109 protein-coding genes, 1 tRNA gene and 2 pseudogenes (2 of these 112 only partly in view) are annotated in these 115,343 nt (G+C 34.6%); 72 read left to right on the top strand and 40 right to left on the bottom strand.

Annotated features, from left to right (window positions below; translation table 11 throughout):
* From TTHT_RS09980 to TTHT_RS09960, 5 genes and pseudogenes are all read left to right on the top strand, one after another.
* Positions 1-652 carry the 3' portion of a P-loop NTPase gene (locus TTHT_RS09980; RefSeq protein ID WP_201327835.1) on the top strand. It extends 560 nt beyond the left edge of the window, so 652 of the gene's 1,212 nt are visible here — the last part of the coding sequence; its start codon lies beyond the left edge, outside the window; it ends in the stop codon at positions 650-652.
* Between the two features lie 21 nt (positions 653-673).
* Positions 674-1,840, top strand: coding sequence for a trans-sulfuration enzyme family protein (locus TTHT_RS09975; protein ID WP_201327834.1), 1,167 nt, complete (start codon positions 674-676; stop codon positions 1,838-1,840).
* A 174-nt stretch (positions 1,841-2,014) separates the two neighbouring features.
* Positions 2,015-4,186: a DOMON domain-containing protein gene (locus tag TTHT_RS09970; protein WP_201327833.1), complete on the top strand. Its 2,172-nt coding sequence runs from the start codon at positions 2,015-2,017 to the stop codon at positions 4,184-4,186.
* Between the two features lie 161 nt (positions 4,187-4,347).
* A pseudogene (locus tag TTHT_RS09965) lies at positions 4,348-4,860 on the top strand (DUF6036 family nucleotidyltransferase); the annotation flags it as partial.
* The gene (locus TTHT_RS09960; protein WP_201327831.1) at positions 4,835-5,842 is read left to right on the top strand and encodes a hypothetical protein; all 1,008 of its coding nucleotides are present in this window, start codon (positions 4,835-4,837) and stop codon (positions 5,840-5,842) included. The pseudogene TTHT_RS09965 and the gene TTHT_RS09960, both read left to right, overlap by 26 nt.
* Here the strand turns inward: TTHT_RS09960 and recO are convergent.
* Genes recO through thiI form a run of 5 tightly spaced genes read right to left on the bottom strand, consistent with a single transcriptional unit; the run spans position 5,834 to position 9,713 of the window.
* Complete coding sequence (gene recO, locus TTHT_RS09955; RefSeq protein ID WP_201327830.1) at positions 5,834-6,451, bottom strand: DNA repair protein RecO; 618 nt, start codon at positions 6,449-6,451, stop codon at positions 5,834-5,836. The genes TTHT_RS09960 and recO overlap by 9 nt on opposite strands.
* On the bottom strand, positions 6,451-6,933 hold the full coding sequence (locus tag TTHT_RS09950) for a LeuD/DmdB family oxidoreductase small subunit (RefSeq protein ID WP_201327829.1): 483 nt from the start codon (positions 6,931-6,933) through the stop codon (positions 6,451-6,453). The genes recO and TTHT_RS09950 overlap by 1 nt, the downstream gene beginning before the upstream one ends.
* Positions 6,930-8,192: a 3-isopropylmalate dehydratase large subunit gene (locus tag TTHT_RS09945; RefSeq protein ID WP_201327828.1), complete on the bottom strand. Its 1,263-nt coding sequence runs from the start codon at positions 8,190-8,192 to the stop codon at positions 6,930-6,932. The genes TTHT_RS09950 and TTHT_RS09945 overlap by 4 nt, the downstream gene beginning before the upstream one ends.
* 14 nt (positions 8,193-8,206) lie before the next feature.
* Positions 8,207-8,551 carry a YbeD family protein gene (locus TTHT_RS09940; protein ID WP_201327827.1) on the bottom strand — a complete coding sequence of 115 codons (345 nt, stop codon included), beginning with the start codon at positions 8,549-8,551 and terminating at the stop codon, positions 8,207-8,209.
* Entirely contained in the window at positions 8,544-9,713 is a 1,170-nt protein-coding gene (gene thiI / locus TTHT_RS09935; RefSeq protein WP_201327826.1) for a tRNA uracil 4-sulfurtransferase ThiI, read from the bottom strand. Before thiI ends, TTHT_RS09940 begins: the two co-directional genes overlap by 8 nt.
* Positions 9,714-9,839: 126 nt before the next feature.
* Here thiI and sthA point away from each other — a divergent pair, with 126 nt between their 5' ends.
* The 3 genes from sthA to TTHT_RS09920 all read left to right on the top strand — a co-directional run bounded on the left by sthA (position 9,840) and on the right by TTHT_RS09920 (position 12,545).
* On the top strand, positions 9,840-11,261 hold the full coding sequence (gene sthA / locus TTHT_RS09930; RefSeq protein WP_201327825.1) for a Si-specific NAD(P)(+) transhydrogenase: 1,422 nt from the start codon (positions 9,840-9,842) through the stop codon (positions 11,259-11,261).
* 156 nt (positions 11,262-11,417) lie between these two features.
* A complete protein-coding gene (locus TTHT_RS09925; RefSeq protein ID WP_201327824.1) occupies positions 11,418-11,975 on the top strand; it encodes a hypothetical protein in 558 nt (185 codons plus the stop codon).
* A gap of 12 nt (positions 11,976-11,987) precedes the next feature.
* Positions 11,988-12,545, top strand: a complete 558-nt coding sequence (locus TTHT_RS09920) for a hypothetical protein (RefSeq protein ID WP_201327823.1) — start codon at positions 11,988-11,990, stop codon at positions 12,543-12,545.
* Positions 12,546-12,565: 20 nt separating this feature from the next.
* Here TTHT_RS09920 and TTHT_RS09915 read toward each other — a convergent pair whose 3' ends face one another.
* Positions 12,566-13,537 (bottom strand): DUF4097 family beta strand repeat-containing protein, encoded by a 972-nt coding sequence (locus TTHT_RS09915; protein WP_201327822.1) that lies wholly within the window; start codon positions 13,535-13,537, stop codon positions 12,566-12,568.
* A gap of 132 nt (positions 13,538-13,669) precedes the next feature.
* Between TTHT_RS09915 and tsaA the strand changes: the two genes are divergently transcribed.
* On the top strand, positions 13,670-14,158 hold the full coding sequence (gene tsaA, locus TTHT_RS09910) for a tRNA (N6-threonylcarbamoyladenosine(37)-N6)-methyltransferase TrmO (RefSeq protein WP_201327821.1): 489 nt from the start codon (positions 13,670-13,672) through the stop codon (positions 14,156-14,158).
* Positions 14,159-14,209: 51 nt separating this feature from the next.
* Here the strand turns inward: tsaA and TTHT_RS09905 are convergent, their stop codons facing one another.
* From TTHT_RS09905 to hemE, 7 genes are all read right to left on the bottom strand, one after another.
* Positions 14,210-14,461 carry a type II toxin-antitoxin system HicA family toxin gene (locus TTHT_RS09905; RefSeq protein ID WP_201327820.1) on the bottom strand — a complete coding sequence of 84 codons (252 nt, stop codon included), beginning with the start codon at positions 14,459-14,461 and terminating at the stop codon, positions 14,210-14,212.
* The gene (locus TTHT_RS09900) at positions 14,454-14,675 is read right to left on the bottom strand and encodes a type II toxin-antitoxin system HicB family antitoxin (RefSeq protein WP_201327819.1); all 222 of its coding nucleotides are present in this window, start codon (positions 14,673-14,675) and stop codon (positions 14,454-14,456) included. Before TTHT_RS09900 ends, TTHT_RS09905 begins: the two co-directional genes overlap by 8 nt.
* Positions 14,676-14,755: 80 nt before the next feature.
* On the bottom strand, positions 14,756-15,886 hold the full coding sequence (locus TTHT_RS09895; RefSeq protein ID WP_201327818.1) for a cysteine desulfurase family protein: 1,131 nt from the start codon (positions 15,884-15,886) through the stop codon (positions 14,756-14,758).
* Complete coding sequence (locus TTHT_RS09890; protein WP_201327817.1) at positions 15,883-16,596, bottom strand: SAM-dependent methyltransferase; 714 nt, start codon at positions 16,594-16,596, stop codon at positions 15,883-15,885. The genes TTHT_RS09895 and TTHT_RS09890 overlap by 4 nt, the downstream gene beginning before the upstream one ends.
* Positions 16,568-17,023, bottom strand: a complete 456-nt coding sequence (gene dut / locus TTHT_RS09885; protein ID WP_201327816.1) for a dUTP diphosphatase — start codon at positions 17,021-17,023, stop codon at positions 16,568-16,570. The genes TTHT_RS09890 and dut overlap by 29 nt, the downstream gene beginning before the upstream one ends.
* On the bottom strand, positions 17,008-17,916 hold the full coding sequence (hemH, locus tag TTHT_RS09880) for a ferrochelatase (protein WP_201327815.1): 909 nt from the start codon (positions 17,914-17,916) through the stop codon (positions 17,008-17,010). Before hemH ends, dut begins: the two co-directional genes overlap by 16 nt.
* On the bottom strand, positions 17,897-18,940 hold the full coding sequence (gene hemE, locus TTHT_RS09875) for a uroporphyrinogen decarboxylase (RefSeq protein ID WP_201327814.1): 1,044 nt from the start codon (positions 18,938-18,940) through the stop codon (positions 17,897-17,899). The genes hemH and hemE overlap by 20 nt, the downstream gene beginning before the upstream one ends.
* Before the next feature lie 142 nt (positions 18,941-19,082).
* On the opposite strand from hemE, the gene TTHT_RS09870 reads away from it, so the two are divergent.
* Positions 19,083-19,847 carry an enoyl-ACP reductase FabI gene (locus TTHT_RS09870; RefSeq protein ID WP_408033919.1) on the top strand — a complete coding sequence of 255 codons (765 nt, stop codon included), beginning with the start codon at positions 19,083-19,085 and terminating at the stop codon, positions 19,845-19,847.
* Positions 19,848-19,909: 62 nt separating this feature from the next.
* Here the strand turns inward: TTHT_RS09870 and TTHT_RS09865 are convergent, their stop codons facing one another.
* The 10 genes from TTHT_RS09865 to dnaN form a co-directional block, all read right to left on the bottom strand.
* Entirely contained in the window at positions 19,910-21,058 is a 1,149-nt protein-coding gene (locus TTHT_RS09865; RefSeq protein ID WP_201327812.1) for a hypothetical protein, read from the bottom strand.
* A gap of 15 nt (positions 21,059-21,073) precedes the next feature.
* Positions 21,074-21,910 (bottom strand): lipase family protein, encoded by an 837-nt coding sequence (locus TTHT_RS09860; RefSeq protein ID WP_201327811.1) that lies wholly within the window; start codon positions 21,908-21,910, stop codon positions 21,074-21,076.
* Between the two features lie 240 nt (positions 21,911-22,150).
* Positions 22,151-23,758, bottom strand: coding sequence for a sensor domain-containing diguanylate cyclase (locus TTHT_RS09855; RefSeq protein ID WP_201327810.1), 1,608 nt, complete (start codon positions 23,756-23,758; stop codon positions 22,151-22,153).
* 106 nt (positions 23,759-23,864) lie between these two features.
* Positions 23,865-23,941 (bottom strand) — tRNA-Pro (locus TTHT_RS09850).
* A gap of 22 nt (positions 23,942-23,963) precedes the next feature.
* Positions 23,964-25,421 carry a menaquinone biosynthesis decarboxylase gene (locus TTHT_RS09845; protein ID WP_201327809.1) on the bottom strand — a complete coding sequence of 486 codons (1,458 nt, stop codon included), beginning with the start codon at positions 25,419-25,421 and terminating at the stop codon, positions 23,964-23,966.
* A 13-nt stretch (positions 25,422-25,434) separates the two neighbouring features.
* The gene (gene fsa, locus TTHT_RS09840; protein WP_201327808.1) at positions 25,435-26,082 is read right to left on the bottom strand and encodes a fructose-6-phosphate aldolase; all 648 of its coding nucleotides are present in this window, start codon (positions 26,080-26,082) and stop codon (positions 25,435-25,437) included.
* Positions 26,083-26,105: 23 nt separating this feature from the next.
* Complete coding sequence (gene gyrA, locus TTHT_RS09835) at positions 26,106-28,532, bottom strand: DNA gyrase subunit A (protein WP_201327807.1); 2,427 nt, start codon at positions 28,530-28,532, stop codon at positions 26,106-26,108.
* Positions 28,533-28,542: 10 nt separating this feature from the next.
* Positions 28,543-30,942 carry a DNA topoisomerase (ATP-hydrolyzing) subunit B gene (gyrB, locus tag TTHT_RS09830; RefSeq protein ID WP_236578218.1) on the bottom strand — a complete coding sequence of 800 codons (2,400 nt, stop codon included), beginning with the start codon at positions 30,940-30,942 and terminating at the stop codon, positions 28,543-28,545.
* 23 nt (positions 30,943-30,965) lie between these two features.
* Complete coding sequence (gene recF / locus TTHT_RS09825) at positions 30,966-31,949, bottom strand: DNA replication/repair protein RecF (RefSeq protein ID WP_201327805.1); 984 nt, start codon at positions 31,947-31,949, stop codon at positions 30,966-30,968.
* Positions 31,949-33,073, bottom strand: a complete 1,125-nt coding sequence (gene dnaN / locus TTHT_RS09820) for a DNA polymerase III subunit beta (RefSeq protein ID WP_201327804.1) — start codon at positions 33,071-33,073, stop codon at positions 31,949-31,951. Before dnaN ends, recF begins: the two co-directional genes overlap by 1 nt.
* A gap of 305 nt (positions 33,074-33,378) precedes the next feature.
* Between dnaN and TTHT_RS09815 the strand changes: the two genes are divergently transcribed.
* The 20 genes from TTHT_RS09815 (at position 33,379) to TTHT_RS09720 (ending at position 48,151) form a co-directional block, all read left to right on the top strand.
* Positions 33,379-33,648: a EutN/CcmL family microcompartment protein gene (locus TTHT_RS09815; protein ID WP_201327803.1), complete on the top strand. Its 270-nt coding sequence runs from the start codon at positions 33,379-33,381 to the stop codon at positions 33,646-33,648.
* Positions 33,645-34,148, top strand: coding sequence for a ribose 5-phosphate isomerase B (gene rpiB, locus TTHT_RS09810; protein ID WP_201327802.1), 504 nt, complete (start codon positions 33,645-33,647; stop codon positions 34,146-34,148). The genes TTHT_RS09815 and rpiB overlap by 4 nt, the downstream gene beginning before the upstream one ends.
* On the top strand, positions 34,135-34,398 hold the full coding sequence (locus TTHT_RS09805) for a EutN/CcmL family microcompartment protein (protein WP_201327801.1): 264 nt from the start codon (positions 34,135-34,137) through the stop codon (positions 34,396-34,398). The genes rpiB and TTHT_RS09805 overlap by 14 nt, the downstream gene beginning before the upstream one ends.
* A complete protein-coding gene (locus TTHT_RS09800) occupies positions 34,395-34,676 on the top strand; it encodes a EutN/CcmL family microcompartment protein (protein WP_201327800.1) in 282 nt (93 codons plus the stop codon). Before TTHT_RS09805 ends, TTHT_RS09800 begins: the two co-directional genes overlap by 4 nt.
* Positions 34,677-34,881: 205 nt before the next feature.
* Positions 34,882-35,571 (top strand): deoxyribose-phosphate aldolase, encoded by a 690-nt coding sequence (gene deoC / locus TTHT_RS09795; RefSeq protein WP_408033918.1) that lies wholly within the window; start codon positions 34,882-34,884, stop codon positions 35,569-35,571.
* A 41-nt stretch (positions 35,572-35,612) separates the two neighbouring features.
* Positions 35,613-36,731: an isocitrate/isopropylmalate dehydrogenase family protein gene (locus tag TTHT_RS09790; protein ID WP_201327798.1), complete on the top strand. Its 1,119-nt coding sequence runs from the start codon at positions 35,613-35,615 to the stop codon at positions 36,729-36,731.
* 92 nt (positions 36,732-36,823) lie between these two features.
* Positions 36,824-36,958 (top strand): 50S ribosomal protein L34, encoded by a 135-nt coding sequence (gene rpmH / locus TTHT_RS09785; protein ID WP_201327797.1) that lies wholly within the window; start codon positions 36,824-36,826, stop codon positions 36,956-36,958.
* A gap of 3 nt (positions 36,959-36,961) precedes the next feature.
* The gene (rnpA, locus tag TTHT_RS11060) at positions 36,962-37,315 is read left to right on the top strand and encodes a ribonuclease P protein component (protein ID WP_201327796.1); all 354 of its coding nucleotides are present in this window, start codon (positions 36,962-36,964) and stop codon (positions 37,313-37,315) included.
* On the top strand, positions 37,287-37,496 hold the full coding sequence (gene yidD / locus TTHT_RS09775) for a membrane protein insertion efficiency factor YidD (RefSeq protein ID WP_201327795.1): 210 nt from the start codon (positions 37,287-37,289) through the stop codon (positions 37,494-37,496). Before rnpA ends, yidD begins: the two co-directional genes overlap by 29 nt.
* A 12-nt stretch (positions 37,497-37,508) precedes the next feature.
* A complete protein-coding gene (gene yidC / locus TTHT_RS09770) occupies positions 37,509-39,128 on the top strand; it encodes a membrane protein insertase YidC (protein WP_201327794.1) in 1,620 nt (539 codons plus the stop codon).
* 9 nt (positions 39,129-39,137) lie between these two features.
* Complete coding sequence (locus TTHT_RS09765; RefSeq protein ID WP_201327793.1) at positions 39,138-39,788, top strand: Jag family protein; 651 nt, start codon at positions 39,138-39,140, stop codon at positions 39,786-39,788.
* On the top strand, positions 39,785-41,095 hold the full coding sequence (mnmE, locus tag TTHT_RS09760; protein WP_201327792.1) for a tRNA uridine-5-carboxymethylaminomethyl(34) synthesis GTPase MnmE: 1,311 nt from the start codon (positions 39,785-39,787) through the stop codon (positions 41,093-41,095). The genes TTHT_RS09765 and mnmE overlap by 4 nt, the downstream gene beginning before the upstream one ends.
* Before the next feature lies 1 nt (position 41,096).
* On the top strand, positions 41,097-42,944 hold the full coding sequence (mnmG, locus tag TTHT_RS09755; protein ID WP_201327791.1) for a tRNA uridine-5-carboxymethylaminomethyl(34) synthesis enzyme MnmG: 1,848 nt from the start codon (positions 41,097-41,099) through the stop codon (positions 42,942-42,944).
* 107 nt (positions 42,945-43,051) lie between these two features.
* Positions 43,052-43,828: a ParA family protein gene (locus tag TTHT_RS09750; RefSeq protein ID WP_201327790.1), complete on the top strand. Its 777-nt coding sequence runs from the start codon at positions 43,052-43,054 to the stop codon at positions 43,826-43,828.
* Positions 43,806-44,654 carry a ParB/RepB/Spo0J family partition protein gene (locus TTHT_RS09745; RefSeq protein ID WP_201327789.1) on the top strand — a complete coding sequence of 283 codons (849 nt, stop codon included), beginning with the start codon at positions 43,806-43,808 and terminating at the stop codon, positions 44,652-44,654. Before TTHT_RS09750 ends, TTHT_RS09745 begins: the two co-directional genes overlap by 23 nt.
* A complete protein-coding gene (locus tag TTHT_RS09740; protein ID WP_201327788.1) occupies positions 44,651-45,004 on the top strand; it encodes a bactofilin family protein in 354 nt (117 codons plus the stop codon). The genes TTHT_RS09745 and TTHT_RS09740 overlap by 4 nt, the downstream gene beginning before the upstream one ends.
* A 27-nt stretch (positions 45,005-45,031) precedes the next feature.
* Positions 45,032-45,877 carry an acetyl-CoA carboxylase, carboxyltransferase subunit beta gene (gene accD / locus TTHT_RS09735; RefSeq protein WP_201327787.1) on the top strand — a complete coding sequence of 282 codons (846 nt, stop codon included), beginning with the start codon at positions 45,032-45,034 and terminating at the stop codon, positions 45,875-45,877.
* A complete protein-coding gene (locus TTHT_RS09730; protein ID WP_201327786.1) occupies positions 45,870-47,156 on the top strand; it encodes a bifunctional folylpolyglutamate synthase/dihydrofolate synthase in 1,287 nt (428 codons plus the stop codon). Before accD ends, TTHT_RS09730 begins: the two co-directional genes overlap by 8 nt.
* Positions 47,101-47,769, top strand: a complete 669-nt coding sequence (locus tag TTHT_RS11015) for a septal ring lytic transglycosylase RlpA family protein (RefSeq protein ID WP_330873133.1) — start codon at positions 47,101-47,103, stop codon at positions 47,767-47,769. The genes TTHT_RS09730 and TTHT_RS11015 overlap by 56 nt, the downstream gene beginning before the upstream one ends.
* 79 nt (positions 47,770-47,848) lie before the next feature.
* Complete coding sequence (locus TTHT_RS09720) at positions 47,849-48,151, top strand: GYD domain-containing protein (protein WP_201327784.1); 303 nt, start codon at positions 47,849-47,851, stop codon at positions 48,149-48,151.
* Positions 48,152-48,181: 30 nt separating this feature from the next.
* On the opposite strand, the gene TTHT_RS09715 is transcribed toward TTHT_RS09720, so the two are convergent.
* Entirely contained in the window at positions 48,182-49,312 is a 1,131-nt protein-coding gene (locus tag TTHT_RS09715; RefSeq protein ID WP_201327783.1) for a hypothetical protein, read from the bottom strand.
* Positions 49,309-50,403 carry a coiled-coil domain-containing protein gene (locus TTHT_RS09710; RefSeq protein WP_201327782.1) on the bottom strand — a complete coding sequence of 365 codons (1,095 nt, stop codon included), beginning with the start codon at positions 50,401-50,403 and terminating at the stop codon, positions 49,309-49,311. The genes TTHT_RS09715 and TTHT_RS09710 overlap by 4 nt, the downstream gene beginning before the upstream one ends.
* Before the next feature lie 75 nt (positions 50,404-50,478).
* On the opposite strand from TTHT_RS09710, the gene trmFO reads away from it, so the two are divergent.
* From trmFO to dnaE, 7 genes are all read left to right on the top strand, one after another.
* Positions 50,479-51,792 carry a methylenetetrahydrofolate--tRNA-(uracil(54)-C(5))-methyltransferase (FADH(2)-oxidizing) TrmFO gene (gene trmFO / locus TTHT_RS09705; RefSeq protein ID WP_201327781.1) on the top strand — a complete coding sequence of 438 codons (1,314 nt, stop codon included), beginning with the start codon at positions 50,479-50,481 and terminating at the stop codon, positions 51,790-51,792.
* 23 nt (positions 51,793-51,815) lie between these two features.
* A complete protein-coding gene (locus TTHT_RS09700) occupies positions 51,816-53,501 on the top strand; it encodes a tetratricopeptide repeat-containing diguanylate cyclase (protein WP_201327780.1) in 1,686 nt (561 codons plus the stop codon).
* Positions 53,502-53,794: 293 nt separating this feature from the next.
* Positions 53,795-56,212 carry a hypothetical protein gene (locus TTHT_RS09695; protein WP_201327779.1) on the top strand — a complete coding sequence of 806 codons (2,418 nt, stop codon included), beginning with the start codon at positions 53,795-53,797 and terminating at the stop codon, positions 56,210-56,212.
* A 91-nt stretch (positions 56,213-56,303) separates the two neighbouring features.
* Positions 56,304-57,011 carry an ABC transporter ATP-binding protein gene (locus TTHT_RS09690; RefSeq protein ID WP_201327778.1) on the top strand — a complete coding sequence of 236 codons (708 nt, stop codon included), beginning with the start codon at positions 56,304-56,306 and terminating at the stop codon, positions 57,009-57,011.
* Positions 57,008-58,333 carry an ABC transporter permease gene (locus tag TTHT_RS09685; protein ID WP_201327777.1) on the top strand — a complete coding sequence of 442 codons (1,326 nt, stop codon included), beginning with the start codon at positions 57,008-57,010 and terminating at the stop codon, positions 58,331-58,333. Before TTHT_RS09690 ends, TTHT_RS09685 begins: the two co-directional genes overlap by 4 nt.
* Before the next feature lie 2 nt (positions 58,334-58,335).
* On the top strand, positions 58,336-59,070 hold the full coding sequence (locus tag TTHT_RS09680; RefSeq protein ID WP_201327776.1) for a hypothetical protein: 735 nt from the start codon (positions 58,336-58,338) through the stop codon (positions 59,068-59,070).
* Between the two features lie 70 nt (positions 59,071-59,140).
* Positions 59,141-62,638, top strand: a complete 3,498-nt coding sequence (gene dnaE, locus TTHT_RS09675) for a DNA polymerase III subunit alpha (RefSeq protein WP_201327775.1) — start codon at positions 59,141-59,143, stop codon at positions 62,636-62,638.
* On the opposite strand, the gene TTHT_RS09670 is transcribed toward dnaE, so the two are convergent.
* The 7 genes from TTHT_RS09670 to TTHT_RS09640 all read right to left on the bottom strand — a co-directional run bounded on the left by TTHT_RS09670 (position 62,635) and on the right by TTHT_RS09640 (position 70,557).
* Positions 62,635-63,144, bottom strand: a complete 510-nt coding sequence (locus TTHT_RS09670) for a hypothetical protein (RefSeq protein WP_201327774.1) — start codon at positions 63,142-63,144, stop codon at positions 62,635-62,637. The two genes, dnaE and TTHT_RS09670, sit on opposite strands and share 4 nt — an antisense overlap.
* The gene (gene pepT / locus TTHT_RS09665; protein WP_201327773.1) at positions 63,141-64,382 is read right to left on the bottom strand and encodes a peptidase T; all 1,242 of its coding nucleotides are present in this window, start codon (positions 64,380-64,382) and stop codon (positions 63,141-63,143) included. The genes TTHT_RS09670 and pepT overlap by 4 nt, the downstream gene beginning before the upstream one ends.
* Positions 64,383-64,444: 62 nt before the next feature.
* Positions 64,445-65,248 (bottom strand): peptidase MA family metallohydrolase, encoded by an 804-nt coding sequence (locus tag TTHT_RS09660; RefSeq protein WP_201327772.1) that lies wholly within the window; start codon positions 65,246-65,248, stop codon positions 64,445-64,447.
* Positions 65,249-65,382: 134 nt separating this feature from the next.
* The gene (gene gatB, locus TTHT_RS09655; protein ID WP_201327771.1) at positions 65,383-66,798 is read right to left on the bottom strand and encodes an Asp-tRNA(Asn)/Glu-tRNA(Gln) amidotransferase subunit GatB; all 1,416 of its coding nucleotides are present in this window, start codon (positions 66,796-66,798) and stop codon (positions 65,383-65,385) included.
* 9 nt (positions 66,799-66,807) lie between these two features.
* Entirely contained in the window at positions 66,808-67,632 is an 825-nt protein-coding gene (locus TTHT_RS09650; protein ID WP_201327770.1) for a hypothetical protein, read from the bottom strand.
* A gap of 8 nt (positions 67,633-67,640) precedes the next feature.
* Positions 67,641-69,719 carry a glycine--tRNA ligase subunit beta gene (gene glyS / locus TTHT_RS09645; RefSeq protein ID WP_201327769.1) on the bottom strand — a complete coding sequence of 693 codons (2,079 nt, stop codon included), beginning with the start codon at positions 69,717-69,719 and terminating at the stop codon, positions 67,641-67,643.
* On the bottom strand, positions 69,712-70,557 hold the full coding sequence (locus TTHT_RS09640) for a glycine--tRNA ligase subunit alpha (RefSeq protein ID WP_201327768.1): 846 nt from the start codon (positions 70,555-70,557) through the stop codon (positions 69,712-69,714). The genes glyS and TTHT_RS09640 overlap by 8 nt, the downstream gene beginning before the upstream one ends.
* Before the next feature lie 211 nt (positions 70,558-70,768).
* Between TTHT_RS09640 and TTHT_RS09635 the strand changes: the two genes are divergently transcribed.
* The 22 genes from TTHT_RS09635 (at position 70,769) to TTHT_RS09530 (ending at position 91,394) form a co-directional block, all read left to right on the top strand.
* Positions 70,769-71,617, top strand: coding sequence for a hypothetical protein (locus TTHT_RS09635; protein ID WP_201327767.1), 849 nt, complete (start codon positions 70,769-70,771; stop codon positions 71,615-71,617).
* Positions 71,618-71,785: 168 nt separating this feature from the next.
* Positions 71,786-73,057: an RHS repeat domain-containing protein gene (locus tag TTHT_RS09630; RefSeq protein WP_201327766.1), complete on the top strand. Its 1,272-nt coding sequence runs from the start codon at positions 71,786-71,788 to the stop codon at positions 73,055-73,057.
* 325 nt (positions 73,058-73,382) lie between these two features.
* Positions 73,383-75,320: an RHS repeat-associated core domain-containing protein gene (locus TTHT_RS09625; RefSeq protein WP_201327765.1), complete on the top strand. Its 1,938-nt coding sequence runs from the start codon at positions 73,383-73,385 to the stop codon at positions 75,318-75,320.
* Positions 75,304-75,870, top strand: coding sequence for a hypothetical protein (locus TTHT_RS09620; RefSeq protein WP_201327764.1), 567 nt, complete (start codon positions 75,304-75,306; stop codon positions 75,868-75,870). Before TTHT_RS09625 ends, TTHT_RS09620 begins: the two co-directional genes overlap by 17 nt.
* 139 nt (positions 75,871-76,009) lie before the next feature.
* Positions 76,010-76,222, top strand: a complete 213-nt coding sequence (locus tag TTHT_RS09615; RefSeq protein ID WP_201327763.1) for a hypothetical protein — start codon at positions 76,010-76,012, stop codon at positions 76,220-76,222.
* A gap of 61 nt (positions 76,223-76,283) precedes the next feature.
* Positions 76,284-76,805, top strand: a complete 522-nt coding sequence (locus tag TTHT_RS09610; RefSeq protein ID WP_201327762.1) for a hypothetical protein — start codon at positions 76,284-76,286, stop codon at positions 76,803-76,805.
* 118 nt (positions 76,806-76,923) lie between these two features.
* A complete protein-coding gene (locus tag TTHT_RS09605) occupies positions 76,924-77,277 on the top strand; it encodes a hypothetical protein (RefSeq protein ID WP_201327761.1) in 354 nt (117 codons plus the stop codon).
* A gap of 239 nt (positions 77,278-77,516) precedes the next feature.
* Entirely contained in the window at positions 77,517-78,239 is a 723-nt protein-coding gene (locus TTHT_RS09600; RefSeq protein WP_201327760.1) for a hypothetical protein, read from the top strand.
* The gene (locus TTHT_RS09595; protein WP_201327759.1) at positions 78,236-79,225 is read left to right on the top strand and encodes a hypothetical protein; all 990 of its coding nucleotides are present in this window, start codon (positions 78,236-78,238) and stop codon (positions 79,223-79,225) included. The genes TTHT_RS09600 and TTHT_RS09595 overlap by 4 nt, the downstream gene beginning before the upstream one ends.
* A gap of 167 nt (positions 79,226-79,392) precedes the next feature.
* Positions 79,393-80,535 (top strand): RHS repeat domain-containing protein, encoded by a 1,143-nt coding sequence (locus TTHT_RS09590; RefSeq protein WP_201327758.1) that lies wholly within the window; start codon positions 79,393-79,395, stop codon positions 80,533-80,535.
* A 9-nt stretch (positions 80,536-80,544) separates the two neighbouring features.
* Positions 80,545-81,051, top strand: coding sequence for a hypothetical protein (locus TTHT_RS09585; protein WP_201327757.1), 507 nt, complete (start codon positions 80,545-80,547; stop codon positions 81,049-81,051).
* Positions 81,052-81,133: 82 nt separating this feature from the next.
* On the top strand, positions 81,134-82,243 hold the full coding sequence (locus TTHT_RS09580; protein ID WP_201327756.1) for an RHS repeat-associated core domain-containing protein: 1,110 nt from the start codon (positions 81,134-81,136) through the stop codon (positions 82,241-82,243).
* Between the two features lie 11 nt (positions 82,244-82,254).
* Entirely contained in the window at positions 82,255-82,476 is a 222-nt protein-coding gene (locus TTHT_RS09575) for a hypothetical protein (protein ID WP_201327755.1), read from the top strand.
* Between the two features lie 77 nt (positions 82,477-82,553).
* The gene (locus tag TTHT_RS09570; protein WP_201327754.1) at positions 82,554-83,504 is read left to right on the top strand and encodes an RHS repeat domain-containing protein; all 951 of its coding nucleotides are present in this window, start codon (positions 82,554-82,556) and stop codon (positions 83,502-83,504) included.
* A 21-nt stretch (positions 83,505-83,525) separates the two neighbouring features.
* Positions 83,526-84,269 carry an ankyrin repeat domain-containing protein gene (locus tag TTHT_RS09565; RefSeq protein ID WP_201327753.1) on the top strand — a complete coding sequence of 248 codons (744 nt, stop codon included), beginning with the start codon at positions 83,526-83,528 and terminating at the stop codon, positions 84,267-84,269.
* An 81-nt stretch (positions 84,270-84,350) separates the two neighbouring features.
* Positions 84,351-86,213 carry an RHS repeat domain-containing protein gene (locus TTHT_RS09560; RefSeq protein ID WP_201327752.1) on the top strand — a complete coding sequence of 621 codons (1,863 nt, stop codon included), beginning with the start codon at positions 84,351-84,353 and terminating at the stop codon, positions 86,211-86,213.
* A 27-nt stretch (positions 86,214-86,240) separates the two neighbouring features.
* Positions 86,241-86,948, top strand: a complete 708-nt coding sequence (locus TTHT_RS09555) for a hypothetical protein (RefSeq protein ID WP_201327751.1) — start codon at positions 86,241-86,243, stop codon at positions 86,946-86,948.
* A gap of 8 nt (positions 86,949-86,956) precedes the next feature.
* Positions 86,957-87,562 (top strand): hypothetical protein, encoded by a 606-nt coding sequence (locus tag TTHT_RS09550; RefSeq protein ID WP_201327750.1) that lies wholly within the window; start codon positions 86,957-86,959, stop codon positions 87,560-87,562.
* A gap of 296 nt (positions 87,563-87,858) precedes the next feature.
* Positions 87,859-88,779 (top strand): RHS repeat-associated core domain-containing protein, encoded by a 921-nt coding sequence (locus tag TTHT_RS09545; RefSeq protein ID WP_201327749.1) that lies wholly within the window; start codon positions 87,859-87,861, stop codon positions 88,777-88,779.
* A 15-nt stretch (positions 88,780-88,794) separates the two neighbouring features.
* Positions 88,795-89,259: a hypothetical protein gene (locus TTHT_RS09540; RefSeq protein ID WP_201327748.1), complete on the top strand. Its 465-nt coding sequence runs from the start codon at positions 88,795-88,797 to the stop codon at positions 89,257-89,259.
* Between the two features lie 222 nt (positions 89,260-89,481).
* Positions 89,482-90,945 (top strand): hypothetical protein, encoded by a 1,464-nt coding sequence (locus TTHT_RS09535; protein ID WP_201327747.1) that lies wholly within the window; start codon positions 89,482-89,484, stop codon positions 90,943-90,945.
* A gap of 8 nt (positions 90,946-90,953) precedes the next feature.
* A complete protein-coding gene (locus tag TTHT_RS09530) occupies positions 90,954-91,394 on the top strand; it encodes a DUF3592 domain-containing protein (RefSeq protein ID WP_201327746.1) in 441 nt (146 codons plus the stop codon).
* Between the two features lies 1 nt (position 91,395).
* On the opposite strand, the gene ligA is transcribed toward TTHT_RS09530, so the two are convergent.
* The 4 genes from ligA to TTHT_RS09510 form a co-directional block, all read right to left on the bottom strand.
* The gene (ligA, locus tag TTHT_RS09525; RefSeq protein ID WP_201327745.1) at positions 91,396-93,405 is read right to left on the bottom strand and encodes an NAD-dependent DNA ligase LigA; all 2,010 of its coding nucleotides are present in this window, start codon (positions 93,403-93,405) and stop codon (positions 91,396-91,398) included.
* Between the two features lie 55 nt (positions 93,406-93,460).
* Positions 93,461-93,739 carry a type II toxin-antitoxin system RelE family toxin gene (locus tag TTHT_RS09520; protein ID WP_201327744.1) on the bottom strand — a complete coding sequence of 93 codons (279 nt, stop codon included), beginning with the start codon at positions 93,737-93,739 and terminating at the stop codon, positions 93,461-93,463.
* Positions 93,729-93,980 (bottom strand): type II toxin-antitoxin system prevent-host-death family antitoxin, encoded by a 252-nt coding sequence (locus tag TTHT_RS09515; RefSeq protein ID WP_201327743.1) that lies wholly within the window; start codon positions 93,978-93,980, stop codon positions 93,729-93,731. Before TTHT_RS09515 ends, TTHT_RS09520 begins: the two co-directional genes overlap by 11 nt.
* Before the next feature lie 76 nt (positions 93,981-94,056).
* Entirely contained in the window at positions 94,057-94,599 is a 543-nt protein-coding gene (locus TTHT_RS09510; protein ID WP_201327742.1) for a DUF4416 family protein, read from the bottom strand.
* A 90-nt stretch (positions 94,600-94,689) separates the two neighbouring features.
* Between TTHT_RS09510 and TTHT_RS09505 the strand changes: the two genes are divergently transcribed.
* The 3 genes from TTHT_RS09505 to TTHT_RS09495 are packed head-to-tail and all read left to right on the top strand — an operon-like array spanning position 94,690 to position 97,579.
* Complete coding sequence (locus TTHT_RS09505; RefSeq protein WP_201327741.1) at positions 94,690-95,544, top strand: CheR family methyltransferase; 855 nt, start codon at positions 94,690-94,692, stop codon at positions 95,542-95,544.
* Positions 95,545-95,565: 21 nt separating this feature from the next.
* Entirely contained in the window at positions 95,566-96,630 is a 1,065-nt protein-coding gene (locus tag TTHT_RS09500; RefSeq protein ID WP_201327740.1) for a hypothetical protein, read from the top strand.
* Positions 96,563-97,579, top strand: a complete 1,017-nt coding sequence (locus TTHT_RS09495; RefSeq protein WP_201327739.1) for a hypothetical protein — start codon at positions 96,563-96,565, stop codon at positions 97,577-97,579. The genes TTHT_RS09500 and TTHT_RS09495 overlap by 68 nt, the downstream gene beginning before the upstream one ends.
* Here the strand turns inward: TTHT_RS09495 and TTHT_RS09490 are convergent.
* Both TTHT_RS09490 and cobO read right to left on the bottom strand, forming a co-directional pair.
* Positions 97,576-98,550 (bottom strand): DGQHR domain-containing protein, encoded by a 975-nt coding sequence (locus TTHT_RS09490; protein ID WP_201327738.1) that lies wholly within the window; start codon positions 98,548-98,550, stop codon positions 97,576-97,578. The genes TTHT_RS09495 and TTHT_RS09490 overlap by 4 nt on opposite strands.
* Entirely contained in the window at positions 98,547-99,062 is a 516-nt protein-coding gene (gene cobO / locus TTHT_RS09485) for a cob(I)yrinic acid a,c-diamide adenosyltransferase (RefSeq protein ID WP_201327737.1), read from the bottom strand. Before cobO ends, TTHT_RS09490 begins: the two co-directional genes overlap by 4 nt.
* 70 nt (positions 99,063-99,132) lie before the next feature.
* Between cobO and TTHT_RS09480 the strand changes: the two genes are divergently transcribed.
* The 4 genes from TTHT_RS09480 to TTHT_RS09465 are packed head-to-tail and all read left to right on the top strand — an operon-like array spanning position 99,133 to position 101,947.
* A complete protein-coding gene (locus TTHT_RS09480; RefSeq protein WP_201327736.1) occupies positions 99,133-99,918 on the top strand; it encodes a CDP-alcohol phosphatidyltransferase family protein in 786 nt (261 codons plus the stop codon).
* Positions 99,911-100,726 (top strand): 6-carboxytetrahydropterin synthase, encoded by an 816-nt coding sequence (locus tag TTHT_RS09475; RefSeq protein ID WP_201327735.1) that lies wholly within the window; start codon positions 99,911-99,913, stop codon positions 100,724-100,726. The genes TTHT_RS09480 and TTHT_RS09475 overlap by 8 nt, the downstream gene beginning before the upstream one ends.
* A gap of 1 nt (position 100,727) precedes the next feature.
* Positions 100,728-101,312, top strand: a complete 585-nt coding sequence (gene folE / locus TTHT_RS09470; RefSeq protein ID WP_201327734.1) for a GTP cyclohydrolase I FolE — start codon at positions 100,728-100,730, stop codon at positions 101,310-101,312.
* On the top strand, positions 101,312-101,947 hold the full coding sequence (locus tag TTHT_RS09465) for an SDR family NAD(P)-dependent oxidoreductase (protein WP_201327733.1): 636 nt from the start codon (positions 101,312-101,314) through the stop codon (positions 101,945-101,947). Before folE ends, TTHT_RS09465 begins: the two co-directional genes overlap by 1 nt.
* Here TTHT_RS09465 and TTHT_RS09460 read toward each other — a convergent pair.
* Positions 101,937-102,584, bottom strand: coding sequence for a methyltransferase domain-containing protein (locus TTHT_RS09460; RefSeq protein ID WP_201327732.1), 648 nt, complete (start codon positions 102,582-102,584; stop codon positions 101,937-101,939). The two genes, TTHT_RS09465 and TTHT_RS09460, sit on opposite strands and share 11 nt — an antisense overlap.
* A gap of 38 nt (positions 102,585-102,622) precedes the next feature.
* The gene (locus TTHT_RS09455; RefSeq protein ID WP_201327731.1) at positions 102,623-105,685 is read right to left on the bottom strand and encodes an efflux RND transporter permease subunit; all 3,063 of its coding nucleotides are present in this window, start codon (positions 105,683-105,685) and stop codon (positions 102,623-102,625) included.
* Between the two features lie 115 nt (positions 105,686-105,800).
* Between TTHT_RS09455 and TTHT_RS11055 the strand changes: the two are divergent.
* From TTHT_RS11055 to TTHT_RS09425, 6 genes and pseudogenes are all read left to right on the top strand, one after another.
* A pseudogene (locus TTHT_RS11055) lies at positions 105,801-106,373 on the top strand (GTP-binding protein); the annotation flags it as partial.
* A gap of 575 nt (positions 106,374-106,948) precedes the next feature.
* The gene (locus tag TTHT_RS09445; protein ID WP_201327729.1) at positions 106,949-107,677 is read left to right on the top strand and encodes a hypothetical protein; all 729 of its coding nucleotides are present in this window, start codon (positions 106,949-106,951) and stop codon (positions 107,675-107,677) included.
* Complete coding sequence (locus tag TTHT_RS09440) at positions 107,677-108,711, top strand: DUF123 domain-containing protein (protein WP_201327728.1); 1,035 nt, start codon at positions 107,677-107,679, stop codon at positions 108,709-108,711. Before TTHT_RS09445 ends, TTHT_RS09440 begins: the two co-directional genes overlap by 1 nt.
* The gene (locus tag TTHT_RS09435) at positions 108,683-109,372 is read left to right on the top strand and encodes a biotin--[acetyl-CoA-carboxylase] ligase (RefSeq protein ID WP_201327727.1); all 690 of its coding nucleotides are present in this window, start codon (positions 108,683-108,685) and stop codon (positions 109,370-109,372) included. The genes TTHT_RS09440 and TTHT_RS09435 overlap by 29 nt, the downstream gene beginning before the upstream one ends.
* Positions 109,373-109,528: 156 nt before the next feature.
* Complete coding sequence (locus tag TTHT_RS09430; protein ID WP_201327726.1) at positions 109,529-111,592, top strand: glutamine synthetase III family protein; 2,064 nt, start codon at positions 109,529-109,531, stop codon at positions 111,590-111,592.
* Between the two features lies 1 nt (position 111,593).
* A protein-coding gene (locus TTHT_RS09425; RefSeq protein WP_201327725.1) for a sigma-54-dependent transcriptional regulator crosses the window boundary here: on the top strand, positions 111,594-115,343 show its 5' portion. The gene runs 108 nt beyond the window's last position; the window shows 3,750 of its 3,858 coding nt (coding positions 1-3,750); the start codon lies at positions 111,594-111,596; its stop codon lies beyond the right edge, outside the window.

Below are 115,343 nucleotides of genomic sequence, written 5' to 3'. Positions count from 1 at the left end.
GGAAAAATCAGTTACCTTCTGCGAAAAAATGGGAGTAAAAATTACCGGAATTATTGAGAATATGGCAAAGCTGAAATGCCCTGAATGTGGGAAAGAGATAAAGATATTCCCGGGAAGAGGCGGGGAAAAAATTGCAGAAGATTTTAACCTAAAATTGCTTGCCAGTCTGCCGTTATCCCATTCGTTAATAGAAAAGGCTGATAAGGGAGAACTCCACAAGGCTGTAAAAGAACTTGAAATGCTGAAACCGGTTATTGAAGGAATTATTGAAGAGACAAAGGCAAGAGATTTGAAATTAGATAAAAGAATAATTAAGATAGCAATACCCCTTGATGAAAACGACAAACCGTCCGCACACTTCGGGCATGCCCCAAAATTTGCATTTGTAACTGCCGACAGGGAGAAAAAGGTTGTTGTATCAAGGGAAGACAAAACCCCACCGCCACATGAGCCAAATGTAATCCCTCAATGGCTTGCTGACAACGAGGCAGATGTTTTACTTACAGGGGGAATTGGGCCCAAGGCTGAAACAATTTTAAACAACAACAAGGTTGTTGTAATTAAAGGTGTTACCGGAGACAACATTGAAAAAATAGTTACAGACTATCTAAATGGCAGCCTTCAAACACAGGAAAATATGTGTGACCATTAAAAATAGATTTAAGGAGTAGGTATGAAACACAAAATTGAAACAGAATGTATCCACATTACAATGGACAACAATGAGCATTTAGCGGTTAATGTACCAATCTATCAAACCTCAACATTTAAGTTTCACAATGCAGACCACGGTGCAGAACTGTTTGCAGGAAAAGGGCAAGGCTACATATACACAAGGATAGGAAATCCAACAATTGAAGCATTGGAAAAGGCTGTTGCAACACTTGAGCATGGTTACAAGGGGCTAATTACATCAAGCGGAATGGCAGCAGAAACCCTTATCTTTTCAACATTTTTAAAAAGCGGAGACCATGTAATCTCATCTGAATCTGTTTACGGGCCAACATCAACCTTGCTTAAAAATGTATTCTCAAACTTTGGCATTGAGACAACCTTTGTTGATACCTCAAGCATAGAGGAAATAAAAAAGGCAGTTAAACCAAATACAAAGATGATTTATGTTGAAACACCGGCAAACCCCACCCTTGTTGTAACAGACATTGAAGAGGTATCAAAGATAGCAAAAGAGATTGGAGCAAAGTTTGTTGTTGACAATACTTTCTCATCTCCAATTTTGCAACAGCCATTAACTTTAGGGGCAGACATTGTACTGCACTCAATGACGAAGTTTTTAAACGGGCATGCAGATGTTGTTGCAGGCTGCGTAATTCCAAAAACTGAAGAGGATTACAAGGCACTATACTCTACCCACAAGCATTTAGGGGGAATAATCTCACCAATTGAAGCATTTTTAATCTTAAGGGGAATAAAGACTTTAGCATTGAGAATGGAAAGGCATTGCCAGAATGCAATGAAAATTGCGAAATTCCTTGAAAATCACCCAAAGGTTGAAAGGGTATTTTACCCGGGGCTTGAATCCCACCCACAACATGAGGTCGCAAAAAAACAGATGAAGGGCTACTCTGCAATGATTTCATTTGAATTAAAGGGCGGATTAGAGGCAGGCAAAAAGATGATGAACTCTGTTAAGGTCTGCACACTTGCAGTGTCTTTAGGGGGAGTTGAAACACTAATCCAGCACCCAGCCTCAATGACGCACGCAGGAATGCCTAAAGAGTTGAGAGAACAGGCTGGAATTACAGACGGGCTTGTCAGGTTATCCGTTGGCATTGAAAATGTTGAAGATTTAATTGCCGATTTAGACCAGGCAATGAGTTAATTTTTTATACACTGTTAATCTATAGGGGCAATTTGCCCCCTTTTTTATTGCAAAAATACTTTCCTTTTTTTATAATAATTTTCGGTATGTTAACCAACACAACACAATAAAAAACTTTTCAGACAAATTTTAATTAAAAAACATACCTCAACTTGTTTAAAAAGGAGGTTTTTGGTGAAAAGGTTGTTGGCTATTGGATTGCTTTTTTTATTTTATTCTCTATCATATTCAAAAATAATAAGCGTAAACATACCATACATCCCAGACGGAAAAATAAAACTTGACGGCATTGTAAATGAAGATATTTATAAAAAAGCATTTCACTGGGATAAATTTGTCCAGACTCGTCCAGGGGATAATATAAAACCCTCTCAAAAAACAGAAATGTTTATGTTTCACAACGGTAAAGAGTTAATTATCGCTTTTATATGCTACGACACACATCCTGAAAATATAAAAAGGATTAGAAGAAGAAGGGACAATGTATGGGGCGATATTGATTCAATAGATATTTGTATTAACACTTTTGGAGACGGAAAACAGTATTATGACTTTGCAATTTCTGCTATGAACGACGTCAGTGATGATTTATCTGATTATGTCAACGGAGGAAGCCAGGACATAGACATTGTGTTTGAACACAAAACTCACTTTTTTGATAAAGGCTGGAGCGTTGAGGTTATAATACCCTTTTCAAGCATCAACTTAAAGGCTGATAAAAACGGCAATGCAAAATGGTACTTTGACGCTCAAAGGCATATTCCAAGGAAATTTCACGAAACAATAAGTACCCTTCCTTACAATAGGGATGCAAACGACATAACAGACGGGGAAATGATTTTGAATTTAGACCATATACAAGAAATCGGAGAAAAAAAGAAATTAAAACTTATCCCTGAAGTTGTGGCTTCTTATTCAAAAAATAAAAATATGTGGAACAAAAAAGAAACTCATTCCTTTGAAAAAATGACAATAGGACTAACAGGCGAGTACGATTTTTCGGAGAACACTGTTGCAAAATTCACAATCCACCCCGATTTCTCTCAAATTGAAGCGGACGATGTCTATCAGGAAATAAACAATAGGTATCCTGTTTACTTTAAAGAAAAAAGGCCTTTTTTCATGGACGGAATGGAATCTTTTTCATCGCCAATTAACCTTGTCTATACAAGAAACATTGTAAAACCTGAGTACGGCCTGAAATTTACAACCAAAAACAAACACACAAGCCTTGCCGTCCTTTCGGCAATGGAAAAGGATGTGCCTGCAGAAAGATTTGATTTAATCGGCAATTCAAAGGATGTTTACTGGAATGTATTAAGGGGTACATATAACTTTTCTCCAGGAAACTATATAGGCGGATTTTATATTTTAAGAAACTTCGGCTCTTACTTTAACCAGGCTATTTCAATAGACGGGGCAAATCAGATAAAAAAATGGAATCTGTCTTACCAGGCAGTTGCAACTTCTTTAAAGGAAGAAAGTTCTACAAAACACGGAGCAGCAGGTTCATTCAGTATTTCATACAAATGGAATAGGTATTTTCGTTCAAACATCAATTATAGTTTTTTGTCCCCTGATTATTTTAATGATATGGGATTTATAACAACAAATAACATTAGGTCTTTTGGAATGGGACAGAATTTTAACTATTCTCCGGAAACAGACAAAGGATTGATAAAAGGATTTTCATTAGGCGGATACTATGATATGCAATACTACTACAATAATTCAAAGTTTTACTCAAATTCAACATCGCTATGGTGTTTTATTCGCTTAACGGGGAGAATACAAATTTTTTCAAACGCTTACACAGAAAATGAAGAATACAAAGGGACAATCTATCCTGTAAACTTCAAAAACATCGGTATTTACTGGGGAGAACACGATAAATTCCAGCCATGGTTTAATATTGGCAGAGGGACATCCATTCTCTACGGAAACAATCCTCAACTTGCAGACCAAAAATCATACCATGTAGGTATTTCTTCGGATTTTTCATCATTCCAATTTAGACTATCATTATCCTTTTACACTTTCAACGACAAACAGACAGGAGCTTTTATAAGAAAACAGAGGGCATTACAGTTTAACGGTGAATACTTTTTCACAGACAGGCTAAGCCTAAAAACAATGTACCAGTCTGTGCTTCCTAAATACAGAGATTATCAATTCAAAATGCCTTACCACTACTTTTATCTTTTAATCACCTGGCAAAAAGACGCGTATAGAAAGATTTACGCAGGAATTACAAACTCAACCTTAACAATGAATACCATTGACAATGATTTTATAGGATACAACAACGATAAGGTGGCATTTGCAAAACTCAGCTGGCTGTTTTAAAGTTGCAAATAATTCAAAAAAATAACTATTGACAAACCCCATTTATACTTTTATACTACTAATAATAAGTGGTATAAAGGTAGCTTAATGCTAAACAGAGAAAAAATTGAAGATTTGTTTTTGCTATTAAACAATTTACTTGCTAAAAAAACAAAAAATTATCTTTAATAGTTTGCGGTGGTTCATCTTTAATAGTTACAGGACTAATAAAAAAGAGAACAGTTACACAAGATATCGATGTTTTAGGATGTATATCAGGAGAAGGTTCATCTTTAAAACTTAAACCATTGCCTGAATTTTTTACCGATTTAATTAATGAAGTTTCCCAAACATTAGGCCTTCCTGAAAACTGGATAAATGACCAGGCTTTCTCATTAAATTCAGGGATTCTTCCTGAAGGTATTGAAGACCGCTTAATTAAAAGAAGCTATGGAGAAAATTTAATCGTTTATTTTTTAGATAAAAAAGACCAGATATTCTTTAAATTGTATGCAACAATAGACCAGGGACCGGGGAAGCATTACCAGGATTTGATGGAGTTAAAACCTTCTGAAGAAGAACTATTTCAAGCATCCCTCTGGTGTATTAAACAGGACCCTTCACCAGAATTTAAAAACATACTAAAAGATTTTTTAAGGAAAATAGGATATGGAAAAATCGCTGATAGAATTTAGAAACAAATTTTTTGAAAAACTTTATATCCTCTTAACATCTCAATGGAAAATATTAGGTATTCCTTTTCAAAACATAAAATCAAAACCAAACTTTATAATTGACATTGAAGGATTGCTACTTCTCTCACTATCTTTCTTCAGGCTTTACCCCCGTGAATTTGATGAAGTTATTAACTGGTTGTATTATCAAGGAAATATTGTGAACATTCAAAGATTAAAAAACATCTCTCAAAAAAAAGCATTTTCGTCGTTATCTGTTTTAAGTGCAGTTGCTGATTTTTTATCAGAAAACCAAAAACAACCAAAATGGAAGGGTTTAACAAAATTTAAGAACAATAAAAGAGAGGTTTTATTTTGGGACAAAGATTTAAAACCATATCCACAATTTGGAGAAAATGAAGAAACATTTTTGAAACACAATTATTTAAGAGGGAAAATTTCTTTAAAAAATGACATAATTTTTGATTGTGGCACAAATAGTTATTTTTTAAACCTTAAACTAAGACACCTTTTAGGAGTAAATATCAGAAGCGAAATAATAAGTTATCTGCTTCTTTCAAACGAAGGGAACAGCAATTCAATTTCAAATGAAATCTTTTTCCTTCAAAAATCAGTTTACGAAATTCTTAAAGAGTTAGAAAAAGGGAACTTTATTTTTCCAACTAAAAAAGGGAGAGCAATTAATTATAAAATTGACAAAAAAAATTGGCTTAGATTTTTAAATATTACAGAGCCTCTGCCTGATTACCTCAACATTGCAAAAATCTTTTATGCATACGATATTATTTTAGACTTTTTGTTCAAAAGTAAAGAAAAAAGCGGTATAAGTCTTGAATATTCACTAAAAAAAGCATTTAATGAGTTTTTAAAAGAGATAGAAGAATCCAATTTAAGCCTTTACCTTCCTGAAAAAACACCCCATTTCACACAAAGAGAAATCTATAAAACAATCCTTAAATCAATTGATAAATTGTTAAATTAAATTCTTCAACATATCGGCTGATGAAAGTGGTTTGTCTGAATTTTTTGAAATTAAATCTAAACCAAAATTGAAGATAGTTTGAGGTTCTTTGCAATCAAGTTTATCAAGAGGCTTTGCAAGAATTTCATTTAAACATTGAATTTCTTCATTAAATTCACTCAATACACCTGATAGTTTCAACATCCAGATGGAAAAGTAAGAAATTGCTAACTTCAAATCCACCCCATCTTTAAGCGAATCAATTACATGCTTTATTAGCCTGAAAATCTTTGAATTTCTCTCTTTTTCGTATACAAACCTGTCCGTTACCTCGTTTAAAAAAGAGAGGGCAAAAAACTTTTTCATATCGCCTTTAATCCACTTTTGCAGATTTTCAAGCAATTCAACATTGTTTAAAGAATTTAGCCCCCCTTTTCCCCTGTCAAAATACTCAACTTTAACAAAAGAAAATGGCTCTAACTTTCCCTGAAACCTTGATTTAAGCCTGTTTCCCCCCTTTGCAACAAGGGAGATTTTCTCTCCCTTTTCGTTTAAAACAGAAATCACCCTGTCAGATTCGTTAATCACAAACGATTTCAGAATGTAAGCCTTTTCAATCTTTACCGACATTAATCCTTCTTGAATTTTTGTTGCAAATAGGGAATTAAACCCCCTGCATCAATTATATCCCTCACCTCAACAGGAATTGGGGGATAGGAGTATTCAACCCCGTCAACAATAAGTTTATTCTCTTCCCTATTTATCTCAATCTTTGAATCCTTTGTAATTTTATCAACAACATCAGGACACTCTATTGCAAGAAGGCCTGAATTTATGCAATTTCTATAAAAAATCCTTGAAAAAGACTTTGCAACAATAACATCAACCCCTGCGTATTTTATACAGGTTGCAGCCTGCTCCCTTGAAGAACCACAGCCAAAGTTTTTTCCTGCAACAATAATATCCCCTTTTTCAACAGTCTTGGCAAAATCAGGGTCTAAATCCTCTAAAGCATGCTTTGCCATTTCGTAAGGGTCTGTAATTGTATAGGTGTATTTTCCCGGAAAGATTACATCTGTATTTACATCATCGCCGTACTTAAAAATCTTCATTTTAAATCCTCCACTGTGCAGATTTCCCCTTTAATTGCCGAAGCGGCAACTGTTTCTGGTGAGGCAAGGTAAATAAAAGCCTCTTTGCAACCCATTCTTCCCTTAAAGTTTCTATTTGCAGTTGAAATGCAAACCTCTCCCGGTGCAAGCACCCCTTCGTGGGCACCTAAACAGGGGCCGCAGCCAGGGTTCATAACAATTCCGCCAGCCTCAATTATCTTTTCAAAAAGCCCCTCTTTCAAAGCCTGCATGTAAACTTCCATTGATGCAGGAAAAACAAGAAGCCTCACTTTTGGATTAACCCTTCTTCCCTCAAGCACTTTAACAGCAGCTCTTATATCCTCAATCCTTCCGTTTGTGCAGGTTCCTATTAAAGCCTGATGAATCTTTGTGCCTTTTACATCCTTTACTGGTGAGACATTGTCAACTGTGTGTGGCTTTGCAACCTGCGGTTCAACCTTAGATAAATCAATCTCAATTATCTCCTGGTATTCAGCGTCTTCATCTGGAAGTATTACCTCATAATCACTTTCTGAAATTCCCCTTGATTTTAGGTATTCATAGGTTTTTTCATCAGGGGCAAAATATCCGTTTTTTGCACCCATTTCAACAGACATATTTGAAAAAACAATCCTGTCTGCAATTGAAAACTCTTTCACTCCCTCTCCTGAAAATTCAACAGACTTGTACAAAGCACCGTCTGCCCCGATTTTGCCAATTAAGTAAAGCATCACATCCTTTGCTGTTGTGCCCTCTTTCAATTTTCCTTTAAAATCAACCTTTATTGTATAGGGTACTTTCAGCCATATCTCCCCGGTTGCCCAGATAGCAGCAGCCTCGCTTCTTCCAATTCCGCAGGAAAACGCACCTAATGCACCGTAAGAAACAGTGTGGGAGTCGCTTCCAACAATTAGCCTTCCAGGCCTTGCATACCCCTTTTCAATTACAACCTGGTGACAGACCCCTGTGTTAATGTCGTAAAAGTTTTTTACACCGTAAGTTTCAACAAATTCCCTTACAGTTTTGTGGTTTGTGGCATACTTTTCATTTGCAGCAGGAACGCAGTGGTCTAAAATAATCAAAACCTGGTCTGGATTAAACACCCTCTCTGCCCCGATTGATTTAAATTTGCCGTAAATTGCCGCAGAATTGTCGTGGCTCATAACATAATCAGGCTTTACAACAACAATTTCTCCAGGAACAACACTTTCTTTCCCTGCCTTTTTTGCAAGTATTTTTTCCGCAAAGGTTTTACCCATTTTATCCTCCAGATTTACAGATAATATGCTATTGTGCTCTGGTCTTTAAGGGTTTTTAAATACTCGTAAATTCTCTTTAACTCATCTGCCTCTTTCAAGAAAACCCTTACTGTGTATGAGTTATACTTTCCGCCGCTTGATTCCTTCAAAGAAATAAGGCTTCTGTTTATCTCTCTTTCAATAATCTTCTCCATCTCTTTTACAACCTCTTCAATTATCAAAATATCAGCCTTGCCCATTATTTTAAAAGTATAATCGCAGGGAAAGTCTATTAAATCGTCAAGGCTCTGTTTCTTGCCTGTTAAAATGCAGTAATTTTGTTGAAAGGCTTTATCCTTTCCGTTTCCTTTATTATCCATTCTTGCCTCCTATTTTCAAAACCTCGGTTAATTCAATTGATTTGTTTACCAAATCATCTATATCAAATGGCTGTTCAGCCTCTCTTACCTCATTTAATTTCCCGTAAATCTCAGGGAATTTTGGAACAAAGAGAGAGCAGCAATCCTCATAGGGCTCAATTGAGATGTTGTAAGTATCAATTCTCCTTGCAATGGAAATTATCTCCTGTTTATCAAACCCTAAAAGAGGCCTTAAAATAAGGTTGTTTGAAGCATCTGTTATGCACTGCAAATTGTCAAGGGTCTGGCTTGCAACCTGGCCTAAATTATCCCCTGTAACAATTGCTTTACAATTGTATTTTTCTGTCAATTTCTCAGCAACCCTTACCATAAACCTTCTCATTAAAATTATTATAAGTTTATCCGGCGACTTCTTCTTCAACTCCTTTAAAACAGGAGTAAAGTTTACAATTGAAAGCGTAATTTCTGGCTGAAAACGAGTTAGTTTTTCAGTTAACTTAATAATCTTCTCCTTCACCATATCAGAGGTAAAGGGAAATCCGTGAAAATAAACAGGGAAAATCTCACACCCTCTCTTTTGCATTAAAAATGAGGCAACAGGAGAATCAATCCCCCCCGAAAGCATTGTAACAACCTTGCCAGAAACACCAACAGGAAGGCCGCCTATACCTTTTTTAGTTATGCAAAAGACATAGGCTCCCTCTTTCCTTAACTCAATGCCTATTTTCAATTTCGGGTTGTGCACATCAACCGCTATCCCAATCCCGTTTTTCAAGACAAATTCAGCAACCCTTTTGCTAATATCAATTGATGTCATTGGATAGGATTTATCAACCCTCTTTGTCTCCACCTTGAAACTTTCAGGCTTTTTATCAAGAAGGGAAAAAAGTTCAAGCGCTGTTTTTCCAATCTCTTCAATATCAGTATTACATTTCTTTCCTGCTGAAACAGAGACAATTCCCGGAGTATTTTGCAAAATATCTAAAATCTCAAGACTCTCCCCCTCAACAAATATTCTGCCCCTCATTGTCTTCATTTTGTAAGGGATTTCTTTTCTATGCAAAGCCTTTTTTATATTTCCAATAAGCCTGTTTTCAAACAGCCTCTTATTCTTCCCTTTAATAAAAATCTCACCGTATCTCACAATAAACACATAGTTCATCTCAACCTTCCTTCTCTCCCCATTTTCCGTAAGATTATATCAAAATTACATGGTTTTAAAAATTAAAGCATTGCTAAATCTTTATTTTTTTGTAAAATATCAGAAAAGAAATGAGCGGGAGAGGAAATGCAAAAATACCATGTTTGTATAATTGGAAGCGGGCCATCGGGGGAAAGGTGCGCTATAGAATGCGGTACAAATGGCTTTAAAACACTTGTCGTTGACAAGAGGGAGAGGAAGGTTGGCGGGGTTTCCCTTCATGTTGGAACAATTCCAAGCAAGACTTTAAGAGAGGTTATACTTGATATTACAGGGTTTGGCCTTTCCTTTTACCTTCAAAAGAAAAAACCTGAACCTAAAGAATTAACATTAGAAAACCTTTACAAAAAGGTTGGGGCAATAATCAATTGCGAACAGGATGTTTTAGAGGCAAGGTTTAGAAGCAAGAATATAGATGTGCTTTACGGAGAAGCAAGATTTGTTGACAAAAATACTGTTGAGATTTTTAATTCAGAGAGAAATACAACATACACAATTAAGGCAGACAAATTTGTTGTTGCAACAGGCACAGAACCGAGAAGGCCTTTAGATGTCCCCTTTGACTGGGAATTTGTTTACGATTCTGACTTTATATTTTCCCCTAAAAACAAAAGAGAAAAGCTTCCTGAGTCAATGATTGTTGTTGGAGCAGGGGTTATTGGAATGGAGTACGCATTAATGTTTTCAGCATTGGGGGTTAATGTTTCCATAGTTGACAGGAAAAACACTATTTTCCCTTATATTGACAATGAAATTAACAGATACCTTTTAGACATTATGATGTCAATGAATATTAACCTTTACTTTAACAGGAATTACAAAGAGATTGGGGTTAAAGAGGGAAAGGCTTATGTTGTTACAACAAAGGAAGATAAAATTGAAGCAGACTGCGTACTTTTTGCGCAGGGGAGAGTTCCCTCAACCAAAAATTTAAACCTTGAAAAAACAGGGGTAAAGACAGACCAAAGGGGATATATTCTTACTAACGAACACTATCAAACAGATAATCCCAACATTTTTGCCTGCGGTGATGTAATAGGGTATCCATCTTTAGCCTCAACAAGTTACGAACAGGGAAGGGTTGCGGCAAGGGCTTTAATGGGATTGCCAATTCACTCGCACAATCCACACCTATTCCCATTTGCAATTTACACAATTCCTGAAATTGCAAGCGTGGGAAAAACAGAAGATGAATTAATAAAAGAAAACATACCTTATGAAAAGGGGATAGGTTACTATCACGATGTTTCAAAGGCAATAATAAAGGGCAGAAGAAACGGAATGCTAAAAATTCTTTTCAACAGGGAAACATGGGAAATTTTAGGGGTGCATGTAATAGGTGACCAAGCGGCAGAGATTGTTCACATCGGGCAGGTTGCACTTGAAATGGGGGCAAAGATAGATTATTTCTTAAACACAGTTTTCAACTACCCAACCTGGGCTGAGATTTACAGAATTGCAGCCTTTAACGGTATAAACAAGCTTACCTGCGATTTACCGGAGAATTAAATATTAAAAAATTCAAAGTTATGGTTTTTTTAAAGTAAAAAATCAGAAACAGAAAATTTAGTAACTTATAGATAAATATTACAGTTGAAAATAAAATTAAATTTACAAAATAAAAATCAATGTATAAAATAATAAAAAAAGTAAGGGGGTGAAGAATTGAAAAAATTTTTAAAATTCTTTTCAATTCTATTTCTCAGTGCGGTTATTATTCTCCCTTTGCAAGCACAAACAATTGAGAAGAATAATTACTTTATAATTAACTATAATTTTATATTTCCATACTATGATTTAAGAAGAGTGGTAAATGAAAGAATGGGGCAAGGAATTTCGATTGACTGGCAGAACTATCATTTTAAGAATTTTCCCCTTGATATTAGTTTTGAATACAATGAATGGGGAACAGGGAAAAGCAGATTTAAAGACTGGAACACTTCAAGGGTTGTATATTCAAAATTTTTTATAGGGTGGCTTTCCTTCATTCACGAAGAAAAAAGAAGAGGGTTATATAGTGTACTTGGCTTTTCTTTTAACAGGTGGAGAATTGAAAAAGACGGAAACTTTTATCTTTCAACAACGAAGTTTTGTCCAGATATTGAAGTAGGTTACATAACTAAAAACAACTGGATTTTTTCAGCAAGAGGAACAGGTATAGTGCACCTGTCAAAAGACATTAAACTAAACACAAGCATAATTTCAATTGGGAAAAGATTCTAAGGGGGTGAAGATTTGAAAAAATATTTAAAATTTATTTTAATTCTATTTCTCAGTGCGGTTATTATTTTTCCCCTGCAAGCACAAACAATTGAGAAGAATAATTACTTTACAATAAACTATAACTTTGTTTTACCAAACAGAGACTTAAGACAAATTGTTAACGATAGAACAGGGAAAGGAATTGCGGTAAATTGGCAAAACTATTATTTTGAAAATGCTCCACTTGACATTACTTTTGAGTATAATGAATGGGGAACAGGAAAAAGTAACTTTAAAGACTGGAAAACTTCAAGGGTTATACATTTAAAACTCATCATAGGCTGGCTTTTTTGCTTTAACAAGAAAGAAAGAAAAGGGATTCAAACTACCATTGGTTTTTCATTTTCAAGATGGAGGATTGAGAAAGAAGGAAATTTTTATCTTTCAACAACTAAGTTTGATCTGGACGGTGAAATTAAATATATTACAACAAACAACTGGGTTATTTCACTTAGAGGAACAGGAGATACTAATTTAACAAGAGATATTAAGGTAAACACACTTGAATTTTCAATCGGCAAAATGTTTTAAGGGGGAAAATTCCCCCCTTTTTATTTTATCTTTCTTATCTCAATATCCCCTGAGTTTGTGTCTATCTTTACTTTTGGCATTGAGTCATTTCCGAAATTAAATTCTTTGCCCTCTGGCTTGAAGTTTTCGGAATGCTTGAAATTAAAGATGTAATCCCCGAAGACTGTTTTTGCTTTAAAACTTGTTTTTTCTGGGTTGGTTAAACCTAAATTTATATCGCCTGAGGTTGTTTTAAAGTAAAGGTTTGCTAACTTATTTAAGTCAAGAACAATGTCTCCAAATGTGGTTGAAATTTCACCGCTTTTAAGGGAAATTTTCCCAAAGCTTTCAATATTCCCAGAAAGCAGGGTAACATAAACAGAACCAAAGTTTGTTTCTTTCAAATACACATTTCCAAAACCACCGTAAATAGCAAATTTGTCTGCTGATACATTGTTTAGAGAAATGTTTGCATTGTAAATTTTAATTGCAAGGTTATTTAATTTGCAGTCTGAAAGAATTACCTCTTTAAACTTTGATTTAACCTTAAACTTTTTAGCAACAACCCCATTTGCATTTAACTGAGTATTAAGGCCTTTAAATTCAATATTGTTTACGTTTTTTTGAGGCAGGGTTATATAAATTACAGACTTCCCCGTTTTATCGCAATATTTTAACCTCAACTCCTTTGGATACTCGTTTGTTTCAACAATTATATTGTCTCCCTTTTTTTTCACATCAACTGTAAAGTTGTTTATATTTGTCTTTAAACGAAGCCTTATATCAACCTTTACATCCATTGTTTTGTCTTTTGAAGGCTTTATCTCAACCCTGTCAATTAAATCTGAAACCCTTATATAGATGTTTGACGGTTTAACAATGTCAATTATATTCTCCTGGTCAATTCTAAACCTCTTTTTATCAAGCCCATCGCAGTTGTTTGTGTTTGACGATGCAGCGAAAACAACACCAGCAAATATTAAAATTAGAAAAGCAATTAAAAACCTTCTCATAATATCCCCTCCTTTTTTTATAGGTATATTTTACCGCAAAATAAAAAAGGGGGGATAAATTCCTATTTTTTGAAGAATTTTTAATAACAGCATCAGGTTTAATCCTATGATAGAATTTTATAGGGGGATAAGATGGAAGAGATTAAATTCAGGCCAATTGGAATAATTCACTCACCATTTAAAGAAATGAAGGGAACACCCATTCAGGGCAAAGCGGCAAGAGGTGTAAAGGGCACGGTTGAAGTGTTTGAAGATTATACAGAAGGATTGAAGGACATTGAAGGCTTCTCCCATATTATCTTAATTTTTTACTTTCACCTTTCAAAGGGATACTCTCTTCTGGTAAAACCTTATATGGACAATAATTTTCACGGAGTCTTTGCCACAAGGGCGCCCAAAAGGCCTAACGGGATAGGGCTATCTGTTGTTAAATTAAACAAGGTAAAGGGGAATATTTTAGAGATAGAGGATGTTGACATAATTGACGGCACCCCATTACTTGACATAAAACCTTTTGTTCCTGAATTTGATTTAAGAGAGGTTAAATCAATCGGCTGGCTTGAAAAAAATGTAAAAAAACTCCCTCACACAAAAGACGACGGCAGGTTTGAAAAAAATTAAAAAATTGTTTTAATTAAACAACTCTCGGTACTCTTTTTGTTAAATAAGCAATTATTTCTTGCCTTTTTTAAAATCTGAATACAGCCTTAAAAATTCATTTAGTTCAATCTGTAAATCCTCTCTTATAATTTTTCTTAGCAGTCCTTTAGGTAAAATTTTGTTTTTGTGAACAGGGACAGTGGTGTATTTTCCATCTTTTGATTTTAATCTCACATGAGAGCCTTTTGTTCTAATAATTTCAAAACCAATTTTTTGCAGGAATTTTACAAATTCATCACCCTCAATGGCTGGTAACTTAGGCATTAACCTCTATTTCTAACTCTCTGAAACCTACGAATTTGTTTACATTTTCCGTTTTTTCTTCTTCAATACACAATTCAATCGCTTCTTTAATGTTTTCAAGAGCCTCCTCAATCGTTTTTCCATAGGAATGACACCCACTAAAAACTGGGCAACTTACTATGTAATAACCGTCCTCATCAATTTCAACTATAATAGGAAAATGAAGCTTTTTCATACCTTACTCCTTCCTATAATTTAACGAAAAGGAAAAACAAAGTCAAAAAAAGTTACTATTGTTTTAAATATAACGAAAAATTAACTTATAAACAACTCTCTGTACTCTTTTATTGTGTCGGCTATTGTCTTTGCCCCTGTTTTTACATCCTCCTCAGAGTTTACAACAGGGTTTAGGGATATTCTTAAATACTCGTCAGGGTTTAAGCCTAAGGCAAGAATTGTCTTTGATTTTACCTTATCCTTTGCAGAGCATGCTGAACCTGCTGAAATAAATACTCCCTTTTCTGAAAGCATTCTTACAATAACTTCAGACTCTATCCCCTTTGCAAATAAGCCTAAAATATAGGGAGAAAAATCAACAGGTTCAAATATTTCAAAATCCTCTAAATTGTTTGCAAGGGTGTCTTTAAAAGCTTTTCTTAAATTCAGTGTTTTTTCAAAGTTTTCATCCACTTTATCCTTTAAAATTTCAACAGATTTTTTCAATCCTGCAATTCCCGCAACATTGTGGGTGCCTCCCCTTAAACCGTATTCCTGGCTTCCTGCAATCAAAGATGGAAGGTTTATCCCCTTTTTAACAAAAAGCGCACCAACACCTTTGGGGGCAAATATCTTGTGGGCTGAAATTGTTACAAAGTCAATGTGTTTTAAATCAGCCTTTATTTTCATAAATCCCTGAACAAAATCTGTATGGAAAAGGCAGGACGGGTTTTTCTCCTTAACCTTCTTTGCTATTTCCTCAATGTTGAATATTATTCCTGTTTCATTGTTTACCTTCATAATTGACACAAGTTTTGTGTCTTTGTCAATTAAATTCAAGAGTTTTTCTATGTCAATCTTTCCGTCTTTCTCAACTTCAATAGTTTTAATATTTTTCCCCTCTATAAGCAAATCTGTTGCAGCAGTTCTTATTGAATTGTGTTCAATACCGCCAATTACTATGCTTTTATCTGGAAAAAGCTTTGCAACTCCCTTTAAAACCTGGGTGTTTCCCTCTGAACCACCAGAAGTAAAGACACAAAGGTGGGTGTTTTCAAGTTTCAAGCTTTTAAGCAAAACCTCTCTTGCCTTTTCCACAAGCTTGTTTGCCTCTATCCCCAACTTATGTGAAGAGGATGGATTGCCGTAATCTTTTGTTAAATATTTATAAACCTCGTCTGCAACCTCTTTTAAAACAACTGTTGTTGCTGTTGAATCAAGGTAAATCATACATTCCTCCCCTCAATTACAAGGACAAAGGGTTTTCTGTTTTTCTCTTCCCCAACAATCTTTAAGATATTTCCCACAGTATCAATAATAACCTCTTCGTCTTGACAGGTTAAATTAAACAAAATGGAAATCCTTTTATCCTTTCCAAAGGTATTCTTTATAGCCTTTAGCAATTGCTGAAGCCTGTATGGGGTTTCCATAATAAAAATTGGCACTTTTAATTTTTTCAACTCTTCTAACTTTTTCTTTCTTTCTTCATTTTTCCGCGGAAGAAAGCCTGCAAAGTAAAACTCGTTCATATTAAACCCGCTTAAAGCAATTCCGCTCATTAAAGATGACGCACCTGGGATAAAGGTTACCGGCAAATTCCATTCCCTGAAAGCCTTTACAAGTTTTAAACCAGGGTCTGAAAAAACAGGGGCACCTGCATCTGAAAAGTATGCAACAGATTTTCCATCTATTACAGCCTTCTTTATTTCCTCAACCTTTTGCTCCTCATTATGCTCGTTTAAAAATTCAAGGTCGCTTCTTTTTATCCCTAGCGAACGGATAAGCCTGTAAGCCGCCTTTCTCTCTTCCCCATAGACAACATCTGCCTTTTTAAGAATTCTCAATCCCCTTAATGTAATGTCTTCAGGGTTGCCCATAGGGACTGAAACAAGGTAAAGTCCTGATTTTAATTTATTTAACACCTGTGCTTCCGAAACCACCGCTTCCCCTTTCAGTTGAATCAATGTCATCAACCTTAATTAAATTTGCCTGAAAAACAGGGCACAGCACTGCCTGTGCTATTCTCATTCCCCTTTCAATTACAAAATCTTCCTTCCCTAAATTTGCTAAAATTACCTTAACCTCTCCCCTGTAATCTGCGTCAATTGTGCCCGGGGTGTTTAAACAGGTAATACCGTGCTTTAAAGCAAGTCCGCTTCTTGGCCTTATCTGAATCTCAAAGCCTTCCGGAATTGCAAAGATTAGCCCTGTTTCAATTGCCTTAACCTCACCCTTTTTTAAAATAACCTGCTTTTCAACTGCAGCCCTTATGTCCATTCCTGAAGAATGAATTGTCTGATAGGCTGGAAGGTCTATCCCTTCAGCGTGTTTTAAAACCTTAACCTTAACATCTATCTTTTTAACCATTTTTCTCCTTTAACACTTTCTTCAACATAGTTTAACAGAAAAGTTAAAAAATCTTTATCATCATTAAAGAGAGGCACTCTTAAAAAGTTTTTAATCCCCTTCTCTTCTGCAAGATTTTTTAAGTAAATATCTAATTCATACAGTGTTTCAGAGTTGTCTATAACAAAACTCAAGGGAAAAACAACAACATTTTCAAAACTCTGTTTAGAAATCTCCTGAATAACATCTTCAATAAAAGGGGATACCCACTTAACAGGCCCAAGCCTTGATTGAAAGCCTAAAAACACAGGGATATCAAACCTTTGTTTTAATTTATCAACCTGCTCTTTTACCTGGTCAATGTATGGGTCTTTCTTTGTTAAGAACTCAGGGATTGAATGGGCTGTAAACATTATTGCCGTCTTTTCCTTCCCTGATTTTTGTATTGCCTTTTTTATTCTTTTTTCAATTAAGGATATAAACTCTTCATTGTTGTAATATGGTAACACAATCTTTTTGTCCTTCTGGTTTTTAACCCTATCAAGCACGCTTCCCCAGGTGGTTGTGGAAAAGTGTGGAAAGAGGGGGAATATAACCGCATCTTCCAAAAATGCTGATAAATCAGTAAGATACGGAGGCAGATACAAAAAAGAAAAGGAAAATGTAAAATTTTTTTGCTTTAAATTCAAGTTTTCCACAATTTTTTTCACAGTTTTTTTCAAAGGTGAATAACCTATTTTTTCGTAATTCTTTACCAATTCATCTTTTCTCTTTAATGCTATAAACTTAGCAACAAATGGCCTTATAAAAAAGGGGACAGGTAAGATTCTTTTATCAGAAAACATATTTTTTAGAAAAACAAAACTTTGCTCTTTATTTTCAACTCCCCCGTAATCAACCAATATTACCTGCACGGATTACCTCAAGCATTTTTTTAACAGAATCAACAGGGGTTTTTGGAAGAATGCCGTGTCCAAGGTTAAAGATATGCCCTTTTTCTAACTGTCTCCCTTCACTTAATACTCTTTTTGTTTCTCTTTCAATAATCTGGTAATCTGCAAATAGAATAACAGGGTCAAGGTTTCCCTGAAGGGTAAACTTTGAATCTAATTTTTTATCTGCATCTATCAATGAAATTGTCCAGTCAACAGAAACTCCATCAATTTTCAATTGTTTCAATAAATTGTAAAAGTTTGCTCCCCCTTTCGGAAAGTAAATAACAGGGGTTTCAGGGGTATTCTTTTTCATTTTCTCTACAAGTTTTTTAACAAATGGGAAAATATACCTCTCATAGTCAAACGGAGAGAAAATACCTGCAAAGGTGTCAAAAAGCATTAAAACCTCAGCACCGCTTTTAACCTGATTTTTATAGTAAATTTCAAGGGCATTAACAAGCTTATCCATCATAAGGTTGAAGCTTCTTGTGTCGTTGTACATTAGAGATTTAAGGTAAATGTAATTCCTTGAAGATGCCCCCTCAACCATGTAAGCGGCAAGGGTTATAGGTGCCCCTGCAAAGCCAATTAATGTTTTATCTTCGTTTAAAGACATTTTAATAAGTTTTAAAGCCTCAAAAACATAGGATAGTTTTTCTTCAATCCCATCTGTGCTTAATTTTTCAATATCCTCTCTTGTTCTTATTGGAGATTCAAAAACAGGGCCTTTGCCTTCAACAAACTCCAACTTCATTCCCATTGCTTCTGGAACGACAAGAATGTCTGAGAAAAGTATAGCCCCGTCCATATTAAATTCATCAACAGGCTGCAATGTTACCTCTGTGGCAACTTCAGGTGTCTTACACATTGTCATAAAGTCGAACTTTTCCCTTACCTTTCTGTATTGAGGAAGGTATCTTCCAGCCTGTCTCATCATCCAAACAGGGGGAATATCATATTTCTTCCCTTTAAGTGTATTTAAAAGCTTTTTCTCCTTATTCATAGCAACTCCTTATTTTTTTAATCAACAATAATAATAACATAAAAAGAAAACATTAACTTAAAGTAATAATTAGAGGGAGATGTTTTTTTGTGCTAAAATACCGTTGTTTAAAGCATAAAGTAAGGGGATGGAGGAGAGAATGATTGATTTAAAAGGGAAAAAAGCACTTATTTTTGGTGTTGCAAACAAGAGAAGTATAGCCTACGGAATTGCATCGCAATTGAAAAAAGCAGGTTGTGAGCTTGCTTTTACCTATGCAGGAGAGGCATTGAAAAAAAGAGTTATCCCAATTTCAGAGGAATTGGAAGGAAAATTTTGTGTTCAATGCGATGTAACAAAAGATGATGATATAAAAGCAGTGGCTGAAAAGGTAAGTAAAGAGTGGGGCAAATTTGATTACCTTGTGCATTCTGTTGCCTTTGCCCCTCAGGATGAATTAAAGAACAAGTTTATTGAAACAACAAGGGAAGGGTTTAAAACAGCATTGGATATAAGCGCCTACTCTTTGATTGCACTGGCAAGAGAATTTTCACCTCTAATGAACGAGGGTGGAAGCATTGTTACAATGACCTATCACGGCTCAACAAAGGTAATAAAAAATTACAATATAATGGGTGTTGCAAAGGCGGCTTTGGAGTGCTCAGTAAGGTACCTTGCCGTTGATTTAGGAGAGAGGGGAATAAGGATAAATGCAATTTCAGCAGGACCTATTAAAACCCTTGCAGCGGCAGGTGTTGCAGGATTCAGAGATATTCTCCATGTAATTGAGGAAAGGTCTCCCTTGCACAGAAATGTAACCATTGAAGATGTGGGAAACACAGCTGTTTTTCTACTTTCAGATGCAGCAAGGGGAATTACAGGGGAAATAGTTTATGTTGACAGTGGTTACAATATTTTAGGAATGTAATAAGTCTATAATTAGACACAAAAAAAGCGGGGAAAATTCCCCGCTTTTTTTTTACAAAAGTTTTACTTTATTTCTGAATTTGATGGATTATCTCCATACTTTTTAGCAGCATCTATTTTTGATTTGGGAAGGATAGGCTTTTGCATTCTTTTCTGTTTTAAAAGAAATCTATCTTCGTCAAAATCTTTAAACTGATGAACAAAAATCTCTTCTTCAGCCTCAACCCCTAAAGTCTCCATATTCAATACCCTTACAATAGCCCTGTTTGCTGCAAAAGCCTCAACAGGCCTTGGAAGAACAACATTTTTGCTATTGCCGTTTAACTCAACATCATCCCTGACATATGCAAGGGCTCTGTCTTCGTTGCCAAAAATAATTTCAACCCTGTATTTACCCTGAGCTGCAGCAAGGGGAACAACAATTGAACCACCCTGTTCTACTACTCCACCATCAATAAAAGTGGTAGGATTTGTTACCATAAAAGAAGCAGTTGCGTCTCTCATAAAGGGAGTGCCATCTTTTGTAACACCAATTGCTTCAACTTTTACCATTTCAGGCTTAAAAGGTTCATCTGTATCGGCAATTATGCTTGCAGTGAAAATTCCATCACCTTTAACCTCGTCAGGATATTCACCGTCATCTTTCAAATAAACAATTTCTCCACCTTTTATAACAGCCTTTACCATTGTTTTAATAGAGGAAACATTATCTCCCAAATCGGCTTTAATTGTAACAGTATCACCAACCCTTACAGAGAGAGGTTCGGCAACTACTTTCAATGCAATAGGACTATCTGGTTCACTGATAACAACATCCACAGCACTTCTCTTTGCACTTTTAACATTAAAAACAAAGGTATGATATCCAGTGGTTAGATTCTTTCCATCAACCCTTGTACCCATACCCGGAACTTCCATGTTTTCAAGTTCTGGGGTATGGAATCCCCTTGCCATTAATTTATAGACAGAATCCATATAAACTGAATCTGCCTTTTCGCCTAAAAGAACAATTATGGGGTTTTTAGATGAAATAGGCGCATTTACAACAACCTTGCCGTTGACAATATCACCGTGAACAACAAAATACTTTGTGGTATGAACTGGGGCTTTACCTTTAACCACAGGCATTTTGCCATTTAAAACACCTGATTCAAGAGAAAATCCCAGAAAACTGCAAAACAAAACAATTGCTAATATTTTCATAAATTTCATATCTTCCTCCGCAAATTAGAAATCGGTTGCAAGGGCATCGCCGATTTTTTTATAGTCGTTTCTTCTGTTGTGGTGATGGTTTGCCTCTGTCCTGAACCACTGGTAACCTACAGCTTCCGCAGAATACTCTGAAACCATACCGTCATCTTCGCCAGGCATACCAACAACACCTGACAGTGTGGCAAGACCAATATCCTGATAATGGAATTTAGTCCAATAATCATTCCATAAACCATACCCTGAAATCCAGTACCATGGTTTTGGAAGGGCAGGTCTACCTTCAGTGCCTTTAAGCCAATACTGATTATAATAAGCCATCCAGTCTGTTCTACAATTGTGGGTGGAATTTGTGTTTTCATTTAATAAATCAACAAGCCAGCCTGTTAACCATGAGCCTTCAAGGTCTCCTGCAAAATCTGCGGCTTCACTTCCCTTTTGAGGTGCAGCAATTGCATTAACCCACCTTGTGGCATTAATAATTGTAGGATATCTGGAATCCCAATCAGGGTTTGAAAAAATCCACCTAATAACAACTCCTCCAAAGGAGTGTGTCTCTATTACAAGGTCATCAATTCCATTCTGGGTAATAAAATCGTACAATTGCCCTGCCACCTGATCGGCAGCAACCCACATATAGTCCTCACCATTGTAATGGCAAACACACAGAGGAATTGAAAAGTCATGGCTTGCAGCCCTCAACATGTCGGTTGTCCAGTAATCCCAGGCAACAGAAGCATTGGCTAAATCAGCATCTCCTTTGCCATGTACAAAGGCAATTCCAGTTTTTGCTTGAAGGTTAATAACAAATAGACCAAAGACAAAGATAAGAAAAAGCAATCTTTTCGCACGCATAAATGCCCTCCCACTAAATTTTCAAAAAAACCTTCTTTGGTTGATAAGTTAAATTTTAAAATATGAAAACTTTTTTGACAAGAAAAAATTTGAGATATGTCACATTTTTTTAATTTTTTATTTACACCAAACAAAAGAGATATTTGTTTTTTAAAGAAATTTTATTAAATAAAATAAGAAAAACTTTTTTTGCTAATTTTACTTTTTTAGCCAAGAGAAATTAAAAAATTTTAGATTGTTTCAAAAGACAACTTTATTTTTTCCACTTTTCTTTGCCTGATATAGTTTTTGGTCTAATTTGTTGAGCAAATCGTTAATACTTTTTTCACCTGAATATTGAAAAACACCAGCGCTAATTGTTACCTTCTGAGGTATTGAAAAATCATAACATTCAATTTCTCTGCGAAGCTTTTCCGCTATCATCTTAGCCTGTTCTAATGTAGTTTCAGGACAAACAATTAAGAATTCTTCTCCTCCCCATCTTGCTGCAACATCAGTTTTCCTGATTGATTTTAAAACAATATTAGCAATTTCTCTTAAAACATCGTCCCCTTTAAGATGTCCATAGGTATCGTTTATCTTTTTAAAATCATCTATATCAAATAAAATTACTGAAAAATTTGTGTTATACCTTTTAGCACGGTTAAATTCGTCAATAAGCTTTTCATATAGTTTCCTTCTATTAAACAAACAGGTTAAAGAATCTGTTATTGACATTATCTCAAGTTCTTTGTTTACCGATTGTAATTCAACATTTTTTTTAAACAATTCATTTTCTGTTAACTTTTCTATTGATAATGCAATTTCCCCTATTTCATTTTCAGGATAATTATAATCTGAACAACAAATCTCACACCCTTTAACAATAGCATCTACCCTGCCTTTTAACATAAAAATTGGTTTTAGAAATTTCTTGGATAAAACATTTGCAAGCCACCAGCCAATTATTAATGAAATAAATATAGCAATTACAATAGCAATTAGAATCTTCTTTAAAATTAAAAAAAGAATTTCATTTTTGTCCATTATCGTTAAAACAATCCAGTTTAGATCTTCCAGTTTGCTGTAGTATGCAATTTTTTCTTTGCCCTGAATTTTGACAGAAAATGTTCCATTTGATTTTTTAAAAATTTCAGGTTTATTTACAACATTAATAATCTTTTGACCTATTAAATTTTTATTTCTGTTTATCAATATTTTGCCTTTTTTATTGATAATATAACTTTGAATAGTTTTAAATCCTTTTGTTTTTTTCTGTAAATTATAGGCAATGTTCTCTGCAGAGGAATCTATAGAAACCACCCCCGAAATTTCGCCATTATCATCAATTAATGCTTTACTTATTGATACAAGCCATTCCTTTGTTTTTATTTCTCTATAAGGAATACCACCTGATGTTTTAGGATATGATTTTACCGCAGTTATATACCATGGCCTTAGCCTTGGATCAAAGTTTTTGGGGGGAGTCCAGTTGTTAATTAAAATGCTTCCATCCTTATACCCTGAATAAATATAATTTATGTCTTTATCACTTTCTTTTAGTGCTTTATAAATCTCCAGCACCTGATTTTTTGCTTTTTTATCAAGGTAAATAGCATTTCTAATTGCATTTATTCTGCTTAAAGTTTCAACATAATTTTTTAATTTAATAAAGTGGCTTCTTACCAAATAGTTAATAGCTAAATTCTTTTGCTCAATAATAGATTTTGCCAGCTTTATATTGGTGTAATAAAGGGAAATAGTTAACAAAGCCCCGAATGATAAAAGAATAACAAAAGCTGTTAAAACTATTTTTCTAAAAATCTGATTTTTTAAACTACCTGTTTTAATTTTTTTTAATCCAGACATAATAAATATTAATTTGTGAAAATATTTTCATAAGTTAGTATACTAAAAAAATTTTTAAACAAAGTCAAGTTTAGGGGATTTAAAGCAAAAACGAGGCAAAATAAAATGGTCGGGGCGAGAGGATTTGAACCTCCGACCTTTCGGTCCCGAACCGAACGCGCTGCCAGACTGCGCTACGCCCCGACAAAATGCGGCAAACATGATTTTACTTTTTTAACCCCATTTTTTCAAGAATTTTGTCAACCTTATCAACCACCTCTGTTTCCATTACAATATCGTCTGGCCATTCCCTTACAAAGCCTTCTGAACTCCATTTTTTTGTGGCATCAATACCTATCTTTGTGCCTAATCTTTCAATGGGAGAGGCGTGGTCTAACACATCAAGAGGCCCGTCGGTAAAGAGAATATCCCTTTTAGGGTCAACATTGTTTCCAACTCTCCACATTACATCATTTAGATTGTGAACATCAACATCTTCATCAACAACAATTATTATCTTTGTAAACATCATCTGCCCCAATCCCCATACTGCATTCATAACCTTTTTTGCGTGCCCAGGATACTCTTTCTTAATAGAGAGTATTGCAAAGTTGTGAAAAACCCCAAAAATAGGAAGATTCATATCAACAACCTCTGGAAGCTGCACCTTTAATAATGGAAGGAATATTCTCTCTGTTGCCTTTCCCATATAACAGTCTTCCTGAGGCGGTTTCCCAACAACTGTGGCTGGGTAAATTGGGTCTTTTCTCATTGTTATACATTTTACATGAAATGTGGGATAGTAATCTGCAAGGGAGTAGTAACCGGTATGGTCTCCAAATGGGCCCTCTATCCTCATATCATCAAGGTCAACATAGCCCTCTAAAACAATCTCAGCATTGGCAGGTACAACTAAATCAACTGTTTTGCACTTAACAACAGGCAATCCTTTTTTTCTCAAAAAGCCTGCAAAAAACAATTCGCTAATCATTGGTGGAAGCGGTGCTGTTGCAGAATATGTCATTGCAGGGTCTCCCCCTAATGCAACTGCAACCTCAACCTTTCTCTCTCCCTTTTTACCAGCATCTCTTAAATTTTTAGCCCCATCGTGGTGTATGTGTATGTGCATTCCAGTGGTTGTTTTATCGTAAAGTTGCATCCTATACATTCCGCAATTTATCTTTCCGTCAGGGGACTTTGTAAATACAAGGGGCAATGTTATAAACCTACCGGCATCTTTAGGCCAGGTTTTTAATACAGGTAGCTTTTCAAGGTCAACATCTCCACCTTGAAGGACAATTTCCTGACAGGGTGCTTTTTTAACAATTTGAGGCTTGTAATTTGCTATTTCGTTTAACAAAGGCAACTTTTTCAGTGAATCAAAAAAACTTGATTCAAGGGGGGGGATTAACTCTTTTAATAGAGCATCTATCCTTTCCCCTATTTCGTCAAGGCTCTCAACCCCTAATGCAATAGCCATTCTCTCCATTGAGCCAAATAGGTTTGTAACAACAGGTATGTTGTGCCCTTCAACATTTTCAAAGAAGAGGCCAGGGCCGTGCATTTTTGATATTCTGTCTGTAAACTGAGAGATTTCAAGAATGGGAGAGAGTTTTTCTTTTACCCTCAACAAGTCTCCCTTTTTTTCAAGTTCTGAAATAAACCAGCGCAAATCCCTTTTCATATTTTTCCCTTAATTACTTTTTGTTGGCCTTTTCCCAATCTTCAAGAAATCTTTTAATTCCAATATCAGTTAAAGGGTGTTTTATAAGCTGGTAAACAACCTTTGGTGGAATTGTGGCAATGTCTGCTCCTGATAAAGCAGCATCCCTTACATGAAGTGGGTTTCTTATTGATGCAACAATTATCTCAGTCTGCAAACAGTAATTGTCAAATATCTGCCTAATTTCGGGAATTATTGAAATTCCGTCGTGCACAATGTCGTCAAGCCTTCCAACAAATGGTGAAACATAGGTTGCCCCTGATTTTGCAGCAAGAAAAGCCTGCATAGGGGTAAAAATAAGGGTGACATTTGTTTTGATATTGTTTTCAGCACACCATTTTACAGCCTTTAATCCTTCGGCGGTCATTGGGATTTTGATTACAATGTTTTCATGCCACTTTGCAATATCTTCAGCCTCTTTAATCATTCCCTCATAATCAAGGGATATTACCTCTGCTGAAACAGGACCGTTTACAATGTCGCAAATTTCAAGAACAACCTCTTTAAAATCCCTTCCTTCCCTTGCAACTAAAGAGGGGTTTGTAGTTACTCCATCGCATAAGCCTATGTCATTTATCTTTTTTATTTCTTCAACATTTGCAGTATCAATAAAAAATTTCATGCTAACCTCCAAAAATTTATATTTTAATCAAGTTCGTTTCTTGCAATCTTTGCCGCACCGGTTACAACATCGTTTCCGTTTAAAGCCAAAAGCCTTACCCCCTGGGTATTTCTCCCTATTCTACTGATTCCAGAAACCTTTACCCTTATTGCTTTACCTTCAATTGTCATTATTACTATCTCATCGTTGTCGTCAACTGTTAATACCTTGACAACCTTTCCTGTTTTTTCAGTTACCTTCATATTGATTATTCCAGTACCTCCCCTTGATTGGAGTCTGTAATCTTTGATTGAAGTTCTCTTTCCATAACCAAACTCAGATATTGTCAAAACATCGTTGTCGTCTGAGACAATGTCCATTGAAACAACAATATCTCCCTTTCTCAAATTTATTCCCTTGACTCCGCTTGCAGCCCTTCCCATTGGCCTTACATCTTTTTCATTGAATTTGATTGACATACCGTTTCTCGTTGCTATGAAGACTAAATCGTCTCCCCCTGAAACCTTTGCTGAAATAAGCGTGTCCCCTTCCCTTAAAGTAATTGCAATAATTCCACTCTTTCTCGGGTTTGAAAAAGCAGACACAGGTGTCTTCTTTACAAGCCCCTTTTCAGTTGCAAAGACTATGTATTTATCCTCAAGGTCTAATTCCTTTAATGAAACATAGGCTGCAACCTTTTCATCTGATTCAAGTTGAAGGAGGTTTGCAATTGACCTGCCCCTTGCCCCTGTTCCATACTCGGGGATATCGTAAACCTTCAACCAGTGGCATTTTCCCTTTGTTGTAAATATTAAAAGGGTTTGATGGGTTGAGGCAATAAAAACATGTTCAATAAAGTCTTCCTCTTTTGTCGAAGTTCCCCTTATCCCTTTGCCACCTCTCCTCTGTTTTCTGTAAGAGGTTATCGGGGTTCTTTTTATATAGCCCTCGCCACTTACGGTAATCACAACATCCTCTTCCTGAATAAAGTCTTCAATTGAAAACTCCTGCTCATCTGGAATAATCTGGGTTCTTCTTGGATCTCCGTACTCTTCTTTTATTGCAAGGAGTTCATCTTTAATTATTGAATAAACCCTTTTTTCACTTTTCAAAATATCCTCTAAATCGGCAATAAGCTTTAAAATGTTTCTGTATTCTTCAAGTATCTTCTCCCTTTCAAGCCCTGTTAATCTCTGGAGTTTCATATCAAGTATTGCCTGAGCCTGCTTTTCTGAGAAGTTAAACCTTTTTATTAAATTTTCCTTTGCAAGTGAAGGGTTTTTTGATTTTTTGATTATTGCAATTACCTCGTCAATGTTTTCAATTGCAATTTTCAAGCCCTCTAAAATGTGTGCCCTTTCCCTTGCCTTTCTTAACTCGTACCTTGTCCTGTTTATTACAACCTCTTTTCTGAAAGATACAAACTCTTCAAGCATACCTTTCAGGTTTAAAACCTTTGGCTGAAGGTTAACAAGGGATAGAAAGATTATTGAAAAGGAAGATTGTAGCTGGGTGTGTTTATAGAGGTGATTTAATACAACCTGTGGAATTACCCCTTTCTTTAACTCTATTACGACTCTTATTCCATCCCTGTCTGATTCGTCCCTTATATCGGCAATTCCTTCAATCTGTTTGTTTCTGACAAGGTCAGCTATTTTAGTAATCAGATTTGCCTTGTTTACCTGATAGGGGATTTCAGAGATTATTATTCTATCCCTATCACCCTTTACTTTTTCAATGTTTACCTTGCCTCTTATTACAACCCTTCCCCTTCCTTCTTCATATGCTTTTTTAATTCCTGACATTCCGTAAATTATTCCACCTGTCGGGAAGTCTGGGCCTTTTACATGTTGCATTAACTCTTTAACAGTTATGTTTGGGTTTTCAATTAAAGCAATTATTCCGTCAATAACCTCGTTTAAGTTGTGCGGAGGAATGCTTGTCGCCATACCTACCGCAATACCTGAGCTACCGTTTACGAGAAGGTTGGGAATCCTTGCAGGCAAAACAACAGGCTCGTTTAATGAACCGTCGTAGTTTGGCTGAAATGGTACAGTCTCTTTTTCAATATCTTTAAGCAATTCGTGGGCAATTTTAGCCATTCTTATCTCTGTATAACGCATTGCTGCGGCAGAATCTCCATCAACTGAACCAAAGTTGCCCTGACCGTCAACAAGAGGGTACCTCAGAGAAAAATCCTGAGCCATTCTTACAATTGCATCGTAAACAGCAGAATCACCGTGAGGGTGGTACTTACCTATAACATCACCGACAATCCTTGCAGACTTTTTATACGGCTTGTTGTAGTCATTTTTCATGTCGTACATTGAATAGAGTATCCTTCTATGGACAGGCTTTAACCCATCTCTAACATCTGGAATAGCCCTGCCCACAATGACACTCATTGCATAGTCAAGGTACGACTTTTTAACCTCTTCTTCTATTTCAATTTTTCTAATATCTTCTGGCATGGTTTACCTCTTATATATCAAGATTTTCAACATCTAACGAATACTCTTCAATAAATTTCCTTCTTGGCTCAACCTGGTCTCCCATCAATCTTGAGAAAACCTCGTCAGCCTCAACCGCATCGTCAATTGTTACCCTTAAAAGGGTTCTTGTATCAGGATTAAGGGTTGTTTCCCATAACTGCTCTGGATTCATTTCACCTAAACCTTTGTACCTCTGGATAGTAATTCCTTTTTTAGATAGGGAATCAACAGTGTCCACAAAATCAAAGAGATTGTTCACGCTATCGACTTCCTCATTATCCCTTATAATTCTTATCTCTTTGTTAAAATAGTTACTTAAATGCCTGTAAAGGTTTAAAAGCACAATATACTCTGGAAGAGAAACAAGTTTTTGGTCTATCCTGTTTCCTGAAAAAGCAACATTATCAATTGACACAACAACATAGTATGATTCACCATCTTCGTCAAAACCTACTTCACTTACATTAAAAAGGTTTTCTTCAAGCATTTCTTTTAATTTGTGGATATTTGCAGAGTCTTTAAAGTAATCCCCGTTTCTAACCTCATTTTCAAGTAAAAATAAAATCAGGTTTTCCCTGTAACCTCTCTTAAAGAGTTTTTGAAGGAAGTATCTCATTTTTTTCGCATTCTTAATAATATCTATCCACTTGGATTTTCTAACCCTCTCTTCCCCCTCAATCCTAATTGAATACTTGTCAAAAAAGTTTTCCACCAAAAATTCATTTAACTGGTCTTCGTCTTTTAAATAGGTCTCTTTTTTCCCGCTTTTAACCTTATACAAAGGTGGTTGTGCAATATAAAGGTATCCCTTTTCAACAACCTCTTTCATTTGCCTGAAAAAGAATGTCAATAGCAATGTTCTTATATGGGCACCGTCAACATCAGCATCAGTCATAATTATAATTTTGTGATACCTTATTTTGCTTATATCAAATTCTTCTTTTCCTATTCCAGTGCCAAGGGCAGAAATTATTAGTTTAATCTCTTCGGAGGAAAGGATTTTATCAAACCTTGCCTTTTCAACATTCAAAATTTTTCCCTTTAATGGAAGTATTGCCTGAGTTTTTCTATCCCTTCCCTGCTTTGCTGAACCGCCTGCTGAATCTCCCTCAACTAAAAACAACTCTGCCCTTGCAGGGTCTTTTTCCTGACAATCGGCAAGCTTTCCTGGAAGATTTGAAGAATCAAGGGCACCTTTTCTCCTTGTTAACTCCCTTGCCTTTCTTGCTGCTTCCCTTGCCCTTGCAGCATCTATAGCCTTTTGTATAACAGCCTTGGCAACAGATGGATTTTTATCAAAGTAATCCATCAGGTATTCGTAAACAACAGAATCTACAATGCTTTTCACTTCAGAAGATATAAGTTTATCCTTTGTCTGGGAAGAGAATTTTGGGTCAGGGTGTTTAACAGAAATAACAGCAGTTAAACCTTCCCTTACATCGTCTCCACTTAATCTAATATTTTTCGCTTTTGGAAAATTGTTCTGGTTTAAATATTTATTTATACACCTTGTCAAAGCAGTCCTGAAACCTTCAAGATGGGTTCCACCGTCTTTGTTTTTAATATTGTTGGTAAAACAGTATATATTTTCAGAGTAGCCATCATTCCATTGCATTGCAATCTCAACAATTGTCTGGTTTTTGGGAACCTCAAAATAGATAACCTTTTTGTTTATAACATTTTTAGTCCTATTTAAATGTTCAACAAAAGATCTTATACCGCCTGAGTAGTGGAAACTTTTACTTTGCCCGCTTCTTTCATCTTTAAGCTCAATTAACAACCCCTTGTTTAAAAATGATAATTCTCTAAGCCTCTGGGCAAGTATGTCAAACTCAAACTCTATATTTGTAAAAATATCAGGGTCTGGCCTGAATGTAATCTTTGTACCTGTCCCTTTGGCTTTACCAACAACTTCAAGGGAAGTAATAGGCTCTCCTCTTGAATACTCCTGTCTGTAAAGCTTTCCATCCCTTTTAATTTCAAGCTTCAAGTACTCAGATAAAGCATTTACAACAGAAACACCCACTCCATGGAGACCACCTGAAACCTTGTAGGAAGAGGCATCAAATTTACCTCCCGCGTGAAGCACAGTCATTATTATCTCTGCCGCAGGCTTCTTTTCCTCAGGGTGAATATCCACAGGAATTCCCCTTCCATTATCTTCAACTGTTACGCTATTATCTATATGAACTGTTACTTTTATTTTGTCACAGTACCCTGCTAAAGCCTCATCAACAGAGTTGTCAACAACCTCAAAAACCATATGGTGAAGGCCTGTCCCGTCATCAGTATCACCTATGTACATTCCTGGCCTTTTTCTTACACCCTCTAAACCTTTTAAAACTTTAATACTGGAAGCGTCATAGTTCCCGTTGTTTAAATTTTCCATACTATCTTTTTCCATATTTACCCCTATAAACTTATGAGATTATAATTAAAATCTGAATACCTATCTTTATCTGTTGTGGTGAGTATTATCTGAAAATTCTCCAATACATTGTTTAAACAATATTGAAGATTTTTAGAGTCAAACTCAGAATCGAAATCATCAAGAAGAAGAACAGGTTTTTTTCCACTTTTTTCAGCAAAAGCTTTTCCCACAGCAGTTAACACATCAAAAAATATGTTTTTCTGCTGGCCAGAAGAATAAAAAAATCTCATATCCCTATTTTCTTTAAGTATATAAAACCTGTCTCTATGACAGCCTGTAAGTATTTTTTTTTCTTTAAATTCTCTATCTAAAACACCACTGTTGTTTTCGTTTAGAGAGTTTTCTTTATATAAAATAAAATTATCTTCTCTTAATAAATTGTTAATTTTTTTTACAAATTTTTTTCTTTTTTCTCTAATAATCTTACTTCGCTCCAAAAGTATTGTATTCCAAGGTAATATGCTATCATTTTTCACATTTAAAGTCAATAAACGCCGCTTTTGTTTGAGAGCTTTTAAGTATTCATTATAGGCCTTTAAATACCCTTTATCGTACAAACTTAAAATTATGTTAAAAAATTTATACAAAGTAATCAAATCTGTTCTTACAAAATTCAACAATCTTCCATTAAAAACAAAAAGAGGGTAGGATAAATAAATTTTCGATAACTTTTCCTTTTTACCGTTAAATAAAATTTCTTTTTTATTTTCTAATTTTGAATAGGTTACTACTATTGAATTTCCTTCTATTTCAGTCTTTACTTTTAGAAATTCTTTTCCTTCCTTTACAAGATTATTTATTCTTCCTGTTAAAAATGATTTTCCCCGTAAACACAGTGATATTCCCTCTAAAACAGTAGTTTTTCCACTTCCGTTTTCACCTTCTATTAAAGTAAAATTGCTATCTAAATTTAATTTTTTCTCTTCAAAACACCTTAAATTAATACAACTAAAATTTTCAATCATTAATTGATTATCATTGGGTTAATCAAGAATGTATAATCAACCCCGTTTTTGTGAAATTGAAAAAATGTGAAACTTTCAGAATTTTTATCCATTAAAGCCTTAACCTCTTCAACATCAACAACACTAAAAAACTGATTTAAATGATTTATATTATAGCCTGTCTTAAAGGATTCCCCCTGGTACTCCACCTCTTTTTTAACAATAGCTACACTTCCCTCAACATCCTGTAAACTTGCCGTAAAAAATCCTTTTTCAAATTCAAAAACAACTTTATCAGAATACTGTCCATAAAGAGGCATTAATTCTTTTAAAGCATCTTTCATATGTTTAACTTTAATAACAATTTCAACAGCATCTGAAGATGGATTTAAAAATGTTTTGTAATTTATAAAATTATTTGCTAACAACCTTGAAAATAAAACTCTTGGCCCTATTTTAAAGAATATATTTGATCCATCCCTTCCCAGTAATAACTCATCATCAAGGGATGAAAGCTGAATCATTTTCTTTAATTCTAAAAAGGTTTTTTTAGAGACAACAAAATTTTCCTTTTCCTCAAAAAAAGGCTCCATTCCTGAATAACTTGCAACAAATAATGTATGCCTGTTTGAAGCGGCAAAGTTTAAAGTTTCATTCTCAAAATCAAAGAAAACACCGTTTAAAGATTTATCCTTTATAATCTCGTTGTTTATTGAAATTGAAATTGTTGAAATTACATCAACAAGTTGAGATTTAGGAAGAATAACGCTTTTTTCATCAAAATCATAATCAGGAATTACAGGGTAATTATCATCAACCTGTGCATTTACTGAATAAAATCTTCCATCTTTTTCTATTTTCAAAGAAGTATTGTCAATCCACATTGTTAATTCACCTTCAGGAAGTACCTTGACAATATCAAACATAACCTTTGCAGGAACTATTACTATCCCCTCCTCTTCTATATCGGCTTTTATACTTACTGTTAAACCTACTTCAAGGTCTGTTCCTTTCAGGTATAATCTATCGTTTTCCGCTTTTATGTACATATTTGAAAGAATAGCTATGGTTGATTTTTTTTCCACTATTCCATTTATTAAAGTTAACTCTTTTAAAAAATCGTTCCTGTCAATTGTTATTTTCATAGTATTACTCCTTTTAAAATATATTCTTAAGATATTTTAACAAATTATAATAAGTTTTGTGAATTTGTTGAAAATTTTATTTAAAGCTAAAAAAACTTTTTAATTTCAATCTTTTATAAAAATTTTTTGTTAATTTTTTATCTTAAAAAAGTGTTATTTATTTTATTATTTTTTTGTTTAAAACCTGTGGAAAACTTATTTAAATCCACAGGGTATTTTTTTAAACATTTTTTCCACAGATATTTCTCCTATTTATATTCACTTTTTTAGAGGATTTTCTTATTTTCTGATAAAATAACCTTGCTATGATATACGGGAAAGTTATAGGTTCTGTCTGGGCAACTCAGAAGGTTGAAGATTTAAAAGGTTTAAAATTTCTTATAGTTCAGCATTATTCTATAAAAGGTGATGCTTTGAACAGTTTTACTGTTGCGGTTGATGCTGTTGGGGCTGGGGCAGGTGAGATGGTTTTAATGGCACAGGGTTCTTCTGCAAGGCAGACTCCAATAACAAAAGGAAAGCCTGTTGATGCAGTTATAATGGCAATTGTTGATAAATTGGAATTTGAAATATGAGTATTGAAAAGATTGTAAAAGAGATTTTAAAAGAGATTGAAGGCAATTCAGGAAACTTAATTGTAATTGGTAGTGATCACGGGGGTTTTGAGTATAAGGAATTTTTGAAATCGTATCTTGAAGAATTAGGCTATTCTGTTTTTGATTGTGGTTGTTTTTCAAAGGAATCTGTAGATTACCCTGATTTTGCTTATAAAACAGGCATAGAATTTTTTGATAAAGGTGCAAAATTTGGAATTTTTATAGATGGTGCTGGAATAGGAAGTGCTATTGTTTTAAACAAAATAAAGGGAATAAGGGCTGCCCATTGCTCAAATACATTTGAGGCTTACAATGCAAGGGCACACAATAACGCTAATTTTTTAACTTTAGGTTCAAGGGTTATAGGAACTGAATTAATGAAATTAATTGTGGAAAAGTTTTTAACCACTGAATTTGAAGGTGGTAGGCATTTAAAGAGGGTGAATAAAATTATTGAGATAGACAATGCTAATAGGTAAGGTGATAGGCAGTATCTGGGCAACAAAGAAGCTTGATAGCTTTGAAGGAAAAAAATTGCTACTAGTCCAACCCTTTGATGAAAATTTAAAACCTGAAAATAGGTATATTGTTGCTGTCGATACTGTACAGGCTGGAAAAGGTGATATAATTTTTTATGCGACAAGCAAGGAAGCGGCAATACCTTTTAAAAACGACAATATGCCAGCTGATGCGGCAATTGTTGGAATTATTGACGGTTTTTCTCTATGATTTTGTGTAAGGTTTTAGGAAGTGTTTATTCAACAAAAAAGAACAGAAACTTTGAAGGTTATAAAATTATGCTTGTTAGGGAAATAACTCCAGATGGAAAATTTAAAGGAAAGCCTTTTCTGGCTATTGATGCTACTGACTCTGGTAAAAATGATACTGTTTTGGTAATAAAGGATGGGGGAAGTTTGCAGATAATAACCAAATCAAAAGAAATCCCGGAAAATGCTATAATTGCCGGGGTTGTAGATCAGTTAAATATTGAGGTGAGAAATGAATAAGGATATTTCTAAAATTGTTGAAGAGATACTTTCTTCATTTGATGAGGAAGAAAAATTAAATTTGAAAGAAGAGGATATTAATCTTGATTGGCTTGAGTTTGATAATTCTTCGCCAGATTTACTCTACTGTGATATTGAGGAAAATTTTTGTGTTATAAAACCTAAAGAGGCAATAGATAATTTTATAAAGGTAAAAACAGATAGAATCACCCCAGATGGACAATTTAATGTTAATATTTCTCACCTGATTGATCATACCCTTTTAAAACCGGACGCAACAGTCCAGGATGTTGTAAATCTCTGTATGGAGGCTAAAAAATATAATTTTGCTTCTGTCTGCATTAACCCATGTTTTGTAAAAACAGCTGCAGAAGTATTAAGTGGAACCAATGTTAAGGTTTGTACTGTTATAGGTTTTCCCTTAGGTGCAACAACAAAAGAGGCAAAGGCTTTTGAAGCAAAGCAGGCTATTGAGAACGGTGCGGAAGAAGTTGATATGGTCATAAATATAGGTTTTCTAAAGTCAAAAAAATATAATGATGTTTTAGAAGATATAAAGGCTGTGAGAGGTGTGTCTAAAGGAAAGGTTTTAAAGGTAATTATTGAAACTTGTTATTTAACTGAGGCTGAAAAAATTAAGGCTTGTGAGCTTTCTAAAGAGGCTGGGGCAGATTATGTAAAAACTTCCACAGGTTTTGGAAAAGGTGGGGCCACTGTTGAAGACATTCTGTTAATGAGAAAAGTTGTTGGAAGGGATTTAGGCGTTAAGGCTTCTGGTGGTATAAGAGACTTTGAAAAAGCGCTTGAGATGGTTAAGGCAGGTGCAACAAGGATTGGAGCAAGTGCCAGTGTGAAAATTGTAAATAAGGAAAAGTCTGATTCAAAAGGTTACTAATCCCTATCAAGGGTAAATATAAATTTTAGAGGAGGATTTGAATGGCGAAGTACAGGATTGCATGGCTTCCAGGTGATGGAGTAGGAAATGATGTAATGGAAGCAGCAAGGATTGTTTTAGATGCTTTAAAGTTTAACGCCGAGTATATCCATGGAGATATTGGCTGGGAATTCTGGAAAAAAGAGGGCAACCCCCTTCCTGATAGAACAATTGAGATGATGAAGACAACTGATTGTGCATTGTTTGGTGCTATTACCTCAAAACCTAAAGACGAGGCAAAGGAAGAATTGGCTCCTGAATTAAGGGATAAAGGTTATGAGTATTTTTCTCCAATTGTAAAGTTAAGGCAATTATTTGATTTAGGGATTAACATGAGGCCCTGTAAGGCTTATCCCGGCAATCCTCTAAATTACAAGGACAACATTGACCTTGTAATTTTCAGGGAAAACACAGAGGGAATGTATGCAGGGGTTGAATTTTATCCAGTAAAGGATGGTTTGAAAAAGTGTTTTCTTGAGCATAACAAGAAGATGGAAAGATTTATGGATGTTCCTGAAGAAGATATTGCAATTTCAACAAGAATTATGACAAAAAAAGGTTGTGAAAGAATTGTGAGAGCTGCTTTTGAGTATGCAAAGGAGACAGGAAGGCCTACAGTAACCCTTGTTGAGAAACCTAATGTATTAAGAGAAACAGGTGGCTTAATTACAAGGGTTGCTAGGGAAATAGCAAAAGAATATCCAGGTATTGAGTTGTGGGAAACAAATATAGATGCAATGTGTATGTGGCTTGTTAAAAACCCTGAAAATTACAGCGTACTTGTTGCTGAAAACCTTTTTGGAGATATAATTTCAGACCTTTCAGCCCAGCTTGTAGGAGGCTTAGGTTTTGCTTCCTCAGCAAATATAGGGAAAAACTATGCAGTTTTTGAGCCTACCCATGGATCTGCTCCAAAGTATGCTGGACAGTATAAGGTAAATCCAATGGCTATGCTTTTAACTTCAAAGTTAATGCTTGAATGGTTGGGTGAAAAGGAGCTTGCTTTAAAGCTGGAAAATGCAATTGCGGCAGTTATAAAAGAGGGTAAGGTAAGAACCTACGATATGGGTGGAAACAACACAACTTTAGAGGTTGCTGAAGAGGTAGCCAGAAAGTTATAATGGGGGGAAATTCCCTCCATTAATTTTTTATTTGACTTTTATTGCCTTATTGTTTTTAATATTAAAGACAATTTATCAATTGAGGAGGAAGTATGCAACCAACATACAGACCAAACAGAAGAAAAAGAAAGAAAACTCATGGTTTTTTAGTTAGAATGAGAACCAAAGCTGGAAGAAAAGTAATAAACGCAAGAAGAAAAAAAGGCAGAAAAAGATTAGCCGTATAAGTATTGTCTTTAAAGAAGGAATATAGGCTTAAAAAGAGAAGGCAATTTTTAGAGGTTTACTCAAAAGGTAAAAGTTTTAGTACTAAGTACTTAGTAATCTATTATTTGCCCGGGAAAGATAGTAAGCTTTTCGGCTTTACCGTATCTAAGAAAATTGGGAAAGCCGTTAAAAGAAATAAAATAAAGAGGCAATTGAGAGAAGTGGTAAGATTGTATTTAAATTCTTTCCCGGAAAACTGTTTTTATGTTATTAACACCAAGAAGAGTTCTAAAGAAGCTGACTTTCAAGGGTTTTTAGAAGATATAACCCTTTTTTTAAAGTGGATAAATGAAAAAGATTTTAATTCTAATCATTAGAGGTTATCAAAAATTTATTTCTCCACTTTTTCCACCGACTTGCAGGTTTACCCCGACCTGTTCTAATTATGCTTTACAGGCGGTTGAGAAATATGGTTTTTTTAAAGGGGGTTGGCTTGCATTAAAAAGAATATTAAAGTGTCATCCGTTTCATCCCGGCGGATATGACCCACTAAAATAGAAGGAGTTGAGGATGGAAAAACGAACGGTAATTGCAATTGTCCTTGCCATTGTGTTTATTATTGCATGGCAGAAGTTTGTTGTTGAAAAGTATATGCCAAAAAAACCTATTCAGGGTAAGAAGGTTGAACAAGTAGAGAAAAAGAATCTTAAGAATGATAATGTTATCACCGATGAGAAGATATCAGAGGGGAAATTAGGTAGCAAGGAGAATTTAATCAAAGATAACCTTAAAACGGAAGAAAAAGACTCTGATAGCTTGTTTTTTGATTCAAACCAATCTGTTGAAGAAAGAGATTTTGTACTTGAAAACGATTTAATAAAAGTTGTTTTCACCAATAAAGGTGGAGTAGCTAAGTCTATTATACTGAAAAAATACAAGGAGAAATCAGGGCAGAATTATGATTTAGTAAATAAAACTATTGATTTTGATAAACCTTTTGCCATTTATCAGGGGGATAATTCCCTTGAAAAAATTATCTTTCATGGTGAAAAAGATGGTAATACTTTAATTTTCACATACTCAAAAGATGGAAAAACCATTAAAAAGGTATTTAAATTAAATAATGACTACACAGTTGATTTTAGTTTAGAAGGATTAAAAAATGCTTATATTTCACTTGGAGCAGGCTTAAACTCTTCTGAAAAGGCAAAAAGCAGGTACTCAACAGAAGATGAGATAGCTTATTACTTTGATGGAGATGTTGAAAGAATTTCCAAGAAAAAAATAAAAAAAGAAAAAATACCAGTTGAGGCAAAGTGGGTTGCAATTGAAAACAGGTATTTTGCTAAAATTTTGACCCCTGAAAAAGGCTTTAAAGACTTAAAACCTGAGCTTTATTCTTATAAGGAAGGTGACAAAACATATTCTGTATGTTCTTTAAAGGCTTCTTTAAAGGGAAGTTTTAAAGGTAAGTTTTATTTAGGACCGAAAGAGTATGAAAGATTAGGTGCTCTTGGAAAGAGTTATAAAGAGCTTGTTAACTTCGGTTGGTTTGGTGCATTCGGCAAATGGCTTTTTATTCTTTTAAAGTGGATTAATAAGTTTGTGGGAAACTGGGGATGGTCTATAGTTATTTTCACTATCCTTGTTAGAATTGTTCTCTTTCCCCTTAACTCTGCTGGACTTAAATCAGCTCAGAAGATGAAGGATTTACAGCCTAAGGTAAAGGCTATTCAGGAAAAGTATAAAAAATATGGAAATGATATGACAATGAAGGCAAAGATGAACCAGGAGTTGCAGGAGTTGTACAAGAAGGAGGGGGTAAATCCGTTAGGTGGTTGTCTTCCAATGCTTATTCAAATTCCAATCTTTTTTGCAATTTACTCTTTGCTTTTAAATATAATTGATTTGAGAATGGCCCCCTGGATAGGCTGGATAAAAGACCTTTCTGCCCATGATCCATATTTTGTATTGCCAATTGCAATGGGTGTAACCCAGTTGATTGTTCAGTTGTTAACCCCTGCAACTGGAGACAAAAACCAGCAGAGAATGATGTTAATTATGCCTATTGTTATTACCTTTGTTTTGATTTATGCACCGTCTGGTTTGTTGCTGTACTGGACAACAAACAATATATTCCAGATTTTTCAGCAATTAATTTTAAATAAGCAAATGAAAATGGCTGCTTGAGAGGTGAATATGAATTTATCAAAGAAATTGTTTTCTGGAAAAGATGTGGAGGACGCCCTTGAAAAGGCTTCTCTTTATTACAATGTAAACCCTGAATTGATACATTATACTGTTATAACTACTGATAACTCCCTGTTCAGTCCCCTTGCTGGTGAGGTAACTATTAGAATAGATGCTATTGGCAAAAGTAGCAAAGGTAAAGTAAAACCAGAAGGCTCTGAAAAGGTTGAAAATCTTTTAAATAGCTGGTTTAAATTAGCTGGTTTTAATGTTTCCTCTTATTTTTCGAGGGTTAAAGATGGTATTGAATTTGAGATAAAAGGGGAAGATGAAGAGCTTTTTCTTGATGAAAATGGGGCATTACTTGATGCCTTCCAGCATCTTGTAAATAAAGCAGTAACAAAGGGCAGTGATTCAAAGCCAGTTGTACTTGAATGCAGAAGTTTTAGATTTAACAGGGTTAAAGAATTAAGAGAAATGGCAAAAAAGGCTGCTGAAAAGGTAAAGAGTTTAGGTAAGCCTTATATCTTTTCCCCAATGAATCCTGCTGAAAGAAGACAGATTCATATAACTTTAAAGGATGACAAATTTGTTGCAACTGAAAGCCTGGGCAATGGTTTTTTAAAAAAAGTTAAGGTTTATCTTAAGAAGAAAAAATGAAAAACACCATAGTAGCAATTGCTACCCCTCCTGGTAAAGGAGGGGTGGGGATTGTCAGGGTATCTGGAGAAAACTCTCTAAAAATTGCCAAACGATTTTTTTCCCCTGTTCCTGATAATTTGGAACATTCCAGAATGTATTTCGGAAAATTCAAAGGAGAGGTTGAAGACACAGGATACCTTGTATATTTTAAATCACCTAAATCATACACTGGGGAAGACACTGTTGAATTTCACCTTCATGGTTCTCCGTATATTCTTTACTCTGTTGTTTCAAGTATTATAAATTCAGGATTGGCTAGGCTTGCAGAACCTGGTGAGTTCACCAAGAGAGCACTGTTTAACGGAAAGATAAATTTAATAGATGCTGAGGCTATAAATACCATAATAAGTGCTGAAAACAGTTATCAGGCAAAGGTTTTATCCAATTTGTCTGGTAGGCTATCAGATTTTGTTTTAAATTTAAAAGATAATTTAATAAAATCAATTGCTTTTTTAGAAGCTTCGATTGAATATCCCGAAGAGGAAGAAACCGAAGATGCTGTGGAAAGAGCTGTACCAATTGTGAGAGAAGCACTTAAATCATTGGAGAATGTTTTACAGGTGTATGAAAAATCAAGGTTTATTTTTAAAGGTGCAAAGGTTGTCATTGCCGGAAAACCTAATGTTGGTAAGTCCTCCCTGTTAAATGCCATTGCAGGATTTGAAAGGGCAATAGTCACTGAAATTCCCGGCACAACAACAGATTCAATTGAGGTTGATATTGAATATAGAGGGATTAAATTTTCTTTTGTTGATACCGCTGGTATAAGAGAGGCAAGTGGATTAGTTGAAAATTTAGGAATTGAGAGAACCTTTAAAGAACTTGAAGAATCAGATTTGATTCTTTACCTTTTTGATTCATCAGATAAAGACTTTGTGTTACCAGATGGGTTTGAACGGTTCAACTCTAAGATAATAAAGGTCTTAAATAAAATAGACTTGTTTGATATTGTTGAATTTAACGGCTTGAAAATATCAGCTAAAAAGAAAACAGGGATTGATAAACTTCTTGATACTGTTTTTGATTTTTTTAACAAAATAGATTTTTCTGAAAACTTTGTTTTCTCTGAAAGGCAGTATTCTTCTTTGAAACAGGCTGAATCAGTGTTGTTAAAATTTCTTGATATTGCTGAGGATAAAGTATTGCCTGAGGTTGGCGTTGCCGTTATTGGAGAAGCTGTTGAAATACTTGAAAGCGTTATTGGAGAGGTAACAACTGATAATATTCTTGATAGTGTTTTTGGAAACTTCTGTCTTGGGAAATAGTATGATTTACTTTGATGTTGTTGTCATAGGTGCAGGGCATGCCGGATGCGAGGCAGGCTATGCTACTGCTAAAATGGGGTTTAAGACCTGTCTTTTAACCATTAACCTTGATGTGGTAGGCCAAATGTCCTGTAACCCTGCAATAGGAGGGCTTGCTAAGGGGCATATAGTGAGGGAGATTGATGCCTTAGGCGGGTTAATGGCAAAGATTATAGATAAGACAGGGATACAGTTTAGAATGCTGAATAAAAGCAGGGGCCCAGCAGTACAGGCACCTAGGGCTCAAGCCGACAAAGTTATGTACAGGCTTGAAATGAGAAAGGCGCTTGAAGAGACAGAAAACCTTTATTTAATACAGGATATTGCAGAGAGAATAGTTGTTAAAAATGGCGAGGTTTCTGAGGTTATACTTGAATCAGGCAATGTTATTTCCTGTAAAAAGTTAATTGTTTCAACAGGTACTTTTTTAGGTGGAAAGATTTTTATAGGGGATAAAACATACCCTGCGGGAAGAACAAATGAGATACCTTCCACAACACTTGCTGATTCTTTGAAAGATTTAGGTTTTGAATTAATCAGATTTAAAACTGGTACCCCTGCAAGGGTTCACAGGGATTCTATAGATTTTTCCAAAATGGAAAGACAGGATGGAGATGAACCACCTCCGTTTTTCTCTTTCAATCCACCAAAAAGAAAGGTAGAGCAGATTCCCTGCTATTTAACTTACACAAATGAGAAAACCCACGAGATAATTTTCAAAAATATTCATCGCTCTTCCCTTTTTTCAGGTTTAATTCAGGGGATAGGCCCAAGGTATTGCCCCTCAATTGAGGACAAACTTAAAAAATTCCCCGATAGAGAAAGGCATCAGGTTTTTTTAGAGCCTGAGTCAAGGTACACTGTTGAATACTATGTTAATGGAGTATCCACCTCACTTCCTGTTGAAGTACAGTATGAGTATTTAAGGACAATTAAGGGTCTTGAAAATGTTGAAATTTTAAGGCCAGGCTACGCGATTGAATATTTTTCAATAAATCCTTTAAGTTTGAAGGTTTCCCTTGAATCAAAAGAGATAAAAGGGCTTTACTTTGCAGGCCAGATAAACGGAACTTCTGGATATGAAGAAGCTGCAGGCCAGGGTTTGATTGCAGGGATTAACGCAGCCTTAGCCTTAAAGGACAGAGAGCCTGTTGTTTTAGGGAGAGACCAGGCTTACATCGGCGTTATGATAGATGACCTTGTTACAAAAGGGGTTGATGAGCCTTACAGAATGTTTACCTCAAGGAGTGAATACAGGCTTTTGCTTGACCATTATACTGCTGACAAAAGGCTTATGCCCATTGGCCATAGTGTTGGGCTAATTGATGATGAAACCTATAATAGGATGCTTGAAAAGTACGAAAAAATTGAAAAATACTTAAGGGAAGTTGTATCTTTGCCGGTAAAAAAAGCCTTAAATGGAGACTTTTTTACTCATTTTTCATCCATTGATAAATCAAAAGTTCATACCCTTGAAAAATTATTAAAAAGGCCTGAAATTAGTTTTGAGATGATAGCCCCCTATTTAAGAGAAGGTTATTTAACTGAATATGAGACTGAGGTGGAGACGGCAGTTAAATATAAGGGTTATATTGAAAGGGAAATGAGAAGGGTTGAAAAATCAAAAGACCTGGAAAAGGTTAAAATACCGGAAGATTTTAATTACAATATTTCAGGCTTGTCAAGAGAGGTAAGGGAAAAGCTTGAAAAGGTTCGCCCTGTTAATCTTGCCCAGGCTTCAAGAATCCCCGGGGTAACCCCTGCGTCAATATCAATTCTTTATTTAACTTTAACAAAAAAAAGAAAGTAAGCTTTTGTTCCACGTAGAACAATTCTGTTTCTTGCATAAGTTTTGTTCCACGTGGAACACTCTAACTTTTCTTTACTGAGTCTGTTTTTTGTGGTAAATTATGTGCTATGGGTAAAGTAATAGCTATAACAAATCAAAAAGGCGGAGTTGGGAAAACAACCACAGCGGTCAATCTGGCAGCTTCAGTTGCCGTAGCTGAAAGAAAAGTGTTGCTTGTTGATTTTGACCCCCAGTCTAACTCCACAAGCGGCGTAGGTGTTGATAAAGAGGTTGTTGAAAATAATATTTACAGGGTTTTGGCTGGTGATGTTGATATTGAGCATGCAATTTATGACACTTCTCTTGATTTTTTAAAGATTATCCCTTCAAGCAGAGAATTGGCCGGCGCTGAAATAGAATTGGTCTCCCAGATTGGAAGAGAATTTTTCTTAAAAAATGCACTTTCTAAAATTAAGGATGAATTTGATTATGTTTTTATTGATTGTCCTCCCTCTTTGGGTTTATTGACGGTTAATGCTCTTTGTGCCGCAGATTCTGTCATAATTCCTATTCAATGTGAGTATTTTGCTCTTGAAGGGGTTTCTGATCTCATGCGAACCATAGATTTGATTAAGAGCAGTGTAAACCCTTCCCTTGAGATAGAGGGGGTATTGCTCACTATGTTTGACGATAGAACAAACCTGTCAAAACAGGTTGTTGAGGAGATAAAAAGTTTTTTTAAGGAAAAGGTTTTTGAAACTATAATACCGAGAAATGTAAGATTAGGTGAAGCGCCAAGTTTTGGCTTGCCTGTTTTGCTTTACGAGGTAAAGTCAAAGGGTGCTCAATCTTATTTAAAATTAGCAAAGGAATTGTTGGAGTATGAAAAGAAAAGCGTTAGGTAAGGGTTTGCAATCTTTAATCCCTGCAGATGTTGGGGATAAGGATAAAGGAGATAAGGTCGTTGAGATTGATATTTCCTTTATTTCCCCTTCAAAGTACCAGCCGAGAAGAAAGTTTGATAAGGAAAAATTAGAAGAATTAGCTCAGTCTATAAAAAATTCAGGTCTTATACAGCCTATTGTTGTTGCTGAAGAGGGTAAAAATAAGTACTCAATAATTGCCGGAGAGAGAAGGTGGCGTGCTGCTCAACTTGCTGGATTTAAAAAGATTCCTGCCATTGTTAAAAAGATGGATGAGGTTAAAAAGGCTGAGTTTGCGATAATTGAAAATATTCAGAGGGAAAATCTAAACCCTGTTGAAGAGGCTTTTGCCTATAAAACTTTGCTTGAGAATTTTAAAATAACTCAGGAAGAACTTGCTAAAAGGCTTGGTAAGAAAAGGGCAACTATAGCAAATACGATTAGAATATTAAATCTTCCCCAGCAGGTGCTTGATTTAATAGAGGATGGGTTGCTTAGTTTAGGGCACGCCAAGGTGCTTTTAGGTTTAAAAGATGAAGACAAAATTTTAAAACTATCAAAAGAGGTTGTGGATAAAGGTTTAAGTGTTAGAAGCCTTGAAAAAAAGATTGCATCACTTCATGATGAGAAAAAGAAAGAAAAACAAGAAGATGTTTTTTTAAAGGATGCATCTGAAAAGCTTACAAAATCATTGGGAACAAAGGTTTCAATTAATGGTACTCAGCAAAAGGGTAGCATTGTTATAAAGTACCATTCTAAAGAGCAATTGGAGGCTCTTTTTGATTTTTTAAAAAGGGGTAGGAAATGAAGGAGAGAGAGTTAAACGGTTTTCTTGATAAGGGAACCTTTTTTAAAGGAGAGGTTACCTTTAAAAACCTATTGAGGGTTGATGGAAAATTAAACGGGGTAATTCGCTCAAATGAAACCCTTATAATTGGAGAGGATGCAGATGTTGAGGGAGAGGTTTTTGTTGGTACCTGTATTATAAATGGTAGATTTAAGGGCAAAATTGAAGCCAAAAATAAAATTGAAATTCATTCAAAAGCTATTGTTGAAGGTGAGATAAAAACTCCAGTGCTTGAAGTTAAAGAGGGTGGTATTTTTAATGGAAATTGTATAATGACAAAATCAACAAAAGAAGAAAAAATAAAAAAATAAAAAAAATCTGTAAAAGTAAGAGGAGATATGAGCTGGTTTAAAAGAAAGGATAAGAAAATTCAAACTCCAAGTGAGGAGAAGGCTAAGATACCAGAAGGGTTATGGCTTAAGTGTAATCAGTGTAAAGAGATTATTTACAGGAAAGAAATAGAAGCCAATCAGATGGTGTGCCCCAAGTGCAATTATCACTTCCCTATTTCTCCAGAGGAAAGGCTCAATCAGGTTTTTTCAAACGGTAAATACAACATTCTTTTCAGGGAAATAAGGCCTGAAGACCCTTTAAACTTTGAGGCGGCTAAGAAGTACAAAGACCAGCTTGCAAAGCTTGAAAAAGCAGGGAAAATTGATGAGGCAATTGTTATTGCCGAAGGTAAAATGGATAAATTCAACATTGTAGTTGGAATTATGGATTTTTCTTTTTTAGGCGGAAGTATGGGAAGTGTTGTAGGGGAAAAGCTTACGAGGGCAATTGAGTACTGTGTTGCAAAAAAGAGGCCTTTAATTGTTTTTTCCTGTTCAGGTGGGGCAAGGATGATGGAAGGAGCACTATCTTTAATGCAAATGGCAAAGGTTTCTGCAGCTTTAGGTTTACTGGACAAGGCTGGTGTGCCTTATATTTCTGTTTTAACCCATCCAACCACAGGAGGGGTTACCGCAAGCTTTGCTATGCTTGGTGATTTAAATATTGCTGAACCTGGTGCTTTAATAGGCTTTGCAGGCCCCAGGGTAATTCAGCAAACTATTAAGGCTGAGTTGCCTGAGGGGTTTCAACGCTCTGAATTTCTCCTTGAGCATGGAATGGTTGATATGGTTGTTGATAGAAAGGATTTAACAGATACTTTGATAAAGGTTTTGAAACTGCTTTATGCGTGAGCCTTTTTTTTATCATGAAGCCCTTGAGTATGTAAGGGGCTTTGAAAAATCAAAAATAAAATTAGGGCTTGAGAGAATAGAAAAGGCTTTGAAATCCTTTGATAACCCTCAAGACAAGTTTAAGTCAATTCACATTGCAGGAACCAATGGAAAGGGTTCGGTGGGGGCATACCTTGATTCTCTCCTTGCATCAAAGGATAACTTTGTCGGCAGGTTTTGTTCGCCACATTTGATTACCCCAAGAGAGAGAATTTTAATTGATGGTAAGCCAATAACCAGACAGTGGTTTGCTGCATCTGTTTCAATGTTGAGGGATAAAATAGAAGAGGAAAACCTTGAGCTTTCTTACTTTGAGTTTTTTACTCTCCTTTGTTACTATGTTTTTTCATTTTTAAAGGTTGATTATGGCATTGTTGAAACTGGATTAGGCGGCAGGCTTGATTCAACAAACACTTTAAAACACCCTGAAATTACCATAATTACTTCTCTTTCAAAAGACCATACTAAATTTTTAGGTGAAACAGTATCCTCAATAGCAGGGGAGAAGGCTGGAATTATAAAACCGGGGATTCCAGTGGTTACCTCGGCTGAAGGGGAAGCCTTGCTGGTTATAGACAGAGAGTGTAAGAAAAAGAGTGCCCCCCTGTATACATTAAAATCTCTCGGCTTTGAGTTTGACGGCTCAAAGGTTGTATTAAAAGAACTGGGAATATCGGCAAATTCTGTTTTAAAGGGTAATTTTCAGGCGGAAAACCTTTGTCTTGCACTTGCGGCTTTCTCTTTGTTAACAGGTGAAAAGGGAGACTTTTCAGAGGTAATTAAATCAACAAAATGGCCGGCAAGGATGGAAGAGTTTGATTTGTCTGAAAATAAAAAATTGATTGTTGACGGTGCCCACAATGTTGATGCAATAAAAAAGGTTATAGAAGACTTAAATCCTTCTGATAATTCGGTTTTAATTTTTGGGTGTATGAAGGATAAATCAGTAAATGAAATGTTTAATATTGTTAAATCAAAATTCAAAAACATTGTTCTTACAGCAGGGGATTACCACAGGTTTATGAAGGAAGAAGATTTTAAGGATTTAGGAATAATTAACCGCTTTGAAAAGCTTGAAAAATTGCCAGACTTTATTGAAAACTATGACGAAATATTTGTTTTAGGCTCCCTTCACCTTGCAGGGGATTTTTTAAAAACTCTATATGAAAACGGGAAGTATAAAAATGCTTTACTTGAAAAAGAGCCTTACTCTTATATTTTTGACGATTATCCTTATTAGTATTAATCAAGCATGCCTTAAATACAGGTATTCAAGGGATAATTATTTCTCCTCCTCTTATGTAATTCCTGAGCAAACTGAAAAAGAAGGGCTTATTCCTTATGAAGAGGGTATTGCTTCCTGGTATGGTGGGAAGTTTCATGGAAGGTTAACTGCCTCAGGAGAGGTTTACAATATGTATGATATGACTGCTGCTCATAAAACTCTTCCTTTAGGCTCAATTGTTGTTGTTGAAAACCTTGAAAACGGAAAGAAAGTAACAGTAAAAATCAATGATAGAGGCCCCTTTGTAAAAGGCAGGATTATAGATATGTCGTACGCCGCGGCAAAGAAGTTGGGTTTTGCAGAAAAGGGTATAACAAGGGTTAGAATTTACCTTGTAAACAAGAAAGAGGCTGAAGGAATTTGTTACTCTGTACAATTAGGTGCTTTTTCCAGAAAAGAAAATGCAGAAAGATTTGTTGGAATGCTTGCAAAAGAGGGGATAAAGGCAAGGGTTGAAAAGATTGGTGAATACTATAAGGTTTATTCAGGCCATTTCAAATCAAAAGAAAGGGCAAGGTCTTTTGGGCTTACCACAGGAAGGGAATTTTTTGTTGTAAACTGCCACTAAAATAGTCATTTAAAAATTTGAAAAAACCACTATTTTTCCTTACATTTTAATTAGAGTTTTCCATAAAAGGGGGTTGAAAATGCCTGTTTATATTCTTTTAACAAAAATGACGCCGGAGGTTTCCTCAGACTTAAAAAAGAGAGAAATTTTAGGCCGTGAATGGATGAAAAAGGTTAAGGAAAAGTGTCCTGATGTTGAGTGGCTTGCCCATTATGCTGTTTTAGGCAGGTATGATTTTATTGATATTTACAGGGCTGATGACGACGAAACAGCATTTAAGGTTTCAATGCTTTCAAGGGCAAACGGTGCTTTAGAGGCGGAATCCTGGCCTGCCGTTGAGTGGAAAGACTTTGTGAAGATTACAAAAAAACTTGAGGATTAAAAAAAGGCCTCTTTTTAGAGGCCTTTTTATTTATCTTTTAATTTTACAGGTTAACCTGTTCCCGTCAGCAAAAAATATAAACAGTTTATAGTGTGTTGCCCCTCTTTTTATACTGCCGTTATCTGGAAGGTAAAGGTAGAGGGTTTCATTGTTTGTTTTTAGAAGAATATTTACAGAACTGTCCCTTTTAGAAACAAGGCGTCCATTTTTTTCAACTGCAAGAGCCCAGTATCTATTGTTTGGTACGGTATCCCATACGCTGAATTTTCCGCTTGTGTTTTTTATCATTATCTCTTTAATTTTCTTTAACTTACAATTTTTTATTTCAACCTTTACCACATAGTCTCTCTTTCCATCAGGCTTTATTCTCTCGTAATTTCCCCCGTAATCCTTTTTGCTCAACCCTAAAAGTCTTGCAGAAAGCCTTTTCTTACCGCTATTAAGTCTTTTTAATACCTCTTTTGATTTTTTTGTACCGTCTGTAAAGTACAGGGTAATTTTGTAATTTGTGTTTCCTTTGAAAATACTCTTGTTGTCAGGAAGGTAAAGGGTGTATTTCCCTACCGCAGGGATAGGCTTTTTTAAAGCACTGTTTCTTTTCTGTAAAATCTCGCCGTACTCTGTAACAACAAGCGCCCACATGCCATTGTTTGGTATTGTATCCCATACAGATTTAATTCCGTTTATGTTTTTTACCACAATGTTTTTTATTTTTTTCCCGGGAAAGTTAACCTCTAAAACTAAAGGGTAATCAAATCCGCCATCAGGCTCTATTTTTTCGTACCTTCCCCCGTAATCCTTCCCATCAAGTTCTTTTAAAACTGCGTAAAATTTTCTGTAATGCTTTTGTTTTTGCCTTAATTGTGTTTGGTATTGTTTTTTAAGATAACTTAAAACTTCTAATTCTTTTTTTATAACCCTTATTCTTGCCCTGGATGAAAAGTACTGGTCTTTAGAATCGTCTCCAGTTATAAATCTTTTCGGGCAGTTAAAGCCGTACATTGCATAACCGTTTACATTTTTCTTCCCCTGTTTTAAAAGGATAAGTTCTTTTTTTAATTTTGAAATTAGATTATCAACGGCTTTTATTTTTTGCTCAACAGTTACTGAGTAAAGGTTTGTTGATAATATAAGTATTAGAAAAATCAATATTTTTTTCATTTGTTAGCCTCCTTGCAGGCCCTGTATTTGTAAATTAATCTTATCTGGTAACGAATTGAATTAATCTTATCTTTTGCTTCCTTAATAGCCCTCTTCCTTGCCTCTATAATGCTGTCCAATCTGTGTAATTTTACATTGTCGTCAAGTTCACCAAGAACTAAATTTGCATTTGTTCCTATTTGCCCAAGTTTTTTTGTTCTCTCAATGTCTTCTCCAATTGATTTATAAACTGAAGAGAAAGTCTTGCCTGTTATCACTTTATCCCTTTCTTTTTTTAGTTTTGATATAATCTTTTGTTCTTCTTTTATTTCCTCTTTAATTCTTACTATTTTCTCTTCAAGGCTATCTATGCTGTTTTCGTTGATTCCGTATTTTTTCATTTCATCAAGATATTTTTTACAGGGGTTTTCTTTTTTTGGTGGAATGGTTTTTGTTGAAGGGGTTATGTTTCCCTGATTATCATTGCTGGGGAGTGAACCACTTAATCCAATTGGTGATGAAAAACCACTATTGCCTGATACTGTTCCTGATGAAGGCAGTGTTATTTCAATTGCCTTGTTTGCATAGGTTATTCCCGGCCAATTTGCATAAGGCCCACCGACAACATGCTGTAATATTGCATGGATTCTAACTGTTTTTCCCGCATATTCAGAGGGAATGTATCCAGAAAAGTTTACAGTAACCTCTGGCGGAGCTTTCTTTTCCCAGTTTCCTAAACCGCCATAGTTATACCAGACATTAGGGGGTCTCAATACAGCTGAGAAAATACTGATTACTTTGACATTAATTCCCTTTACCTCTTCATCAGTTAACAGGCGTTTTCCAGCCCCCAACTTTCCATCTCTTATAGAGTACCATTCAGCAAATGCCGGATAGCTAAAGTTTGCACCTGTTGGGATTTCTGCATTGATTGTTACAGTGTCTTTTTCAGGTATTCCCCCTGAATTAAGGTCGCTTCCTGTAACTGTTCCTTTGATTAGAAATCCTTTGTCTGTTTTTTCTATCGTATCAATCTTGAAATCAACGGTTGCTGAAAAAGAAAATATGCTGGTAAAAAAAATAACCAGAAGGTAAAAAAGAATTTTTCTCATATTAACCCCCAAATCTTTGAAAAGATTTTAAAAATATTATAGCATTAAACCTGTCTTTTAAAAAAGGGGGGTTGGGTGGTTGTTCACATTATCGGGGCAGGGCTTGCAGGAAGTGAAGCCGCCTATTTTCTTGCAAATAGAGGAATTAAGGTTAAGCTTTACGATATTAAGCCTGAAAAGTTTACAGAGGGGCATAAAAGCCCAAACTTCGGGGAATTATTATGCTCAAACTCATTAAGGGGGGATTCTCTTACAAACGCAGTAGGTTTGTTAAAGGCTGAGATGAGGCTTTTAAACTCCCTTGTAATGAGATGCGCTGAAAAAACTAAGATTCCTGCAGGGGGAGCACTTGCCGTTGACAGACACAAATTTGAACAGTGCATTACTGAGAGTCTCAACTCAAAAAAAAATATAGAGGTTATTTGTAAAGAGGTTGAAAATCCAGACGAATTAGAGGGTATAAAGATTATTGCGGCAGGCCCTCTTGCAACAAAACCCTTAACTGAATGGATAATGAAAAAAACTGGAAGCCAAAATCTCTTTTTCTTTGACGCAATAGCACCAATTGTTGATGGGGAGACAATTGACTATACAAAAGCCTTTTTTGCTTCAAGGTATGGGAAAGGGGAAGGTGGTGATTACCTTAATTGCCCTATGAAAAAAGAAGAATATTTGAAATTCTGGAAAGAGTTGATAAACGCTGAAACAGTTAAATTAAGGGATTTTGAAAAGGATAAAAAGCTTTTTGAGGGATGTTTGCCTGTGGAAGAGATAGCAAAGAGGGGGGAAGATGCCCTTCGTTTTGGCCCTTTAAAGCCTGTTGGTTTGAAACACCCTGAGACAAATGAAGAGTTTTATGCTGTTGTTCAGTTAAGAAGGGAAGACAGTAATGGAAGGTTTTACAATATTGTTGGTTTTCAAACTCATTTAACCTATCCTGAACAAAAGAGGGTGTTTTCTCTTATTCCAGGCCTTGAAAATGCAAGGTTTGAAAGGTTTGGGAGAATGCACAGAAACACCTATATAAATTCACCTGAGATACTTGACAGGTTTTTTAGAATGAAGAAGGATAAAACAATTTTCTTTGCAGGCCAGATTTCAGGGGTCGAAGGCTATGTTGAATCAGCTGCAAGCGGTTTGATGGTTGGTTTTTTTGTATGGAACATTTTACAGGGAAAAGAACCAATTCCCTTTCCTGAGGAGACTGCTTTAAATGGTTTGTCACAACACATATCCACCTTTTCACACAATTTTCAGCCTACAAATATAACCTATTCCCTTATTCCAGATTTAAAAGTCAAGATAAGAAATAAAAAGGAAAGAAGGCTTAAAATTGCTGAAAGAAGTCTTGAATCTTTAAAAGTTTTTGCAATGAATTTTGATTTTTAAATTCTCCGTGATAAAATCAATTTATGAAAAAATCTAAAATTTTTGTGTTATTTGTTTTTTTTATATTAGTTTTCACTCTTTTTTCATTAGGAGATAGGATTGGTGTTGATTGTCTAAATGTAGGTTTTCAAAACTTCGGCTTTCAAAAGGACACAGACCAGAAGTTAATTGAACAGGCTAACAAACTAAAAAATTACGCTGACAAACTTGATAGTGAAAGAAAGAATAATGAAGCTATAAAGTATTATCAAATGTATGGAAATTTGTGCAAAAAACTTCAAGATAATAAAGGTATTTATTACGCTTATGTAAGTATGGGGATTTGCTATAAAAGAGAAAAAAACTTTGCAAAAGCATTTGAATACTATCAGAAAGCCCTCGTTGCAGTTGAAAAAATAAAGGACAGAAATTTAAGGTTTAAAAAGAAAGCAGCTATGTACACCAATTTAGGCTCACTTTTTGAGGTTTTAAGGTTTTATAAAAAGTCTATTGAGTTTTATAAAATGTCAAATAAGTATCGTGAAAAAGCAAAAGATTATGCAGAAAAGTATGTAAATTACTTAAATATAGGGCAAAGTTATTCGCAAATGGGGAAATTAGACCTTGCGGTTAAATACAGCCTTTTGGCATACAATTATTTTTTCACTCAGAAAGATTATTATAATCTTTGCTTTTCTGCAAATAACCTTGCCTATCAGTATTTAAAAGCGGGGAATTTAAATGAGTCCCAGAAGTTTCATAACATTGCTCTAAAACTTGCTCTTGAAAGGGGTTATAACGACATGCTTCCCTATATTTACAGCGGGTTAGGAGAACTTTACTTTGCAAAGGGAGATTTTAAAAATTCTCTTAAATACCAGAACCTTGCTGAAAAAATTGCTGAAGATGACTTTGAGGTTTTAAGAACAATTTATATGGCTTTTTACAAATTGTATTCTGCAACAGGAGATCTTGATAAGGCTGCAAAATATAGAAACAAATATGAAAAGTTGGCTGAGGAATTTTTTGATTACAAAAACTTTGAAAAAGTTGAAGACTTTATGTCATACCTTGTTAAAGAGAAAAACAGGCAAAAAATGCTTGTCCTTGAAAAGGAGAAAAAGATAAGGGAACTTGTTGCAGAGTTGTCTATATTGGCGCTTTTCCTTGCTTTGATAATTTTAGGTTTTCTCTACTATCGTTATAAAACAAAACAAAAAATAAATGCCTATCTTGACATGCTCTCCAAAAAAGACCCGTTGACCAACCTTTACAACAGAAGGGCTATACTTGAGATTATTGATATAGAAAAGGAGAGGTTTGAGAGAACCAAAAGGCCTTTTTGCATTTCAATATGCGATATAGACTATTTTAAAAAGGTAAATGATACATACGGACACTCTATAGGGGACATTGTTTTGAAAGGGATAGCCTCTATATTAAAAGAAAATTTAAGAAATACTGACTTTGTTGCAAGGTGGGGTGGAGAAGAATTTTTAATCTTTTTACCTGAAACAGATATAAAAGCTGCTGAAAAGGTTCTTGAAAAATTAAGAAAACTTGCCGAAAGCAAAAAGTTTTCAGCAGGCAAAATTGATTTCAATGTGACTTTAACGTTTGGAGTTTGCGAATTCCAGAAAAGTGTGGAACACACTATTGAGTTAGCCGATAAAGCACTTTACAAAGGTAAAAAGAGCGGGAAAAATAAAGTTGTTGTTTGCGAAATCTGATTTCCTTTAATTCTCCCATATTTTTGTTTTAAAACATTTTTTCTTTTTTCTAATGGGTTAGTATTTCTGATATTCTAAAACCCTCTTAAAATCCATGTATGAATTTTGATTTTTTTGTAAAATTTTAAATTTTTCACACAATTTTCTTCAATTTTTTCACAGGATTTTCACAGAATTGATTGTTTTTTCCCAAAAAAGGTATTATATTAATACCAAATAATTCTTCAAAGTTTGGTTAAATACTTTCCTGTTTAATCCTTTGGGGAAAATTTTAAAAACAAAAGGAGATTATTATGTACTTGAAAAGGTATTTTTTATTATTTTTTTCAGCATTCTTTTTCTGTATATTATCGAATGCTGCATTGCCGAGAGAGGAAGAAATTGTAAAAGAACCACCGGCATTGCTTGAAGGGGTTCATTATTCAAATATTAAAGGGGATTATTCTTTTTTCTGGGATAAAGACCATGAATGGAACCCTGTGAAGGATAGGGCATGGTACAGATTTCAGGGAATGGGAGAGAATATTTATGCAATTTCAGTGCAAAATTTCAGTCGAATGAGTCTTATGGTTTTTGATTATGAAAATGGAAAGTTTAAATTTGTAAAAACAATATGCCAGGAAATAAATGGTTTTGATTTTGAGGCAATTTCAGACCCTTTTATTTTTTATTACAATGAAAATTACTATGTTTACCTGGTTTTTAATAAATATTTGTACGATTTAGCTTCCGGGCAATTGATTTATCAAGGGAAAGCAGCGGCCTGGTTTTATGCAAAATCTCTTAAAAAAGAGGCAAAATGGCACCTTTTAAAGTATGTTAAATCTGATGAAGAAACACCTGTTTACAGGGATGCATGTGTGATAGGAGATAAAATTTATCTTGTTTACGATAGTAGATTTGATGATGACTATGATTTTCATTATTATTCACATGAAGTTCATGTAAAAAAAGCGTATTTTAACGAAGACAAAGAATTGAAAATTATTGACACATATACTCTGGATGTTGACAGAAAATCATCTCAGCACCCCTACCAGATTACCTGGTTTTCTCATCCAGATGGAAGCCCTCGTTTATTAATTGCTTATAGTGCTGAGAAAACCAAGGACAAAGAGAATAAGGGTGGAGGGGTTGTAATCTTTAACACTAAAACACACAAATACGGACACATTTACAAAAGCGATTATCCTTTTTCAGTAAGGGTTGCAAAAGGAACAATTAAAGGTGGAGATAGTAACCCCAGAGGAAATCCTGATATTATGGATAGAATTCAGGTTTTTTACAATCATTTTACAGACGGACACTGGGATGGTTTGCACTGGATTTCCGATAAAGGGCATTTTTATTACCACACATATGCAATAAAAGAAGGTTACCCTTTAATTGCCAAGGGAGAAATTCATCTTGAGAACAAAGACGCCTACCCGGATGAATGGGACAGAATGAATCTTAGTGTAAATTCTTTGTTGGTGCCATATAAAGACGATGACATAGAAAACTATAATGCAAGGGCATATTATAGACAGAGAATCTGGATGTTTTTTACAGATAAACACGGTTATGTGAGAGGAAGGGGATTTAAATCGGACTCATGGCATTGTATTAAGGATAGAATAGTTCACAGCGAAGACTTGAACAAGGTGGACAAATACGGTGAAAAAATTAAAAAAACCTGGTCTTTAATAGGTTTAATAGAAGGGGCACCTCCCTGCCCTGTTGATTGGGATATATGGCATGAACACAATGCTAATCTTGCTCCTACCTCTCTAAAGTATGTGGAACAGTCGGAAATTTCTACTACTTTTTCTGTTGAATCAGAAGAACAATGGTATATTGGGGTTAATTTGAATGTGGAAGCTTTTGATTATTCATTAAAATTTGCAAAAACCTTTATCCAAGAGAACGGGAGAACACATAAAACAACGTCCAATCAAACAATTACCTTTGAGTTAAAAGAAAACAACCAGAAAAATGGGATTCTTCTATACCTTGTACCTGTGGTTTACAGGTTTCCCTATGCTATTTTTCCCTGGTGGGAGAACGATTATAGTGATAAAAACAAAAGTAAAGCACCTGTTGTTTACAGGTTTGTAAGTGAAAAAGGCCAGATAAAAGAGATTGATGTACCTCTTGAAAAATTCGGAATAGACTCTGACAGGGTAAACGATGCGGATATGTCTGTCTGGACTACAGAGGGAAACCCCGATAGAAGTTTTCTTGTGAACGCAAGGGATTATGGTGCAAGTGTTTATTCATATTGGTTAAGTGATGGGGGACGAGAAGACGGTGGTTTTGAGGATTTAACAGAAACTGAAGTAAGTTCTTCTTCAAATAGTGAAGTGGAATTTGATATTGGTTACGATGTAGTTCCAGAGGTTTTCAAGGTTTCAACAGGGGGAAAATTTTCCTTTACTCAATCTATGAAGGTGACAGCAAGTCTTGCAAAGGGAATTGAAGTGTCATTAGATGATTTAACAGAGGATGATAAAGGTCCTAAAATTTCAGGATACTATTTTACAACTTTCTGGTTGTACAAGGATTTAAAAAATAGCGATTTGTGGTATTTGAAAAATAGAGACCTTGTTCCAGAAGGTTCTTACCCCTGGTATGTTGGCTATGTTGTCACTGATATTGAACCAAAGACTAACGAAAAAGGAACTGAAAGTAGTTCAAGGTTTTCTGTCATTGAAGGAAAACAGATAAAATAATATGTACAAACCTTGTTTCTTTTAATTAGTTTTAAAGCAGAAAAAACACAACAATGCTATAATTATTAAAAAGTGGTTTTTTTGGAAGTGTATGGAGAATTATGTTATCTCGTTGAAAAATATAGCCAAAAGTTACAATGGTTACTTTGCACTGAACAATATATCCCTTGATTTTGAATATGGGGTAATTGCAGGAATTGTTGGGCCTAACGGTGCAGGGAAGTCAACTTTAATGAAGATAATTTCTGGTTTAATTCCCCACTATTCAGGGGTTGTTGAAGTTGATGGCATTGAAAATCCTTCCTTTTTTGAAAGGGTTGAAAAAATCTCATTTTTACCGGAGGATTTAATACTCTATCCCTCTTTTAAAGTGAGGGAGTTTGTTAACTTTGTTGAGGAATCAGCAGGAAAAAGCTTTGATGAATTGAAGTTAGCCCTTGGGATTAACTCTGTTTTAGACAAGCACATATTTTCCCTTTCAAAGGGTTATAAACAGAGGTTAAAGTTGTTTTTCGCCCTTGCAAATGACAAAAGAATAATCCTTTTAGACGAACCATTTGACGGGTTTGACCCTATTCAACTTATTGAAATAATTGATTTTTTAAAGAATGAAAACAAGAGGGGAAGAACATTTGTAATTTCAATTCACGACTTAAATAATGCTGAAAAGGTGTGTAATTATTTTGTTCTTTTAAAGAATGGTAAAATTGTTGAAAAGGGTGATCTGAATTTTTTGTGTGAAAAATACAAAGTGCAAAATTGCAGCCTTGAAGAGGTTTTTATTGAGGCTTTGAAATGAAGAGAATGGGTTTTTTTACACTTTTGAAAAAGGATTTTGCTGTTTTAAAATACTCTGTTTCAATCTATCTCTTTTTTGTAATTCTCTCATTTTTTGCGGGAAACAGTTTTTTAACCGCTGTTGACTTGTATTCAAAGGGAAGTATGTCAGCATTAAACGACAATTTATATTCAGCGGCATTTGAGCCTGTTTACGGGGTTATTGTCCCTGCTTTTGGTTCCCTTTTTATTGCCTTTTCCCTTATTCTTCCCTTTGCTATTATCTCTCTTTTGTCAGGGGAGAGGGAGAATAATACCTTATACCTATCCTATCAATCAGGCTATACTTTTTCTCAAACCTTGTTTTCCAAATTTTTAACAGGCTTTTTTGCTGTTTTGCTTTCAATTGTTCTATACATTCCACTTTTTGTTTTCTGGCTTCTTCAGGGTGGCCACTTGCCTTTAAGCGAGGTTTTGTTGTTAATTTCAGGTTACACTCTTTACGGGCTTGCAATAGTTTCTATCTCTCTCTTTTCAGCCTCTGTTTTTAAAAGCATTTCTTCTGCCTCAATCTTTAGTTTCTTTTTTGTTGTTGGTTCGTGGGTTATTGATTTTCTTAAATCGCAGAGTTTTTCAAAAATTGTAATTAAACTTTCCTCTTTTACACTCTCTTCAAGATTGAAGGATTTTGAAAATGGGATATTTTCTTTATCTTCCCTTTTGTACTTTATTTTCCTGATTTTTCTTTTTGCTTTGCTTGGTTATTTGTTTTTAAGGTTTGATTTAAAATACAGGGCTGGTTTAATTGCGCTTGTTATTGTTGTTTCCCTTTTTGTTTTTATGTTTATTGGTTCAATCTCCTTTAAAAGGGATTTAACAGAAAGCAGGAGGAACTCGTTTCAACCGCAAATTGCAGATGCTGTTAAAAAATTGCCAGATGTTAAGATAAAACTCTATTTTAGAAAAACAGATTCAAGGTTTATTGACTATGACGAGAATTTCCTTGAAAGGTTTTTAATGGTAAAGCCAGACACAGAGGTGATTTTTGTAAAGGGAGAAGAACTGGAAAAAGATTACGGTAAATTTGTTTACTCTGTTAAAACAAAATCTGGCTGGAAGAGTGAATCAACATACTCAAACAGCAATGAAGAGGCTTTTATTATACTCTCTAAATTAAGCGGAGTTAAAATTGATTTTAATGCTGACAATTCTTACAAAGGCTATCCACTTGTTTTAAAAGGGAAAAATCTTAAAATAATCAGTGTGCTTTACTATTTTGTATTCCCTCTGGTTTTTCTTTTTATGCTTGTTTTTGTTAAATTTAAATACTTTTTAAGGAGATAGATATGAGAAAGGTTTTAAGTGTTTTTTTAATCGGTGTCCTTTTTTCTTTAAGTGTTTTAGCAGTGTCTTCGGTAATCAAGGTGGATTTTGACAGTGAAAAGGGTAATAAAACATCATCTTACTTTGCTTCAATTGTTGGATTGTGGCACCTTGACAGAGATGGAGACAATATTGTTTACGCAGTTGACGGGAGAAAGTGGGCAAGGGGAACAATGTCTTCAGGGGTGGCTGAAAAGGCAAAATTGTTATACGGGGAGAGGTACGCAGAGTTTTTAGACAATGTACAGGCTTACAAATACTTTCCGTTGACAGTTTTCAAAGGTATTGAGAATTTTACAGGTGGTGAAATCTCCGTAAGGTTTAAAGGGATAAGCGGAAGGATTGACCAGGGGGCAGGAATTGCCTTTGATATAAAGAAAAATGGCGATTACCTTGTAATAAGGGCAAATCCCCTTGAAAACAACCTTGTTTTGTTCAGGTTGAAAAACGGAAGGCGTTCTGTTGTAAAGTGGATAAGAAATGTTAAGACACCGTCAAAGGTATGGCATACCTTAAAGGTTGTAATTGACGGCAGGAAGGTTTACGGTTATTTGAATGGAAAACTCTATTTAACATACACAAACAAAACACCTATTTCAGGGAGAATAGGTCTTTGGTCAAAGGCTGATTCATATGTTTTTTTTGATGATTTTACAGTTAAGCCATTAAAAAAAGTTAAAACAGAAAGCAAAAAATAAATTTTAAAAGCATCAGATTTAAAGCTGTAAGCTGGTAAAATATAGCAGAGATTTTAAAAAAGGGGAGAGTATGAGTTTTGTCCATCTACACACTCACACAGAGTACAGTTTGCTTGATGGCTTAACAAAGATAAAGCCGATGATAAAAAGGGCTAAAGAGTTAGGTATGCCTGCTATTGCGGTCACAGACCACGGGGCTATGTTTGGAATTGCAGAGTTTTACCTTGCAGCAAAAGCGGAGGGGATAAAGCCTTTGTTGGGATGTGAGGTTTATGTTGCAAAGGGAAGCAGGTTTAACAAAGAAAAGGGCAAAACAGGTATGAATCACCTTGTTTTAATTGCAAAAAACAACAAAGGTTATCAAAATTTGTGTACCCTTGTCTCTAAAGGATATACAGAAGGTTTTTACTACAAACCAAGAATAGACCTTGAACTTCTTGAGGAATACAGCGAGGGATTGATAGGGCTTTCTGCATGCTTGAAAGGGGAGGTTTCAGAGGCAATATTAAATAAAGATTTAGAGCATGCTGAAAAGGCTGCTTTAAGGTTCAACAAAATTTTTGGCAAGGGCAACTTTTTTCTTGAAATTCAGGATCATGGGCTTGAAGATGAGAAATTTGTTGCCCCTCAGATGATAAAGCTTGCAAGAAAGCTTGATATCCCAATAGTTGCTACAAATGATGTGCACTACCTTGAAAAAGAGGACTCTTTTGTTCACGATGTGCTTTTGTGCATTCAGACAAACAAGCTTTTAACTGACAGAGATAGAATGAGGTATGAGCCTGAAAAGTTTTACTTTAAGTCAAGGGAAGAGATGGAAGAGTTGTTTGGCTTTGTTCCTGAAGCACTTGATAACACCTTAAAGATAGCGGAAATGTGCAATGTGGAGCTTCCTTCAAAGATGATGTTTCCAGATTTCAAGGTTCCTGAAGGTTTTACCCTTGACTCATACCTGAAAAAGCTTTCCTACGATGGGCTTTTTAAGTTGAGGGATTCAGGAAAATTATCATCTAATGTGCCATTTGAGAAGTATGAGGAAAGGCTTGAAACAGAATTAAAGGTAATTGTAGAGAAGGGTTTTGCTGGATATTTTTTAATTGTCTGGGATTTTATAAATTATGCAAAAAGCAACAATATTCCTGTTGGGCCGGGAAGGGGAAGTGCAGCAGGTTCTTTAATAGCCTTTACATTAGGGATAACAGATGTTGACCCAATAAGGTACAAATTGCTTTTTGAGAGGTTTTTAAACCCTGAAAGAAAATCAATGCCTGATATTGATATTGACTTCTGTAAACTAAAAAGGGAAGAGGTAATCAATTATGTTAAAGAAAAATATGGAGAAGAAAAGGTTTCCCAAATAGCAACAATTTCAAGAATGAAGGGAAAAAGTGCATTTAAAGATGTTGCAAGGGTTATGGGAATTGCTGCAAGTGAAGCAAACATGGTAACCACGAAACTCTTTCCCACAGGCATAAATGTAACTATCAGCAGGGCACTTGAGGAAAGTGACGAGTTTAAAAAATATATGGAATCTTCTCCAGAAAAAAAGAAGTTGGTAGAGACTGCCTTAAAGATAGAGGATACTGCAAGGCATGCAGGAATTCATGCTGCCGGTGTAATTATTGCTCCAAGGCCTATAACTGAACTTGCTCCTGTTTATATTGAAACAAAGTCTAAAGCCCCTGTTCCCATAGTGCAGTACGATAAAAAGTATGTTGAGAAAATCGGGCTTTTGAAAATGGACTTTTTAGGCTTAAAAACACTTTCGATTATTGATTATTGCGAAAAGCTTATATTTGAGAGGCACGGAATTACCAGAGAAGAGCTTGAAAGGGAGATGGAAAAATTAAACGACGATTCTGTTTTTGAAATATTTAGAAAAGGGGAGACACAGGCAATATTCCAGTTTGAAAGCCCGGGAATGAGGGGCTTACTCAGGAAATTAAAACCAACTGTTATTGAAGACTTAATAGCTGCAAACGCAATGTACAGGCCAGGGCCTATTCAATCCGGGTTGCTTGATTCTTTTATTAAAAGAAAGCATGGGCTTGAGGAGATAGACTACTTTATTGACGATTTAAAAGAGATTCTTGAAGAAACATACGGCACTATTATCTATCAGGAACAGATAATGCTAATTGCCCAGAAGCTTGCAGGCTACTCTTTAGGGGAAGCGGATATTTTGAGAAGAGCCATGGGCAAAAAGCAGATGGATGTAATGATGGAGCAACAGGAGAAGTTTATAAAGGGCGGGATTGAAAGAGGATATCCCAAAGAAAAGCTTGAAGAATTGTTCCAGATAATGGTTGGTTTCGCAGAGTATGGGTTTAACAAATCCCATTCAACCGCCTATGCAATCCTTGCCTATAAAACAGCCTATTTAAAGGTAAAGTATCCTATTGAGTTTGCAACAGCAGTTTTAACTCTTGAGCAGATGAGTACAACCAAGGTTGAGGATATTTTAAAGATTAAACCTATGCTTGAAAGTTTGAATATTAAGTTACTTCCCCCTGATATAAATAAATCAGGGGAGAGCTTTACAATTGTTGGGGACAATATCCTTTTTGGGCTTGGAGCAATTAAGGGAGTTGGAGGAGCCGCCCTTGAATCAATACTTGAAGAGAGAAAAAAGGGAGAGTACAAATCTTTTAATGATTTTCTGAAAAGAGTTGATTTGAGAAAGGTTAACAAAAAGGTTATAGAATCCCTTATAATGTCCGGTGCTTTTGATTCCTTGGGAGATAAAAGAAAATACCTTTTTGAGACACTTGAACTAAGTTTAAAGCAGGCTCAGAAAGAGCAGGAAGAGAGAAAAAGGGGATTAATTCCTCTTTTTGAGATAGAGGATAATGAAGAAGAAAACAGGGAAAACCAGCCTGAATGGGATAAAACAGAATTGCTTGAAAAAGAGTTTGAAGTTTTAGGTTTTTACGCATCAGGACATCCCCTTGACGATTATGCAAAAGAGTTAAGAAGGTTTTCCACAATGAGCGTCAGGGAGATTCTTGACCTTTACGAAAGAGATGAAGAGGAAAGTGATTATTTAGGTGAAGATTCTATAAATGTGGTAATTGGCGGGATTGTAAAAAAGGTAAGGTTTAGAAAAGATAGAAACGGAAATAAAATGGCCAATTTTGAGCTTGAGGATTTAACAGGAAAGGTTGAGGTTGTGGCATTTGCTTCCTGCTTTGAGGAGAATAAGGGAAGGAATGCAATAGAAAATCTTTCTGAAATGCTTAAAGCTGAGAATGGAATTTTCTTTGTTTATGGCACGGTAAACCTTAAAAATGACAGGCCGGGAATTATCCTTAACAACCTTGTCCCTTACGACAAAATGGTGAAAAATGAAGCAAAAATGCTTGTTGTTGAGGTTAAAGACGGAAGCCAGGTTGATGCATTGAAACAGGAATTTGAATTGTACAGAGGGGATGATTTAGCACTCTTTTTTGTAATCAGGTTTGAAGGTAAAAAGGTTGTAATAAGGGCAGCTGAAAAATTCAGGCTTTCATACAATATACTTGATTCAGATATATTTAAAACTCTCGGGATAACTTACAATTTAAGTTAATTCTTATTTTGAATTATAAGATACTGTGCTTCAATAAGCCCTAAAACCTTTTGCATAAAGTTTTTAACCATATTTTTGTAAAAAAATGTCATAATCAACGGCCATATAAATGCCCAGAAGAATATGCTTCCAAAAATAATTACATAATGGGAAGTTTCCATCTGTGGGTGATATTTGTTGTTAAAGAAAAAGTAAAATATCGCAAAGGATATTAGTAATGTAATAGACAGGAAAATTAGCCCTAAAAACCAGCGGAAAAAGTTTACCCTGTAATGAATTTTCAGTTTTCCATTTTCATCAACAATATTAAAAATAATTTCGCTTAAATTAATTTTTCGATATATAAACCTTTTTGATGTTACCTTAACTGTATCTGGAGAGGGGGTTTCAACCTTGTAATGGTTTCCCCCCTTTCCAAGATTTTTGAAAATCTCTTCTATCTTTCTTTTAAAAAATTCTTTTGTGCAGTTAATTGAAACAATCTCTTCAACTTCAGGTTTAATCATTTTTTGTTTTCTTCTGCCCACAGGTTTGCAATGGTTAATATTACCTCTGTTGCCTTTTCCATTGTGTTAACTGATGTAAACTCTTTTTTTGAATGGAAGTTTATTCCACCTGCAAATATATTTGGCGTTGGCACTCCCATAAAGGTTAGTCTTGAACCGTCAGTTCCCCCTCTTATAGGCTTTCTCTCAGGTTCAATCCCCAATTTTTCAAATGCTTTTAAAGCAATGTTTAATACTTCAGGGTGTTCGTCAAGAATGTACTTCATATTTCTGTACTGCTCAACAATTTTCAGGTCAATCTCACCTTTCGGGAATTTTTCTAAAACCTTTTCCTTTATTTTAAAGAGGTCATCTTCAAGAGCTTTTAACTCGTCCATATCAAAGCTTCTAATTATAATTTGAAGCCTTGTTTCATTTTCCATACCGTTAATAATTGTTGTGTGATAGTATCCTTCCCTTTTTTCTGTTGTTTCTGGAAGGGTGTTTTCGTTCATCAATGTTACAAACAAAGATGCCATTCTTATTGAATTAACCAATTTCCCCTTTGCATAACCAGGGTGAACATTTATCCCCTTGAAAATTATTTCAGCCTTATCTGCGTTAAAGTTTTCATCTTCCAATTCCCCCAATGGTCCACCGTCCATTGTGTAGGCAAACTTTGCTCCAAACTTTTTAACATCAAAATAATCAACACCTTTGCCTATTTCTTCGTCAGGGGTAAAGGCAATCTTTATTTCACCGTGCTTAAATTCTGGGTGTTTCATCATATATTCAACAGCAGTCATTATTTCAGCTATTCCCGCTTTGTCGTCTGCCCCTAAAAGCGTTGTGCCGTCTGTGGTTATTATGTCATCTCCTATGAGTTTGTTTAATATTGGGTTTTCTTCAGGGGTTAAAACAATGCCGCCGTTTGGAAGTTCAATATTTCCCCCCTGATAGTTTTTATGGATAATTGGATTTACATTTTCCCCGCTTTCTGCTGGAGATGTATCCATGTGGGCTATAAAACCAATTGGGGGCACATCCCAGTCAACATTTGAAGGAATTGTTGCGTAAACATATCCTGCTTTATCCAATTCAACATCTTTTACGCCTAATGCCTTTAACTCTTCAACCAACTTTTTCGCAAATTCTATCTGTTCCGGTGTTGATGGAAATGTGTTTGACTCTTCGTCTGATGTTGTTTTAACCTTTACATAGTTTAAAAACCTTTCAACCAATCTCTCTCTGTCAATCATACTTACTCCCTGTAAAAATTTTTCTCTTTAACAGTTTATCAGATTTTGTTTTTTGAAAAAAATTATTCTTTGTTTTCTGACTCTTCACATTGTTCCACATAAGGTTCTATCTGGCTGTTTTTTTCGTCTTCCACCATCTTTTTTATTCTTTTTTTATTTCTAAAGTATCGGATAAAGATAATAATGATTGAAAGGAAAAAGATAACACCGCCTAATCCTTTAAAGGAGATTATAAGGTTGAACATTGTGTACCTTGAGAGAAAGTCATCCCTGAACATTAAAAGAAAAAAGTTGAAATCAATTCCGAATGCGGCAAAAAAGGCTGTTTTAAAATCGTAACCTTTTTGAAGGTTTTTGAAAAACTTGCTCATTGTGTCAATTCCGTACGATTCCATATAGCTTACAAGCCCACAGGCAAGGGAATAGGATATTGGTGCATTTACAGGGTTGTGGAAGGATTGAGGTTTAAGGTATTGCCTGAATTTTTTTTTGTTTATTCCAAGCAATTCCCTTCCGTCCCATAGGGAGAAACCCCTGCTGTTGAATACTGCAAGCCCTTCGTTTAACCACAATGGAATTTTTAATCTGTTTAAGTCTATAATTGCGTGCATTACTTCGTGCTTAAATACAATAAATATATCGCTTGTAAAATCGCTGTCAAAGGGTTTTGTTGTTTTTAAGACAATTATTTTTTTATCAGGGAAGTATGCCCCTGCAATCTGCAAGTTAAATGGGAATGCCTCATTTTTAAATTTGTAATCTGGATTTATGTAAACATCTATTGGCTTTTCTGGCTTTTTTAAACCGTATTTGTTGCAAACCCTTGCTAAAAATCCGTCGCAGTCTATAACAAGCTGCTGAACCAACTTTAAATTCTGTTTTTTGTAGTAAATGTTAAAGTATTTATTTTTTGATACAAAAAAATCCCCCGCCTGCAAGTTTAAACTTAAAAATAAAATTGCAAGGCAGAGGAGAAGAATTTTCTTAATAAAACCCCCTTTTAACTATCAAGGAGTTTTTTCAAAATCTTATTTACAATCTGGGGATTGGCCTTTCCCCTTGTTTCTTTCATAACCTGGCCAACAAAGAATCCGAAAAGCCCCTGTTTACCGTTTCTATACTTTTCAACCTGTGCAGGGTTTGCATCCACAACCTTTTTGCAAATTTCTTCAATTGCGCTTTCATCTGTAATCTGCACAAGCCCCTTTTCCTTAACAATAATTTCAGGGTCTTTGTTTGTTTTATAAATTTCAGGGAATATATCCTTTGCTATCTTCATTGAAATTGTTTTGTTGTCTATAAGTTTAATTAATTTTACAAGTGTTTCTGGTTGTAACTTGCACTCTTCAATAGATTTTTTCTCTGCATTTAATTCTCTTAACAACTCTGTTTGAATAAGTGCTGAGGCTGTTTTTGGGTTTCCGCTTTGTTTTGCCACCTTTTCAAAGTAATCTGCAAGCTCTTTTTCTAATGTTAAAAAGTATGCGTCTTCCTTTTTTATTCCAAATTCTCTCTCAAATCTTAAAGCCTTTTCAAGGGGAAGCTCAGGCATTGTTTCTCTAATTTTTTCAATTTCTTCTTCAGTAATTACAAGGGGTTTTAAATCAGGTTCAGGGAAATACCTGTAATCGTGAGCCTCTTCCTTTGAGCGCATTGGCCTTGTTTCATTTTTTCTGTCGTCGTAAAGCCTTGTCTCCTGAACTATCCTTCCGCCGTTTTTAATTACCTCAATCTGCCTTTTTATTTCATAGTCAATTGCTTTTTGAACAAACCTGAATGAGTTTAAGTTTTTCAACTCTGTTTTTGTCCCCAACTCCTTTTGCCCCTTAGGCCTTACTGAAATATTTGCATCGCAGCGAAGGGACCCCTCTTCCATATTTCCGTCACATATTCCTAAATACCTGAGGATTGCCCTTAACTGAACAAGGTATTTGTATGCGTCTTCCCCGCTTCTCATATCAGGCTTTGAAACAATCTCTATCAGAGGAATACCGCTTCTGTTAAAGTCAACAAGGGTTCTATCCCCCTTGTGCATTGACTTTGCCGCATCTTCTTCAAGGTGAATCCTCTCAAGCCTGAATGATTTTCCTTCATCAACTTTAACCTCTCCCCCTTCACATATTGGGATTTCATACTGGGTTATCTGATAGCCTTTTGGCAAATCAGGGTAAAAGTAATTCTTTCTTGAAAAAACAGATGTTAGGTTTATCTTGCAGTTAAAGGCAAGCCCTGCTTTAATTGCAAATTCCACAGCCTTTTTGTTAATTACAGGAAGCGCACCGGGAAGCCCGTAACATACAGGGCAGGTGTTTGTGTTTGGTTCATCTTTAAAGTCTGTTTTGCAGGAGCAAAACATTTTTGTGTCTGTTTTTAATTGAGCGTGAACCTCCAAGCCTATTACAGCCTCAAATTCCATAATCACCTCTTACTGTTGATTTTTTCTCATTTCGTCAAAAATATTTTTTAAATTGTTTATCTCTTTTTTCAATTTATCGTTTTTTTCGCAGATTTCTTTCTGATACTCTCCGTAAAGGTCAATGTTGTGCTCGGAAAACATGTTAAGCGGGTTTGTCATATTTGTTATTTTTTTCATATCCACAATGCTTAGCTGCTCCATTTTCTTTGCCGCTTCCGGGTTTGTCTTTTTTAACTCTTCTATCTTTTCCTTTAACTGATCAAGGTCTTTTTGCGCCTGCTCTGCCTGTTCTTTGTTTTTCTTTTTAAACTCGTCAACGGGGGTGTCTTTTATGTAGGTGTAAAGCTTTACAATTTCCCTGAAAGCCTGTTCGTAATGCTCTTTTCCCTCTTCTGTTTTTGCCACCTTTTCAAGGTATGCATCAGGGTTGAAAACATCTGCAAAAGCACTCATTGAGAAGGAAAGGATATCCATTGCGCTTAAACTTCCGTCTTTTAGTTTTTCTTCAATCTTTTTATTCTGTTCTTTTAATTTTTCAACTGCAAAATCCATAGATTTTAAATAAGCCTCAAAATCTTTGTCTGTAAGTTCAATAGCTTTTGCCTCTTTTTCCCCTTCTTTTCCTTCTTTTTCCTCTGAAACATTATTTTCCCCTAAAGCTTTTATCTTTTCTTTTTTGAGGATTTTCAAACTTTCTTTTGCCTTTTTTGCAAATTCAACAGCCATTGAAGTTTGTGTTTGCGGTTTTTTCTCCTCTTTTTTTCCGAAAAAAGAGCAAGAGGTTATAGTTAATAACAAAATTATCCCAAGAGTAAACGCAAATACCTTTTTCATTTTTCCCCCTATTTTTTCTCAACAACAAGTTGAGAAAAGTCTGCTATTTTTAAAAACACCTTTTTTAACTCTGAAAGAAGAGAAAGCCTGTTTTGCTTTAAATTTTCTTCCTTTGCCATTACCATAACTTTGTCAAAGAATGTATCAACTGTGGTTGAGAGTCTGGCTATTTCCTTTAAGCCTGACAGATAGTCTTTCTCTCCTGCAAACTCTTCAACCTTTGTTTTTAAATCTTTGAATCTCTCAAACAATTCTTTTTCCTCGTTTTCAACTAATAGGCTTTCGTCAATACTTGATTTTTCAAATCCCTTTGCTGAATTTAAAATGTTGTTTATCCTCTTAAAGCTTGTTGCCACCTTGAGAAAATCCTCGTCTCTTCTCATCTCTTTTAAAGCTTTAATCCTGTTGAATGAGTCAATAAAATTCCCGTGTGGAATTGCAAGGATAGAGTTTATCTCGTCGTAATTAAATCCCTGTTTTTCAAGGAAAAAAGAGACTCTTGCGTCAAAAATTGAAAATATAGACTCTTCCCACTCTGATTTTTCTATTTTCAAATATTTTTCATAGGTTTTAAGGCTTTCTTTAACGAAATTGTAAAAGTCAAAATCAAGCCTTTTTTTAAAGATTATGTTTACAATTCCCTGAGATGCCCTTCTCAAACCAAATGGGTCTTTTGAGCCTGTTGGTTTAATCCCAACTGCAAGGCAGCCTAAAAATGTGTCAAGTTTATCTGCTATTGAAGTGATTACCCCCTCTTCTGTTTCAGGGATTTCATCGTCAAAAGATTCAGGCTTGTAATGGTCGTAAATCCCTTTCCACACTCCATAGGGCTTTCCTTCCTCTTTTGCGTAAAGCCCGCCCATAATCCCCTGTAACTCAGGGAATTCGTAAACCATATCGGTTGCAAGGTCACACTTGCAAAGCTCAATTGTTTCTTTTGAAGTGTAAAAGTCAAAATCAATAAAATTCTTCAAAACTTCTGCAAGGCTTATCATTCTTACAATCTTGTCTGCGTAAGTGCCAAGGTCAGATTGAAATGTCATTCTCTCTAACTTTTCCATTCTTGAAAATAAAGGTTTTTTCCTGTCTTCATCCCAGAAGAATTTTGCATCGTAAAGCCTTGCTGCAAGCACCCTCTCGTTTCCGTTTTTTACATATCCCTTAACATCTTCCTTTATTGATGCAATAGCAAGAAACCTGTTTGCAAGCTTCCCGTCTTTGTCTCTAACAGCAAAGTATTTTTGATGCTCTTTCATAGAGGTAATTAAAACCTCTTCAGGGATATCAAGAAACTTTTTGTCAAACTCCCCTTCAACCACATAGGGGTATTCAACAAGGTGGGTTACCTCGTCAAGCAAGTCTTCATCTTCAATTGCTTTAAAGCCTGTCCTTCCCTCAAAGTCCTTTATTTTGTTTGAGATGATTTCTTTTCTCTTTCTAAAATCAACAACAACAAGGTTTTCTTCAAGTTTTTTTACATAGTCTTCAAAAGACTTAACCTCAATATCTCTCTTCCCTAAAATCCTGTGGCCGTTTGTTTTATTTGATGATTTTACATTTGCGTACTCAAACTCAACAACCTTTCCGTTGAAAATTGCTAAAAGCCACCTGATAGGCCTTACAAACCTGACATTCAGGCTTCCCCACTTCATATTCTTTCTAAAAGGAATTTTCTTTAACAACTCTGGCAAAACACTTTGCAAAATCTCAGAAGTCTCTTTCCCTTTAACAAATTTTTCCGCAACAGCAATTTCCCCTGTTTTTCCCTGCTCAAATTTCACATCTTCAACTTTAATCCCGTTCTTTCTTGCAAATCCCTCTAATGCCTTTGTTGGATTGCCATTTTCATCAAGGCAAATCCTTTTTGGTGGCCCCTGCACCTTAACTGTCTGGTCTTCTTCCCTCTCGTCCATATTCTCAATCCTGAAAACAAGCCTTGTTGGGGAAGCGTAAGTTTCAATTTCAGAAAAGTTTATTCTATACTCAGATAAAAGTTTTTTTAGGATATTCTTCCCTTCCTTTAGAGACTCTTCTATAAACCTTGCAGGTATCTCTTCACAACCTATTTCAAATAAAAACTCAGCCATTTATTGCCTCCAGATAAACTTTAGCGCAATTTACCGCAAGGTTTCTAACCCTTGCAATGTATCCTGCCCTTTCGGTAACAGAAATTGCATTCTTTGCGTCAAGCATGTTGAATGTATGTGAGCACTTTAATGCCCAGTCAAAGGCAACCATTGGAAGTTTAGCCTCAAGCATCTTCTTGCACTCTGTTTCGTATAAATCAAACAATTTAAAGTGTAAATCAACATCAGCCTTTTCAAAGGAATAGAGGGAAAACTCGTACTCCTCTCTCTTTCTAATATCACCGTACTTAACCCCGTGTGCCCATTCAAGGTCAAAGATATTGTCTATCCCATTGATAAACATGCAGATTCTCTCAATCCCATAGGTAATTTCAACAGAAATTGGATTTAAATCAATTCCCCCTGCCTGCTGAAAGTATGTAAACTGGGTAATCTCCATTCCGTCCAACAAAACCTGCCAGCCAACTCCCCACGCACCTAATGTGGGGGATTCCCAGTTATCCTCTTCAAACCTTATGTCATGCTCTTCCGGTTTAATCCCAAAAGCCCTTAAAGAATCAATGTAAAGGTCAATAATGTTATCAGGGGAAGGCTTCATAATTACCTGAAACTGGTAATGCTTGTAAACCCTGAACGGGTTTTCCCCATACCTTCCGTCCGTCGGCCTTCTTGAAGGCTCAACATAGGCAACATTCCAGGGTTTTTCCCCTAAAACCTTTAAAAAAGTGTGTGGATTCATTGTCCCCGCACCTGTTTCAATGTCATAGGGCTGGGAAATAATACACCCTTTATCCGACCAGTAATTCTGCAATGCTAAAATCAATTCCTGAAAAGTCAATGCACCTCTCCTATACGAATTTTTTTACTCAATGGATTATACCGTATTTTTCACTCTAATACCAACCACCAAACCACAACCTTCCGTTAATTTGCTTTAATTTTTTTGATTTTTCTCCCCACTTATTTTAAAATTTTTAATTGAAATTATAATCTCTGCAAAACAAACCCAACAAGGTATATAGACGAAGATAAAAAAGGAGAAAAATAGAATGAAAATATTAATTGTAATCAGAAGAGGTATTCTTGTGTTGATAGTTTTTCTCATCTTTTTGACAGTATTTCACACGCAAATCTCCTATCCTTTATCAGTTTGTGCAAGGAAACAGGCTAATAATATAGAGAAAGATTTTGTTTGTAATTTGATTTATTACTACTCTTTAAACAATAAATTTGCCAATGGCACAGTCTTTAAACAAATGAAATTAAAAGGCAAAAATTATGTAAGTAATTTTATTTCTAAATTTAATATTAAAAAAAGTAAAGGTGAATTGTTATATTTCGGTGATTTTGCTGAACATATTGGTGGGATAAGAATTTATGATATTAATCGCAATTTAATTTGGGATTTCTATTTCTCAAATGCAATTTTTTCCTGTAACTTAGATTCTTTCCCCCAACAAATAACAGACACTCTTGTAAGCAACTTCATTAAAAATAAAAAGATATGTGGCTTTTCTGTTTTCTCTGAAAATGAATTTAATGAATTAATCCTTGATGATTTTTCCGGAAATACAGGTGCAAACTTCAAGTTTTTTCAGTACAAACACTTTAAAAGGTATGAAATGGCAAGTTCATACCTTTTCACACAATGGCCTTTTAAAGGTTTCCCAAAGTTAGAAAAATTTTCACTTGTCTTTGATTACAAAAAGCTTAACAAAAAAAATCACTTTTCTTTTCCTATTTTAAATTTTTTATTTTTTTATTTCTGGAAATCCCTTTGTGATATTTTTGATTTCCCAGAGACTTACTTGATTTATTTGATTGTAATAGAAATCTTATTATTCCTGTTTCCTAAACTTAATTCAGTTTTAAAAGAGATTAAAACTTTGAAACAATAACTCAATTTTTCTATTTTTAGCATTAGCATAAAACTTTTTAGCAAATTTAAGAGATTTTTTCTTTTGTGCGGATTTTACTGAATTGATAAAATAAACTCAGACCACTTCACAGGGAAAACATTCAGCTCAAAAGACGCAAAAAACAAAGTAAGAAGATGGATAGAAATAATGAAAGGAAATCAAACAGTATTAACCAAAACAGAAATCACAACAACCTATGATGAAAACAACCAGAAAATAACTGAAGTAAAAGAAGACTACGAAAACAACAAAATAACAATCACCATCCCCGAATACTACCTCTTTGGCTACACAGAAAAGCCAGGGGAAATGCCCCAAAACCTCACGCAAAACACAAGTTACACAATAAAAGTCTATACAACACACTATGCATCAATAGAAACAACACACAAACAAGTTAAACTAATCAACATGCCATTTAACCTAACCTTCTACCACCAAGACCACTTAGGCACAACAAGATACATAACAAACGATTCAGGGGAAATCCTGCACACTACAGACACATTGGCTTATGGAGAAGAACTCACCGCACCTTATGAAAACAACAAAGACGAAGTACTAAACACCATAACCTACACCGGCCACGAAAAAGACTACGAAACTGATTTAACTTATATGCTTGCAAGATACTACTCATCCCAAACAGGCCGCTTCCTCTCCCCCGACCCCGGCTACGACTACGACCAATTAGACCCCATGTCCTGGAACCTGTACACCTATGTGAGGGGGAATCCGATAACCCACCTTGACCCAACAGGGATGGAATTATCAACCGAAGAAAAGAAAAGGTTAGAAGAATTATATAAACAAGGCGAGTTTAAAGAACTTGACAAGGAAATTCGTTCAATTCTTCAGGACAGAATGGACAAATACAATGAATGGAACGCAGAATATAGTGGACAGGAGGATTTTAATTCAACGGTAATAGATTTAAAGGTAAATGGTTATTTAAAACATGTTGATTGGAGCAAAGTAGATACCTCAATAAAAAAATTAATGATAGGACCTTTAGCGAAGAAAACAATAAATCCACCTGCTAATTATGGTAAAACTAGAGAAGGATCTGAAACAGGTGAACGAGTATGTAACAATATGCAGACCTATGTTGCTACACCATTGATTTTTATTCCAGGCATGTCATATGTGGGAGCAGGCGTGAATTTTGTAGCGGGATATGCAAAGATTAACTTTGCAGAAACAAAAGTGAAATTAGACCCAACAGAAAAAAATAAGAAGAATTTAGAAATGACAAGAGTTCAGATGAAGCTAAGTGTATTCGTGTTTGTTGGTGCACAAACTTCTGCATTGTCATTACCACCAGAAGGAGCAAATTTATATAAAAAAATAATTGATGTTCTGTATTCCGGGATAGATTCTGTATTTGGGATTGCGCAGCAACAAACTCAAGAAAAGTAAATTATAAAAGGATAGTAGTTATGATTAAAGGAGATCCAACTTTAAAAATTCTTTTTTTACTGGTAATTTGTTGGTATTTTTTTGATTTATTTTATCTTGATATTTATTTAAAAAAGACAAAGGAGTTTTCTGTCCCTGGCAAAGGTGCAGGTTCAGGGAAAATAGAAAATAATTTTATTAGACGAAGTTTAAAACTACTTATGATTATTATTTTCATCTTGTTAGTCATTTATATGTAATTTCTCCGTTCCGCAGGCCTTCATAGGCCTGCTTTTTTGTTTAAATCCCCTCAACTGAAATCGCAACTCCAGAAGCCATACTCAGGATGAAAGTAACCCCTGAAACAAACTTCAAACTCCACCCACAAAACCTGTACAAAGCAACCTACCTCCCATCATCATCAACACATACAACACTCTCAATCACACTTCCAAAACTAAACTATCTAATCAAAACCCAGGATGATACAAACATCTTAAAATACCAGAATTTAAAACTCCTCTTAATCCCTGAAAATGCAGACATATCAAAAGACGATGACCCACAAACAATTAGTCCTAGCAAAATACAAGATTGTCTTGAATCTCAAAACCCTAACCAAAATCCAATATGCTACCTATCAACCACAAGCTTCACACCAGAACTCTTTGACCCCCAGGAATTAGAATGCCATCTGATAACTTTCAATCAAAACATACCAACAGGCACATACAAGGCAGTAATCCTACAACCAGAAGATAACACCTACAAACTCTTTGAAATGCTACCAGACAGAGCAGATCTACTTCCAAAAATTACAATCACAAGCCATTACACAACCCCCCAAACCACAATCACCCCCTCAACAATCAACACAGCAACCATGAAACTTGACACATTGCAAAAAGGCAAAATAACCATTACAATAAACTCAGACCACTTCACGGGGAAAACATTCAGTTTAGCAGACGGAAAAAACAAACTAAGAAGATGGATAGAAATAATGAAAGGAAATGAAATAATACTTCCTAAAACAGAAATTACAACAACCTATGACGAAAACAACCAGAAAATAACCGAAGTAAAAGAAGACTACGAAAACAACAAAATAACAATAACCATCCCTGAATACTACCTGTTTGGCTACACAGAAAAACCACAACAGATGCCACAGAACCTCACACAAAACACAAGTTATACAATACAAGTCTATACAACACACTATGCATCAACAGACACAACACACAAACAAATAAATCTAATCAACATGCCATTTAATCTAACCTTCTATCACCAGGACCACCTTAGCACAACAAGATACATAACAAACGATTCAGGAGAAATCCTGCACACAACAGACACCCTTGCCTACGGAGAAGAACTCACAGCACCTTACGAAAACAACAAAGACGAAGTGTTAAACACAATAACCTACACAGGCCACGAAAAAGACTACGAAACAGATTTAACATATATGCTCGCAAGGTATTACTCATCCGAGACAGGCCGCTTCCTCTCCCCCGACCCCGGCTACGACTACGACCAATTAGACCCCATGAGTTGGAACCTGTACGCGTATGTCCGCGGGAATCCGGTAAAAAAAATAGACCCCACAGGAAAAAATGAATGGAACTATGCTATGCATTTCTTCTATAGCTCATGTAAAAATGAAAAAGAAATGATTAAAGCACACGAAGCCATTCATAAAGGACTTGGGAAAGGACTCAAATATACGGCAATGACAGCAACAATAGTAGCTGCTCCTGAGGCCATTCCCGAAATAACAGCAGGAACTTCTTTTGCAACTTCTGCAACAACAGTAATAATAAGTGAAGCTACATCTGCAGCAAGTGCAGCGTTAGATGCCGCAAGTGAAGGGAAATCGGGAGTTGAAGTAGCCAAAGCTGCAGTAGAAGGAGCAGCATTGGGAGCCGTAACTTCAGTTATTGATACCTCAAATCCACTAAAAGCAGCAGCTTTTGGAGCTGCTGTTGAAGGAGGTAAAACTTTTAAAAATACTAAAGATATTAATCAAGCAGCAGAATCTGCAATTGAAGGAGGATTTACATACGGAGTTGCAGGATTGTACACTTTGCCTGCAGCCGGTTTAGCACTTCCAGCTGGAGAAAAAGCTGCTGAAGCGACAGCACAAAATGGGACAAATATTATGCTTGGTATATTTGGTGCTATAAACTATGATATCGCAAAAAAAGAGAAAGAATCTGCAAGCTCTGAGGTAGAAAGAAAAAAAGAACAAGAGGAAAAAAATGAACAAAAACCATAATAAAGAAAAGCAATATCCAAAAGTTTACAAAATTAGCAAATTAAAATCTCTCCTATGCTATATAGTAAGGTTTCAGTTTTACCTAACAATGATGATGATAGCTATGGAATTACTGAAAACAAAAAACCATACTTGGGAAAGCTTGAAATGGACATTAACAGTAATTCTTTTTGTAAATCCTTTTTTAGCACTTTTTTTGGCACTTGTATCTTATTGGAGGGTATTTCTTTTACCTCAAGAGGTAATAGTTTACTCAGACAGAGTGGTATTTAAATGGAAGCATAAAGAAAAATTTTACATGTACCACGAAATAAAAGAGGTTTTGTCATCAGGAGGTGTAAATATTAATGCATATTTCCCTGTTATTTTGGCATTTTATCTTAAAAACGGCAAAGTATTTGAGCTATCAAGATGTAACTGGAATTACGAGGAGTTACTGGATGACCTTGAAAAAAACGGAGTAAAGGTAACAAGAGTAAGACGAAGACAATTAACGAAAGAGGAAAGAAAAAAATACTGGATAAACACGAAAGATAGGGATAAATACTAACTCCCCGCAGGCCTTCATAGGCCTGCTTTTTTGTTTGTTGAGATTTTGCTGAATTGATACAATAAACTCAGACCACTTCACAGGGAAAACATTCAGTTCAGCGGACGGAAAAAACAAACTAAGAAGATGGATAGAAATAATGAAAGGAAATGAAATAATACTTCCTAAAACAGAAATTACAACAACCTATGACGAAAACAACCAGAAAATAACCGAAGTAAAAGAAGACTACGAAAACAACAAAATCAGCATAACCATACCTGAATACTACCTCTTTGGCTACACAGAAAAGCCAGGGGAAATACTCCAAATTATATATACATTTTATATAGAACAGAGGTTGGTGATTTAAATAAAGTGGATACCAAAATACGCTCTAATTTAAATAAATTAATATGGTAGGATGGTTTAATATGAACAAAGAAAAGATTATTTTAAAAGTTCATGAAAACACAAAATGTTCTTTGATAGATGATTGGATAAAAATCTCAATTTTTATTGTGTTGTTTTTTCTTGTTAATTATGGTTTGTTTAAACTTTATGTTAACTTACAACACTCATGGTTTGGAAATTCTTTCCCCGGGGTAAAAGGATTGTTAATTTTTAGTTTTTTCCCGATAATTTTTAACATACTCATTTTCTTTATTTATTTTGCTTTCCCCTCAAATATGATTTTTTATGAGACATTTTTTGAAATTTGTTATTTATTCAGAAAAAAAAGGATAGATTTTAAAGAAATTAAAGAGGTAAAAATTAAAAATTCAATCTCTGGCAGTGATTTTGAATTTTATTACTATACTTATTCAGGCAAAAAAGGGTTTGGGGCTTATTATTTTTCTATTGATGAAGATCTAAAAGGAAAAGGGGCTAATTATGTAATTCAAAAACTTAAAAAGATTTTTGAGGAAAAAGGAATACCTGTTGTTGAAAAATAACAATTATCAGCAAATTATACACCCTGCCTTTTTTGTGCGGTCTGATTTGATAAAATCTTTAGGGAAAAGTAAGAGATATCTTAAGAAAGAAAACTGGTAAAAAAGAAGAGGATCTCTAATGTATCTGGTGATAATATTAATTTTGTTTTTCTTTTTATTTTTAAGAATTACTATTCCAATAAAAGAAGAAAAACTCAATAAAGTTGAGTATGTTGAACTAGCCGGGGGTTGGATTGGCTTTTGGTGTCTTTCAATTCCCCTTGTAAAACTTGTTTTTTTAGAGGATAGATTGGTTATTATTGCTATAAAAAAATATGTATTAGATTATAAAGAAATTGATACTTTAAAAGATTTTATGTTTAAGGGAATTAAAATAAAACATCACAATAACAATTTGCCTTCAAGAATAATTATATGGCCTAATGAAAAAGAAAAAATTTACAAAATCTTAAAAACAAAAATCAATGTTTAAAAATTTGTTTCTTAAAAATCCCCCAGGCTACACAATCTGCTTTTTTTTGTTTGTTGAGATTTCGCTGAATTGGTACAATTAAAAGCCAGATACATCACAGGAAAAGCAATGGATTGGCAGATAAAAAGAAAATAACAAGAAATGGATAACAATAATAAAGGAATAGTAAATGATATATTTAAAGAAAAACCTAATAAATCATTAGATAAACCAAAAATAAAGGAATGGTGGGATAATCTATGAGGAAGGTAATTATAATCTTTCTTCTGCTAATAAGTGTCTTAGCATATTCAAAGACAAACCAAATCCATAAAAGTAACCAAATACAAATGACATTTGATTTTAAAGGCAGTGGAAACACAATCCCAATGGATATATTTAATCAGACTTTGTTAATAAAGGTTAAAAACATTAGCAATAAATCAATTTTAATTTTAGGTGCGTACTTTTACTTTTATGATACCTGTGGGGAAAACGATCCGAACGAAACTCTCTATCTTTATTTAAAAAAAGGAGATGATAGGTTTTTTAAACTTGACCATTTTGTACATTTTGACTACTTAAGCACCACAAGAACGAGGCTTAGACCGGATGCATGGAATATTTACCAACTAAGTATGAAGTACATTTCATTCCCCCAAAAATATGTTTATGAAGGCTGGATTGAGAACCTGTGTTTTTCTAAAAGTTTGCCAATAAATTTTTACTATCTTTTAAAACCGGGCAAATACATTTTAAAGGTTGTACTTGATACTCCAGATGTAAAAGGGGAAGGTTATTTTTCTTTTATTGTCAAAGACCCTGGCTTTTGGCAAAAGATTTTCATCTTCGTTAAATACAATAAATATTGCCTGCTTGTGCTGTTAATTGAACTCATTGGCATAATAATAGTGCTTTTTATTTTGAAAAAATTGCTAAAACCTATTTTCAAGGCAATAAGGAAGATAAGAGAGGTTTCATGAAAAGGTTAAGTTTAGTTATTTTGCTTCTTCTTAGTTTATTAAATCAATCATTCACCTATATTGAAATATCCCCGATAAGCAAAACAAAGGGATATTATGCAGGAGTGCTTGAATTGACTTATTGGGGAGGATTTTTCCCCATAGAAGCAATTTGTTATTTTAAAAACAGACAGTTTAATGCCTTTTTTTCAAGGGCAAATCCTTTTGTATTAGATTACTCCTTCTCCAATCCTAAAGAAGAAGTCAGATTAAGAAAAAGCGGAGATACCCTTTGTTTTTTTGTTATTGTTAAGGGAGAATTAATTAAACCTTACTCTAAATTATCTTTTAAAGAATTAGTGATTGATAAAGTACTATATTCTAAATCGTTAAGTTATGACACATTTAAATGTTTAATGGAACAGCAATTTCCAGATGAAAAAGTAAATTTTTTCAGACAGCATCCATTAGAGATTTTAAAGATATGCCATAACAAAACAAATCCACATTTGAATTCAGAGCCTTCAAAGAAAACAATGCTAATAGACTATAAAGGGATTATTAACAAAATTGCAGATTTGAATCAAAAAGCATCAGAAACAAAAGTATTATGCGGTATATTGGTAAAAAATAACCACTTGTTTTTGCCTTTTGAGGAATTGTTCTCAAAAAGATATGACACAAAATGCGTGGAAGATTTAAAGAATTGTGGATTTAAATATGTTTGGACAAGTAGAAACCACCAAAAATTAATTAAACTTTTAGAAAAGACTTCTGCAAAATACTATTTTATAATAGTTAGAGCAAACTCAATAAAAAATGGTAAGACAAATTCAATAAAAATTGACATAAGACACTTTATTTACTTTTCCCAGATTGACTCATATACCTTAAAAGAATTTCTCAAAACAAAACTATCTGCCAAAGAAATTAATTTTATGTTAAAAAACTCTGAACAATTGGTTAGGTTTATAGAAAAAATAAGAGAAAAGAATAAGTTAAAATGACTTTTTTTAAAACTATTTATTAGTGTTAAACTTCCGCAGGCCATTCAGCCTGCTTTTTTATTTTGTATGGATTTTTTTAAATTGATACAATAAACTCAGACCACTTCACAGGGAAAACATTCAGCTCAAAAGACGCAAAAAACAAAGTAAGAAGATGGATAGAAATAATGAAAGGAAATCAAACAGTATTAACCAAAACAGAAATCACAACAACCTATGATGAAAACAACCAGAAAATAACTGAAGTAAAAGAAGACTACGAAAACAACAAAATAACAATCACCATCCCCGAATACTACCTCTTTGGCTACACAGAAAAGCCAGGGGAAATGCCCCAAAACCTCACGCAAAACACAAGTTACACAATAAAAGTCTATACAACACACTATGCATCAATAGAAACAACACACAAACAAGTTAAACTAATCAACATGCCATTTAACCTAACCTTCTACCACCAAGACCACTTAGGCACAACAAGATACATAACAAACGATTCAGGGGAAATCCTGCACACTACAGACACATTGGCTTATGGAGAAGAACTCACAGCACCCTTTGAAAACGACAAAGACGAAGTACTAAATACCATAACCTACACGGGCCACGAAAAAAACTACGAAACCGATTTAACTTATATGCTTGCAAGGTATTACTCCGGTCAGCAGGGGATATTCTTAAGCCCTGATAAGTTTGACCTATTGGGAAAAATAAATTCACTTTCTGCAAACACAAATGACCCTGAAAAACTCAAACAACTTGAAAATTTACTCGCAAATCCACTTTACTGGAACAAATATACATACTGCCTTGACAATCCTGTAAACAGAGTAGATAAGGATGGAAAGTTTAGTGTGGTTTTTATAGTAGCAGTAGCAGTAGGTGCAGGGGTGGGAATATATTATCTTGAAAAATGGATGGATTCAACGTTAACTCAAGCTAAAAAAGAAAGATACAAGCAAAAATATTTAATGGATTCTGGTCATCTAAGAGCAGCAATAAAAAACTACTATTCGTTTAATAAATCTGTTTATAGATCTTTACCTGATGTAGTAAAAAAGGTTGTACCAATGATTTTTTCAGCAATTCCTCAACTTCCTTCAGGAGATTGGGAAGTGATAAAGATAATGAACAAAATAGGTAAGAATAAAATAAAAAATATCGCAATTAAGACTGCGTTAGAAGAGGCTATAGATCATGATTTAAAAAAAATAGAAAGACAATTACAAGATCCAAATTTGTCTCAAAAAGAAAAAGAAAAGTTAATTCACATTCAAAAGCGTTTAAAATTAATCAAAGAAAGTCTTTAAGGAGATTTTATGGGAAACAAAACAAAAAAAGAAAAAACTTACAAACAAGAATATAGAATATGCATGATAGTATTGTATTTTCTTATTCTATTGTTTTTCTCATTACCTATTCTGAAAGTGTTTCAGCCGAAAAAAATTATTCTAACAGGCAAGGGAAATAAAAAATATGTGTTTTCAATTCCGTCCTCTTGGTGTTATTGGAAATTAACAGATGATTATTTTATGTTATTTGATATATGGTCTAAAGAGAATGTATTAAACATTTCTCCTCAAAATTCAAAGCAAAACATAAAAGAAAAATTGATTGATAGCTGTATACAGAAAAGAGCTTGTATTATTTTAAGAAATATTAATCATTTCAATGTAATGGAGATAAAGTTCAACGGAGAATACTTTGATGATAGTGAAATTATGTATTATGTAGAAGAGTTAAACTGCATTTTACATTATTCAGGTGATCTTTCAAAAAAAGAAGAGAGACTACACAAATTTTTTTCTTGCGTTAAGTTAAAATAAACCCTCGCAGGCCTTATGGCCTGCTTTTTTTGTGCAGTGGGATTTGATAGAATTTTTGAAAAAAAGAACAAGGATTTAGAAATTGAATAAAAAACAAAGTTCAGGTTTAGAAATGGAAAGCTTTAATACAAACTCACAGTTTTTTTCTGTTTTATCCAACAATTTCTTTTTATTCAAATCTAACACACTGAATTTAAACCACAACACATTAACCCTTACCCCAAACCTCCCCAAAACCCAGAACCTTTTAACCCAAAACCCGTTATTTTACACCTTAACCTACGGCGAAGAACTAACTGCACCATACGAAAACAACAAAAACGAAGTCTTAAACACCATAACCTACACCGGCCACGAAAAAGACTACGAAACAGACCTTACATATATGCTTGCACGCTACTACTCATCCCAAACAGGTCGCTTCCTCTCCCCTGACCCCGGCTACGACTACGACCAATTAGACCCAATGTCCTGGAACCTGTACGCATATGTGAGGGGGAATCCGATTAACCACTTTGACCCAACAGGTTTAGAATTATCAACCGAAGAAAAGAAAAGGTTAGAAGAATTATATAAACAAGGCGAGTTTAAAGAACTTGACAAGGAAATTCGTTCAATTCTTCAGGACAGAATGGACAAATACAATGAATGGAACGCAGAATATAGTGGACAGGAGGATTTTAATTCAACGGTAATAGATTTAAAGGTAAATGGTTATTTAAAACATGTTGATTGGAGCAAAGTAGATACCTCAATAAAAAAATTAATGATAGGACCTTTAGCGAAGAAAACAATAAATCCACCTGCTAATTATGGTAAAACTAGAGAAGGATCTGAAACAGGTGAACGAGTATGTAACAATATGCAGACCTATGTTGCTACACCATTGATTTTTATTCCAGGCATGTCATATGTGGGAGCAGGCGTGAATTTTGTAGCGGGATATGCAAAGATTAACTTTGCAGAAACAAAAGTGAAATTAGACCCAACAGAAAAAAATAAGAAGAATTTAGAAATGACAAGAGTTCAGTTAGGGGTGGGTATTTTCTTGTTTGCTGGAACACATGCTTCTGCTCTATCTTTGCCCCCGAGTGGTGCAAAAATTTACACAAAAACTGTAGATGTTTTAACTACTATATTGGATACAGCTTTTGGTATTGGAGAAGAACAAACTCAAGATAATGGGAAATAACAGGAGATTTTATGGACGTTGGAATGTTTGTTTTAAGGACTGCTTTTTTGGTAGCGGCACTATATTATTGTTATGATCTATTTTTCAGAGATATTTATTTAAAAAAGACAAAAGAATTTTTTATTTTTACCAGAGGTGGATTGGGATTAGAAATAAAAAATAATTTTCTCAGATGGCTATTGAAATTTTTAATATTACTCATGTTTATCTGGTTAACAATTAATACACCTTAATCCGCAGGCCATTTGGCCTGCTTTTTTTGTGTAGTGTAATTTGATAGAATTTTGTAAAAAAGAATAAGGATTAGGGATTGAACAGAGATAAAAAATTAAAATCAAAATTAAACGACTCTGGAGAAATCTTACACACCACAGACACCCTTGCTTATGGAGAAGAACTAACAGCCCCTTACGAAAACAACAAAGACGAAGTACTAAACGCCATAACCTACACCGGCCACGAAAAAGACTACGAAACAGATTTAACCTACATGCTTGCAAGATACTACTCATCCCAAACAGGCCGTTTCCTCTCCCCCGACCCCGGCTATGACTACGACCAATTAGACCCAATGAGTTGGAATCTGTACTCCTATGTAAGGGGGAATCCCATAACCCACCTTGATCCGACAGGAAAATGGGATGAAAAGAAAAGAGAAGAAATGAGAAGGAAATATATGGCAAATCCTGAAAAATATAAATCATTGATTGAAAAATTAAAAAAAGAAGCAGAAAAAATTGATTCATCAGGGGATGAAAAAAAAGCAAAAGAATTTGTAAAAAAATTGGATAAAAATGGATTGGAGGTTTTTTTCGAGGATAAAAATGAAATTGTACGCTTAGGGAAAGTAACTAATAATGGCGAAAGTGCTTTATTTTCAGTAACCAAGCGATATAATGTTGCCCAAAGTATGCAAACTCATTATAAAGCAATGAATTCTTTGTCTAAATTTTTTGGTTTTTTTAGCCGTGTTCCAATAGCAGGTTCTGTTTTTAATTTCCTATCTAACTGGTTTGGACTAAATGGGCTAAAAAAATCGGACAGTAATGTTGGAGCAAAATCAATGATGTATATTATAGAAATGGGAATGACATTTGCACCAAGTCCTGGTGAAAAAATGACCGATAGTTGCGAAGGATGGGGAACAGGCACACTTGGAGCGCTGGAAAGAAAGATAACATCTGAAAAAATAGATAATGCAATAACTACTCCTATAGAATTGATAATAAATGACAAGTTGTCTAAAGGAAGTGATAATTAAAAAAATACAAAGGAGTTGTTTATGAAAAAAAGATTTTTTAAAAGATTTTTCCAGGTATTATTGATTTTAATTTTAACATTTACAATGGGATGTCATCTCCCAAACAACAAAGAAACAGCAAAAGAATTTATAAATGCATGCAAAGCCAATAACATATCAGAAATAAAACTAATGCTTGCAATGGGAGTTGACCCTGATATAACAGATGATGGATTAACAGGTCTAATGGTTGCTGCGTATAATGGTTACATTGAATTAACCCAATTGCTTTTAAAGAAAGGGGCAAATGTAAATAAAAAATATTATGGGACAATGTTAGCTGGATTGGAAGGACAAACAGCCTTATACTTTGCAATAAGTGGTTACGCTTATTATAAAAAACATGACAAACAGAAGGCAAAACGAATAGAAAAAATTGCTCTCCTTTTAGTAGATAAAGGTATAGATATAAACTCTAAAACAGAGGATAGGAGTAATTATTTAATGCAAGCAAGCTGGGCAGGAATGGAATCTTTGATTAAGAAACTTATTGAAAAAGGAATTGATGTGAATTATACATCACCAGATGGATTTACTGCATTGATGACAGCATCTCTTTTTGGAAGATATAATGTTGTAAAACTCTTACTTGAACATGGAGCAAACCCGAACTTGAAGGTTAAAAAGGGAGAATATAAAGGTTACACAGCCTTGAAATTAGCAGAAAAGAAAGGTTACAAAGACATAGTAAAACTCCTTAAGCAATACGGAGCAAAAGAGGAATAATCTCCCCGCAGACCTTCATAGGCCTGCTTTTTTTCTTTAACTTCCGCAACTGAAATCGCAACTCCAGAAGCCATACTCAGGATGAAAGTAACCCCTGAAACAAACTTCAAACTCCACCCACAAAACCTATACAAAGCAACCTACCTCCCATCATCACTAAACACAAGAACAACACTCTCAATCACCCTTCCAAAACTAAACTATTTAATCAAACAACAAGACGGCACAAACACCTTAAAATACAAAAACCTGAAACTCCTCTTAATCCCCGAAAATAAAAACATATCAAAAGACGACGACCCTCAAACAATCAATCCTGACAAAATACAAAACTGCCTTAACTCAGATAACTGCTACCTATCAACCACAACCTTCACGCCTGACCTCTTTGACCCTCAAAAATTAGAATGCCATCTGATAACCTTCAATCAAAACATACCAACAGGCACATACAAAGCAGTAATCTTACAACCAGAAAATAACACCTACAAACTCTTTGAAATGCTACCAGACAAAACAAACCTCCTTCCAACACTAACAATCACATCCACCTACACAACCCCACAAACCACAATCACCCCCTCAACAATCAACACAGCAACCATGAAACTTGACACATTGCAAAAAGGCAAAATAACCATTACAATAAACTCAGACCACTTCACAGGGAAAACATTAGAAAGCGGAGACAACCAACCGAAACTAAGAAGATGGATTGAAATAATGAAAGGAAACGAAATAATACTTCCTAAAACAGAAATCACAACAACCTATGACGAAAACAACCAAATCATTACAAAAGTAAAAGAAGACTACGAAAACAACAAAATAACGATCACCATCCCAGAATACTACCTATTTGGCTACACGGAAAAACCACAACAGATGCCAGAAAACCTCACACAAAACACAAGTTACACAATAAAAGTCTACACAACACACTATGCATCAACAGACACAACACACAAACAAGTTAAATTAATCAACATGCCATTTAACCTAACCTTCTACCATCAAGACCACCTTGGCACAACAAGATACATAACAAACGATTCAGGGGAAATCCTGCATACCACAGACACCCTTGCCTACGGCGAAGAACTCACAGCACCCTACGAAAACAACAAAGACGAAGTACTAAACACCATAACCTACACCGGCCACGAAAAAGACTACGAAACTGATTTAACTTATATGCTTGCAAGATACTACTCATCCCAGACAGGCCGTTTCCTCTCCCCTGATCCCGGCTACGACTACGACCAATTAGACCCAATGAGTTGGAACCTGTACGCATATGTCAGAGGGAATCCGATGAATTTTGATGACCCCAGCGGAATGGTTGTAAATATAAAAGGATTAACTGACGAAGAACAACAAAAGTTAATCTCTGAATTAAAAAAAATAACAGGTTACAAAGAAATCAATGTGGATAAGAACGGCAATTTACAAATAGGTAAAGACGGAGATTACGATGGAGGCAGTGCAAAAGCAAGGAAAGACTTGAAAACATTTATTGATGATAAAACACAATATGAAGTTGTCGATTCTTCACGAATGCCCAAAATTAGTTTAGATTCCGGTGAAAAGGTAATGCTTGGCAGAGCGTCAAAGCAACTAAACAGAATTGCAATTGATTTTAGTGATTTCCCCAAGCTCCACTATGGCGGAATGAGTGAAAGAGATAAATTAACCAATAGCATTGGAATGGTTTTTTTTCATGAAATGTATCATAAAGTATTTGGAACCATTGATGAACCAGCTTTGAAAAAATTTCCTAATAGAGCAACTTCAATGCAAATGTGCAATGAAATAAGAAAACAATTAAACATTCCCCGAAGAGTAATTTATCAAGCATTACCTGTAGAGAAAGGAAGTCCATATCGTGTATTAGTTTTTGATAGAGGGGTTATTTATTTTAATGAAAAAGAGTTAAAAAATTGATTTTTGTTTTTTAGATTGGAGATGTATATGAAAGTAATCAAAAATCTTTTATTTGTGTTCCTAACAATATTTTTTCAATATAACCTATACTCTGCAGTTAATCCCAATTACCACTCTGAATTTGTTCGCTCTTATGATTTGTGTATTGCATATTTTCTAAAAATAAAGGATGTTAAGAGAGTTTACTTTGAAAAAAAAGTAATGATGGAGTTTAAGTATTACACTCTAAAAGATTTTTTAGATTTTCTCTCAAAAAAGCAATCTCCAAATTTTCAAGAAATAAACTTTTACAATTTTTTTAACAAATTTTTTTATGTTGACAGGCAGTATAACAAAGATGTTTCTTTGATGAGAAATCAATTATTAAATTTTGATTATGAACAATTAGAAAAATCCCATTCTCCCAAATTGGTTTTTTGCGTTAATGCTGAAAAATTTTTGAATGCAATTGAAAGAAAACAAAGTAAATTTCCTGTATTTGTTCCAGGGATTTTAAGTTATTTAGTAGTTAAACCCTTAACCCCTATTCAACTAAAAAAAGATTGTTTTTTGCTCTCATTTGTGGTTGTTGACATTCCAGTGCACAAAACAAGAAATGGAAGTTTTTATTTAGAGTATTCTGAAGTATCTCATTCAAATGCATACAAAAGCATTTATATATTTAAAATAACCTTTGCTAAAGGAGATGGAGAAATAGTACAAATCTGGAAATTTACAGATGCTGTTTACGATTAGGAGGTAAAATGAAAAAGTTAATTCTATTTTTTGTAATAACAGGTTCCTTAAACCTATTTGCACAAAATTATTTTTTTAATAAAGCATTAAAACAATGTTTGTTGAGATTAGCAAAGCAAACAAATTCAGATTATTTAATAATAAAAAAAGAGGTTAATAAATCAATCCCTTATTATAAAATGCCAGCATTTTTAAAAAGTGTAAGAAGCAACGATAAAAAGAAGATTTACTGGCATGGACTCTTAACAAATTATGAAAAAGGAGAAATAAATTTATGTAAAAAATGCTTTATTGATTTAAAAGATAAAGGATTGAAGATTAGCATAATTAAAGATAGCTTTGATAGTTTTGAAGAGAAATTCAATTCAGAATATTGTTTAAACCCTAACTTGACAGTAAAAAAAGGGGATACAGTATTAGAAATTGAATTTATTAGACCTGTTGAAATAGAACGAGGTGTTTTCTTGATAATACTTCATGTAAATAGAACACACCTTTTCAGGCAAAACAACAATATAGTTGGGATAAATCTATTAAAATCCAGTAAAAACAATTTCTACTTTGTGTGTGTTTCCCAAAGTAGAAACATTTTGTCATCAAAAATAATTGAATAAGAGTTAATGATGGATAATCCGATAAATAAATGTATTGCATATTTTTTATTAAGTATTTTTTTATTTTTTTTAGGGTTAATATTTTACAAAAGTGATAAAAGTGAAAAAAAACTTTCCTTGAATGACAAACTAATAACTTTTAATGTGTTTGTAGCAGCAATAATATCATTTTTAATTTTTATAAGATATTTAATAATTTTATTAGGTAAATAGGTTTATCCCGCAGGCTATTTGGCCTGCTTTTTTTGTGTAGTGTGATTTGATAGAATTTTGTAAAAAGGAATAAGGATTAGGGATTGAATAGTGGTAAAAAATTAAAATCAAAATTAAACGACTTTGGGGAAATCCTACACACAACAGACACCCTTGCTTATGGCGAAGAACTAACCGCACCTTACGAAAACAACAAAGACGAAGTACTAAACACCATAACCTACACAGGCCACGAAAAAGATTACGAAACAGACCTAACATATATGCTTGCAAGATACTACTCTTCTCAAACCGGCCGCTTCCTCTCCCCCGACCCCGGCTACGACTACGACCAATTAGACCCCATGTCCTGGAACCTGTATTCCTATGTCAGAGGGAATCCGGTAATGAGAATTGACCCTTATGGCAGGCAGGCTGCAACTACGCTTGACGCTGAAGCTGAAAGGAAACTATTAGAAGAAAAAGCAAAGATAAAAGCACGGCTTCAATATGAAACAAATGCAGGTAAAATGCACCCTAAAAGCTGGGCTGGAATTCAACCTAACGGTAAGCCTGTCCCTGAATTGAAAAGCGCAAAAACTGTTGAAAGAGAAAAAAAAGAACAGGAAGCCTGGAAAAAAGCAGGAGAGGAGGCAGAGAAAAAAACCAAAGTAGAACGATTGAATACAGTAATCCAAACATCTGACAATCTTGTAAAAGACGCATCAGTAATAGCAACAGCCTCTTTAACTACTCCTCAGACAATCTCTGTTACGCCTATTGCTTTAGCAACTGCCACTTATGCATCAGCAGTGTCAGTAATTGCAAGTGGATGGAAAGCTAATATAACAGGTTCTAAAAATGATTGGAATGAATTTAAAGCAAAAACATTTTCCTTTGGAATATCAACAATTGCTACAAAATTTATAGAAAATTTATCATTACCTAAACCTTTAGAATTATATTTACAAACTGTCGTAAATGACGCATCAGTTGTTGTTGATTCAAATAGTTCGAATAAATAAAATTTAGGAGTCTCTATGTTTTATTTTTCTAATTTAATTTTAGTTTTTCAACTTGCACTTTTCCTTTTGTTTGGTGCAAGTTTTGCCAAACCTAAAAATATAAACAAGTGGTCAAAGTTATCAACTCATTACTATTTTGCTTGTTTGTTTGTAGCGTTTTTTTGCACTATTTTTGGAGTTGTTGAACTAAATAAAATGTTAGATGTAATCAAGAAGAAAGGTGCCTTTAAATTAGTTATTGAACTTTCTACTTTAAATTTTTTCTGTTTTCTATGTATATGTTACACCACTTACGGATTGTTCTGGCAATGGTTTGAAGAAAATCAGATAAGAAAGAAAGAGAATAAAGCAAAAATCTCTTACCTTGAATATATAAAGCAAAAAAAATTGTCTATCCTAAACTTTTATGTTTTTGTAGGGTTAATTTTGTGGGGAGTGTGTTATTACTTATATCACATTGGAGCAATCCAGAATTTCTAAATTCTTCCGCAGGCCTTATGGCCTGCTTTTTTTAAGGTTATTTTACTTTTTGTGTAAAAAAGGGTAGAATTGGATAACTTTTTATATGAAAAATTTTTTAAGGCGGGAAACTCCCTGAGAATCGGAGGAAATGTGTTGTATTTTGTAAAAAAAATCTCAGCAGTTTTAGGCTTTTTATTATGTTTTTCTGTTTTTTCCGTTAATTTTTCAGGGAGTTACACAATGAGTTCAAATAATGCAAAACTGTACCTTTATATTAAGCAGAGTGGAATAAATATTTCAGGTGGATTAACAGGGACGACAGGGGCTGATTTTAAATTAACCGGCAAGGTTGAAGGAGAGGCTGCAGTTGGCAAATGTTATGGAAACAATATTGCGGTTTTTTTCAATATGTATTTTGAAGATAGCTCACTTTATGTTCAATTGATTGAGCCTAAAGCAGACGGTACTCCCGATTGGAGTAAGGTTAGAGAGCTTGTTTTTGTAAAAAGTGGTGGGGGTGGTGTGGTTTCTCAGAGGCAAGGGCAGTCTTCAGCAAATCCCCTTTCAAAAGGGAATAGTACAAATTTTGGAGGAAATTTTGCTGGCGACGGCCTGAAAGTTTCTTTAAGCCAGTCGGGAAGTATAATCAAAGGGACTTTAATGTTTAACGGAAGTAATTTTAAGATTAAAGGCAAGGTTTCTGGCAATAAGGCGGCAGGTGTTTTTTCAACAGGCAACGGAAATTTTAATTTTACCGCTGGGTTTAAAGGCAATACCCTTTTGTTTGAAACAGGCGGTACGGTTTACAGGTTAAAAAGAATAGGTGGTTCTTCAAATCCTCTTGCAAGAAGGAAGGCTAATCACCTTGCAAAGAAGCCTTCAGAGAATAGTAAGTATCCACAAAAAACCACTTCAAGAAAGGGAAAAAGGATTACGGTTGATTCTTTAGGTTTAAGTTTTGTTCCGCCTAAAGGGTGGATTGCAAAGCAGGACCCGAAAACGGGAAATTATTATATGGGTTCAAATTCAATACCCGGGTATATTTTAATGCTTCCTCATAACTATGCTACTTTTGACCAATTGGTTGCGGCGGCTGCCGAGGGATTTGTTGACCAGAGTACAAATATGCACGCTTCAAGCGATATTGAAAAAGTGGGGGAATATGCTGTTGGGGGAGAGTTTTCAGGCACTTTTCAAAATGTGCCTGCAAGGGCTTATGTGGTTGGCGTTGTTTCTCCTAACGGAAGTGGGGGATTTATGGCAATGTGTGTTACAACCACGCAAAAGTATTCAAATACTCATAAAAAAAGTGCTATTGAGCTTGCAAACAGTGTCAGGTTTTTTCAGGCTAAGGTTAATTCAGGTTTAATGAACTGGCTGGCAGGGGAGTATTACTCTTATGTAGGCTCCACAGAAAGAAAACTAATGCTTTGCCCAAATGGAAGGTATAGTTATTACTCTGAGAGTTCTTATGGCGGGGGATTTTCAGACCAGTACGGAAATAGTACAGGCTCATGGGGGGCGGCGGATAACGGTGGTTCTTCAGGAAGCTGGAAGGCTGTGGGGAATAAAAGTAGAGGAACTTTAATTTTTACAACAAACAAGGGTGAGGTTGACGAAAGGGGTTTTCAGGTTGTGGGAAAAGGTGTTATTTTAATTGATGGGACAAAATTCGCATATAAAGGGAGAGCAAACTGTAATTAGGAGGGTGTATGAAAAAAGTTGGGATTATCTTTCTGATGGTTGGGGTTTTGCTTTTTGTTGTTGGGTATATTTTTATTAAACAGGCTAAAAAGGTTGAGAAGTGGCCTTCTGTTAAAGGGGTTGTGGTTGAGTCAAAGGTTGTAAGCCATCTTGATTCTGAAAGCAATCAAACAATGTATGCCCCTGCAATTACTTACAGGTATAAGGTGGATGGCAAGGAGTACACATGCTCTGATTATGGTGCTTTGAATATTAGTTATAGTTTCGCTTCAGAGGCAGAGAGGATTGTTAATAATTATCCAGAGGGCAAAGAGGTTATTGTTTACTATAATCCTGAAAATCCTTACAAAGCGGTTTTAGTAAAGAATAAAAGTTTTCTAATATACATTCCTCAGGTGTTAGGCGGTATTTTTACAATTATCGGCGCTGGTTTGCTGTTTTTTGGTTAATTTACTTTTTATACTTTTCTGCAAAATTTAAGAGAAATTGCTCGTCAACGGTTTTAACGCCTAATTGAACTGCTTTTCTGAACTTTGAACCGGGGTTTTTGCCGACAATTACATAGTTTGTTTTCTTTGATACTGATGATGAAACCTTTGCGCCAAGGCTTTCTAAGAATTCAGTTGCCTGTTTTCTGGTAAAGTTTTCAAGCTCCCCGGTTAAAACAAAGGTTAAGCCTTTAAGCGGTTGTTCTCTTTCTTCTGTTTCTTCTGTTTCAAATTTTAAGCCGTGTTTTTTCAGTTTTTCTATTAGTTCAAGGTTGTGTTTTAAAGAAAAGTATTTTTTTAGGGATTCCGCAATCTTTTCCCCAATACCTTCAATTTCTGCAATCTCTTCACCACTTGCGTTTATAATGTTGTCAATTGATTTAAAGTGTCTGGCAAGGAGTTTTGCTGCCTTTTGTCCAACATACCTTATTCCAAGTGCGTATAAAACATTGTGAAACGGTTTTTGCTTTGATTTTTCAATCTCTCTCAATAAATTTTCGGCAGACTTTTCTCCCATTCTCTCTAAGTTTGCTATTTTTTCTTTTTCTAACTCGTAAATGCTTGAGAAGTCTTTTAATAATCCCTTTTCTAAAAGTTTGTCAACGAGGGATTCCCCCATTCCCCTTATATCCATTGCGTCCCTTGATACAAAGTGGAGTATTGAATTTTTTAAAATTGCGGGGCAGGAGGGGTTTATGCACCTTATTGCAACCTCGTCTCCGAATTTAACTGTTTTTTCTCCGCATACAGGGCATTTTTCAGGGGGGATAATCTCTTTTTCATTTCCTGTTCTCTTTGAGGTTACAACCTTTACAACTTTCGGGATAATCTCTCCAGCCTTTTCAACAAAAACAGTGTCTCCAATCCTGATATCAAGCCTTTTAATTTCGTCAAAATTGTGCAGTGTTGCCCTTTTTACAGTTGTTCCTGCCAATCTTACAGGCTCAAGCTCTGCAACAGGGGTGATTACTCCTGTTCTTCCAACCTGAAAGGTTACATCTAATATTTTTGTTGTTGCCTGTTCCGGTTTAAATTTAAACGCTATTGCATACCTTGGAAACTTTGCTGTTGTGCCTAGCACTTCCCATAATTTAACATTGTCAACCTTGATAACCATACCGTCAACAGGGAAGTTTAAAGTTGGTTTAATTGTTTCTTCAAACTTTTTGCAGTATTCTATAACCTCTTTTATTTTTTTAAGTTTTAATACATGGGGCGGTGTTGAAAAGCCTAAGGAATTTAAGAGTTTTAGCCTTTCAAAGTGGGATTCTGGGAGAAAGTTTTCCTCTGTTATAACCTGATAGCAGTACATTTTCATCTTTCTCTTTGCCGCAATCTTTGAGTCTTTTAGCCTGATTGTGCCTGCAACTGCGTTTCTGGGGTTTGCAAAGACATCCTCGCCGCTTTCCTCTTTTTCTTTGTTTATCTCTCTGAATATGTCAAAGGAAAGGAATACCTCTCCCCTTACCTCAAAGTATTCAGGCACTTTTTCAAAGATTTTTAGGGGTATGTTCGTAATTGTTTTTGCGTTTTCTATTACATTGTCTCCCTGAATGCCGTCTCCCCTTGTAATTGCTCTTGTTAGAATGCCGTTTTGATAGATTAAGGCAAGGCCTATTCCGTCTATTTTAGGCTCAACAGTGTATTCAACCGAATTGCCAAGGATTTTTTCAACCCTCTCGTTGAAGTTTAATAGCTCTCCCTCATTGTATGCATTGTCAAGGGAAATCATTGGTACTGAATGCTTTACAGTTTCAAACCCCTCTATTGGTTCTCCGCCGACTCTTGATGTGGGGGAATATGGGAGTTTAAACTCTGGGAATTGCTCTTCTAATTTCTGGAGTTTTTTGAGAAGCATGTCGTATTCATAATCGGATATTTCAGGCTCATTTTTTACATAGTAAAGATAATTGTGCCTCAATAACTCCTCGGTAAGCTTTTCTATTTCTTTTTTTGCTTCTTCCCTTTTCATACTTACTCCCTGATATTTATTTTAAGTAAATTTTACACTAATAATGTTTTTAGTGTTATTTTCTTTTTCCAAGCTTTTTGTAAATGTCGTCTCTATGGGCAATTATTAAAACAGTTACGCTTTTTTCTGTGTCGTCAACATAGTAAGCAAGGCGGTAACTTTTTTGTTTTAATTTAATTTTGTAAACATTTTCAAAGCCTTTCAGTTTGTTTCTCTTGTTGTGGGGGTTTTTAAGGATTGATTTTAACTTCTTTTTGAAAAATTCTCTGGTTTCACCGTCAAGTTTTTCCCATTCCTTTAAGGCTTTTTTGACAAATTTGAGTTTATAGCTCATCAATACTTATTTCAACAGCTTTATCTTTTTCTTTTAGTCTTTCCTTTACCATTTCCGAAAATGTTTTTTCCTCTAATTTTTCCAAAAGGTTTTCGTATTGTTCGGGGGAGAGAATGTATGCACAGGGTTTATTGTGGTTTAATACAACCACTGAAGTTTTTTTTGCATTTTCGATAATTTTTTTCGGGCTTTTTTTTAATTCGCTAATGCTTACGCTGAAAGGTGAAAGTATCTTTTCCATTTTGACCTCTTTTTAGTATTGTTTTCGGTATATAATTTAGTATATTTTTGAAAAAAATCAAGAGTATCTTTAGAAATTACGGGATTATTTTCATTTCTTTTAACTGGTTTTTGTAAATGTTTCGTAAATTTAGAAAGTATTTGTCGTATATGCCTGATTTAAAGTCCGGGAATGTCCAGACAAAGGGGGTAATTTTGTTTTTCCCTAAAAGCAGTACCATGTCGGCACAGATTCCTTCCCTTAGATAAATTTTGTGCCCCATATACTTTTCTGAAACAAGCACCAATTTGTAAAGGTCAATGTATCCGGGGTCAATGTTTAGTCTTCTTTTCCCTTCTTCTGAGTATTTTTCTTCGTATTCAAGGCATTTCTTTTTTATCTCTACAATAAAATCCCCTTCGGTTAAATTTTTAAATGAAAAAAATTGCCTGTATAGGTTTTCTCCCATTTCAGGTTTGTAATAGTCTGTAAAGTCAAAGGGGAATGGTTCAGATTCGGTGTCTATTTCCCCAAAATCTTTTGAGATTTTTTCTTTAAAGTCTTCAAATAGCCCATCTTTGGAGTGGATAACAGATATAAAATTTTTTACAGGCGGAAATTTTCCCTTGCCTAAATACATATTTACCCCCTTAGCTTCAAATATTAGCACAATTTGATTTTTTTTGTTCTATACCCTTTTGTTTTTATGTTGTAAAATACTTAATGAATTATGATAAATGATAGACTGAATGACTTAAAATTAAACAGAGAAATTTTTAATATATTTGCCAGGCTGATAAGAGAGAAGTGTGGTCTTTTCTTTGACTTATCCAAAATGTATTTTCTTGAGACAAAGTTGAAAAAGAGAATGGCTGAAAGAGGGATAACTGATTTTATAACTTATTATAATTTGTTGAAGAATGATTATACAGACAGAGAGTTTAAAGAGTTGTTGAACGAAATTACTATCCATGAAACAGCTTTTTTTAGAATTAACTCTCATTTTAAAACATTTTCCGACTATGTCCTTCCCGGTCTTGTTGCAAGAAAAAACGATTCAGGGTCATTATACCTCTCATTTTTAAGTGCCGGCTGTTCAACAGGGGAGGAGGCTTATTCGATTGCGCTCTCTGTTTTTGAGAAAATGAAGGAGTTTCCACAAAAAATAGACTTTTCTGTTGTGGGAATTGACATAAGTATTTCAGCAATAGAGAGGGCAAGGAATGGAATTTATTCGGAAAACGATTTAAATTCCGTTCCTGAAAATATCATAGAAAAATACTTTGAAAAAGTTGACAATGGCTTTAAAGTAAAGGATTTTGTAAAAGAGAAGGTTGTGTTCAGGTATGCAAATCTCTATAAAAAAGAGGATATTGAATTAATTGGCAGGTTTGATGCTGTTTTTTGCCGCTATGTTTTGATTTACTTTGATGAATTGGCAAAAACCAAATTGCTTGACAATATTTACTCTGTTTTAAATCCAGGAGGGATGCTTTTTGTTGCTCCCTCTGAAAGTTATAATGTTCCAGAAAACTTTGCCAGAATTAATTATAAAAATTCTATAGTTTTTGAGAAGCCTTTATAAAAATTTTGATATTATAAAAGTATGAAATTACGATTTTTATTTTTATTTTTTTTATGTTTCAGCCTCTTTGCACAAATTCTTCCTTTAAAAGGGAATAGATACGATTACCTTGTTGATTTTGATAAAAAAAAGGTTTTTTGCGGGGTAGAGGAGTTTGATTTTGATTCTGATAAAAAATGCGGTTATTTCTTTGTGTGGGATAAATCCCTGTTTTTGTTTGAAAAGGGCAAAGTAATAAATTTAAATGAAAAAAAAGAATCAGGCGAGATAAAAAACTCATTGTTGCCTGATGCGGATTATTTGCCATATTCAATTCAGGATTTGGTAAAAGGTAACCTGCTTTTTATTCCCATAAAAACAGGTTTTGCTGTTTTTGATTTAAAAAAGGGAGAGATTAAGGGAAGTTTAAGCTGTGTTTTTGATAAAACCGAAAGGGATATTGTTCTTCCTGAAGTAAAGACTGGTAATGACAGGATTTTTCTTGTTTTTAACAAAAGGGTTGAGGTTTTTAACGATTTTGAAAAGGAAAAAACTTTACATATTGACAATGCTTTATTCTTCACAGTTTCAGCGGGAAAGGATTTTTTTTCAATTTTAAGTGTTGAAAAGCCAGGGGGGTTATTTTCAATAAAAACTGTTTTAAAAAGTTATGATTACAAATTCAACCTGTTGAATAAAAAGGAAATAGATGTCTTTCCGAAAAACATCTATGAGATTAACGGCAATTTTGTTTTTGAAAAAAAAGAAATAAGTGTGTTTTCCCTTTTCGGGAGTAAAAAAATTCACATTGTCAGGACTGACTTGAAAAACGGGAAGATTAAAGAGTACTCATTTTCCCTTTCCCACAAGAGAAGGCATGTGTTTCCCCTATATTACGGCAAAAAGATTTTTCTAATAGCACAGTGCAAGGACGGAAAGGTTTATCTGCTTGATTTATACAGGGATAAGAAAAGGAAAACAGATAAAAAGGTTTATTACGATTATGATTTTTTAAAAGGAAAAAAAGGCGGTGTTTTTTATGAGGAAAATGGGAATAATTATTTTCCTGTTAAGTTTGAGCTTTCTCTCATCAGCAGAATCTTTTAAAGGGGCATTTTTTTTTCAGGGAAATGTCTATTATATTGGAAAATCAGGGGATAGATATTCTGTTGTTTTGAAGGGGAAAGAATTAGCCTCATTTAAAGGTTTGAAGGCATACTATTCAAATGGGTATGACAAGGCTGTTTTTCTAACTGAGAAAAAAGAGATAATCTGGTTTAAAGATAAGGTTTTTGAGGTTGATGTAAACTTAAATCCTGTGCTTGATTTTGATGGTCTAAAATTTTACAGGTTGCTGTTAAAAAATGAAAACTTTGTTTTTATAGGGGATTTAAATCCTTCTGTCTTTGATTTGAGAAATGGAAAGTTGTACAAACTCCCCTTTCTTTACTCAAAAGCAGGGAGAATGCTTTTTCTTGTATCCCCTGAAGATATACTTTTTACCGAAAATTGTTTTATCTTTTTCTCAAAGCCATACCTTATTGCCTATTCAATTGAAAGCAAAAAGCCTGTTTTTATGAAAAAAGTAAATTTTGAGTTTGTTTCTTTTTCAGGCTTTAAAAATGGTATGCCGTACTTTGAGTTTGATTATAAAACGCCTTTGTATGTTGACTTGAAAGATAAAAAGGTTGAATTGCAAAAGAAATTAGAGAATGACAATATGATTTTTTACGGCCAGATAGGTGAGTTAAAGGGGTTAAAGATTTTTCTTGATATTTCTGGAAAGGGATTTTCCACAGAGTTAAATGCAACTTTCAAGGTTTATAAAAATGGCAAATTGGTTTTTGAAAAAGAGATAGAGGGATTAAAGGTTGACCTTAACAATCTTTTAAATTTCAGGCCATTTGTTTTTAGCCAGATTGAAAAGGCTGTTATGGTAAATTTTCCAGATAGAAAGATTTTTTTGTGTAAAGGTAAACAAAATAAAATAAAGATAAAGGTTGTAATAGATAAAACAAATTTTTCAGTGGTTAACGGTGAGGTATTAACCTTTTAAAGAAGCCACTCGTCAAGTTTTTGAGATGTTGTTTCTGGAAGATAACTTAAAAATTGCCTGATTATTCCTTCCCTATCCTTTTTTGTTTTTATGTTTTGAGGTTTAATTTTAAAATCTCTAACATAGGAGAAAACCTCTTTAAAGCCTTCAATTGAGTTTAAGTTTAGGTTTTCATTCTTTCCCCTTCGTATAACCCTTTCAAATATTGGGGATAAGGCAACCTGAATTGATGCTGAGTTTATGGGAAGTTCAAATGTTTCAAAAAATGCGTTTAAATAGTTTTCTATAGCCTTTTCAGGGTGTTTGCTTCTCTCTAAAATTCCGCCAATATCCACAAATGGAAGAATAAGTTTTACAAGTTGCTCTAAAGAGATAACCCCCTTTTCCCCCTTTGAGACCTTAATCTTTTTGTAAAGGGGAGAGGTTTTGCTTTGAGAAAGCTTTAATGCAGTGTCTGTTGCAATTTTTTCAGCCTGCTTTGTGTCTCCAATGTAATGCCTTATATCAAGGAGAAGGGATTTGCTTAAAGGCTTCTGGGTTGTGTTTATTACGGTGAAAAGGTGTGCCGCAGTTTTTAAATCAAGGTTTAAAAAACCAACAACAGGTATTTCAAAATCAACTTCGTTTGAGAATTCAAAAGCCATAAGCCTGTGCTGGCCGTCAAGAATATATGCACACTTTTCGTCAGGAATTTCAAGGTATCCGCACTCAATTCCGTTGATATTTTGCGGTATAAACCTTGTTTTTTCGTTAAAGTTTACAATAATGTTGTTTGGAATTGCCGCATCGTTGTTTAAAAGGTAAATGGCAATCTCTTTAAGCCTTTTTTTGTCTAAAATCCTCTGTAATGCAGTTTTATTTTCGCTTGTGCGAGGCTCTATAATTGTAAGTTTCAGTAAGTCTGAAGCCTTCATTTTAAACAAATAAAGAGGTAACCCCTTTTGCTTTAAGGAAATGGCAAAAACCCTCATCTTTCAATCCCCTCTCTTGCCTGAATCCCCCTTTGAAAATAGTGTTTAATCTCCTTCATTTCAGTTACTAAGTCTGCAATTTCAATCAACTCTTCAGGTGCATACCTTCCTGTGAGAACAATCTCAACCCCTTCAGGCTTATTTTTAATTAATTCTATCACCTCTTTTGTTTCAATAAGTTTAAAATATATGGCAACATTTATCTCGTCAAGAATAACAATCTGGTACTCTCCTGAAAAAATGGCCTTTTTGCACTCTTCAAATCCCTTTTTTGCAAGTTTTATGTCTTCTTCCGTTATTTCGTGAACAAAGTCAGGTTTTCCAAACTGCTTTACTTTAACAAGCCCGTTTGTAAATTTCTCTATCTCAAGCTCTCCGTATTTTACTCCCTTTAAAAACTGGCCGATAAAGGTTTTGTAACCGTTCCCCGCAGCCCTTAAAGCAAGCCCGAATGCTGCCGTTGTTTTTCCCTTCCCGTTTCCTGTGTAAACATGTACAAAACCGAAATTCATTCAACCTCCTTTTTAGTTAATTTTACAATAGAAAAGAAATTAAAACTATTTTTTGGTGTAGAATTTAAATATGGATGGAGTGAAAATTAAAACAAGAGAGGTTATTGATTTATCAGATTACGGGAGGCAGGTTGCGATTTTTATTGCAAAACCCCTTGCAAAGGTTGGGTTAAAGGCATGGCAGGTAACTATTTTTCATTTTTTATTAATGTGCCTTGTTGGTTATCTTGTTTACCTTGATACAGATTCTTCCCTTGCCCTCGCTTCTATACTTTTGCTTTTTAAAAATATCTTTGACGCTGTTGACGGTTCAATTGCAAGGATTCAAAAAAGGCCAAGCAAAATTGGAAGGTTTTTAGACAGCAACCTTGATTTTTTAGGGCATGCAATACTCTTTTTTGCAATTAGAGATGCCTCTTTTTTAGTTAAACTTTTTGGTTTTCTTTCCTTTGTTTTTCAGGGAAGTGTTTTTAACTATTACTTTGTGCTTTTCAGGCATAGAAATGGGGGAGACAAAACAAGCAAGATTAAAGAAAATGGTGAAAATGAGTTTCCTTACGATAACCCCTTTGTTGTTAAAGCGCTTTACCTTTTTTACCTCGTTTTTTACAAATGGCAGGATGAACTTGTTGATTTTATTGAGGTTAAGGTTTTGAAGTGTAAGAGAAAAACTCCAAATAAAACTTTGCTTCAACTTGTTTCTGTATTTGGGCCTGGCTTTCAATACCTCTTTGTTATGCTTTTTTTCACTTTGGGAAAAACCTCATTAATTCCATTGTTTTTCCTTTTGCCGTATAATGGATTGTTGGTGTATGCTTTTTTTGTTAGACGGAAGTGCAGGGAGAGTGATGAGTAAGGTAATTTTAACAAGGCGTTTTTACTTTTGTGCAGCCCACTATTACAGGGTTAAGGATTGGAGTGAAGAAAAAAACAGAGAGGTTTTCGGTATTCACTCAAATTCTTCAGGGCACGGGCATAACTTTGTGCTTGATGTGTCTGTTAAAGGTGAGATTAACCCGGTAACAGGTATGATTGTAAATCTAACTGATTTAAAGAAAATTGTGACACCTATTGTTGAGGAGTTTGACCATAAATTTTTGAACAAGGATTTGCCATACTTTGAAACAATGCAGCCGACGGTGGAAAACCTTGCAATGCTTTTCTGGGATTTGATTGAGGAGAAACTGCCGGATGGTGTTTTTCTCCACAGAATAAAATTAAAGGCAACGGATAAGGTTTTTGCAGAGTATTACGGGGATAATTTAGGGGTATTTTGCAAAAAATACAGGTTTTCAGCAGGACACAGGCTTTTTTCTCAAAAGTTAAGCGATGAAAAAAATAAAGAGATATACGGCAAGTGCAACAATTTTTATGGCCACGGCCACAATTACTATTTGAAGGTGTACTATAGAGAAAAGCCTGACGAAAAAACGGGAATGACAATACCTTTAAGCGAACTTGATAAAAGGGTTAAATCTTTTTTAAAGACAATTTCTGGTAAGAGGCTTGACAGGGACATTGATTTTTTTAAGGATAAGCCTGCAACAAGCGAGAATTTGATTTTGTACATTAAACAGGAATTAAATAAGGTTTTGGGAGACAATATTTTTAAACTTGAATTAAGCGAAACGAGAAACAACTTTTTTGAATATCTGGAGGATTAAAATGGATGAGAAAAAGAAACAGATAGAAAACCATATAAGGGAAATTCTAAAATTAATCGGGGAAGATCCTGAAAGGGAAGGGCTTGTTGATACCCCTCACAGGGTGGCAAAGATGTATTTAAATGAGATTTTTCAGGGATACTCTCAGGATCCTATAAAGATTTTGAATAATGCAGTTTTTCATTCAGACTATGAAGAGATGGTTGTTGTAAAGGATATTGACTTTTATTCAATGTGCGAACACCATTTAATCCCCTTTTTCGGGGTTGTCCATGTTGGCTATATTCCCGACGGCAAATTGATAGGGCTTTCAAAGATACCTCGCATTGTTGATATGTTTGCAAGAAGGCTTCAGATTCAGGAACAGATGACTGTGCAGATTGCAAAAACGCTTGAAGAGTTGCTTGAACCTAAGGGGGTGGCTGTCGTTGTTGAGGGTATTCACCTTTGCTCTGTTATGAGGGGGGTTAAAAAACCAAGGAATAAAATGATAACATCAGAGGTAAGGGGTGCATTCAGGAAAAACCAGAAAACAAGGGAAGAGTTTTTCTCCCACATTGACAGAAGGTTTAATTTGATAGATTGATGAAAAGGGTTTTAATTACCGGTGTTTCAAAGGGGATAGGAAGGGCTTTAGCAGAGGTTTTTTTAAAGAATAATTTTTTTGTAATTGGCGTTGGAAAGACAAAGCCTGAATTTGATTATAAAAATTTTCATTTTATATATAATGATTTTGAGAATTTTAAGGATTTTAGTATTGATTTTCCTTTAAATATTGTTGTTTTAAATTCTGGAATTGCAATTTACAAAAAATTGAAAGATGCCTCTCTTAACGATTTTGAAAAGATTTTTAAGATAAACATGTGCGGCAACCTTTTAACTTTAAAATCAGTTTTAGGTAATTTAGAAAAAGACGGGCTTGTTTCCTTTGTCTCTTCAATAGCAACACTTAATGAAAATAATTTTGAAAACTGGGGGCTTTACTCTTCTTCAAAAATTGCATCTGAAAAAGCACTAAAGGTTTTTGCGGCAGAAGAGGATTTAAAACTTTTGATTTTTAATATAGGCAGAGTTGATACTGATATATGGAAGTCTGTTAAAGGGAAAGAGGCGAATCTCCCTAAAATGAATAGGTTAGCTGTTGCAAAGCAGATGTTCAACGAAATAATGTCAGCATTAAATAATAATGATTTTTCATTTAAACAGGTAATTATTGACTAAATCTTCTTTCAACAAGGTAAACATCCATCTGTTGATAAAACCTTCCTTTATAAAAATCAAAGATTGATTTTATAACCTTTTCTATTTCTCTATTCCACACTGTTTTCTCATTTTCAGCAATTGTTTCCTGAAAAAAGTGTTCAAAATTGTCAAAAACCTTTTCCTTTCCATAGGTTTTAACCTTTGAAACCTTAAAGTTGCTTCTAATTTTGTGCAGTGTTTCCAGAACAGAAAGCCTCATCTCCCTTTCAGGAAAGACAATTGATTTAATCTTTTCGTAAGTGCCTTCCCCTATTGATGCCTCTATAATAAAAATTCTTTGATACTCTTTTTCAGTTAATTTTTCAATCAATTCTTGCTGATAATCTTTATCAATATGGTGCATTGATTGCTTAAAAACAAAGGTGTCAAATTTGAAAGGTTTAAAAGCAATCTCCTTTGCAGATGCTATAAAGAGTTTGTCTGTTACAGGCTTTTCTATCTTTATGTCAAAACCAAATGCCCTGAATTTGTTTTTGTTTAAATAGCGCACCAATTCTCCGCTTCCGCAACCTATATCGCACAAATTTTTTGATTTGTATTGCTTAAAAATGTTTTTCAGTAATTCTAACTCTCTTTCTCCCTTTACTATCTCCATATTTCCTCCCGAAATATTTTTACCATATTTTTTAAAGTTTAGAGGGATTGTTTTTCTACCTTTGCCTTTGAAAAGAAGGCAGCGGTTAGATTTTTAAAGTATTCTCCTGTTACATCAAGAAGATAGTAAAAGGTTGGGACGACAAATAAGGTCAGAAATGTTGAGGTTGTAAGTCCTCCAATTACTGTAATTGCAAGGGGGGAGTAGGGGATACCAACAAGGTTAGCCCTGCCTATTGCCAGGGGGATAAGCCCTATAATTGTTGTTAAAGCAGTCATTAAAACAGGCCTCAGTCTGTCTGTGCTTCCCTGAATAATAGCCTCTTTTCTATCCATTCCCTGTTTTCTCAGCCTGTTTATATGGTCTATAAGCACAATTCCGTTGTTTACAACAATTCCGACGAGTATTAGAATTCCTGTTGCAGCCATAGGGTTGAATATTGTGCCTGTTATGTAAATAAGCCAGTATGAGCCTATAAAGGCAAGGGGCACAGAGATTATAATTGAAAACGGCAGAATGTAAGACTCAAAAAGCACTCCCATTAAAAGAAGCACAAAGGTTGCAGCAAGGATAGCGGCATACATTGTGGAGTTGTCGGTTTCTTCAACCTCTTTGAATCTTCTCCCCTTATCCCATGAGTATCCCGGTGGAAGGTGCATTGAAGATGCTATCTTGCTTACCTTTCTTGATAATTCCATGAAGTTTGTGTCTGCATAGGTTATTTTTACCCCTAAGGTTGTATTTTTATTTCTTCTTCTAATTTGTGGCCATGCCTTTTCCTTTTTAAATTTAGTGAAAGCTTCAACAGGAAGCTGTTTTTTACCAGCATGAATTGTTATTGATTTTAATTTATTCTCAGAGTTTTTGTCTTTTTCCATAAACGCCAACTTAACATCAACCTCTCTATCCTTTGAAATGTACTTTGGAAGTGGGATTTCCCTTAAAAACCAGCTTATTGAGGATTCAACTTCAATAGGCAATACTCCCTTTTTCTGCGCTGTTTCCCTTTTTACTGTTGCAACAATTTGCTGGTTTCTCTCATCAACATCTATGTCAACATTGACTACACCTTTCAGGTGCTCAACCCTGGTTTTAAACTCTTCTGCAATTTGCATTAATGTGTTCTGGTCTTTGCCATAAAAGAATATATTTACCGTTCCGCCTTTAGAGGAAGAGTAATCCCCTCTGAATCTAAACCTTATCCCGGGGACTTTTGGAAGCATCTTCTTTACCTCTTTCATTACATCTGCAACATCTTTTTTGGCATCTTTTGAGTCTTTTAGCCAGATTGAAAACTGACACCAGGTAAGGCTTATGTAGGTTGTAATCGCTTTTATTTCAAGTTCTTTTTTCTTTTTCATAAACTTTTCTGAAAGTTTGTTAAAGAATTGGTCTCTCTGCTCTAATGTGTAGTATTCAGGAAACCTTACTCTCATTCTAACTGAACGGGGGCCCCCTTCCATATTTCCTGTTTTCTTCATATGAGTTGCAGGATAGATTGAAGACAGTATTAGCAAAGTAACAATTAAAAATAAATTTCTTTTATGGGATAGAGAGTAACTAATTGCTGTTTTGTATTTTTCTTTAATTTTTTCAATAAATTTAGAGGTTTTCTTTTTACCGTTTTGCTTTAAAACTCTTGCAGATGTGAAAGGGATTAAAATTAGAGCAACAAAGAGTGAGGAAATTAAAGCGTAAATTATTGTTGTTCCAACATTTTTCATAAACATTTTCATCATCTGGTCATTTCCCATAAGCATAGCTGGAAGGAAGACAACAATTGTGGTTAGTGTTGCAAGGGTTATGGCAAGCCCCACTTCGTTTGCCCCTTTGATAGAAGCCTCAACAGTACCTAACCCCATTCCCTTAAGTCTGTCTATGTTTTCTGAAACGACAATTGAGTTGTCAACAAGCATTCCCACCGCAAGCATTAGCCCCATCAAAGATAATAAATTTAATGAGCCTCCTGAAAAGTAAAGCCAGACAATTGCCATAAACAGGGAGAATGGAATTGAAAGGGATACAACAGTGGTCAGTCTAAACCTCCTTATAAAGAAGAATACAATTAACATTGCAAGCAATCCGCCAATTAAGCCTGAGTTTTTTAAATCATTCAGAGAGTTTTCAATTGTTTTTCCCTGGTCCCACAGAGAAAAGTATTTAAAGCCTTTAAAACGCTTGTCTGTTGAAAATATTTTTGCAATTGCTTTATTTACTTTTCTGCATACATCAACAGTATTTGCCCCTGATTCTTTAAAGATATTTATTGTAATTCCCTCTTTGCCGTTAATTCTAAATATAGAGGTTTTTTTGGGTTCTTTGTAAGAAACCTTTGCTATGTCTTTGATTTTCAGGTTCTTAATCCCAATGGGCAGGTTTTTTATCTCATCAAGGTTTGTAAACCTTGCATTAACAATAAGGTTGTTTTTCTTTCCTCCTTCAATTACATAACCACAGGACATTAAGAAATTGTCTTTCCTTAACTTTGAAACAAATTGATAGAGGTTTAGATTGTGTTTTTTCAATTTCTCAGCATCTATTTCTATGTAAATCAATTTTTCAGTTAAGCCGTTAAAATCTATTTTAGCAACCCCGTCAATTCTTTGAAGGTAAGGTTGCAGAACATCGTTTATGAGAAAGTATGTGTCTTTTGAGTTTTCAGGCGGTTGAATGGCGAAGGCTAATATTTCCATATCGTTGGGGTTCCATCTTCTTATAAAAATCCTGTCAACTTCATCTGGAAGCTGCGGCCTTACTCTCTCAATTCTGTCTGAAACTTCCTGATATGCCGTTGCCATATCAATTCCCTGATTAAATTCAATCCAGAAAAAAACGCCGTTTGTTGAGCTGTTTGAGTTTAGTGTTTTTATTCCCTGGATGGTGGATAATTCGTCTTCAACAGGTATTGCAATCTGGTTGAGCACCTCATTGGGGTTTGAGGAAGAGTATGGGATATTTATCCAGAGAAAGTACCCTGAAAAATCGTCGGGGAGCATTTTTAATGGTATTTTAATATAGGCAATAACACCGAAAATTATTATGACAATTAAGAGCATCAGTACTGTAATTGGTTTTTTAACGCTAAATTCAGGTAAACTCATTCTTCCTCCCTCTTGTTTAAAACGGATAAATGTTATTTTTGTTTAATAATAATTAGATTTTTTTGTTTTTTTTATTAAAATTTTATAAACAGGTTAATTACTGGAAAGGTGGTTTATGGTTTCTTTTAATTATCAGGCCAAAGAGGTTGCTATTAAAATTGTTTATTATGGCCCTGGTTTATGTGGGAAGACCACTACTTTGCAGTACATCTATAACACCCTTCCTGATAATAGTAGAGGCAAAATGATATCACTTGCCACAGAAACAGACAGGACTTTATTTTTTGATTTTCTCCCTATTCAATTAGGGAAATTAAAAGGGCTTGAAACAAAGATTCAATTGTACACTGTTCCAGGGCAGGTTTTTTACAACCAAACAAGGAAGCTTGTTTTAAAAGGGGTTGATGGGATTGTTTTTGTGGCAGATTCACAAGCAGGAATGCTTGAGGCAAACAAAGAGAGTTTGCAGAATTTAATTCAAAACCTTGAATCTCTGGGAATGGATTTGAAGGATATCCCCCATGTAATGCAATATAACAAAAGGGATTTACCGAATTTAATAGATGTTGAAACATTAAATAAAGAGTTAAATATTTACAATGTCCCCTATTTTGAAACTTCAGCAATAACAGGGGAAGGGGTAATTGAGACTTTAAGGGAAATTGTAAGATTAACTTTGAAAAAAATTACTGAAAAATACAATGTTGAGATTGAATATATGGTTGAAGACGAAAGTAAAGAAGGTGAAATAGTTAAAGAAAAAGATGAGCCAAAAGAGAAAGAAATTGAAAAGCATGAGAAAGAAGAGAATGAGGTTAAGCTTGAGCCGGAAGAAATTTCTGCCGAAGATTTAGCAGAAATGGATACAGATATAGATTTTTCTGTTGATATTGATGATAGGATAATCGGAGAAGACAACACTGAGGCAATTGAATCTGTTGATGAACTTGATGAAATAGACGAGGTAGAAGAGGTTATTGATGATGAAAGCATTGAGGAATTAGAAGATGTTGAGAAAGAAGAATTAACAGAAATTGAAGAAAGTGAATTTAACACTCAAAAGATAGACAGCGAGGTAATTGAGGATAGGCTTGAAACCCAGGAATATGATTATAGTGAGATTGAGGTTGAGGCTCCACGGGTGGTTAAAGCTGATAACGGCTATTTTGTTCCCATAAATATTAAAATTCCCGAAGGTATGGAAGACGAAGTAAGAATAAACCTTGATTTAAAGATAGAAATAAAGAGAAAGAAGAGGGGTTGATGGATTTTAAAAAGGCATTTATTTCAGTTTCAGTAGCTTTTTTTACTGTAATAATTGATATACTTTTCAACACAATGTATGTTTTCCCCATTGCGGTAATTATTCTTCTTTCCTATTACCTTATGAAATATTTTGAAGAAGCAAAGGAATTGAAAAAAGAGTGTGAAACAAAAGAGGAAGTATCTTTAGATGATATTCCCTATTGCAATGTTAATTTTTTTAAATCTATTTTAAAGAAAAAGATAAGGGATTTTGAAAACAACAGGTTTCTTGTTAATTTTCTCAATAAAAAGGTTAAAGAATTAAAAAACAAGGTTGTAGACTATGTTGAAATATCCCTTGAAAATCTCAGCAAGCATTATAACCTTACAGAGGCTTTATCAGGTAAAATTTTTGCAAAAAAGGGATTTTTTGAGGACAGGTTAAAAGAGTTTTTTGATTATCTGGATAAAGAGGGGATAAAATACTCTTATAAAATAGAGTTTGAAAAGGATTTTTTCTGTAAAGGGGTGATGCCTGTTTTGATTGAAGTTAATTTTCCTGATTTGAATTTGTCTGAAAGACAGATTGAAATTATACTTGTTGGAGAAAAATATAAAGGCAAGATAAAAATTGTTGAAAAACTTTTTGAACTTAGAACAGTTGTTGAGAATGCAGGTGGTTTTTTTGCAGTTATAAAAGAAGATGGCATTAAGGTTTTCTTTGGGTTTGCTGGTTCTATTGATTGATGAATAAAGGAATTTATTTAATAATTGCTTTTCTTTCTGAAAATATTAACCTTAAAACTAAATCAAAGGTTTTTCCCCTTAAAAAAGGGTATTACTACTATTGCGGTTCTGCAATAAATGGTTTAGCTGCAAGAATAAAGAGGCATTTGAAAAAAAATAAAGAAAAAAAGCACTGGCATATTGATTTTTTACTTGAAAAGGCAGAGATTATTCTCATCAATCCATACATTGTTGGTGATAACTCTCTTGAACATATACTTGCAGATATTTTAAAAGAGGATTTAGTTTCAATTAAAGGTTTTGGATGCGGAGATTGTAAATGTGAAAGCCATCTTTTTTATTCAAAAAAACTTGTTGCAAAGCCATATTTAAAGATTTTGTTTCAAAAGCATATTGAAAAAGTTGTTGAAATTTTACTTGATTTGTACAGGGGGAAAGAAACACCTGTTGAAAAGTTTAAAACTCCATGGGAATTGCTCGTTTCCTGTATTATTTCTTTAAGGACAAAGGACGAGGTAACTGCAGTGTCTGCTGAAAGGTTGTTTAAAGAGGCTCCAACACCTTATCATTTAATGAAGTTATCCCCTGAAAAAATAGGGGAGTTGATATATCCTGCTGGTTTTTATAAGACAAAGGGTAAGAATTTACAAAAGGTGGCAGAAATAATCGTTAAAGAGTACGACGGAAAGGTGCCTGACAACAAGGAGGATTTGTTAAAACTGCCAAATGTTGGGATAAAAACGGCAAACCTCGTGCTTGCAAACGGTTTCGGTCATTACGAAGTCTGTGTTGACACTCATGTGCATAGAATTTCAAACAGGCTTGGCTTTATTAAAACAAAAACCCCGGAAGAAAGTGAAAAGGTTTTAAAAAATATTCTTCCTAAAAAGTATATAAGAGAGTACAACGGTTTACTTGTAAAGCACGGCCAGAATATTTGCAAACCGATAAGGCCTTTATGTGATAGGTGCCCTTTAACAAAACTCTGCATGTTTTATCTGAAAAATGAAGATAGTAAAACTAAAAAAAGTTGATTCCACAAATAAAGAGGCATTCAGGTTTCTTGAAAAATACCCTTTTGTGGTTGTAACTTCAGACATTCAAACAGCAGGCTATGGAAGAAACAACTCTAACTGGCTTTCAGTTTCTGGAAATATTCACCTCTCAATAGGAAAAATTACAGATATAGAATCTTTAAAATACCTTTCTGTAAAGGTTGTCTGTGAAGTTTTTGATTTGTTTTCACGCTATGTATCAGGAGAATTAAAAATTAAATGGCCTAACGATATTTTATTAAATGGGAAAAAGATAGCAGGAATTTTGATTGAATCAAGGGTAAAAGGGAATATTGCAAAGGTTGTTATTGGAATTGGTATTAATTTTAACTATGCACCAATTGAGGGTAGTGAATCGTTAAAGGGTAAGATTTCTATTTCTAAAGATAAACTTGAAAGCCTTATTATTAAAAAACTTTCTTCTGTGTTTGATAGCAAACCTAATAATGAAATTCTCTTTTCAACAGTTGAACAGAATTCATACTTTAAAAAAGGTGATTTAATAAGTTTAAATTCTGGAGAGAAAACATTAAAAGGAGTTTTTAAAGGATTTACACCTGATTTTGCAATTGTAATTGAGCATGAAGGTAAAGAAGCTATTTTTTACTCTGGAGAGGTTAAAAAAGTCAGGAAAAATTGATATAATCCAATCATTAGAGTTAAAAAATTAAAAAGGGGGGGTAATGAAATTTTTTGCAATTTTAATAATTTTGTTGTTTTTATTTTCAGGGGTTTCCTGTGGAAAAAAGCTTGACCCCATTCCTTCCTCAAAAACTTCCGTTAATGAGGTTCTAAAATGAAGGTTTCAGAAATTTACGGCATTCTTACTTTTAATGAAAAGGTGATGAAAAATAAGCTCTCCTATGAGGTTTACAAGCGTTTTAAAAAGACTATTAAAGAAGGGGAACCTATTACAAAGGATGTTGCTGAATGTATTGCTCATGCACTAAAAGAGTGGGCAATTGAAAACAATTGCACCCATTATACCCACTGGTTTCACCCCCTAACAGGGCTTACTGCTGAAAAGCATGATGCTTTTTTAACATTTGACGAAAATTTAATGCCTATTGAAAGGTTTTTGGCTGATGAGTTAATTCAGGGAGAGCCTGATGCTTCCTCTTTTCCAAGCGGTGGTACAAGGTCTACCTTTGAAGCAAGGGGATATACAGCCTGGGACCCTCAAAGCCCTTGCTTTATTATTGAAGGGAAGAAAACAAATACACTGTGTATCCCTTCTGTTTTTCTTTCATATAACGGAGACTCCCTTGACAAGAAATCAATTCTTTTAAAGTCTATAAAAGTTCTTGAAGAATCAACAAAAAAACTACTTGAGGTATCTGAATTCCCTGTACCTGAAAAGATTTCTATAACAACAGGCCCTGAGCAGGAGTATTATCTGCTTGATAAAGAGGTTTACAGAAAGAGGGAAGATTTAATTATTACCGGCAGGACTTTAATAGGTGCTAATTCTGTAAAAGGCCAGAAGCTTGAAGACCATTACTTTGGTAGCATTCCAGATAGGGTTAAGTATTTTATGGAAGATTTAGAGCTTGCATTGTACAAATTAGGGGTTCCTGCAAAAACAAGGCACAATGAGGTGGCCCCCTGCCAGTTTGAGCTTGCTCCAATATTTGAGGAGTTAAATATTGCGGCAGACCACAATCACCTTGTTATGATTATGCTAAAAAAGAAAGCGGAAGAGCACGGATTTTCCCTGCTTCTTCACGAAAAACCTTTTAAGGGGTTAAATGGTAGTGGAAAGCACAACAACTGGTCAATTGCCGATAACAGAGGGGTGAATTACCTTTCCCCTGGCAAGAACAAAGAGGAGTTTTTAAGATTTCTTGTATTCTTTGTTGGGGTGATAAACGGGGTATACAACCATCAGAAATTTATAAGGGCTTCTGTTGCTTCAGCTGCGAATGACCATAGATTGGGAGGAAATGAGGCGCCACCTTCAATTATCTCTGTTTTTGTTGGTTCTGCATTAGGGGAGGTGCTCGAAAATTTAAAGGAAGGAAACTTTGTTGAGCCTAAACATTCAAAGACACTGGAGATTGGTTTATCATATCTTCCACAAATAACAAGGCATAATACGGATAGAAACAGGACATCACCTATTGCATTTACAGGAAATAAGTTTGAATTCAGGGCAGTAGGCTCTTCCCAGCCTCTTGGTTTGCCAAATACAATTTTAAATGCGTCAGTGGCAGATAGCTTCAATGAGATAAGTGAGTTGATAAAAGAAGAGAAGGCAAAAGGCAAAAACAGGGAAGAAGCTATACTTATTGCATTGTCTAAAGTTTTAAAAAAGTGCAGCAAAGTAATCTTCAATGGCAATGGGTACAGTAAAGAGTGGCAGATTGAGGCTGAAAAAAGAGGGCTTGCTAATTTAAAAAACACTCCAGAATCTTTGAAAAACTCCTTTGCAGATGCTGAGGAAAGAAAATTCCTTATTGACTTGGGGATAATGTCGGAAAGGGAGTTAAACGCAAGGTTAAATATTAAGTATGATCAGTATTCAAAGATTATTGATATTGAGTCAAGGATGCTTGTAAAATTAATAAAAAAGTATGTGAGAACTGCTGCTTTGAAGCAGATTGATATGTTTTCTAAATTTGATTTCTTAAATTACTCTGAGTACATTAAAGCAGTAAAAACAATGGAAGAAAAAACAGGGCTTTTAATTAATGAAACCCAAAACTTTGAGCCAATGGAAGGGGAGAGAAAGGCATTTTTTGCAGCAAACACAATTTTACCTCTAATGAACGAATTAAGAGAAATTGTTGATTTTTTAGAAACTGAGACAGACAAGTCTATATGGCCTCTCCCTGACTATGACTCTATGCTGATACTGTAAAATGATTGACTATCTGTTTTTTGATTCAAACAGATTATTAGAGGGCAAAAGGTTAGAGAAAGGCAAAAGGCTTAAGTTTGAAACAGCGGTTTTCTTTGCCAAGCAGCTTGTAAATGCCGGTTTTTATTACAAGCAAATAGGGTTAATGCCTGATTCTTTACTTCCTGAAAATCTTTTTGTAACAGAAGACAACTTTCTCTTTGTGAATGAAAAAACAATAGATTACAAAGACTTTGAAGAGTCAAAGTACTTGTCTAAAATAAAAGAGTTTTTTTACTCTTTGATATTTGGGGATGAGAATTTTGAAGGAAAGTCCCTTCAACCTTATTTAAAAAACTATTCACAGAAATTTACAAACAGTATTGACAATATAGCTCAACAGGGGAATTCGCTTGTAAATTTGCTATTTGTTATTGATGAGATTCAACCTGTTAAAGTTGATAAAGTTGATAGGTTTGCGCATTTCAGGATTGGAACCTCTTTCTTTGAAAATGTTTTTAAATCAACTCAAAATACTGTTTTCTGGATTTTCCCTTTTAGCCATATTGTTTCACCCTTTCTTTATTTTTTAGGGGGAGATTATTCAGGGTTAGAGATAAGGGAAAGTGTTCCATTTGGAAGCTATAATAGATTTGCGGAAAAGTTTTTTTATTTAAACCTTCCTCAATACTCTCCTGAAAAACTTGCCGATGTTGATTTAATGTGGAAAAGGGTAAAACCTTTGCTCAAAAACATTGGAGAAGATATTGCCTATTTTGAATTGGGAGAAAATATTGACAGTTTTTCTTTAGAGATTTTTGAGAAAATTTCAGAAGAAATAAAAAATTTTAAAGTTATTGTTTTTGAGAAAAAACCTTTTGCTAAAGCCTATAATAAGCTTCTGAAAAAAGGGAAGGCAGCTATATTTAACCCTCCCCTTTCTGGAGAAATAGGAATTATTAATTATATTTATCCTGAGTACTCTTTTCAGCAATTTTTAAGCAGGCTAAACAGAGAATCAGAAAAGCTTTTTATCCCATTTCTTTATTTGCTTGAAAAAGGTTATTTTTCAAAGAGGGAAGAAGTCCTTGATTCACTGGGATTAGACAAAAAAGAACTGGAGAATTTAAGAAAACTGAAGCCTGATCTGATTTTGCAAAAAAAAGGTTTTTTTGAAAAAAATGTTTGTAAATTCCCTTTAGAGAGAAAGCCTGTAACTGATAAAGAAATTGAAAATATTATCTTGAAAGCAGAAAAAGGGAATTTAAAGTCTTTGATTGAAAGTAAAGATTTTTTGAAAAAAAACAAATCAAAAATAGACCTTGCTGAATATGTTGAGAATAGAAAAAACTTTTCCAATTCGGTAAAGGGCTTTTTCTGGTATTGTGCCGATAATTTTAAAAAAGCTTTAAGCTTCTGGGATAAAGAAAGAGAAAAGATTTTATATCCATATATAGTTGAGTCTCTATTTTTTCTCAATAAATTTGACGCTCTTATTGATTTTTGTGAGCAAAATAATTTTTTCTCTTCATTTTACAATCTGGTTGTGGCATTAAAGGGGAAAGATGTAAAAGGAGTTAAGGTTGACGGCTATTGTGCTTTGGAATTTGCTTACAGAAAAAGGGATTTTGAGTCTTTAAAAAGGATTTTACAGCAGATAAAAAAGAAGGATGCAACATATTACAGATTCAAGGCTATAGTAGCATATTTTGAAGCTCAAAAAGACTTTAAAACCCACTTTGATAAAGCAATCGAGTTTGCACAAAGTGAAAATAACTTTCTGGAACTTGCATTAATTTACAAACATTACGGTAATGCAATGTACTATACAGAGGATTTTTTTAGGGCAAGGGATTATTACCTGAAAGCTTTAAAAATTGCTGTGGATATTGATAATGAAGGAATATTTGAAGATGTTGAATACAACCTTGCGCACATAGATGTTTCAATGTGCGAGCTTGACAGAAGTTACAGGTATTTTTTAAAACTTTATTTGAGAGAAAAAAATACTGACCATTATAGAGAGCAAATTTACCTATTAAAGGCTCTTGCTAAAATAAATGCCTTTGCTTCAAGGGGAAAAGAGGCGGAAAAATATTTGTTAAAAGCTCTGGAAATTGCTGAGATACACGGATTAAAATCAGAATTACCTCAAATTCATTTTGTGCTTACAACTGTTTATCAGGATTTGAGAGATTTTGAAAAGAGTGAGTACTACCTCTCTTTGTTTGAAAAAGAGAGTAATATTGAACTTTACAAAAGAGAAATCACTTATAAAAAAATAGAACTTTGTTATTACAAAGGTGATTATGAAAAAGCAAGGAAATACTTTAAAATCTGGGAATTAAAGGGAGAGGACAAACTCCAGCCATATCTTTACAGGTGGTTTGAAATACTTCTTTTCAAAAAAAACCTTGCTGAAGTTTATGATTTTTACAGAGAGGTTGAAAATTGTCCTTTAAGGCACACTGTTTACCTGATTAAATCCGAGTTAATAAAAAGGTTTTCCAGATTGATTTTTGTGCTTGACGAGGAAACTGTTGAAAGAGATTATTCAATTGTAAGGCATTTTAATGATGAGTTTGCTTCAACTTTTAGAGAAGCAATTGTAAGAAAAAAGAAAGCAAGGTTTGATTCAAACCTTTTTGCAATTCTAAATCAGGTTTTTGAACATTCTGTAAAAGGTGAAGTTTTTACCCTGAGAAAAGTACTGGAAGAATTGGCTAAGTGGCTGGGTTTAAACAGAATTGAAATTATTCCTTACCAGGAAGATCTGGAAAAAGAGTGGTTATTTGTTTTGGCAGACAGGGGAAAACAGGTATGCCTTATTTCAGACACTGAAGTTGATGACGAGTTTTTTCCTTTGTTAAAGTTTGTTTTAGAGATAATTGCAACGCATGTAAAGTTTATATATACAGGACAGGACACATCATCCTATTCTTATAGGTGTGATTTTCTAAATGAAATTATAGGTAAAAGTGATGTTATAAAGAAGCTAAAAGAGAGTATTTTAAAAGTTGCAGATTTTAATGTACCAGTCTTAATAGTAGGAGAAAGTGGGACTGGGAAGGAGCTTGTTGCAAGGGCTTTACATTATTGTTCAAAGAGAAGGAGAAATAGATTTATCCCTATAAATTGTGCTGCAATTCCTGCAAATTTACTTGAAAGCGAGTTGTTTGGGTACGAAAAGGGGGCTTTCTCAGGTGCTGTTAGTTCGAAAAAAGGTTTGTTAGAGGTTGCTGGAGATGGCACTGTATTCCTTGATGAGATAGGGGAAATGTCTCCCCTTTTGCAGGCAAAGCTTTTGAGGGTTTTGCAGGAAAGAGAGTTTACTCCTATAGGAAGCACAAGGGTAAAAAAGGTTAATGCAAGGTTTGTTTTTGCCACGAACAGAGATTTGAAAAAGCTTGTCAAGCAGGGAGAATTCAGGGAAGATTTATACTTCAGAATTGCAGCTTACAATATTCAAACCCCCACTTTAAATGATAGACGAGAGGATATTCCTCTTCTTGCTGAATACTTCCTCAGAACAAATGAAGCGGGAAGAGATAAATCATTTTCTTACAATGTGTTGCAGGTTTTAAAGAATTATCAATACAAAGGAAATGTCAGGGAATTACAGAATATTATTACTGGGGCTTTAATTTTATCAGGTGATAACCCTGTTATTGATGTTGAGCATTTGCCTGAGTATGTAAGGCCTTCCGAAATCTCTTTTAAGGGTAAATTGAAGGAGGCTGAGGAGGAATTTAGAAGGAAATTTATAAAAAGC

The organism is Thermotomaculum hydrothermale (genome assembly GCF_016592575.1).
GTDB lineage: Bacteria > Acidobacteriota > Holophagae > Thermotomaculales > Thermotomaculaceae > Thermotomaculum > Thermotomaculum hydrothermale.
Note: the sequence above shows the minus strand (reverse complement) of the source record. Positions and strands in the feature narration are given on the sequence as shown.

What these genes read in the sequence shown, in the direction of transcription:
- TTHT_RS09975 (WP_201327834.1), top strand. Translation starts at nt 674, where the DNA reads ATGAAACACAAAATTGAAACAGAATGTATCCACATTACAATGGACAAC.
- TTHT_RS09960 (WP_201327831.1), top strand. Translation starts at nt 4,835, where the DNA reads ATGGAAAAATCGCTGATAGAATTTAGAAACAAATTTTTTGAAAAACTT.
- recO (WP_201327830.1), bottom strand. Translation starts at nt 6,451, where the DNA reads ATGTCGGTAAAGATTGAAAAGGCTTACATTCTGAAATCGTTTGTGATT.
- TTHT_RS09950 (WP_201327829.1), bottom strand. Translation starts at nt 6,933, where the DNA reads ATGAAGATTTTTAAGTACGGCGATGATGTAAATACAGATGTAATCTTT.
- TTHT_RS09945 (WP_201327828.1), bottom strand. Translation starts at nt 8,192, where the DNA reads ATGGGTAAAACCTTTGCGGAAAAAATACTTGCAAAAAAGGCAGGGAAA.
- TTHT_RS09940 (WP_201327827.1), bottom strand. Translation starts at nt 8,551, where the DNA reads ATGGATAATAAAGGAAACGGAAAGGATAAAGCCTTTCAACAAAATTAC.
- thiI (WP_201327826.1), bottom strand. Translation starts at nt 9,713, where the DNA reads ATGAACTATGTGTTTATTGTGAGATACGGTGAGATTTTTATTAAAGGG.
- sthA (WP_201327825.1), top strand. Translation starts at nt 9,840, where the DNA reads ATGCAAAAATACCATGTTTGTATAATTGGAAGCGGGCCATCGGGGGAA.
- TTHT_RS09915 (WP_201327822.1), bottom strand. Translation starts at nt 13,537, where the DNA reads ATGAGAAGGTTTTTAATTGCTTTTCTAATTTTAATATTTGCTGGTGTT.
- tsaA (WP_201327821.1), top strand. Translation starts at nt 13,670, where the DNA reads ATGGAAGAGATTAAATTCAGGCCAATTGGAATAATTCACTCACCATTT.
- TTHT_RS09905 (WP_201327820.1), bottom strand. Translation starts at nt 14,461, where the DNA reads ATGCCTAAGTTACCAGCCATTGAGGGTGATGAATTTGTAAAATTCCTG.
- TTHT_RS09900 (WP_201327819.1), bottom strand. Translation starts at nt 14,675, where the DNA reads ATGAAAAAGCTTCATTTTCCTATTATAGTTGAAATTGATGAGGACGGT.
- TTHT_RS09895 (WP_201327818.1), bottom strand. Translation starts at nt 15,886, where the DNA reads ATGATTTACCTTGATTCAACAGCAACAACAGTTGTTTTAAAAGAGGTT.
- dut (WP_201327816.1), bottom strand. Translation starts at nt 17,023, where the DNA reads ATGGTTAAAAAGATAGATGTTAAGGTTAAGGTTTTAAAACACGCTGAA.
- hemE (WP_201327814.1), bottom strand. Translation starts at nt 18,940, where the DNA reads ATGAATAAGGAGAAAAAGCTTTTAAATACACTTAAAGGGAAGAAATAT.
- TTHT_RS09865 (WP_201327812.1), bottom strand. Translation starts at nt 21,058, where the DNA reads ATGAAATTTATGAAAATATTAGCAATTGTTTTGTTTTGCAGTTTTCTG.
- TTHT_RS09860 (WP_201327811.1), bottom strand. Translation starts at nt 21,910, where the DNA reads ATGCGTGCGAAAAGATTGCTTTTTCTTATCTTTGTCTTTGGTCTATTT.
- TTHT_RS09855 (WP_201327810.1), bottom strand. Translation starts at nt 23,758, where the DNA reads ATGTCTGGATTAAAAAAAATTAAAACAGGTAGTTTAAAAAATCAGATT.
- TTHT_RS09845 (WP_201327809.1), bottom strand. Translation starts at nt 25,421, where the DNA reads ATGAAAAGGGATTTGCGCTGGTTTATTTCAGAACTTGAAAAAAAGGGA.
- fsa (WP_201327808.1), bottom strand. Translation starts at nt 26,082, where the DNA reads ATGAAATTTTTTATTGATACTGCAAATGTTGAAGAAATAAAAAAGATA.
- gyrA (WP_201327807.1), bottom strand. Translation starts at nt 28,532, where the DNA reads ATGCCAGAAGATATTAGAAAAATTGAAATAGAAGAAGAGGTTAAAAAG.
- gyrB (WP_236578218.1), bottom strand. Translation starts at nt 30,942, where the DNA reads ATGGAAAATTTAAACAACGGGAACTATGACGCTTCCAGTATTAAAGTT.
- recF (WP_201327805.1), bottom strand. Translation starts at nt 31,949, where the DNA reads ATGATTGAAAATTTTAGTTGTATTAATTTAAGGTGTTTTGAAGAGAAA.
- dnaN (WP_201327804.1), bottom strand. Translation starts at nt 33,073, where the DNA reads ATGAAAATAACAATTGACAGGAACGATTTTTTAAAAGAGTTAACTTTA.
- TTHT_RS09815 (WP_201327803.1), top strand. Translation starts at nt 33,379, where the DNA reads ATGATATACGGGAAAGTTATAGGTTCTGTCTGGGCAACTCAGAAGGTT.
- rpiB (WP_201327802.1), top strand. Translation starts at nt 33,645, where the DNA reads ATGAGTATTGAAAAGATTGTAAAAGAGATTTTAAAAGAGATTGAAGGC.
- TTHT_RS09805 (WP_201327801.1), top strand. Translation starts at nt 34,135, where the DNA reads ATGCTAATAGGTAAGGTGATAGGCAGTATCTGGGCAACAAAGAAGCTT.
- TTHT_RS09800 (WP_201327800.1), top strand. Translation starts at nt 34,395, where the DNA reads ATGATTTTGTGTAAGGTTTTAGGAAGTGTTTATTCAACAAAAAAGAAC.
- TTHT_RS09790 (WP_201327798.1), top strand. Translation starts at nt 35,613, where the DNA reads ATGGCGAAGTACAGGATTGCATGGCTTCCAGGTGATGGAGTAGGAAAT.
- rpmH (WP_201327797.1), top strand. Translation starts at nt 36,824, where the DNA reads ATGCAACCAACATACAGACCAAACAGAAGAAAAAGAAAGAAAACTCAT.
- yidD (WP_201327795.1), top strand. Translation starts at nt 37,287, where the DNA reads ATGAAAAAGATTTTAATTCTAATCATTAGAGGTTATCAAAAATTTATT.
- yidC (WP_201327794.1), top strand. Translation starts at nt 37,509, where the DNA reads ATGGAAAAACGAACGGTAATTGCAATTGTCCTTGCCATTGTGTTTATT.
- TTHT_RS09765 (WP_201327793.1), top strand. Translation starts at nt 39,138, where the DNA reads ATGAATTTATCAAAGAAATTGTTTTCTGGAAAAGATGTGGAGGACGCC.
- mnmE (WP_201327792.1), top strand. Translation starts at nt 39,785, where the DNA reads ATGAAAAACACCATAGTAGCAATTGCTACCCCTCCTGGTAAAGGAGGG.
- mnmG (WP_201327791.1), top strand. Translation starts at nt 41,097, where the DNA reads ATGATTTACTTTGATGTTGTTGTCATAGGTGCAGGGCATGCCGGATGC.
- TTHT_RS09750 (WP_201327790.1), top strand. Translation starts at nt 43,052, where the DNA reads ATGGGTAAAGTAATAGCTATAACAAATCAAAAAGGCGGAGTTGGGAAA.
- TTHT_RS09745 (WP_201327789.1), top strand. Translation starts at nt 43,806, where the DNA reads ATGAAAAGAAAAGCGTTAGGTAAGGGTTTGCAATCTTTAATCCCTGCA.
- TTHT_RS09740 (WP_201327788.1), top strand. Translation starts at nt 44,651, where the DNA reads ATGAAGGAGAGAGAGTTAAACGGTTTTCTTGATAAGGGAACCTTTTTT.
- accD (WP_201327787.1), top strand. Translation starts at nt 45,032, where the DNA reads ATGAGCTGGTTTAAAAGAAAGGATAAGAAAATTCAAACTCCAAGTGAG.
- TTHT_RS09730 (WP_201327786.1), top strand. Translation starts at nt 45,870, where the DNA reads ATGCGTGAGCCTTTTTTTTATCATGAAGCCCTTGAGTATGTAAGGGGC.
- TTHT_RS11015 (WP_330873133.1), top strand. Translation starts at nt 47,101, where the DNA reads ATGCTTTACTTGAAAAAGAGCCTTACTCTTATATTTTTGACGATTATC.
- TTHT_RS09720 (WP_201327784.1), top strand. Translation starts at nt 47,849, where the DNA reads ATGCCTGTTTATATTCTTTTAACAAAAATGACGCCGGAGGTTTCCTCA.
- TTHT_RS09715 (WP_201327783.1), bottom strand. Translation starts at nt 49,312, where the DNA reads ATGAAAAAAATATTGATTTTTCTAATACTTATATTATCAACAAACCTT.
- TTHT_RS09710 (WP_201327782.1), bottom strand. Translation starts at nt 50,403, where the DNA reads ATGAGAAAAATTCTTTTTTACCTTCTGGTTATTTTTTTTACCAGCATA.
- TTHT_RS09700 (WP_201327780.1), top strand. Translation starts at nt 51,816, where the DNA reads ATGAAAAAATCTAAAATTTTTGTGTTATTTGTTTTTTTTATATTAGTT.
- TTHT_RS09695 (WP_201327779.1), top strand. Translation starts at nt 53,795, where the DNA reads ATGTACTTGAAAAGGTATTTTTTATTATTTTTTTCAGCATTCTTTTTC.
- TTHT_RS09690 (WP_201327778.1), top strand. Translation starts at nt 56,304, where the DNA reads ATGGAGAATTATGTTATCTCGTTGAAAAATATAGCCAAAAGTTACAAT.
- TTHT_RS09685 (WP_201327777.1), top strand. Translation starts at nt 57,008, where the DNA reads ATGAAGAGAATGGGTTTTTTTACACTTTTGAAAAAGGATTTTGCTGTT.
- TTHT_RS09680 (WP_201327776.1), top strand. Translation starts at nt 58,336, where the DNA reads ATGAGAAAGGTTTTAAGTGTTTTTTTAATCGGTGTCCTTTTTTCTTTA.
- dnaE (WP_201327775.1), top strand. Translation starts at nt 59,141, where the DNA reads ATGAGTTTTGTCCATCTACACACTCACACAGAGTACAGTTTGCTTGAT.
- TTHT_RS09670 (WP_201327774.1), bottom strand. Translation starts at nt 63,144, where the DNA reads ATGATTAAACCTGAAGTTGAAGAGATTGTTTCAATTAACTGCACAAAA.
- pepT (WP_201327773.1), bottom strand. Translation starts at nt 64,382, where the DNA reads ATGATTGACAGAGAGAGATTGGTTGAAAGGTTTTTAAACTATGTAAAG.
- gatB (WP_201327771.1), bottom strand. Translation starts at nt 66,798, where the DNA reads ATGGAATTTGAGGCTGTAATAGGCTTGGAGGTTCACGCTCAATTAAAA.
- TTHT_RS09650 (WP_201327770.1), bottom strand. Translation starts at nt 67,632, where the DNA reads ATGAAAAAGGTATTTGCGTTTACTCTTGGGATAATTTTGTTATTAACT.
- glyS (WP_201327769.1), bottom strand. Translation starts at nt 69,719, where the DNA reads ATGGCTGAGTTTTTATTTGAAATAGGTTGTGAAGAGATACCTGCAAGG.
- TTHT_RS09635 (WP_201327767.1), top strand. Translation starts at nt 70,769, where the DNA reads ATGAAAATATTAATTGTAATCAGAAGAGGTATTCTTGTGTTGATAGTT.
- TTHT_RS09630 (WP_201327766.1), top strand. Translation starts at nt 71,786, where the DNA reads ATGAAAGGAAATCAAACAGTATTAACCAAAACAGAAATCACAACAACC.
- TTHT_RS09625 (WP_201327765.1), top strand. Translation starts at nt 73,383, where the DNA reads ATGAAAGTAACCCCTGAAACAAACTTCAAACTCCACCCACAAAACCTG.
- TTHT_RS09620 (WP_201327764.1), top strand. Translation starts at nt 75,304, where the DNA reads ATGAACAAAAACCATAATAAAGAAAAGCAATATCCAAAAGTTTACAAA.
- TTHT_RS09615 (WP_201327763.1), top strand. Translation starts at nt 76,010, where the DNA reads ATGAAAGGAAATGAAATAATACTTCCTAAAACAGAAATTACAACAACC.
- TTHT_RS09610 (WP_201327762.1), top strand. Translation starts at nt 76,284, where the DNA reads ATGAACAAAGAAAAGATTATTTTAAAAGTTCATGAAAACACAAAATGT.
- TTHT_RS09605 (WP_201327761.1), top strand. Translation starts at nt 76,924, where the DNA reads ATGTATCTGGTGATAATATTAATTTTGTTTTTCTTTTTATTTTTAAGA.
- TTHT_RS09600 (WP_201327760.1), top strand. Translation starts at nt 77,517, where the DNA reads ATGAGGAAGGTAATTATAATCTTTCTTCTGCTAATAAGTGTCTTAGCA.
- TTHT_RS09595 (WP_201327759.1), top strand. Translation starts at nt 78,236, where the DNA reads ATGAAAAGGTTAAGTTTAGTTATTTTGCTTCTTCTTAGTTTATTAAAT.
- TTHT_RS09590 (WP_201327758.1), top strand. Translation starts at nt 79,393, where the DNA reads ATGAAAGGAAATCAAACAGTATTAACCAAAACAGAAATCACAACAACC.
- TTHT_RS09585 (WP_201327757.1), top strand. Translation starts at nt 80,545, where the DNA reads ATGGGAAACAAAACAAAAAAAGAAAAAACTTACAAACAAGAATATAGA.
- TTHT_RS09575 (WP_201327755.1), top strand. Translation starts at nt 82,255, where the DNA reads ATGGACGTTGGAATGTTTGTTTTAAGGACTGCTTTTTTGGTAGCGGCA.
- TTHT_RS09565 (WP_201327753.1), top strand. Translation starts at nt 83,526, where the DNA reads ATGAAAAAAAGATTTTTTAAAAGATTTTTCCAGGTATTATTGATTTTA.
- TTHT_RS09560 (WP_201327752.1), top strand. Translation starts at nt 84,351, where the DNA reads ATGAAAGTAACCCCTGAAACAAACTTCAAACTCCACCCACAAAACCTA.
- TTHT_RS09555 (WP_201327751.1), top strand. Translation starts at nt 86,241, where the DNA reads ATGAAAGTAATCAAAAATCTTTTATTTGTGTTCCTAACAATATTTTTT.
- TTHT_RS09550 (WP_201327750.1), top strand. Translation starts at nt 86,957, where the DNA reads ATGAAAAAGTTAATTCTATTTTTTGTAATAACAGGTTCCTTAAACCTA.
- TTHT_RS09540 (WP_201327748.1), top strand. Translation starts at nt 88,795, where the DNA reads ATGTTTTATTTTTCTAATTTAATTTTAGTTTTTCAACTTGCACTTTTC.
- TTHT_RS09535 (WP_201327747.1), top strand. Translation starts at nt 89,482, where the DNA reads ATGAGTTCAAATAATGCAAAACTGTACCTTTATATTAAGCAGAGTGGA.
- TTHT_RS09530 (WP_201327746.1), top strand. Translation starts at nt 90,954, where the DNA reads ATGAAAAAAGTTGGGATTATCTTTCTGATGGTTGGGGTTTTGCTTTTT.
- ligA (WP_201327745.1), bottom strand. Translation starts at nt 93,405, where the DNA reads ATGAAAAGGGAAGAAGCAAAAAAAGAAATAGAAAAGCTTACCGAGGAG.
- TTHT_RS09520 (WP_201327744.1), bottom strand. Translation starts at nt 93,739, where the DNA reads ATGAGCTATAAACTCAAATTTGTCAAAAAAGCCTTAAAGGAATGGGAA.
- TTHT_RS09515 (WP_201327743.1), bottom strand. Translation starts at nt 93,980, where the DNA reads ATGGAAAAGATACTTTCACCTTTCAGCGTAAGCATTAGCGAATTAAAA.
- TTHT_RS09510 (WP_201327742.1), bottom strand. Translation starts at nt 94,599, where the DNA reads ATGTATTTAGGCAAGGGAAAATTTCCGCCTGTAAAAAATTTTATATCT.
- TTHT_RS09505 (WP_201327741.1), top strand. Translation starts at nt 94,690, where the DNA reads ATGATAAATGATAGACTGAATGACTTAAAATTAAACAGAGAAATTTTT.
- TTHT_RS09500 (WP_201327740.1), top strand. Translation starts at nt 95,566, where the DNA reads ATGAAATTACGATTTTTATTTTTATTTTTTTTATGTTTCAGCCTCTTT.
- TTHT_RS09495 (WP_201327739.1), top strand. Translation starts at nt 96,563, where the DNA reads ATGAGGAAAATGGGAATAATTATTTTCCTGTTAAGTTTGAGCTTTCTC.
- TTHT_RS09490 (WP_201327738.1), bottom strand. Translation starts at nt 98,550, where the DNA reads ATGAGGGTTTTTGCCATTTCCTTAAAGCAAAAGGGGTTACCTCTTTAT.
- cobO (WP_201327737.1), bottom strand. Translation starts at nt 99,062, where the DNA reads ATGAATTTCGGTTTTGTACATGTTTACACAGGAAACGGGAAGGGAAAA.
- TTHT_RS09480 (WP_201327736.1), top strand. Translation starts at nt 99,133, where the DNA reads ATGGATGGAGTGAAAATTAAAACAAGAGAGGTTATTGATTTATCAGAT.
- TTHT_RS09475 (WP_201327735.1), top strand. Translation starts at nt 99,911, where the DNA reads ATGAGTAAGGTAATTTTAACAAGGCGTTTTTACTTTTGTGCAGCCCAC.
- folE (WP_201327734.1), top strand. Translation starts at nt 100,728, where the DNA reads ATGGATGAGAAAAAGAAACAGATAGAAAACCATATAAGGGAAATTCTA.
- TTHT_RS09465 (WP_201327733.1), top strand. Translation starts at nt 101,312, where the DNA reads ATGAAAAGGGTTTTAATTACCGGTGTTTCAAAGGGGATAGGAAGGGCT.
- TTHT_RS09460 (WP_201327732.1), bottom strand. Translation starts at nt 102,584, where the DNA reads ATGGAGATAGTAAAGGGAGAAAGAGAGTTAGAATTACTGAAAAACATT.
- TTHT_RS09455 (WP_201327731.1), bottom strand. Translation starts at nt 105,685, where the DNA reads ATGAGTTTACCTGAATTTAGCGTTAAAAAACCAATTACAGTACTGATG.
- TTHT_RS09445 (WP_201327729.1), top strand. Translation starts at nt 106,949, where the DNA reads ATGGATTTTAAAAAGGCATTTATTTCAGTTTCAGTAGCTTTTTTTACT.
- TTHT_RS09440 (WP_201327728.1), top strand. Translation starts at nt 107,677, where the DNA reads ATGAATAAAGGAATTTATTTAATAATTGCTTTTCTTTCTGAAAATATT.
- TTHT_RS09435 (WP_201327727.1), top strand. Translation starts at nt 108,683, where the DNA reads ATGAAGATAGTAAAACTAAAAAAAGTTGATTCCACAAATAAAGAGGCA.
- TTHT_RS09430 (WP_201327726.1), top strand. Translation starts at nt 109,529, where the DNA reads ATGAAGGTTTCAGAAATTTACGGCATTCTTACTTTTAATGAAAAGGTG.